The organism is Streptomyces sp. NPDC091387, assembly GCF_044756945.1.
Classification (GTDB): Bacteria; Actinomycetota; Actinomycetes; order Streptomycetales; family Streptomycetaceae; genus Streptomyces.
In genome coordinates, this window is the sequence record NZ_JBIVTZ010000003.1 from 1 (window position 1) to 115343 (window position 115343).

Genomic DNA, 115343 nt, shown 5'->3' on the forward strand with positions numbered 1-115343 from the left:
TGAGCTGTCGCCGCGTCACACCAGCGTTCTACCGCGAACCACCCCAAGCCAGCAGCGGAACACAGATATTGATCACGACCTCACACACGCCCTAGGGGCCGTCAGGCTCGGACGGACGGCCCAAGTACACCTTGTCCATGGCGAGTGGCATCAACCTCGAAGACGGCTCGGTCCGTCTGATTCCGGAAGGTGACGACAAGCTGCAGGGCTCCCGGCCGCGGGAAGTCCTGTCAAGGCTGCCCAGCTTCCTGACATCAGCGGCTGACACCAACGAGCACGAACCGCACCGGCCAACGGCGAACGACGTCGGCTCGACAGCCAGGGAACGGCGGAGGTTCGCGGATGTCGTGCGTGTCCAGCCATCGCACTGGCAAGGATGAGGCCACACGTTCAAGTCCTGCGCTCCTCGCCATCGGACCGCGCCTGAGGCGCACCGCGTCTGGTGGAGGAGGCAAGCGCCTGTAAGGATCAAGCCGTGCACGAGACTTCGATTCCCGCGAGATTGAACAGGGCCCTCGACTGGGCAGGGCTGCCCCTGTCCGCTCTCCTTCTTGCGATCGGCATCAGGGACTATCGCGATGGAGGGTCCGTGGGCTGGCCGATCGGCGGAACGGTGCTCGTCCTGGTCAGCCTCTGGGTGATCTACCGCGGGTTGCCTCGCCGGCGCTGACCGATCCCGCTTGAGCCACGGATCAGAGGTTCCCCGTGCCGCAACCGTGCCGGATCGGGCGGGGACTCACGGGGAACAGCGGTTGCTGGCGGAGGCCACGGCCAGCAGCCGCCGAAGTCGGCATCCCGCAGGTCAGCCGCTCAGCCCCCGGAGCCGCCCCGAGCGGTGGTCACCACCGCCGTCGCACGGTCGCCTTGCCGCCGGTCACCAGGCTGGCCGGCGGAACGTCGTCGGCCACGACCGAGCCGGCCGCGATGACCGCGTCGCGGCCGATGCTGACGCCCGGCAGGATCTTGGCGCCGGCGCCGATCCACACGTTCTCCGCCACGTCGATGGGCGCGCCGGTCAGCCATTCCCGTCGCTCCCCGGGATCGACCGGGTGGCCGAGGGTGAGGAACATGACGTTGGGTCCGACCATCACCCGCTCGCCGAGCCGGATGCCGGCGTAGTCCAGGAACGTGCAGTTCTGGTTGATGAACACGCGCTCCGCGAGGTCCAGTTGAAGGCCGTGGTCCGTGTAGAACGGCGGATGGATCGTCACTTTCGGCGGCAGCGGCCTGGCGAGGATCTGTTCGAACAGTTCCGCCTTTCCTGCCTCGTCCTCGAAGGGCAGGACGTTCAGGCGAGAGGTGAGCTGGGTGACCCGCAGAACCCGCTCGGACATGGCCTGGAACTCGGGGCTGTGGATGCGCATGAAACGGTCGCTGGTCACGTCACGGTCCTTCGTCTTTGTCCGGTGTGCTGGTGTGCCGGTGGCTGGGCAGAGCTTCCCGGTCCGGTCTGGCGCCCGGCCGGTTCACCTCTGTGGCGTCGTTGCCCAGGCCGGGCGCCAGACCGGCCCGGGGAGCCCCGGCAGGCTGTGGAGGTGGGTGATGATTCCGCGAAGTCCCGGATGCGGATTCGTCGCGGGGAGGATGAGCGAGAGCGGGTAGGCGAGGGCCGGATTCACCACGGGGATGCGACGCAGGTCGTGGTTTGCCGGCCAGATGTACCGGTCGCGCGCCCCCACGAAGGTGGCCACCTCCGCGGACTCCGCGAGGGTGTCCAGGAGTACTTCGTCCCCGAAGTGCGGGCCCGCCGCGTCGATGCGCAGGTCGAAGTCGGTGGCGAGCTGGTCGTAGAACTCCGACCACTCGCTCCGGGGCGCGATGCCCGGCACCCAGATCCGGTGCTCGCGCAACTGCGGTGGCGTCAGTTCGTGCGCTGAGGCGAGCGGATGTCTCGGGCCGACGAGGAGTTCCAGGGGCGAGTCGAACGCGTGGATCATCCTTACGTCGGGCGGCAGGACGGCCGGATCGGTGACGGTCCGGAACGAGGCGTCGATATCGCCCGCCTCGACGGCGGCGACCGCCACGCGCGGGTCGTTGACCCGGAGGGTCACCACGTCCAGCTCCGTTCCGGGACGCGACCGCCAGTAGTCGTGCAGCGCGACGGCCTGTGCGCTCCGCAGGCCGAGGACGTCGATCCGAAGGGCCCGGGAGCCCGGTCTGACGGCGCTGACGGCGCGCTCGACACCCGCCACGACGCTCCGTGCGTGGGGGAGGAACGCCTGACCGTCGAGCGTCAGCTCCACCCCTCTGGGGGTGCGGGTGAACAGGCGGATCTCCAGCTCGCGCTCCAGGGCGGCGATCCGCTTGGAGACCGCCTGCTGTGTCACGCCCAGCTCGTCGGCGGCGTGCTGCAGCCGTCCCAGCTCGGCGGCCCGGACGAACGTGCGCAATGCCTCGGTGTCCACCGGTTCAGTCTAGGTACGCACAACTGATCGTTGTGGCTGCCGAGGCCCGGTTGTGGGGTACCCCGCAACCGGGCCTGCGCGGGCGCTGCCCATATGATCCGGCCCATGGTGATCGCGACGGTTCGGGAGTGGCGCGACGAGGAAGGGTGGGGCGTGCTCGATTCCCCCGAGACCCCCGGCGGCTGCTTCGGCCACTACTCCGACATACAGAAGCGCGGTTTCCGCAACCTGATGCCCGGACAGCGGGTGGATCTCGTCTGGGAAGCGCCCGGCTTCAAACAGGACGGGTACGACTACCGTGCGCTGAGCATCGTGCCGCGATCCGACTGACGTCCACAGCCGTCCCGGAGCCATCGGTGACCACCTGTGGGCACGGGCAGGATCCGCAACCGCGCAACTACTGACTATTCGTCAGTTCTCTGCGATAGTGCGCGCCATGCCGGACGAATCGGGAGCAACGAAGGGCACGTCCCACGGCGCGCCGGATGTGCTGGCGCCGGCCCGGCTGGGGCCGCTGAGGCTGCGTAACCGGGTGATCAAGGCCGCGACCTTCGAGGGCGCCACCCCTGAGGCGCTGGTCACCCAGGCGCTCATCGACTACCACCTGCGCCCCGCGGCGGGCGGGGTCGCCATGACCACCGTCGCCTACTGCGCGGTGTCCCCGGAGGGCCGCACCGAGCGCCGCCAGCTGTGGATGCGACCTGAGGCGCTGCCGGGGCTGCGCGGGCTGACGGAGGCGGTGCACGGCACCGGGGCCGCGGTCTGCGCCCAGCTGGGCCACGCCGGACCGGTGGCGGACGGCCGGTCCAACGGACTGCCCGCCCTCGCCCCGATGGCCGGCTTCAACCCGCTCAGCATGCGCCGCAACAGGGCGGCCACCGCCGACGACATCGCCCGCGTCGTCGAGGCCCACGCCGAGGCGGCGTTACTGGCGGCCGAGGCCGGCTTCGACGCCGTGGAGATCCACCTCGGCCACAACTACCTGGCCAGCGCCTTCCTCAGCCCCCGACTGAACCGCCGCACCGACGCCTTCGGCGGCTCCCTGCGCGCCCGCGCCGGCGTGGCGCTGGGCATCACCCGGGCGGTACGCGACGCGCTGGGCGACCGCATCGCCATCACCGCCAAACTGAACATGAAGGACGGTGCGCCCGGCGGGCTCACCCTGGACGACAGCCTCCAGGTCGCACGCTGGCTGGAGGAGGACGGCTCGGTGGACGCCCTCGAACTGACGGCGGGCAGCTCCCTGCTGAACCCGATGTACCTCTTCCGGGGCGACGCCCCCATCACCGAGTTCGCGGCCAACTTCCCGCTCCCGCAACGCCTGGCGATCCGGGCACTCGGCCGCACCTTCTTCCGCACCTACCCGTACCAGCCGCTCTACCTGCTGGACGCCGCCCGGCAGTTCCGCGCCGCGCTGCGGCTGCCGCTGATCCTCCTGGGCGGCGTCACCGACCGCCAGGGCATGGACCGCGCCATGGCGGAGGGCTTCGACTTCGTCGCCATGGCCCGCGCCCTGCTCCGCGAACCCGACCTGCTGCACCGCATCGAGCGCGACACCGCCACCCGCTCGGAGTGCATCCACTGCAACCGCTGCATGCCCACGATCTACACGGGGACCCATTGTCCGCTGATCGGTGAACGGGGGCGCTGAGCCGGTTCGCGGGGCTGGGGCCTACGCGTGAGGGCCGACGGTCACCATGACCGCCGGCCCTTTTCCGTGTTCCCCCGCGCCCCCGCCACCAAGGATTCAGGCGAAGCTCCGCCCCATCTCGTCGAGGATCTCGTCGATCACCTCGGCCGGCTCCCGGACCAGGTCCTCCTCGATCCACATCCGCATCGCGATCCGGATCGACGAGAGGAACGCCGCCGCGAGGACCAGGGGGCGGACGGGGCACGTCGAGTGGCCCCGGCGGGCGGCCACCGCTTCGGCCAGGTCGCGTTCCAGGGCCGCGTGATTGGCGAGCTGGCGGGCGAGCAGGGAGGGGTGGCGCATGGCCAGGCGGGTGCGGACGGCCCATTCGCGTTCCGGGGGTGCCAGCCGATCGGTGAACTGGGGCACCGCCGCCCGCAGCGCGGTCCAGGGGCTCTCCTCCGCGGGACGTTCGCGTACCGCGCGGACGAGTTCTCCTATCTGCTGCTCCTCGCCGTACAGGAGGGCGTCCTCCTTGCCGGTGAAGTAGTTGGAGAACGTTCTGCGGGAGATCCCGGCCGCGTCCGCGACGGCCTCCACCGTGACCTGGTCGAAGCCGTGCTCGACGGTCAGCCGCAGTGCCGCTTCGTGCACTGCCTGCCGGGTGGCTTCCTTCTTGCGTTCCCGCAGTCCCACAGAGCGCTCCATGGGGGCCATTATCTACCCGTCGGTTATTGTTGCGCAGTGGGCAAAATTGCCCAACGGGCATGTACGGTGAGCTCCTGTCTTCTCCGTAGCCCTGTTCGCATACCTCCTGGAGGCTGAGCGTGAGCGCTCGAACGGCCGCGCCGACCGACGTCGCGCCCATGGACCACCGCCACATCCTGCGCGCGCTGAGCGGTCTGCTCATCGTGCTGTTCGTGGCGATGACCAGCAGCACGGTGGTCTCCGTCGCGCTCCCGCAGATCATCGGCTCCCTCAACGGAACGCAGTCGCAGTACACCTGGGTCGTCACCGCGATGCTGCTGGCCTCCACGGCCTCCACCCCGATCTGGGGCAAGCTCGCCGACCTCTTCAGCAAGAAGCTGCTGCTCCAGATATCCATCGGCATCTTCGTCGTCGCGTCGATCGCCTGCGGATTCGCCCAGTCCACCGAGCAGTTGATCGCCTTCCGCGCCCTCCAGGGCCTCGGCATGGGCGCGCTCCAGGTGCTCGTGCAGGTCATCATCGCGGCGATGATCAGCCCCAAGGAGCGCGGCCGCTACAACGGTTACCTCGGCGGCGTCATGGCCGTCGCCACGGTCGGCGGCCCGCTGCTGGGCGGCTTCATCACCGACACCTCGTGGCTCGGCTGGCGTTGGTGCTTCTTCATCGCCGTACCGTTCACGCTGATCGCCTTCGTGATGCTCACCCGCACCCTGCACCTCACCGAGATCCGGCGCCCCGACACCAAGGTCGACTACCTGGGCGCCTCGCTCATCGCCGTCGGCGTCAGCGTGCTGCTTCTCTGGGTCACCTTCGTCGGCAACGACTTCGACTGGCTGTCCTGGCAGACGGCCGCCATGGTCGGTGCGAGCGCGGTGATCCTCGGCGGTGCCGTGGCCGTGGAGGCGAGGGTCAAGGAGCCCGTCGTGCCGCTCCACGTCGTACGCCGCCGGGACCCCGCCCTCGCCATCGTCGCGAGCCTCGCGGTCGGTATGGCGATGTTCGGCGGGGCGGTCTTCCTCGGCCAGTACTTCCAGATCGGACGCGGCTACTCGCCGACCGAGGCCGGACTGCTCACCATTCCGCTGATGTTCGGCGTGCTGGTCTCCTCGACCGTGGCCGGCCGGATGGTGTCGAAGACCGGCAAGGTGAAGCCGTACATCATCACCGGCGTCGTCGTCCTCACCCTCGGCTTCCTCGGGCTGTCCACCATCGACCACGAGACACCGCTCGTCCTCGTCTCGATCGGCATGCTCGCGGTCGGAATCGGCGTCGGCATGTCGATGCAGAACCTCGTTCTCGTCCTCCAGAACACCGTCCCGCTCAGTGAACTCGGCGCGGCCAGCGGCGCGATCACCTTCTTCCGCTCGCTCGGCGGCACCATCGGCGTCTCGGTCCTCGGCGCCGTCCTCGCCAACCAGGTCGCCACGAAGATCGCGTCCGGCCTGACGAAGCTCGGTGTCGACCCGGCGGCCTCGTCCTCCGGCGGCTCCACGCTGAACGTGGCGGCCATGCCGCCGGAGATCCGCGAGGTCGTGCGGGCCGCGTACGGCGACGCGACGGGGCACATCTTCCTGATCTCGGCGGCCATCTCGGTCGTCGGCGTGATCGCCGCCCTGTTCCTCACCCCGACCAAGCTGCGCGACAGCGTGGACCTTTAGCCGGCGCGGACATCTGGTGCGGGCGGGGCGGGCTCCGGGAGAGGGGTCCGCCCCGGAGCCCGTGGTTCCGGTGGACTGGACCTGTCTGATCACTGACAATGGCACCAGAGGCCGCAGTGGACGGGGGAGCCATGGCTGAGATCTTCGTGTTGCTCGGCGTGCTGCTGGGCGTGGTCGTCTTCCTGATCGTGAAGCTGACGCTCAAGGAACGGCGCCGCCCGACGGACAACTTCGACGGCCAGCAGATCGAGCGGCAACACAGCGCGGAGGCGCGGCACATCAGGGCCGCCAACACCTCGATCGCCGTCCACAACCGCTTCGTCGACGGCGGCAACGACTGGCGGCCCCGGAAGCGCTGACGCCCCGAGGTCCGGAACGGTCCGGGCCCCGCTGGGGTAGGGTGACGCTTCCCCGCACGGGGACGTGACCCAAGAAGGCGTTCCCGCACGGGGACGTGACACGAGAATGTGTCCCCGTACCGGGACACAACGAGGTTTTCCCCGCACGGGGACGAACGAAGGAGGTGGGACCCATTACCGCTGTATCAGGCTGGGTGCTCACCCCTCGTCAACGCGTGGCCGACCGGACATAACCGACCGCGGAGCACCCATCGGCGTTTTCCCGAAAGGCTCCGCTTCATGCCGGTCCCGCTGTCACCGCTTGCCCTCTCCACCCTCGTCACCACACTCCGCACCGCAGGCTGCGTATTCGCCGAGGACGAGGCGGACCTGATCGCCTCCACCGCCACCGACCCCGTCGCGCTCACCGCCATGGTGGAACGCCGCGTCTCCGGTCTCCCCCTGGAACACGTCCTGGGCTGGGCCGAGTTCAGCGGACTGCGGATCGCCGTGGACCCCGGGGTCTTCGTCCCCCGCCGCCGCACCGAGTTCCTGATCCGGCAAGCCGTGGAACTGGCTCCGAGACCGGCCGTCGTGGTCGACCTCTGCTGCGGAACGGGCGCGCTCGGCGCCGCGCTCGCCGCAGCCCTGGACGGGGTCGAACTCCACGCCTCCGACGTCGAAGCCGCCGCGGTGCGCTGCGCCCGGCGCAATATCGGTGAGCTGGGCCGGGTCTACGAGGGCGACCTCTTCGCACCGCTGCCCGACTCACTGCGCGGGCGCGTGGACGTACTGCTCGCCAACGTGCCGTACGTACCGACCGGCGATGTCGCGCTGCTCCCCGCCGAGGCGCGCGTGCACGAGCCGCGGGTGGCGCTCGACGGCGGCGGCGACGGTCTCGACGTCATGCGGCGGGTGGCCGCGGAGGCGCCGCGATGGCTGGCACCGGGGGGCAGCCTGCTGGTCGAGACCAGCGAACGGCAGGCGGCCCGTGCCGAGGAGACCGTGGGCGGCAGCGGCCTGATCCCGCGGGTGGTCTCCTCCGACGAGCTGTACGCCACGGTCGTGATCGGGACCATGCCCGCCGCCCACTGAGGAGGAGGCGGGCGCGAGCCGAGCAGGGGCGGCCGGTCCGGCGGACTCTCAGGCGAAGCGCCAGCGGGTCTGGGTGAACGGGTCGCCCTTCCCGAAGCCGAAGACCGTGCGCGGGGACACGGCGAAGACCTCGGCCCGGTTGCCCTGGGCACCCACGAACACGCCGTCGGCGACGTCGAAGTGCCAGACCGCTCCGTACTTCGCCTCCCAGGCCCCGGCGAGAGCGGTCAGCAGGCCCTCGTCCGTCACCCGGTCCGCCCGGCCCTCCACCACCAGGTCGAAGCCCTCCGCCCAGGTGCTGGTGCCGGTGGTGAGGACGACTTCGGGGTTCGCCGCGAGGTTGCGGGCCTTGCGCTCCTCGGCGCCGGTGCAGAAGTGGAGCGCGCCACGCCACCAGACCCCGATCAGCGGGGTGACGTGCGGGCGGCCGTCCGGGCGCACCGTCGTCAGCCAGTACAGCTCGGCACCGGACAGCAGTTCTTGCGCGTCGGCCCAGCGGGCGGGCTCCGCGCCGGGGCTGCTGAAGCGAGGGTCCAGCTCGGTGCGGGGTTCGGCTGCGGTCATGGTCGGGCCTTCCGGTCAGGTGCTGCATCGGGCGCTGCATCGGGCGCTGCTCGGGCGCGGAAAGAGATCGCACCCGTCAAGTACAGACTGTGCGGCCGCTCCGTATTCATCGGTGCGGGACTAGGCTCGTACAGCTGGAACGTGATCGGGCGGCGAGCAGGAGAGAGCACGGAATGACGACGTTGCCGGGGCGCAGGAGCAGTACGTTCACCCGATTGCTGCGGCACGGATTCACCGACCCGTCCGCCGCCGAGCGGCTGCTCGACCTGCCGGACCTGTCCTCGGTGCGCTCCGACCCCGTCCTGCTCGAAGCGCTCGGTGCCACCGCCGACCCCGATCTGGCGCTGCGCGGCGTCGTACGGCTCGTGGAGGCGGAGGAGCCGGACGAGCGGCAGATCCTGCTGGACACGCTCGTCACCGCCAAGCCGCTGCGGGACCGGCTGCTCGGGGTGCTCGGGGCGTCAGAGGCGCTCGGCGACCACCTGGCCCGCCACCCGCGCGACTGGCAGGCACTCGTCACGTACGAGGCCACCGATCTGCACCCCGGAGTGGCCGAGTTCGAGCACGAGCTGGCCGGGGCCGTCGATCCGGACGCGCTGCGCGTCGCCTACCGCAGGTGCCTGCTGTCGATAGCGGCCCGGGACGTGTGCGGCACGACGGATGTCGCCGAGACCGCCGCCGAGCTGGCCGACCTGGCGACGGCCACCCTGCGGGCCGCGCTCGCCATCGCCGGTGCGGCGACGCCCCAGGACGCCGCGCAGTGCCGCCTCGCCGTCATCGCGATGGGCAAGTGCGGCGGCCACGAACTGAACTACGTCTCCGACGTCGACGTCATCTTCGTGGCGGAACCCGCCGACGGCGCCGAGGAGAGCGCGGCCATCCCGGCCGCCACCCGGCTGGCCGCACACCTGATGCGGATCTGCTCCGACACGACCGTCGAGGGCACCATCTGGCCCGTCGACGCCAACCTCCGCCCGGAGGGCCGCAACGGGCCCCTGGTGCGCACCCTGTCCTCGCACCTCGCCTACTACCAGCGCTGGGCCAAGACCTGGGAGTTCCAGGCGCTCCTCAAGGCCCGGCCGGTGGCCGGTGACCCCTCGCTGGGCGCCGAGTACGTCGAGGCCGTCTCGCCGCTCGTCTGGCAGGCCGCCGACCGCGAGAACTTCGTCCCCGACGTGCAGAAGATGCGCCGCCGGGTCATCGACACGATCCCCGTCGACCGGGTCGACCGCGAGATCAAGCTCGGCCCCGGCGGACTGCGGGACGTCGAGTTCGCCGTGCAGCTGCTCCAGCTGGTGCACGGCCGCAACGACACCACCCTGCGCAGCGGCTCGACCCTGGACGCCCTGGGCGCCCTCGCCAGGGGCGGCTACGTGGGACGGGTGGACGCCGCACAGCTGGACGACGCCTACCGCTTCCTGCGCGCCATGGAGCACCGCATCCAGCTCTACCGGCTCCGCCGCACCCACCTGGTCCCGGAGGACGAGCCGGATCTGCGGCGGCTCGGCCGCTCCCTCGGCCTGCGGACCGACCCCGTCGCCGAGCTCAACCAGGCCTGGAAGCGGCACGCCTCCGTGGTGCGCCGGCTGCACGAGAAGCTGTTCTACCGGCCGCTGCTCGACGCCGTCGCCCAGCTCGCCCCCGGCGAGTCCCGGCTCAGCGCGAAGGCCGCCGCGCACCGGCTCGAAGCCCTCGGCTACGAGGACCCGGCGGCGGCGCTGCGGCACCTGGAGGCCCTGTCGTCCGGCGTCTCGCGCAAGGCCGCCATCCAGCGCACACTGCTGCCCGTGCTGCTCGGCTGGTTCGCGGACTCCGCCGACCCGGACGCCGGACTGCTCGGATTCCGCAAGGTGTCCGACGCGCTCGGCAAGACCCCGTGGTACCTGCGGCTCCTGCGGGACGAGGGCGCGGCGGCGGAGAACCTCGCCCGCGTGCTCTCGGCCGGCCGGCTCGCCCCCGACCTGCTCCTGCGCGCCCCCGAGGCGGTGGCGATCCTCGGCGATCCGCAGGGGCTGAAGCCGCGCGGCCGCAACGCCCTGGAACAGGAGGTGCTGGCCGCGGTGGGGCGGGCGGAGGACGCCGAATCGGCGGTGGCCGTGGTGCGCGGGGTGCGGCGGCGCGAACTGTTCCGGACGACGTCCGCGGACATCATCGGCTCCTACGGCACGGAGGAGAGCCCCGCGGAGCCGGACCCGGGCGCGCTCGTCGACCGGGTCGGCAGCGCGGTCACCGATCTGAACGCCGTCACGATCGCCGGGGCGCTGCGGGCCGCCGTGCGCGCGGAGTGGGGCGACATCCTCCCCACCCGGTTCGCGGTGATCGGCATGGGCCGGTTCGGCGGGCACGAGCTCGGCTACGGCTCCGACGCGGACGTCCTGTTCGTCCACGCGCCGCGCGAGGGCGTCGACGAGCAGGAGGCGAGCCGGGCCGCGAACCGGGTGGTGGCCGAGATGCGCAGGCTGCTCCAGCTGCCCACCGCGGACCCGCCGCTGATCATCGACGCCGATCTGCGCCCCGAGGGCAAGAGTGGCCCGCTGGTCCGCACCCTGAAGTCGTACGAGGCGTACTACCGGCGCTGGTCGCTGGTCTGGGAGAGCCAGGCCCTGCTGCGGGCCGAGCCGATGGCGGGTGACATGGATCTGGGCCGCGACTTCATCGAGCTGATCGATCCGCTGCGCTACCCGGTGGAGGGGCTGGGGGAGGACGCGGTCCGTGAGATCCGGCGGCTGAAGGCCCGGATGGAGTCCGAGCGGCTGCCGCGCGGCGCGGACCCGACGCTCCACGCCAAGCTGGGCCGGGGCGGGCTGAGCGACGTCGAGTGGACGGTGCAGCTGATGCAGATGCAGCACGGCTGGACGGTGCCGGGGCTGCGGACCACCCGGACCCGTGAGGCGCTGGCCGCCGCCTGCGCGGCCGAGCTGATCTCCGGCGAGGACGCGCAGACGCTGGACGAGGCGTGGGTGCTGGCCACCCGGGTCCGCAACGCGGTGATGCTGGTGCGGGGGAGGCCGGGCGACACGTTTCCGTCCGGGCCGCGGGAGCTGACGGCGGTGGGGCGGTACCTGGGGTACGAGCCCGGTCACGTCGGGGACATGCTGGACGACTACCGGCGGATCACGCGGCGCGCGCGGGCGGTGGTGGACGAGCGGTTCTACGGGGCGTGAGGGCGCGACCGGCGGGGGTGGGGTCCGGGGCGGAGCCCCGAAAGCCTGGCGCGCCCACGCTGCCCCTTGCCCCGGTGCGTCAGTTCCGGCCTGCCGCCGCCTTCGCCCGGTGGGCCGAGAGCGCCGACAGACGCGGGCGGCGGGCCGTTCTCGGCGGGATCTGCCTCGGCAGGTGGTGCGGCAGCGCTCCGTACCAGGCGTACGACACCGCGTAGCCGAAGGCCAGACAGGCCATGCCGCCCACCGCGTCCAGCCAGAAGTGGTTCGCGGTCGACACGATCACGATCAGGGTGACCGCCGGGTAGAGCAGGCCCAGGATCTTCGCCCAGGGCGCGGAGGCCAGGGCGAAGACGGTCAGACCGCACCACAGCGACCAGCCGATGTGCATCGACGGCATCGCCGCGTACTGGTTCGACATGTTCTTGAAGTTGCCCGAAGCCATCGAACCCCAGGTCTGGTGGACCATGACCGTGTCGATGAACGTGCTGCCGTTCATCAGCCGGGGCGGGGCCAACGGGAACAGGTAGTAGCCGGCCAGCGCGGCCGCCGTGGTCGCGAACAGGGCCAGCCGGGCTGCCGCGTAGCGGCCGGGGTGCCGGCGGAACAGCCACACGAGCACGCTGATGGTGACGATGAAGTGCAGTGTCGCGTAGTAGTAGTTCATCGACACGATCAGCCATGTCACCGAGTTGACCGCGTGGTTGATCGACTGCTCGACGGCGATGCCCAGGAACCGCTCGACCGACCAGATCCAGTCGGCGTTGGCCAGGGCCGCCTCCTTCTGCTCGGGGACGGCGTTGCGCACCAGCGAGTACAGCCAGTAACTGACCGCGATCAGCAGGATTTCGAACCAGAGGCGTGGCCGTCTGGGGGACCGCGGTGCACGCAGTCCTGCCAGGCTGCGGTCACGCAGTCTGCGCATCCGGCTCACGTCGCCGGATTGCTTCGCGTTCGCCTCGGGAGCCGCCTCGTTCACGATGGGTGACGGGGTGGCCTCCGTGCGGCCTTCCTGTGGTTTCACGCTCAATTCACCCATAGGCACAGAGTCTGCCAGATTTGCCCCCTCCGCCTGATGATCCTCCGGCCGGGAGCGGGTTGCACGTCCTGCGGGCTGGTCGCACGTCCTGCGGACTACGGGTGCGCGTGGGATCCTTGGACGGGCGGGGCGGCCGAGGCCGCGCCGGGCCCGGGACCCGCGGCGGTGGAGCCGCGCACGACCAGCTCGGGCATGAAGACGAACTCGCTGTGCGGAGCGGGTGTGCCGCCGATCTCCTCGAGGAGCGTACGCACGGCGGCCTGGCCCATCGCCGTCACCGGCTGTCGGATCGTGGTCAGCGGCGGATCGGTGAACGCTATGAGCGGGGAGTCGTCGTAACCGACCACCGACAGATCGCGCGGCACGTCCCTGGAGAGCCTGCGGGCGGCCCGGATCGCGCCGAGCGCCATCATGTCGCTCGCGCACACCACCGCCGTACAGCCCCGTTCCATCAGCGCGGAGGCGGCCGCCTGGCCGCCCTCCAGCGTGTACAGGGAGTGCTGGATCAGCTCCTCCACCTCGTCCGGGGTGAGGTTCAACTGCTCCCGCATCGTGGCGTGGAAGCCCTCGATCTTGCGGACCACGGGGACGAACCGCTTGGGGCCGACCGCCAGCCCGATCCGGGTGTGGCCCAGCGACACCAGGTGCGTCACCGCCAGCCGCATCGCGGCCCGGTCGTCCGGTGAGATGAACGGCGCCTGCACCTTGGGCGAGAAACCGTTAACCAGTACGAAGGGGACTCCCTGGGCACGGAGTTGCTCGTAGCGCTGCATGTCGGCCGAGGTGTCGGCGTGCAGTCCGGAGACGAAGATGATGCCCGAGACGCCGCGGTCGACCAGCATTTCGGTCAGCTCGTCCTCGGTGGAGCCGCCGGGCGTCTGGGTCGCCAGCACCGGGGTGTAGCCCTGCCGGGTCAGCGCCTGCCCGATGACCTGGGCGAGCGCCGGGAAGATGGGGTTCTCCAGCTCGGGCGTGATCAGGCCGACCAGACCCGCGCTGCGCCTGCGCAACCGTACGGGCCGTTCGTAGCCCAGGACGTCGAGCGCGGCGAGGACGGATTCGCGGGTGGCAGTGGCAACACCGGGCTTGCCGTTCAGTACACGGCTGACCGTCGCTTCGCTGACCCCCGCCTGAGTTGCGATATCGGCAAGCCGTGCGGTCATGGGACTGGACTGTACCGGGAGTGGGTCGGATTGCCCACCATGCACAGGAATCGGACACGGGCGGGCGCGGGGCCGCTCACCGGCGCCGATCAGGGTTCCGTCCGCGGAGTGCCGCAGCAACATCTTGCAAGGTCTTGCGGGGCCGGTCCGCGGGCTGCGGTCAGATCGTCGCACTGCGAAATTACGGGCGGTGGCCTGCCCCTGCCAGGGTTTGGGGGTCCGCGTCAAGAGGCTTGACGGCAACCGTGAGGACACGCGAATGTAACGATCGCCGAAGCTTGCAGAAATATTCCGCAAACTCTTTCGGCCTTCTTTCATCCTTGTTACGTTCACGTCGACCCGGCGCCGCGACGGAGCGGTACGGCAGTTGAAGGAGTTCAGATGCGACGTGGCATAACGGCCACCGCCCTGGTCGCGGCCCTGGCGCTCGCGGCGACCGCCTGCGGCAGCGATGAGAGCGATTCCAACGGCACCTCCAAGAGCTCGGGCGAGCTCTCGGGCACCGTCACGTGGTGGGACACCTCCACCGCGGGCAGTGAGGACAAGGTCTTCAAGAAGATCGCCGAGGGCTTCGAGAAGGAGCACCCGAAGGTCGACGTCAAGTACGTCAACGTCCCCTTCGGTGACGCGCAGAACAAGTTCAAGAACGCCGCGCAGGCCGGCTCCGGCGCCCCCGACGTCATCCGCTCCGAGGTCGCCTGGACGCCCGAGTTCGCCGACCTCGGCTACCTCGCCCCGCTGGACGGCACCCCCGCGCTCCAGAAGGCGGACGACTTCCTCAAGCAGGCCGCCGCGTCCACCAAGTACAAGGACAAGACGTACGCGGTGCCGCAGGTCATCGACTCCATGGGCATCTTCTACAACAAGAAGATCTTCAAGGACGCCGGCGTCGAGGTCCCCACGACCGTCGCCGAGCTGAAGGCCGTCTCCAAGAAGATCAAGGCCAAGACCGGCAAGACCGGCTTCTACCTGCGCGGCGACGACGCGTACTGGTTCCTGTCCTTCCTGTACGGCGAGGGCGGCGACATGGTCGACGCCTCCGGCAAGTCCGTCACCATCGACAACCCGGCCGGCGTCAAGGCGATGAAGGTCGTCAAGGACCTGGTCGACTCCGGTGCCGCCAAGACCGACGCGACGGACGGCTGGGAGAACATGCAGTCGTCCTTCAAGGACGGCAAGGTCGCGATGATGATCAACGGCCCGTGGGCCGTCGCCGACACCTACACCGGCAAGGAGTTCAAGGACAAGGCCAACCTGGGCGTCGCCCCGGTCCCGGCCGGCTCCGCCGCACAGGGTGCCCCGCAGGGCGGTCACAACCTCGCCGTCTACGCCGGTTCCAAGAACCTCGACGCCTCGTACGCCTTCGTCGACTACATGACCTCCGTCAAGACCCAGGCGCAGGTCACGAAGGAACTCAACCTCCTGCCGACCCGCACCTCCGCCTACGCGCAGGAGAGCGTCGTCGACAACGAGATCGTCGGCTTCTTCAAGCCGGTCGTCGAGAGCGCCGTCGAGCGCCCCTGGATCCCGGAGACCGGCAGCCTCTTCGCGCCGCTCGTCACCGAGTACACCAAGGTCCTCACCGGACAGACCACGCCGGAGAAGGCCGTCAAGACGACCGGCGATTCCTACCGCAAGCTCCTCAAGGGCTGGAAGTAACCCAGGAAGGCAGGCCGGCTGATGGCTGTCCACACCAGCCAGTCGGTGGCGAAGGCCGCGGGCGACGACATCGTCGCCCGCGGCCGGAGCCGCGGTACTGGTAACCCCCCGCCCCCGAGCAGGTTCCGGCGGGCACTGTCGACGCACTGGTACGCCTGGACCATGGTCGCCCCGGTCATCGTCGTGATCGGCGTGATCATCGGGTATCCGCTGGTCCGCGGCATCTACCTGTCACTGACCGATGCCAACGAGCGCAACGTCGAACGGTCCATCGGTGTCAACCACCTGCCCGCCACGTACAAGTTCGTGGGCCTGGACAACTACGCCGACGCCCTCACCGGCGACCAGTTCCTCGGCACGCTCGGCTGGACCCTGGTGTGGACGGTCTCCTGCGTGGCCATCACCTTCAGCCTCGGCATGGCGCTCGCCAACATCCTGAACCGCCGGATCGCCGGGCGCTCCGCGTACCGCATGGCGCTCATCCTGCCCTGGGCCATCCCCGGCTTCGTCTCCGTCTTCGCCTGGCGCTTCCTCTACAACGAGGACCGCGGGCTGCTCAACAAGATCCTGTCCGGCGCCGGGATCGACGGCATACCGTGGCTGAACGACCCCACCTGGGCGAAGCTCTCGGTCATCGCCGTCAACGTCTGGCTCGGGGTGCCGTTCATGATGGTCGCCCTCCTCGGCGGCCTCCAGTCCATCCCCAGCGAGCACTACGAGGCCGCCGAGATGGACGGCGCCACCGCCTGGCAGCGCTTCCGCCACATCACGCTGCCCGGACTGCGGCCGGTCTCCACGACCGTGATCCTGCTCTCCACCATCTGGACCTTCAACATGTTCCCGGTGATCTTCCTGCTGACCCGCGGCGGACCCGGCGACGCCACCCAGATCCTGGTCACCCAGGCGTACAAGTTCTCCTTCGAGATCAGCCCGCGCGACTTCGCGCAGTCCTCCACCTGGGGCGTACTGATCCTCGTGCTCCTGCTGATCTTCGCCGCCGTGTACCGGCGAGTCCTGCGCACCCAGGGAGACGACTGGTGACCACCATCCCCACCACGCGGCGCTCCGCGCCCAAGGTCAGGACGCGCGGCGAGCGTTCACCGCTGGCCTCCACCGCACTGCACCTGACACTCGTCGTCGCGTCCGTGATCGCCGTCTTCCCCGTGCTCTGGGTGCTGCTCACCTCGCTGAAGCCCGTCGCCTACGCGACCACCACGGACTTCTTCAAGGACACGACGTTCGAGAACTACACGAACCTGATCCAGAACACGAAGTTCCTGACCTGGTTCGGCAACTCGCTGCTCGTCGCGGGGCTCACCACGCTCCTCGGCGTCATCATCTCCGCCTCCACCGGCTACGCCGTCAGCCGCTTCCGCTTCCCCGGCAAGCGCGGCCTGATGTGGACGCTGCTGATCACCCAGATGTTCCCGGTCGCCGTCCTCATCGTGCCGATCTACAACATCATGGCGGGCATGGGGCTGCTCAACAAGCCGGCCGGCCTGGTCATCACCTACCTCACCATCTCGGTGCCGTTCTGCGCCTGGATGATGAAGGGCTTCTTCGACACCATCCCGCGTGAGATCGACGAGTCGGGGCAGGTCGACGGGCTCACCCCGTTCGGCACGTTCTGGCGGCTCGTCCTGCCGCTGGCCAAGCCCGGTCTCGCCGTCACCGCGTTCTACTCCTTCATCACCGCATGGGGCGAAGTGGCGTACGCCTCCGCCTTCATGGTCGGCGAGGACAACCTCACGCTCGCGGGCGGACTCCAGCTGTTCGTCAACCAGTACGGGGCACAGTGGGGTCCGATGACCGCCGCGTCCGTGCTCATCGCGATACCCGCGGCCCTGGTCTTCCTGTTCGCGCAGAAGCACCTCGTCACCGGCATGTCCGCCGGAGCCGTCAAGGGCTGACGGCCACACGGCACGACCGTACGACCCGCACGCACCAGTCACGGTGGCGCCGGCATCCCGACCCGGTTCCGGCGCCACTCCCCACCCAGACACCCCAGGGACGACATGACCCAGCACCTCGCTGCCCCCTCCACCGGCACGTCCACCGACGCCCCGGGCCACCGCACCGGCTGGTGGCAGGACGCGGTGATCTACCAGGTCTATCCGCGCAGTTTCGCCGACGGCAACGGCGACGGCATGGGCGATCTCGCAGGCGTCACCGCCCGGCTCCCGTACCTCAAGGACCTCGGCGTCGACGCGGTGTGGCTCAGCCCCTTCTACGCGTCCCCGCAGGCCGACGCCGGCTACGACGTCGCCGACTACCGGGCCATCGACCCGATGTTCGGCACCCTGCTGGACGCCGACACCCTGATCCGCGACGCGCACGACCTGGGCCTGCGGATCATCGTCGACCTGGTGCCCAACCACTCCTCCGACCAGCACGAGTGGTTCAAGCGCGCGCTCGCCGAGGGCCCCGGCTCCGCCCTGCGCGACCGCTACCACTTCCGCCCCGGCAAGGGCACGGACGGCGAACTCCCGCCCAACGACTGGGAGTCCATCTTCGGCGGACCGGCCTGGACCCGGACCACCGACCCGGACGGCACGCCCGGCGACTGGTACCTCCACCTGTTCGCGTCCGAGCAGCCCGACTTCAACTGGGAACACCCGGCCGTCGCGGACGAGTTCCGCTCGATCCTGCGCTTCTGGCTCGACATGGGCGTCGACGGCTTCCGCGTCGACGTCGCGCACGGCCTCGTCAAGGCCGAGGGCCTGCCCGACCTGGGCACGCACGACCAGTTGAAGCTGCTGGGCAACGATGTCATGCCGTTCTTCGACCAGGACGGCGTGCACGCGATCTACCGCAGCTGGCGCACCATCCTCGACGAGTACCCGGGCGACCGCATCGCGGTGGCCGAGGCATGGACCCCGACCGTCGAGCGCACCGCCAACTACGTGCGCCCGGACGAGATGCACCAGGCGTTCAACTTCCAGTACCTGGCCACCTCCTGGGACGCGGAGGCGCTTCGTGACGTCATCGACACCTCGCTGAACGCGATGCGCCCGGTCGGCGCCCCCACCACCTGGGTGCTCTCCAACCACGACGTCACCCGGCACGCCACCCGGTTCGCCAACCCGCCCGGCCTCGGCACCCAGATCCGTACCGCGGGCGACCGTGAGCGGGGCCTGCGCCGGGCCCGTGCGGCCACGCTGCTGATGCTGGCGCTGCCCGGCTCCGCCTACGTCTACCAGGGCGAGGAGCTCGGCCTGCCCGACGTCACCGACCTGCCCGACGAGGCCCGCCAGGACCCGTCGTTCTTCCGCGCCGAGGGCCAGGACGGCTTCCGCGACGGCTGCCGGGTGCCGATCCCGTGGACCCGCGAGGGCAGCAGTTACGGCTTCGGCGAGGGCGGCAGCTGGCTGCCGCAGCCCGCGGGCTGGGGCGAGCTCAGCATCGAGGCCCAGACCGGCGTGGCCGGCTCCACCCTGGAGCTGTACCGGGCGGCGATCGCCGCCCGCCGGGCGCACCCCGGACTCGGCGCGGGCACCGCGGTGGAGTGGCTGGACGCCCCCGAGGGGCTGCTGATCCTCGCCCGCCCCGGCTTCGTCTGCACCGTCAACACGACGGGCGCCGCCGTCCGCATCCCCGTGCGCGGCACCGTCCTGCTGTCCAGCGAGCCGGTCACCACCGACGGCGCCGAGATCGAGCTGCCGGCCGACACCACGGTGTGGTGGACGGTGTGACCGTCCCTCCGCCCAGATCCGGCAGCGCGCTGAGGCTCTCCGACATCGCCGGGCAGGCCTCGGTCAGCGAGGCGACCGTCAGCCGGGTGCTCAACGGCAAGCCGGGCGTCGCGGACACCACGCGTCAGCGGGTGCTCGCGGCGCTCGACATCCTGGGCTACGAGCGCCCGGTACGGCTGCGGCAGCGCAGCGCCGGACTCATAGGACTGGTGACACCCGAACTCACCAACCCGATCTTTCCGGCGTTCGCGCAGTGCGTCGAACAGGTCCTGGCGGGTCACGGCTACACGCCGGTCCTCTGCACCCAGCTGCCCGGCGGCGCCACCGAGGACGAACTCGTCGAGCAGCTCGTCGAACGCGGCGTCGGCGGCATCGTCTTCCTCTCCGGACTGCACGCCGACACCTCGGCCGACCCGGCGCGCTATGCCGCGCTGACCGACCGGGGTGTGCCGTTCGTCCTGATCAACGGCTACAACGAACGGATCAGCGCCCCGTTCGTCTCGCCCGACGACACCGCGGCCGTGCGGATGGCGGTGGGCCATCTCGCCGAACTGGGCCACCGCCGGGTCGGCCTGGCGATCGGCCCGCAGCGCTACGTGCCGTCCCGCCGCAAACGGGACGGCTTCGTGGACGCCGCGGTGTCATTGCTCGGCCTGGACCGCGCCGAGGCCGAACTCCTGGTGTGCTCCACCCTGTTCAGCGTCGAGGGCGGCCAGGTGGCGGCGGGCGCGCTGCTCGACCGCGGGTGCACGGGGATCGTCTGCGGCAGCGACCTGATGGCGCTGGGCGCGGTGCGGGCCGCCCGGGACCGCGGCCTCGACGTGCCGCGTGACGTGTCCGTGGTCGGCTTCGACGACTCGCAGCTGATCGCGTTCACCGACCCGCCGCTGACCACGGTCCGCCAGCCCGTACAGGCGATGGCGGCAGCCGCGGTGGGCGCCCTGCTGGAGGAGATCGGGGGAAGCCCCGTACAGCGCACGGAGTACGTGTTCCAGCCGGAGCTGGTGGTGCGGGGGTCGACGGCGGCGGTGGCGTCGGCGGTGCGCGGAGCCTGAAGCCGACCCCGGGCGCCCGTCCTTGGCGGCCCGGCCGCATCGCACCGGGCCGGCAAGGACGACCTCCCGATCAACGTCCTCACCCGCTGGTGTGCTTCCCGGCCACCATCGGATTCGGCATGGGCGGCAGCCGGTCCGAGGTTCTACCTGCGGCAAAGCCGACCGGCCGGCCTCACACCGGGCCCTTTCGGCAACCCTCCGCACCGGGGATGCCCTGCGGAGCCCTGACAGGACTCCGCGGGGCCCGAGACCTACGCAGGGGCTATGTCCGCTCTGTCCACCCAGTGCCCGGGAACCGCGCACCACGCGGTCGAGCTGCCCGACTTGTTCCCGCTCACGGTGTTGCCGTAGTGCGTGTAGGGCTGCGGAGCGCCGAGGCACACGATTTTGGTCCGCCAGTTGACACCTGTCCCGCTGTTGCACTGGAAGAGCCAGCCGGCATGCCCGGCGCTGCCCGTGACGGGCTTGCCGTTACAGCTTTGGGCGCCGGCCGGGGCGGCCGACGCGGCAGGAACAGCGAGAGCGACCAGGCCGCTCGAGGCCATGGCAAGCGACACGGCAGTGGCGGCAATACGTCGATGCAGGCGCATGGGCGTTCTCCTTCGGTGAGCCGTGTTGCGGTCGCGGCGATTTTGCCACGCGCCAACTCCGATTAGCCCAACGAATCAAGTCAACTTGCTCCATGGCCCCAACTGGCCCCTGGCTCTTCCTCAGGGGATGTGGAAGGGAACGCTGGTGACGACGATCTTGGGCAGTGGGCGCAGGGCGCGGCGAAGGCGGGCGGCGTCCTTGCTGTGCAGGAGCCGGTGGCGCAGGTGCTGTGTGACGATCTCCGGGAGGATCACCGTGATGGTGAGGCCGGGGCGTTGGTGGTGAAGTGCTGGGACAGGACGGTCTCGCCGCTGCGGGGGATGACACCGCGCAGGTGCACGAGGGCGATGACGCCCGCGAACACCCCAGGTTGTCGCCGTCCACGATGTAGGAGCCGTCCCCGTGCGGGTAGGCCCGGATTGTCTGCCGGTAGGACACCCCGACCACCGGCATCAGAAAGGCGATGGTGGCCGCGATGGGCAGGGAGTACGCCAGCCCGGCAGTACCTCGGAGGGAGGAGGCACGCCGGAGTCCTGGTCGTCCTCTTCACGACCCTTGGAATGCGCCGTGTTCACATCGCTCAGTGTGGACAACAACAGGGACGAATCCGTTGAGCCTGTCTCGTGCGGGCGAGCGTGGCGTCGGCCCCGACCCGTGTGCCGCCTCCCGGGTGACGACCGCGCCAGGAGAGGAGAGGCACCCGGAGCCGGCCCTGAGCGGGCCTGCGGGGAGTGGGTGACTCCGGGTGCCTCTCTCGTCCGTGACCGGCCCGGCCGGCCGGGCGCGTGGGGCCCGGGGTAACGGGACCCCCGGCCGGCCGGACCGGAGTCGGGAGCAACGTAACAGGTCTGCAATGTCTTGCGTAAGACCTTGCAGGCGGGGAGTTGCCGTATTTCGCGGGCGTGAGCGGGATGTGAGCAGCTCGTGTCCAAAGGGTTGACCGGGGCCTGGTGGGCTCGTACGGTCTCCCCGCGGCAAGGTTTGCATTCTTGCAGCAAGAACATTCAGGGGCCTTGAGGGCAGGGCGCGTTGCCGGACGAGGCTGCACCGTTACCCGCATTTCCCCCACCGCAGGAGGAAAACATGGCCAGCAGACCCTTGTCTGCCGCGCTCGCCCTGATAGCGGGCGCCGCCGCCCTCGTGGTCCCCACCACGAGTGCCCAGGCCGCCACGCCGGGCACCAAGGATGTCACCGCGGTTCTGTTCGAGTGGAAGTTCGACTCCGTCGCCAAGGCGTGCACGGACTCCCTCGGCCCGGCCGGCTACGGCTACGTACAGGTCTCGCCGCCCCAGGAGCACATCCAGGGCGGGCAGTGGTGGACCTCGTACCAGCCGGTCAGCTACAAGATCGCCGGACGGCTCGGCGACCGGAACTCGTTCGCCAACATGGTCAGCACCTGTCACAGCGCGGGCGTGAAGGTCGTCGCCGACTCCGTCATCAACCACATGTCGGCGGGCTCGGGCACCGGCACCGGCGGTTCCTCGTACGCGAAGTACAACTACCCCGGCCTGTACTCCGCACCGGACATGGACGACTGCACCGCGCAGATCAGCAACTACCAGGACCGCTACAACGTCCAGCACTGCGAACTCGTCGGTCTGGCCGACCTGGACACCGGTGAGGACTACGTCCGCGGCAAGATCGCCGGATACCTCAACGACCTCCTCTCGCTCGGCGTCGACGGCTTCCGCATCGACGCGGCCAAGCACATCCCCGAGGGCGACCTCGCCAACATCAAGTCCCGGCTGAGCAATTCCGGCGCCTACTGGAAGCAGGAGGCGATCTACGGAGCCGGTGAGGCCGTCTCGCCCGACGAGTACGCCGGCACCGGGGACGTCCAGGAGTTCCGCTACGCCCGCAGCCTCAAGCAGGTCTTCACCAACGAGAACCTGGCGAACCTGAAGAACTTCGGTGAGGGCTGGGGCTTCATGTCCTCCTCGAAGGCCGCGGTCTTCGTCGACAACCACGACACCGAGCGCAACGGTGAGACGCTGAACTACAAGGACGGCGCCAACTACACGCTCGCCAGCGTGTTCATGCTGGCCTGGCCCTACGGTTCGCCCGACGTCCACTCCGGCTACGAGTGGTCCGACAAGGACGCCGGTCCGCCGGGCGGCGGTACGGTCAACGCCTGTTACAGCGACGGCTGGAAGTGCCAGCACGCCTGGCGCGAGATCTCCTCCATGGTCGGCTTCCGCAACACCGCACGCGGTGAGGCGGTCACCAACTGGTGGGACAACGGCGGAGACCAGATCGCCTTCGGCCGCGGCTCCAAGGCGTACGTCGCGATCAACCACGAGGGCTCCTCGCTGACCCGCGCCTTCCAGACCTCGCTGCCCGCCGGCGACTACTGCGACGTCCAGTCCGGCAAGGGCGTCACCGTCAACGGCTCCGGCCAGTTCACCGCCACGCTCGGCGCCAACACGGCCCTCGCCCTCCAGACCGGCGCCCGCACCTGCTCCGGGACCGGTCCGACGGACCCGACCGATCCCGGTACGGGCACCTCCGGCGCCTCCTTCGGTGTCAACGCCACCACCCAGCTCGGCCAGAACATCTACGTCACCGGCAACCAGTCCGCCCTCGGCAACTGGAACCCCGCCGCCGCGCTGAAGCTGGACCCGGCCACGTACCCCGTCTGGAAGCTCGAGGTGAGCCTGCCCGCCGGTACGTCGTTCGAGTACAAGTACGTCCGCAAGGACGCGAGCGGCAACGTCACCTGGGAGAGCGGTGCCAACCGCACGGCCACGGTGCCGGCCTCCGGAAAGGTCGTTCTGAACGCGGACGTCTGGCGCAGCTGAGGTCTCCCCGTGGGCCGCGCGGTCTCCGGCCGCGCGGTGTCCTCAATCGCCGGACGGGCTGAATACCGCCCGTCCGGCCCCGTATCCGTACCCGTTCGAGGAGAACCCGAGTGATACGTCCGTCCCCGCGCGTGCCCGCGCGAAGAGCGGCGCCCGCCGCCGTCGTCGCGGCCGCCCTGTGCGCGGCCCTCGTGCCCGCGCTGCCCGCCGCAGCGGCCAGGCCGCCCGCCGCGCCGTCGGACGCCGAGCTGGCCGCGCAGCCCGCCCGCCACGATCTGACCCGTGAGCAGTTCTACTTCGTGATGCCCGACCGGTTCGCCAACGGCGACACCGGCAACGACCGGGGCGGGCTGACCGGCTCCCGGCTGGAGACCGGGTACGACCCCACCGACAAGGGGTTCTACCAGGGCGGCGACCTCAAGGGGCTGACCAGCAGGCTCGACTACATCAAGGGGCTCGGCACCACCGCGATCTGGCTCGCCCCGATCTTCAGGAACCGGCCCGTGCAGGGCACCGGCAAGGACGCCTCGGCCGGCTACCACGGCTACTGGATCACCGACTTCACCCAGGTCGACCCGCACTTCGGCAGCAACGCCGACCTGACGAAGCTGATCGACAAGGCCCACGGCAAGGGCATGAAGGTCTTCTTCGACGTCATCACCAACCACACCGCCGACACCGTCGACTACGCCGAGAAGACGTACGGCTACAAGCCCAAGGGCGCCTACCCGTACCTCGACCGGAACGGCCGCCCCTTCGACGACGCCGCGGGCATGGCGAAGGTGGACGCCGACTCCTTCCCGTACAAGCCCGTCACCACCGGCGGCAAGACGCCGTCCTGGCTCAACGACCCGACGATGTACCACAACCGCGGCGACTCGACCTATGCCGGCGAGTCCACCACGTACGGCGACTTCTCCGGGCTCGACGACCTGTGGACCGAGCGGCCCGAGGTCGTCTCCGGCATGGAGAAGATCTACGAGAAGTGGGTCCGCGACTTCGACATCGACGGCTTCCGCATCGACACCGTCAAACACGTCGACCTGGACTTCTGGACCCAGTGGGCGACCGCGCTCGACACGTACGCCGCCCAGCACGGCCGCAAGGACTTCTTCATGTTCGGCGAGGTCTACTCCGCCGACGCCGCGATCACCTCGCCCTACGTCACCCGGGGCCGGCTGGACGCGACACTCGACTTCCCCTTCCAGGAAGCGGCCCGCCAGTACGCCTCGCAGGGCGCCCCGGCCTCGAAGCTCGCCGCCGTCTTCGCGGACGACTACCGGTACACCACCGACAAGGCCAACGCCTACGAGCAGGTGACCTTCCTCGGCAACCACGACATGGGCCGCATCGGCACCTTCCTCAAGCAGGACAACCCGAAGGCCGGTGACGCGGAGCTGGTGCAGCGGGCCCGACTGGCCAACGAGGTGATGTTCCTCAGCCGCGGCAACCCGGTCGTCTACTACGGCGACGAACAGGGCTTCACGGGCGCCGGCGGCGACAAGGACGCCCGCCAGACCATGTTCGCCTCGAAGACCGCCGACTACCTCGACGACGACGAGCTGGGCACCGACCGCACGCACGCCTCCGACGCGTACGACACCGAGCACCCCGTCTACCGCTCCATCGCCGCGCTCTCCGAGCTGACCCGGAAGAACCCGGCGCTGCGGGACGGCGTCCAGACCGAGCGGTACGCCGAGGGCTCCGTCTACGCCTTCTCCCGTACGGACCCGGCGCACAGCAACGAGTACGTCGTCGCCACCAACAACGGCACCGGTGCGAAGACCGTCGAGCTGCCCACCGAGTCCGCCCGGATGGACTTCCGCACCCTGTACGGCGGTTCCGGTACGGTCCGCAGCGGTGCGGACCGGAAGGTCACCGTCACCGTGCCGGCCCTGTCCGGCATCGTGCTCCGCGCCGAGAAGCCGCTCGGCGCCCCCGCCGCCAGGCCCACGATCTCCCTGAAGGCACCGGCCGCCGGAGCCACCGGCACCGTCGAGCTGACCGCCGACGTGGACGGCGGCTCCCTCGACCGGGTCGTCTTCGCCGCCCAGCAGGGCAACGGGAAGTGGACCACGCTCGGTTCCGCCGACCACGCCCCGTACCAGGTCACCCAGACCATCAGTGCCACGACCGCCGCCGGAACGCCCCTGCGCTACAAGGCCGTTGTGGTCGACCGCGCCGGGCGCACCGCGAGCGCCCTCGCCTCCTCGACCGCCGGACAGGCACCCGCACCGGCGAAGCCCGTAGCCCTCGAACGCGACTACGCCGTCATCCACTACAAGCGCGCCGACGGCGACTACGACGGCTGGCAGGCCAGGTCCGGCGACACCACCGCGGACTTCACCGGGCGGGACGCCTACGGCGCCTTCGCCTGGATCAAGGTGCCCGAAGGCGCCGACTCCGTCCCGTACACCGTCGCCAGGAGCGGCACCGCCGACGGGCCGCAGCGCTCCGTCGACCTCGCGAAGACCGGGCAGGTCTGGATCGCACAGGGGCAGGACGGCCAGTCCGCCACCGCCCCCGACGGCGCCTACCCGCCGCAGGACACCGGCAAGGCCGTCCTGCACTACTACCGGGCCGACGGCGACTACGACGGCTGGGGGCTGCACACCTGGACCGGTGCCAAGGAGCCGACCGACTGGGCCAAGCCGCTCCAGCCGAAGAAGAAGGACGCCTCCGGGCTCACGTTCGAGGTCCCGCTCACCGACGGGGCCACCTCGCTCAGCTACATCCTGCACCGGGGCGACGAGAAGGACCTGCCCAGCGACCAGTCCCTCGACATCGCGAGCAACGGCCACGAGGTGTGGATGCTCGGCGGCACGGCCGGCTATCTGCTGCCGCAGACCGGCGGCGCCCCCACCCCCGACCTCACCAGGGCCGAGGCGCAGTGGATCGACTCCGGCACCGTCGTCTGGAAGGTGAAGACCACCGACGCCACCAGCCAGCAGCTCGTCTACGCGTCGAGCGGCGGCATCTCCGTCGTCGACGGCGCACTCTCCGACGAGGGCCAGTGGCTGCGGCTCAGCCCGTCCGCGCTGACCGACGCGCAGAAGGCGAAGTACCCGCACCTCAAGGACTACCCGTCGTTCACCGTCGACGCCCGTGACCGGGACAGGGTCCGCGAGGCCCTGCGCGGCCAGCTGATCGCCACCCAGCGCGCGGCCAACGGCGCCCTGCTCGCCGCCACCGGCGTACAGAGCGCGGGGGTGCTCGACGACCTCTACGGGACGAAGGCGAGCAGCGCCTCACTCGGACCGGTCTTCCGCCACGGCACCCCGACCCTGTCCGTCTGGGCGCCCACCGCCCGCGGCGTCTCGCTCGAACTCGACGGCAAGGCCGTCCCGATGCGGCGCGACGACCGCACCGGCGTCTGGTCGGTCACCGGGAAGCGGGACTGGAACGGCAAGCCCTACCGGTACGTGGTGAACGTCTGGGCGCCCACCGTCCAGAAGGTCGTCACCAACAAGGTCACCGACCCCTACTCCACCGCGCTGACCACCGACTCCGCCCGGAGCCTCGTGGTCGACCTCGACGACCGCAAGCTCGCGCCCAAGGGCTGGGACGGGCTGCGCAAGCCCGCCGCGGTGCCGCTGCGGAACGCCCAGATCCAGGAACTCCAGATCCGCGACTTCTCGATCGCGGACCCCACGTCCAAGCACCCCGGCGAGTACCTCGCCTTCACCGACACCCGCTCCGACGGGATGAAGCACCTCAAGCAGCTCGCCGACTCCGGCACCGGATACGTCCACCTGCTGCCCGCCTTCGACATCGGCACCATCCCCGAGAAGAAGAAGGACCAGCTCAAGCCCGCCTGCGACCTCTCTGTGCACGCCCCCGACTCCCGGGAGCAGCAAGCCTGCGTGGCCAGGACCGCCGCGAAGGACGCGTTCAACTGGGGCTACGACCCGCTGCACTACACCGTCCCGGAGGGCAGTTACGCCTCCGACCCGGACGGCACCCGGCGCACGGTCGAGTTCCGGCAGATGGTGCAGGGCCTGAACGGCGCCGGTCTGCGGACCGTCATGGACGTCGTCTACAACCACACCGTCGCCTCCGGCCAGGACGACAAGTCCGTCCTCGACCGGATCGTGCCCGGCTACTACCAGCGGCTGCTGGAGGACGGCACCGTCGCCACCTCCACCTGCTGCGCCAACACCGCGCCCGAGAACACCATGATGGGCAAGCTCGTCGTCGACTCGGTCGTCACCTGGGCCAAGGAGTACAAGGTCGACGGCTTCCGCTTCGACCTGATGGGACACCATCCCAAGGCCAACATCCTGGCCGTCCGCAAGGCCCTGGACGCCCTGACCGTCGCCAAGGACGGCGTCGACGGGAAGAAGATCATCCTGTACGGGGAGGGGTGGAACTTCGGTGAGATCGCCGACGACGCCCGCTTCGTCCAGGCCACCCAGAAGAACATGGCCGGCACCGGCATCGCCACCTTCTCCGACCGGGCCCGCGACGCGGTGCGCGGCGGCAGCCCGTTCGACGAGGACCCCGGCGTGCAGGGCTTCGCCACCGGCCTCTACACCGACCCCAACACCTCCACCGGAAACGGTACGAAGGCAGAGCAGAGGGCCCGGCTGCTCCACTACCAGGACCTGATCAAGGTCGGGCTCACCGGCAGCCTCGCCGGCTACACCTTCACCGACAGCTCCGGCAGCACGGTCAAGGGCTCGGACGTCGACTACAACGGAGCCCCGGCCGGATACGCCGCGGCCCCCGGTGACGCCCTCGCCTACGCCGACGCCCACGACAACGAGACCCTGTACGACACCCTCGCCTTCAAGCTCCCGGCGGGCACCCCGGCAGCCGACCGGGCCAGAACGCAGGTCCTGGCCATGGCGACGGCCACCCTCTCGCAGGGCCCCTCGCTCTCCCAGGCCGGCACCGACCTGCTGCGCTCCAAGTCCCTGGACCGCAACTCCTTCGACAGCGGCGACTGGTTCAACGCCCTGCACTGGGACTGCCGCGACGGCAACGGCTTCGGCCGCGGCCTGCCGCCCGCCGCCGACAACGAGGACAAGTGGCCCTATGCCGAGCCGCTGTTGACCAACGCCACGATCAGCCCGGGGTGCGCACAGATCAACGGCGCCTCGGCCGCGTACCGGGACCTGCTCACCATCCGCGCCACCGAGAAGGACTTCGGCCTCTCCACCGCGGGGCAGGTGCAGTCCGCCCTCTCCTTCCCGCTCTCCGGCAAGGACGAGACCCCCGGGGTGATCACCATGCGGCTCGGGAGGCTGGTGGTCGTCCTCAACGCCGCCCCCGGCGCCACCACCCAGAAGGCCGCCGCCCTCGCGGGCAGGAACTACGCCCTGCACCCCATCCAGGCTGCGGGCGCGGATCTTACCGTCAAGAGGTCGACGTACGAGCGGAGTTCGGGAAGTTTCACCGTCCCGGGTCGCACAGTGGCGGTGTTCTCGTTGCACTGACCGCAACAGGTCTACCGTGAGGCCAGCCGCCGGGGAGAGTCGCACCACCACACTCCCGGGCGCGCCCTCCCACTCCACCCGGCCGGGTCCCGGCCCCCGCCCCGTACGCACCGGCAGCCGCACCGTCCGCCCGCCGGTGCCGTACCGGGCGCGGGGGCCGGGCCCCGGCCTCTCCACCTGTTCAGCGACGGTGACGATGGTGAGCTACATCCCCGAGGAGACCACGAGCTTCGTCGGACGGAGGACGGAGCTGGGCCGGATCGAACGCGCCCTCGCCACCCGCCGGCTGACCACGCTCACCGGCGCGGGCGGGGTCGGCAAGACCCGGCTGGCGGTCCGCGCGGCCGGCAGCGCGGAACCCGGGTACCGCGACGGCGTCTGGTGGGCCGACCTCGCCCCGCTCCACGACGACGGACTGCTCCTCGCCACCGTCTCCGACGCCGTCGGGCTCAGCGACCACACCCTGCGGATGCCCATGGACGTGCTGTGCGAGTGGCTCGCCGACAAACAGCTGCTGCTCGTCCTGGACTCCTGCGAACACCTGCGCCCCGCCTGCGCCCACCTCCTCGGCGAGATCCTCACCACCTCACCCGGACTCACGGTGCTCGCCACCAGCAGACAGCCGCTCGGCATCAAGGACGAGCAACTGGTCGAGGTGGAGCCGCTCCCCGTCGACGGCGCCTCCGACGCCCTCACCCTGTTCCGGGACCGGGCCACCGCGGCCGCCCCCGGCACCGTGTTCGACGCCTCGGGCACCGCCGCGGCGGCCGCCGAGATCTGCCGCCGGCTGGAAGGCATCCCGCTCGCCATCGAACTCGCGGCCGCGGGCACCGGGCGGCACACCGTCGAGCAGATCGCCCTGCGGATCGGCTCCCGCCTCGATCTCCTCACCGACGCGTCGATCCGGCCGCACCGCCACCGCACCCTGCGCACCACCATCGGCTGGAGCCACGAACTGTGCACCCCGCTGGAACGGCTGCTCTGGGCCCGGCTCACCGTGCTGCGCGGCGACTTCGACGAGGCCACCGCCCGCGAGGTCTGCGCCGGGGGACCGCTCACCGGGGACGGGGTCCACACGGCACTGCGCGGGCTGGTGGCCAAATCGGTCGTCGTGCGCGACGGCCCGCGCCACCGGATGCTGGACACCATCCGCGAGTACGGCCGGATGTGGCTGGCCGAACTCGGCGAGGAACGCGCCGCGGCCGACCGGCACGCCGCCTGCTTCCTGCAACTGGCCCGCAGCGCCCACGCGGGCTGGACCGGCGACGACCAGATCAGCTGGTACCACCGCATCGCCGACACACACGCCGACCTGTGCGCGGCCCTCGACCACCTGCTCGCCCACGACACCGCCGCCGCCCAGGAGATGGCCGGCCGGATCGGGTTCTTCTGGTGCTGCTGCGGACACCTGCCGCAGACCCGCGGCTACGCGCAGCGCGCCCTGGACCTCGGCCCGGCCCAGGGCCCGCACCGCACCCGCGCCCTGTGGGTGCTCGGCATCTGCGTGATGCTCCAGGGCGACTACCCGGCCGCCGAGCGGATCGGTGCCGAATGCGTACGGGCGGCGGCCGAGGACGGCTCCGACGAAGGCATCCTCGCCGCCGCCTACCTGCGCGGCCTCACCCATCTGATGGTCGGCCGGCCCGAGCTGAGCCTGCGCGAGGCGGACCGGGTGCTGCACAGCACGGAGGCGGACACCACCCCGCTCGAATCGGCCTACCGGCTGCGCTGCCACCTGATCACCGTCTTCGCCCTCACCAGCCTCGGCCGGCTGGACGAGGCCGCAGAGGCCGCGGTCGTCCTGCGCGCGGCCTGCGAGGCCATGGACGAGTGCTGGACCCGCAGCTACGTCGACTACCAACTCGCGCTGATCGCCCTGCTCCAGGGCCGCGCCGACGCGGCCGCCGCACACGCCCGGTCCATGCTCATCGGCAAGCACCGGCTCCGCGACAGCTTCGGCATCGCGCTCGGCCTCGACATCCTGGCCGCCGCGGTCGCCGCCCAGGGCGAGGGCGCCCACGCCGCCCGGGTGTACGGCACCGGACAGCTCTACTGGCGGATGGTCGGCCACCCGCAGCGCGGCACCCCGGAGCTGGGCCCGCTGCGCGAGGCCTGCGAACGCCAGGCCCGCGAGGCCGTCGGCGACGCCGCCTACCAGCGGGCCTACGAGCGGGGCCGGGCCGACAGCGCGGAAGCGGGTCTGGCCCTCGCACTCCACGGCGAACTGCTCACCTAGGGCCTTTCGTCTGGATCGTGCCGGGCACCAGCCCGATCCAGACGAAAGGCCCTGGCGGGCCCGGCTTGTACACCTGCCCCGATCGGAGGAAGAGTGGGGCGGCCACCACCCGAGCCCCGCCCAGGAGACCGCCATGCCGCAGATCACCGTCGACTACTCCGCCGAGCTCGACGAGACCTTCGACTTCCAGGGCTTCGCGGGAGCGCTGCACCCGCTGATCGCCGAGACGGTCAGTACCAAGATCGCCGCCTGCAAGACCCGCTTCCGCCAGGTCGCCGGGACGGCGGTGGCGGACGCCCCCGACGGCGAAGCGATCGCGCACATCGAGATCGCGATGCTGGCCGGCCGCACCCCGGAGCTCAAGGCGCGGCTCGCCGAATCCGTACTGGAACTGCTGGCCGGCCACATCCGGCCCACCGACGGGCTGACCCTGCACCTCTCGGCCGAGACCCGCGACCTCGACCCCTCCTACCGCAAGCGCTGAGCCGACGCCGGGCCCCGCTACGCCGGCCGCTGCGGGGGCACGGCCGGCACGGCGGGCGCCAGTGCGGAGAGCCGCACCAGCAGGTCTGCGAACGGCCCGTCCGCCGGCTCCCGCGCGAGGACCCGCAGCACGATGCCCGCCATCTCCGCGTTGTACGCGGCACTCACGGCGATCAGCGCCGCGAAGTCGTGCACGAGCTGCAACTCCAGCTCGGCGCGCGGGATGTGCCGCCCGTCCAGCCAGATCAGGGCCGTCGACTCGGCCAGCGACACCCAGGACCGTACGACCAACTCCAGCCGGGCCGGCTGCTCCTCGACCCCCAGGTGGTCCAGGATCTGCTCGCAGGCCGCCTGCCGCACCCCGTCGATCATCGCGTTCGCCGTCGACGAGCCCACGGCCGGACCGCCCCGCATCAGCGCGGCGAACCCCGGGCCGTGCTCGTCGACGAAGTCGAAGAACCGCCCCATCACCCGCAGGAGGCGTGCGCCCAGGGGACCTTCGCGCGGCTCCAGGAACCGGGTCGCCAGCTCGTCGGCCGCCCGCCGCAGCGCCGCCTCGTACAGGCTCTGCTTGCCCGGGAAGTAGTGGTAGACCAGCGGCCGCGAGATCCCGGCGGCGGCGGCGATCTCGTCGATCGACACCTCGTCGGGGGAGCGGTGACTGAACAACTCCAGCGCGACACCGATCAGCTGCTGCCTGCGCTCCTCGACGCCCATCCTGCGCCGTACCCCGGTCGTCATGGGGAACAGCGTACCGACCGGCGCGCCGAGGGGGCGGCTCGCGGGTCCTTTCCCGGCCGCCTACAGATCGAGCACCAGCCGCTCGCCCCGGCACCGCGACACGCAGATCAGCATCGAGTCCCGCCGCTCGGAGTCCGTGAGCAGATCGTCCCGGTGGTCCACCTCGCCCTCCAGGACGCGCTGTTGGCACGTACCGCAGAAGCCCTGCTCGCAGGAGTACGAGACGTGCGGCAGCTCCGCGCGCACGGCGGCCAGCGCCGACTGGCCCGCCGCCACCCGGACCGTGCGGCCCGAGCGGCGCAGCTCCACCTCGAAGGCCGCGGCGCCGGTGGCGTCCGGGGCCGTCGCGGAGAAGCGCTCCAGGTGCAGGGTGCAGCCGGGCGGGAGCGCGGCGGCGACGGCCTCCATCAGGGGCTCCGGACCGCAGCAGTGGACCGCCGTGCCCGCCGCCGCGTCCGCCAGTGCCGCGGCGATGTCCGGGTGGCCCGCCTCGTCCTGCGGCACGACGGTGACCCGGCCGCCGTCCGCGTCCAGTTCCCCGATCTCGTCCAGGAACGGCATCGTCGCCCGGCTGCGGCCCCCGTACAGCAGCCGCCAGTCCGCTCCGGAGGCGGCGAGCGCGCGGAGCATCGGCAGGATCGGCGTGATGCCGATGCCGCCCGCGACCAGGACGTACGCGGGGGCGTCCGCCAGCGGGAAGCGGTTGCGCGGGCCGCGGATCTCGACCTCCTCGCCCTCGCGGAGCCGTTCGTGCACCTCTCTGGAGCCGCCCCGGCCGTCCTCGGCGAGCCGGGTCGCGACGGTGTACGAGTGCGGGTCGGCCGGGTCGCCGCACAGCGAGTACTGGCGTATCAGCCCGGACGGCAGCACCAGGTCCAGATGGGCGCCGGGCTGCCAGCGCGGCAGGCCGGAACCCTTCAGGCGGAGCAGCACGACCCCGTCGGCGGGAGTGGACCGCTCGGTGACCAGCAGCCGCAGGCCGGTGGTGGAGCGGCGCTGCGAGTGGCCGGAGACGGGCTCCTCAAGCGCGGGCAGCGGCCACAGCGGGGACTTCTCTATGCGCCGGCGCATCGCCCGCTTGGCGAGCAGCGCGGCACCGGCCACCACGACGGCGGTCCGCAGCCGGGGGAGGGGCAGGGGCATGGTCAGCCGGCTTCCGTGGTGCGGGCCTCCGCGGCGACCGCGGCAGGCGAGTGGGCGAGGTAGTCGACGGCCTGCGCCGTACTGCCCTCCTGGGTGGGGTGGTAGCCGCGGCTCAGATAGCGCGGGATCGACCGCAGCATCGAGGGCGTGCTGGGCAGGGTGCCGTGCCTGCCGCCGCGGTAGAACTGCCGGAACGACGCCTTGCCGTCCAGCAGGCTGGGGTCGTTCTCCATGAAGAACCGGGCGCCGCGCTGCCAGAGGAAGGCCAGGGCGGAGAACGCCGTCGCCCAGGTCCGCACCCGCCGCCGGTATCCGCCGTCGACGTGCATGAACACGTCGAACGCGACTGATCGGTGCTCGACCTCCTCCGCGCCGTGCCAGCGCAGCAGATCCAGCATCGTGGGGTCGGCGCCGCGCCGGTCCAGCTCCTCTGCGTTGAGTATCCAGTCACCGAGGAACGCGGTGTAGTGCTCGATCGCCGCTATCGTCGCGACCCGCTCCATCAGCCACCACCTCCGCGCCCGCCCCGGCGGCAGGGTCCGGTCGCCGAGCAGCTTCTCGAAGAGCCAGTCGACCTGGGCCGTGTACGGCGTCGGGTCGAGGCCCAGGTCCCTCAGGTGCGGGAGTACGTCGTCGTGGGCCTGGGAGTGCATCGCCTCCTGGCCGATGAACCCGATGACGTCCTCGCGCAGTTGCTCGTCGTGTATGTACGGAAGCACCTGGCGGTAGACGTGGATGAACCAGCGTTCCCCGGCCGGGAGCAGCAGATGGAGCACGTTGATGGTGTGCGTGGTGAACGGGTCGCCCGGCACCCAGTGCAGGGGCGTCCTGTCCCAGGCGAAGGAGACCCGACGGGCCTTGAGCGCGATCCGCTCCGACGCGACCGCCGCTGGCTGCGTGTTAGACATGTTGTCAATGTACTGAGGGGTAGGCCGAGGGAACAGGGGCCTGCGGCGAATTCCTGAGCCCGTCCCCACCGGCCCGCGCTCACCGCAGCGCCCTGACCCGGCTGCCGTCCGCGAGCTCCCCGTCCAGATCCGCCCGGTCGCCCGCACCGGCGGGCACCGCGAGCAGCCGCCCCCGCGTGCTCCCCGTCACCCCGCCCGACGTGGCCAGCGAGGTGAACTGCTCGCTGCCCGCCGCGAGCACGTACCACCGGCCGCCGTGCGACTTCCACAGCACGCCCGCCAGTACCCGCGGCATACGGGGCCCGCACGCGGGGGAGTCCTCGGAGCGCGCCGCGACGGCTCCCCGCGGGCGGCTCCCCGGCGGCCGCGCGGACGGCGCCTGGAACTGGGCGAGGACCCGGCTCCCGGTGCCCCGCCAGGTCTCCGCGCGGGTGCACAGCCACTGCGCCGAGCCGCTCCCCTCGGGCAGTGGCTGCGTCGCGTACGTCCAGGAGTTGACCGACCGCACTCCGTGGGAACGCACCGCCGGCAGCAGGCAGGCGGTCCGCGCCCAGCTCCCCAAATCGGCCCGCCCCGCCACGTCGTGCGGTTCCGAGGGCGGACCCGAGGTCAGCCGGGCCGGGGCGAGCTCACCGAGATCCGTCATCAGGCGCACCGCCGTGCCGTCGGACAGTTCGACCGCGTCCCAGGACCGGCAGCCGCCGCTGGCCCGCGGACTCGTCAGCGCGTCGGTCACCCCGTCCGGGGAGCGGTGCAGCGGGCGCGGCGCCCGGTCCGGCGCGAGCAGATCCCGTACCGACACCCGCCGTACCCAGGGTGCCGTCAGATAGCGGACCCGGCCCCCCGCGCGGTCCACCACCAGGGCGCCCGACGACGTCGCGTCCGCCCCGTCGACCCGGGCGAAGTCGAGCGCCGCGCCCTCGGACGGATCGGCGTTACGGGGCTCCGCGTACCGCACGACGCGCAGCCCGTCGTAGAACAGCGCCACCGCCGACGCGCCCACCTCCCCGGCGTACAGCAGCTGCGGGGCCCCCATCGGCGGCCCCGTGGGCGTCCGCGGCGTCGCCGACGTCCGCACCCCGCTGCCCGGCCGCGCCCACACCGTCAGTGCCCGCCGCAGTAGCCGGGTGTCCTCGGTGCGGTCGCCCCGGGTGGGCCAGGCGGTGAAGTCGGTACGCGGCGACCGCCGCCAGAACGACGCCGTCACCACCCGCAACGCCCCCGGATCCAGGGCCTCCTCCGCGGCCGGATTGCGCGCGTACGGCGGCGCGGCCGGCCCCGCGCGCCCCCAGCCGCCGCCCGGCAGCCCCAGCAGCGTCCCGCACACCACGAGCGCCGCCGCGGCGGCCAGCGCGGCCCGCGCGTATCTGCGGCGGCGCGGCAGATCCGGCGGCCTGGCCTGGAGCGAGCACGGGTCGAACTCGGGCGAGGAGAGCAGCGCGTACGGCGCCGGGACCCCGTCCGCCTCCCGCAGCGCCGCGTGCGGGTCCGCCACCCCCGCGGCGGCCAGCTCCCGCCGGACCTCGCAGTCCGCGAGCGACTCCAGGCCACGCAGGACGAACGCGGCGCGCGCCGGTCCGCCGAGCGCCGACAGCCGCTCCTCCAGCGCGAGTTCGTCCGCACCGCCGGAGTGCGGGAACAGCCGCAGCCCCCAGACCAGCGGAAGGACGGGCGGCAACGGGGCGCGCCCGGTCCGCAACCGCAGCCGCAGCGGCATCCCCGCGGCCAGCGCGCCGCGCAGCACCTGCCCCCGGACGTACGCGTAACCGGGCCCGGTGGTCTCCACCCGGCCGGGGCGGCGTGGCAGCGGGATGCCCGCGCCGCAGGCCGGACCGGCCCTGCGCGCGGACTGCAGGGAGCGCTGGGCCAGGGCGTGGGCCGCGAGAACGCGCCGGGAGCGGCCCAGTGAGGGCGGCAGGACGAGATAGCCGAGCCGGACCAGTCGCGGGTAGTGCTCGACGAGCGAGGCCTCGTTCTGCTCCGCATCGACCGGGGCGGCGGCTGGCGGTACCTCTGGCAGTGGGCGCACATTCAGCTGAACGAGCGAATCGTGCGATGGTCACTCCGGGCGGACCCGTCCGGTGCCGTCGCCACGCGGGCCACGGGACCTGCTGCTGTCCGGTGCCGAGCCGAACTCCTAGGCGAACTGAACCAGTTGCGGATCAACGGGCGCCGCCGTCATCCGGTTGGCCAGGGTCGACATGGTGTAGGCGCCGATCCCCAGGACGGCCGCCGCAAACTCGTCCTGCTCTCCCCGCGCGGCATCGACGTACTGGTGCGCTCCGCCGAGGGCTTCGACCGGCTGCGCGCCGCATGGGTCCGGGCGCTCGGCGCCGAACGGGTCGCCGCCCTGGAGTCCGACCTGCGCACCATGGCTCCCGCGGACACCTTCCGGCTCGACGTGGCGAGCTGGTTCAACGGCTGACCGGATCCGGTGGGGGCTTGGACTTTGGGGGCGAGAGATAGGACGTATCTGACGGGCACCCTTCCCGTGGGCCACTCGGTGCGGCAACATGCACGCGTCGGTACCCAAGAGATCCGACCACTCGTGGTCGAGAATGGGAGGGAACCATGGCACGACGTACCCATGTCCTCAGCGCGCTCGCACTGGCGGCCGCCGCCGCGCTCATCCCCGTACAGGCCACCGCTCAGCAGACCGCACGGCCCGCGGCCCCCTGCGGCGGGCCGGTGAGACCCGCGTCGCAGATGACGGTCGAGGCGTGCGACAGCCCGGAGCGGATCATCGAGAAGGCCGCGAACATCGTCCCCACCCCGGGCCAACTGGCCTGGCAGCAGCGGGACGTCACCGCCTTCACGCACTTCGGGATGAACACCTTCACCGGCCGTGAGTGGGGCTCCGGGACGGAGGACGAGAAGCTGTTCGCGCCGAAGAGCATCGACGCCGACCAGTGGATGCGCGCCTACAAGGCCGCCGGTATCAAACAGGTCATGCTCACCGTCAAGCACCACGACGGCTTCGTCCTCTACCCCAGCCGCTACACCGACCACTCGGTCGCCCTCAGCCCCGGCAGCCCCGATGTCGTCGCCCTCTACGTGAAGGCCGCCCGCAAGGCGGGCCTCAAGGTCGGCCTCTACCTCTCGCCCTCCGACGGCGCGGAACTCCCGCACGCCTGGCACGCCGAGTGGGTCGAGGAGATCCGGGCCAAGCAGGCCGAGGGCAAGCCGCTGAGCCTGCCCGAGCGGATGGCACTGGAGGACGGCGACCGCGCCCCCGCCGGCCAGGGCCGCTTCGGCAACGGCAGCGCCGTCACCGAGCGCACCATCCCCACCCTCGTCCCCGGCGACGACCGCGCCGCCCGGGTGAGGAGCGGCAAGCTGCCCACCTTCAAGGTGAAGGCCGACGACTACGACACGTACTACCTCAACCAGCTGTACGAGATCTTCACCCAGTACGGCCCGGTCGAGGAACTCTGGCTGGACGGCGCCAACCCCTGGTCCGGCTCGGGCATCACGCAGAAGTACGACGTCAAGCAGTGGTTCGACATGGTCAAGGCGCTGTCGCCGAACACCGTCGTCTTCCAGGGCCCGCAGGGCGTCCGCTGGGTCGGCAACGAGTCCGGCGTCGCCCGCGAGACCGAGTGGAGCGTCACCCCGCACATCACCGACCCGTGGACGGGGCTCGGCAGCCTCCCCAACGACTCGACCGACCCCGACATCGGCTCCCGGTCCAAGCTCCTGGACCCGGCGATCAACTACCTCCAGTGGTACCCGGCCGAGGCCGACGTCTCCAACCGCCCCGGCTGGTTCTACCACCCCGAAGAGAAGCCCAAGACGGCAGCGCAGCTGATGGACCTGTACGAGAAGAGCGTCGGCCGCAACGCCTCGCTCCTGCTCAACGTCCCGCCCGCGCCGGACGGCCGGATCGCCGACGAGGACGTCGCGTCGCTGACCGCCTTCGGTACCGATCTGCGCAGGGTCTACGGCGCCGATGTGCGCAAGCAGGGACCGGGTCCTCACACCTTCGACCGGGTCGCCGTCCGTGAGGACATCCGGCACGGACAGCGGGTGGAGAAGTTCGCCGTGGAGGCCCGGATCGACGGGACGTGGCAGCGGATCGCCGAGGGCACCACCATCGGGCACGAGCGCATCCTGCCGCTGCCCGCGGCCGTCACCGCCTCTGACGTACGGGTCAAGGTGCTGGAGTCCAGGGCGAAGCCGTACCTGGGGGCCACGACACTGCACCTCACCACCGCGCCCGCCACCCCCTAACCGCGGTCGAGATACGCCAGTACCGCGAGAACGCGGCGGTTGTCGTCGTCGGAGGGCGGCAGGCCGAGCTTCCCGAAGATGTTCGAGGTGTGCTTGGCCACCGCCCGCTCCGTGATCACCATGTGCGAGGCGATCGCCGCGTTCGAACGGCCCTGGGCCATCTGCTCCATGACCTCCCGCTCACGCGGCGTCAGCCCGCCCATCGGCTTGTCCTGCGAGCGCCGCGACAGCAGCTGCGAGATCACCTGCGGGTCCATCGCGGTGCCGCCCGCCGCGACCCGGCGGACGGCGTCGATGAACTGCTCGGCGTCGAAGACCCGGTCCTTGAGCAGATAGCCGATGGCGCCGTTGCCGTCCGCCAGCAGCTCACGCGCGTACAACTGCTCGACGTGCTGGGAGAGCACGAGCACCGGCAGCCCCGGTCTCGCCCGCCGGGCCGTCAGCGCGCACTGCAGCCCCTCGTCCGTGTGGGACGGCGGAAGCCGGACGTCGACAACGGCGACGTCCGGCTTCAACTCGGCCAGTGCCCTGGTCAGTTCGGGTCCCGTCTCGACGGCGGCCGCGATCTCGAAGTCGTACGCCTCCAGCATGCGCACCAGGCCGTCGCGCAGCAGGAAGAGATCTTCGGCTAGGACAACTCGCAAGGGATCTCCATGGTCACCATGGTGGGACCGCCCGCGGGGCTGCTGACGGCCATGATGCCGTCGAATGTACCGAGCCGGCGTTCGACCCCGCTCAGGCCCGAGCCCGAACCGGTCGTCGCACCGCCCTTCCCGTTGTCCGTGACGGAGATCCGCAGCGTCCCCTCGGCATCGTGCAGGTCCACCCAGATCCGGTCGGCGCCCGAGTGCTTCGCGGCGTTCGTCAGGATCTCGCTGACCGCGAAGTACGCGGCCGACTCGACCGGCGCCTCGGCGCGGCCGCTCAGCTCCACGTCCACCTCGGTGCCGATCGGCATCCGCAGCGCCAGCGCCTTGACCGCGTCCCCGAGCCCGCGCTCGGCGAGGACCGGCGGATGGATGCCCCGCACCAGGTCGCGCAGTTCCGTGAGTGCCTCCGCGGACGACGCGCGGGCCGTCGCCAGGAGCTTCTTCGCCTGCGCCGGGTCCTTCTCGATCAGCGCCTCGATGGTGCCCAGGTTCATGCCCATGGCGACCAGCCGGGCCTGCGCGCCGTCGTGCAGATCGCGCTCGATGCGCCGCAGTTCGGAGGCGGCGGTGTCGACCGCCTCGTGCCGGGTCTCGGTCAGCCGGTCGATGCGCAGGGCCAGTTCCTGTTCATGGGTGGGGGCCAGCACCGAGCGCGCGATCACGAAGTGCGCGTGCAGCAGCCGCTCGCTCAGCAGCACCCCGGTCGCGAAGAGCGCCACTCCGAGCCCGGCGGCGGCCAGCGCCGTCGCCTGGCTGTCCACGGGGACGAACCCGTACCAGTACCGGTCGTCCGTGTAGACCCGCCACAGCCCCGCCGCCAGGACGAAACCCTCCACCGGGTAGATCATCAGCGCCGCCGCCAGGATCGACACCACATAGCCGGCCGTCATGTCGACCAGGAGCCACTGGATGTCCCGCCAGGTCGCGGGGTCCTTCAGCAGCAACCCGGTCCGCTCGACCTGTCCGACGAACCCGCTGCGGACATCCTCCGGGAACGGCCGGTACGGCACCGGGATGCGGACGGCCGACCAGGTGACCGCCAGCAGCCGGCGCTGATTGGCGTGCTTGCGGACCGCCGACAGCACGTACGGGGTGGTCACCAGGCCGATGCCCAGCGGGATGAGGACGATGGAGGTGACCGCCAGCACGAACAGCGTGACCGAACCCACGATCGAGGCGAACGACAGCGCCAGCCCCCGCCCGGCGGCCAGCAGGGCGCCCCTTGTCCGTCCGTGCGGCGTGTTCATATCGGTCCCTCTTCCCTCGCCGGCACTCGTGGCAGCCCCGGTCCGCACACAGTCTGTCGCCTCGGGCGGGCGGGGCGTCAGCCGTTCCGACACCCGACGGGGGTGTACCCAGCACCACCCCCGTGACCTCGCCCTACGTCACGCGGGAGTGGGTGTTCCAGCGGCTGGGGCGGCGGGCCCCGGGTTCCTAGATTCGAGGTGTCTTTTCCGACGACTGATTCCAGGGGGCGAACACGCCATGAGGCGCAATCTCGCGGCACGTATCGGTGTGTGGAGCGCACACCACCGAAAGACGGCCATTCTCGGCTGGCTGCTCTTCGTCGTGCTCGCCGCGGGCATCGGCGGTGCGTCGGGCATGGTCGAGATGACCAACGCCGAGAACGGCGCGGGCGACTCGGCACGGGCCGAGCAGATCCTCTCCGACGCCGGCCTCAGCCACCGGGCGGGCGAACTGGTCATGGTCTCGTCGGCCGAGCCGGACGGCTGGCGGACCGCGGCGCGGGAGCTGACCGCCGCCCTCGGGAAGACCGGCGAGGTCACGGGCCTCGCGGCTCCGGTCGCCTCCAGGAACGGCAAGGACGTGCTGATCACCTTCGAGATGAGGGGGGACGCCGCCACCGCGTCCGACCGGGTGCAGCCCGTCCTGGACGCCGTCGACAGCGTCCAGAAGGAACAGACCGACGTCACGGTCCAGCAGTTCGGTGACGCCAGCGCCGGCAAGTGGCTCGGCGACCTGCTCTCCGACGATTTCAGGAAGGCCGAGTTCACCGCCGTACCCCTGGCCCTGGGCATCCTGCTGGTCGCCTTCGGCGCCGTCGTCGCGGCCCTGCTGCCCGTCGGCCTCGCACTGACCGCCTGCCTGGCCGCCTTCGGTCTGCTGTCGCTCGCCAGCCACCAGCTGCACCTCTTCCAGACCACGTACTCCGTGATGTTCCTGATGGGCTTCGCCGTCGGCGTCGACTACTGCCTCTTCTACCTGCGGCGCGAGCGGGACGAGCGGGCGGCGGGCCGCGACGCCGAGACGGCGCTGCGGATCGCCGCGGCGACCAGCGGCCGGTCCGTCCTGGTCTCCGGGCTGACCGTCATGGTCGCGATGGCCGGCATGTTCCTGTCCGGACTGCTCCTCTTCAAGGGCTTCGCCATCGCCACGATCATCGTGGTCTTCATCGCCATGATGGGCTCCGTGACGGTACTGCCCGCACTGCTCTCCTGGCTGGGCGACCGGATCGACGCCGGACGCGTGCCCCTGCTCAACCGGCGGAGCAAGCGGGGTACGAAGAAGGAGAGCGGCCGGATCGCCGGAAAGCTGCTGCGGCCCGTGCTGTCCAGGCCGAAGCTCTTCGCCGCCGCCTCCGTCGTCGTCCTGCTCGTGCTCGCCGCGCCCGCCCTCGGGATGAAGACGGAGGAACTCGGCCTGGAGAAGCAGTTCGGCTCCCAGTCCGAACTGGCGCTCGCCTACCGGGACATCAGTGAGGCATTCCCCGGCGGACCCGCCCCGGCGCAGGTGGTCGTCGAGGCGGACGACATCGAGGCGCCCGGCGTACGCAAGGCACTCGACGGCTTCGACGAGGTGGCCGTCCACCGGGCGCGGAACGTCGCGGAGATCGAGATCCCGCTGCCGCACGGCGAGAGCGATCTGACCGAACTGCGCGAGAAGCGGCTGCCGGCCGCGTTCGACGGAACGGGCGCCCGCGCCTATGTGACAGGTGAGGTGGCCGGGTCCACGGACTTCAACGACCAGCTGAAGCGCGGCATCCTGCCCGTCTTCCTCTTCATCACCGCGGTGACCTTCCTGGTGATGCTGTTCTGCTTCCGCAGCTACGTCATCGCCGTGACCGCGATCCTGCTCAACCTGCTCTCGGTGGGCGCCGCGTACGGAGTGATGGTCGCCGTCTTCCAGCACGGCTGGGGCGCCTCGCTGATCGGCTCCGAGGGCGTCGGCGCGATCGAGTCCTGGATGCCGCTCTTCGTGCTGGTCGTCCTGTTCGGGCTCTCGATGGACTACCACGTCTTCGTGGTCTCCCGGATCCGCGAGGCCCGCGGCCGCGGCCTCTCCACCCCGGCCGCGATCGACGAGGGCATCCGGCGGACGGCGGGCGCGGTGACCGGCGCGGCCGTGATCATGGTGGCCGTGTTCGCGGTCTTCGGGACGCTCTCCATGCAGGACATGCAGCAGATGGGCGTCGGCCTGGCCGTCGCGGTCCTGCTGGACGCGACGATCGTACGGATGGTGCTGCTGCCCTCCGTGATGGCGCTGCTCGGCGAGCGGAACTGGCGGACCCCGCGCGGACTGTCCAGGCTGCCCGCCCTGGACCACAGCGAGCCGGAGCCGGAGCCCGGCCCCGCGGCGGACCCGGTGGGAACGGGGCTGCGCGGCTGACCCCGGACGGGCGAAGTGGGCCCCGGCCGCGGTACGTACCGCGGCCGGGGCCCACTCGTGTGCGATCAGGGCGCGTACTTGTACCCCACGCGCCGCACCGTCTGGATCGACCGGCGGTGCTCGGCGCCCAGCTTGCGGCGCAGCCGGGCGATGTGGACGTCGACGGTGCGCCCGTCGCCGACGTGCCCGTAGCCCCAGACCGTGGTCACCAGCTGGTCGCGGGTGTGGACCCGGTGCGGGTGCGCCACCAGGTGGGCGAGGAGCTCGAACTCCAGGTAGGTGAGGTCGAGCGTGTTCCCGTTCACCGCGGCGGTGCGCCGGACGGAGTCGATGTGCACCGGACCGGTCCCCGGGGCCTCCAGCAGCTCAGGCACCACGTACTGGGCGGCGCCGGCCGCCGCGGCGGTGAGCACCGGCTGCTGGTCGGCGGGGACGAGCACCAGATAGCCGACCATCGGCGGCCGGCCCGGCAGCGCCGGCAGGGTGTGCTGGGGCGCGGGCAGCCAGGTCGTGCCCGGCGCCAGGAACGCGGCCACGTCGGCCGGCTGGAAGACCTCGTCCGGTGCGACGGCCCGCAGCCGGTGCCGGTGGGGAGAGGGAGGACGGGTGGGGGTGGCCGCAGCGGTCGCCGGCTGCGCTGCGGTGGCAGCGGCTGCGGCGGAGAAGGTGCGAGTGTTCGCCATGGGGGTCAGCTCTTTCGCGCGGAGGAGTCGTCTGTGGACGGACTTGCTGCGTGCGCGCGGACCGAAGACCGGGGTGAGCGGCTTTAGAGGGCCAGCGCGTTCAACGCGCGGCAACACACCCGGTCGAAGTCGTGATGCTGACGGGAAGGCCAGAACGGCTCTAGGTCGCTGCGACCTGTCGAGGTGTGCTGGAAGCTGGCCATGCCCCCATTGAACCAGAGAAGGCGACCCCGCAGCAGGCCTCTCTCACCCGTCGATACGGACCCTTTGCGTTACCTTCCTCACCTCGGGCACGGCAAGAGGCGCCCACCGGCTGTGCGGTGGGCGCCTCTTGTCCGTACGTGCCGCGGGATCAGACCTGCCCGGCCTTCTCCAGCGCGGTGCAGCAGGTGTCGACGATCAGCCGGGTGACGACGTACGGGTCGACGTTGGCGTTCGGGCGGCGGTCCTCGATGTAGCCCTTGCGGTCCTGCTCGACCTGCCACGGGATGCGGACCGAGGCGCCGCGGTTGGAGACGCCGTAGCTGTACTCGTTCCACGGGGCGGTCTCGTGCAGACCGGTCAGCCGGTCGTCGATGCCCGCGCCGTAGTGCTTGACGTGGTCCATCGGCTTCGAGCCCTCGCCCAGCGACTCGCACGCGGTGATGATCGCGTCGTAGCCCTCGCGCATCGCCCGGGTGGAGAAGTTGGTGTGCGCGCCCGCGCCGTTCCAGTCGCCCTTGACCGGCTTCGGGTCGAGGGTCGCGGAGACGTTGAAGTCCTCGGCGGTGCGGTAGAGCAGCCAGCGGGCTATCCACAGGTGGTCGGAGACCTCCAGCGGGGAGACCGGACCGACCTGGAACTCCCACTGGCCGGGCATGACCTCGGCGTTGATGCCGGAGATGGCGAGGCCCGCCTTCAGACAGTTGTCGAGGTGCTTCTCGACGATCTCGCGGCCGAAGATCTCGTCGGCGCCGACACCGCAGTAGTAGCCGCCCTGCGCGGCCGGGAAGCCGCCCTCGGGGAAGCCGAGCGGCCGGTGGCCGTCGAAGAAGGTGTACTCCTGCTCGATGCCGAAGATCGGCTCCTGGCCCGCGAACTGCTCGGCGAACGGGCGCAGTCCGGCACGCGTGTTGGACTCGTGCGGGGTCATGTCGATGTGGAAGACCTCGCACAGCACCAGGACGTCGTCGCCCCCGCGGATCGGGTCCGGGCAGGTGAAGACCGGCTTCAGCACCCGGTCGGAGGCGTGGCCCTCGGCCTGGTTGGTGCTCGATCCGTCGAAGCCCCAGATGGGCAGCTCCGCCACGTCGGACGACGGGGCACCGGGCATGATCTTCGTCTTGGAACGGAGCTTGGCGGTCGGCTCGGTGCCGTCGATCCAGATGTACTCAGCCTTGAACGTCACGGAAGCCATCCTTTGGGGGTGCTGCGGGCCTATGCAGCGCAGCTTCGCAAGACGCGATTTCCCGTCCGTTGCTCTCGTGTGAACCCCGTGTTACCGAGGTTTCCCGGACAGGACGGGCCGGTCGCGAAGGCCCTTCGGGCGCCCTCAGCCGCGGGCCCTGAGCAGCGACTCGAAGCCGGCCGCCCGGATCCGCCGCACCAGCTCCTCCTCGGTCGCGCCCAGCGCCACCGCCGCACGCGGGAGGTGCCAGTCCGCGTCGGCGAGCCGGTGCAGCAGATGACCGCGCCGGATCTGCGCCTCGGACAGCCGGAACGTCTTCAGGTAGGCGACCCGCCCCTTGTGGTCGGTGACGGTCTCGCCGATGTGCTGCCCGCCCCGGTTCCGCAGGAACGGCGGCAGGAACCGCCACAGCGTGAACGTCCCCATCCGGTACACCCGGTCGAAGCCGTACGAGGAGTCCAGCAGCTCCCGCGCGAACAGCGTGTCGTGCGCCTCGCGCCACGCCCGCTCCTGCTCCCGCGCGGCCGCCCGCAGACCGGCGAGGGTGTTCAGCCCCGGCCCGTCCGCGATCCGCGCCCCGAAGGCGGGCACCGGTGCGCCGTACATCGCGTACTGGTGGACCAGCTCCCCGTACAGGTCCTGGACGAGCGACGCGTGCAGCAGGCGGTAGTCCTCCGGGTGCGGCACCACGAACGCGGCGGCGAGCGCGTCGGCCGCGTACACCATCACCCCGCACTGGCCGGGATGGATCTCGAACACCCGCAGCGCGTCGCCGAGCCCGCGCACCGACCACCCCAGGTACGCGTCCTCCGCTCGCGGCGAGAGGCCGTCGCGCAGCGCGTGGCGCGACCACTCCTCCCAGGCGGTCGACGGTCCGCCGAAGTGCAGCGAGAGATAGCCCTCCAGCGCGAGGTGCAGCGGCAGGAAGCGCAGCCGGTCGCCGGGCTGCCGCTTGGCCATCCGGTGGTGGCGGTGGCGCGGCAGCCGTACGGTCCTGGGCGGGGTCCGCCCCGCGTCACCGTCGGCCGCCAACTGCGTGCCGTACGCGGCGGTCCCGGCACCCTCGCCCGACCAGTCGGCGACGAAACCGTGCGGGATGTACGAGGTGTAGTGGGTCCGCGGCCCCACCTCCACGACCCCGCTCCCGCCGCCCGCGTACACCTCGCGGTGCAGCCGGAGCCCCTCGACGGGCCTCTCGCGCACCAGCGGCACCAGCCGGATGCCGCCCCAGACCTGCGAAGGCCGGGCGGTGAGCCCCGTCAGTTCGAGCTTGTTCACAGCGGGTCCCCTTCCCGGCCGGCCGTCACGAACCGGGCGACCTGCCGGTCCAGGTACGAGTGGAGTGCGGCGGGTCCGGTCCGGCCCTCGGAGAACTGAGCGATCCCCACCAGGGCCGGCAGGTCCTCCGCGTCCCGGATACCGGCCGTCGGCACCCCCGGGGAGAGCCGCCGGACGTCGAAACCGTCCGCGTCGTATACAGGGTTCACATGGACCACCGCCGTACGCCGGTCCGGATCGAGCCTGGTCCGCCACACCCGCAGCACCTCGCCCGCGAGCCCGGGAGGCGCGTTGTCCCAGCCGTCCGAGACGATGACCAGCCGGTCGGGGCCGTACTCCAGGGCGTCCAGCACCCGGCTGCCGAGCGGCGTCGGCCCCCGGGGCACGACCAGCAGCGGATCGTCGGCGCCGGTCGTCCACAGCGGGGTGTACGCGCCCGGCGCGGCCAGCGCCTCCAGCAGGAAGTGGCAGGCCAGCGCCACGGCGAGCGGCCGGCGCCGCTTCTCGCCCGAACCGGACGACGAGTAGCTGTCGTCCAGCACGGCGGCGACCCGCCCCCAGCCCCCGGCGTGCGGACCCGCCGCGCGACGGGCCGCGGTGCGCAGGGCCGAGGTCAGCTCCTCGCGGTGACGGCTGCGCGGCTCCAGGGGGAACGTCAGGACGTACAGGGCGAGCCGGGTCAGCGGCATCACGGTCAGATCGACACCCGCCGGCAGCTCCCGCGGAGCGGCCGTACCGCGCTGCCCCTGGGTGCGTAGCCGCTCCAGCCGGGTCATCCGGGGCGCCATCCGCTCCAGGAACGCCTCCCGCTTCATGCCGTGCCGGGCCGCGAAGCCCTCGGCGACGGTGAAGGGGAGTTCGTCGACGGCGCCCTGCTCGTAATGGGCGCGCCGCCAGGCGTCGAGCAGCCGGTGCCGGTAGCGGGGCAGCTTCCCGGGCCGGAAGAGGAAGTCCCCCAACTCACCGCTACCGCTGCCGTCGAGCCGGAGGTGTGCGTGGCGGGCCGTGTTCTTCAGCCCCGCGCGGTACTTCACCGCGTCGTGCGCCGGATCGGGCCGCGCGGCCAGCCAGTCGCGCATGATCGCGCGGGTGCGCCGGTTGTTGACCTTGGCCGCGCGCAGCCCCCGGAACAGCCGGTACACCCGCTGCGGCGGCAGCTTCGCCAGCCGCGCGGCGATCAGCCGGCCCTCGGTGCGCTTCTCCTGCGCGGTGGCCTCGCCGGCGTACTCCAGGAGCCCCCGCACGATGCGCACCGCGTTGTGGTCGTTGATGCCGAGGGCGAGCGAGGCGGCGTACACCCGGCGGTAGTTGACCCGGACATAGGCGTGCAGGAAGTCCAGCGAGAGCTGCTGCCGGTCCGCCCCCGAGTGGAACTCGCGCTGCCCGGTCGCGGTGATCGCGGCATTGACGAAGAGGAGCACGTCCTCGGCGGCGACAAGGTCGGCAAAGGTCTCGGTCGTCATGATGAATCCCCCGTGGTGTTCCGCGAGGCGGTACGCGCAAGCGGAAGCCGGCCGGGGAATGGGGGCGCGAGCAGCGAAATATTTGCTTTACAGGCAAGTCCCGGAAGTCGCACCGGAGTCCCGCGGCCGGCGCCGCCAACGTAACCGTCCGGCCGGGGCCCCCGCCACCGCATTCGTTCGGGACCCCGGCCGCACCGGGCACACTTGCCCCATGACGACACCCGCGACCCCCCTGCGTATCGGCCTGGCCGGTACCGGCCCCTGGGCCCGCAGAACCCAGGCCCCCGCCATCGCCGCGCACCCCGGCGCCGTGCTGAGCGGGGTGTGGGGCCGCCGGGCCGAGGCCGCGCAGGAGCTGGCCGCCGCCCATGGCACCACCGCGTACACCGGTGATGCGGGACTCGACGAGCTCTTCGCCGCGAGCGACGCCGTCGCGTTCGCCCTGCCGCCGGACGTGCAGGCCCCGCTCGCCGCCCGCGCCGCGGCGGCGGGCTGCCACCTGCTGATGGACAAGCCCGTCGCCACGAGCGTCGCGGCCGCCCGCGAGGTGGCCGAGGCCGCGGAGCGGGCCCGGGTCGCCTCCATCGTCTTCTGCACGCTGCGGTTCGCCCCGGAGACCTCCGCCTGGATCGCCGAACAGAACGCGGTGGGCGGCTGGTTCACCGCGCACGCCCACTGGATCGGCGCCCTGTGGGCCCCCGGCGTGGACAGCGAGTTCGCCGCGTCCCCGTGGCGCCACGAGAAGGGCGGCCTCTGGGACGTCGGCCCGCACGCGCTCTCCGTCCTCATCCCGGTGCTCGGCGACGTGACCCGGCTGACCGCGGCCCGCGGCCCCGCCGACACCCACCACCTCATTCTCCGCCACGCCTCCGGAGCCTCCAGCACGGTGACGCTCACGCTGGCCGCCCCGGTGGCGGCGACCGGGGTGGAGGTCGAGCTGAGGGGCGAGCACGGGACCGTGGGGCTGCCCCGGTGGGACGGCGCCGTCGGTGCCTTCCGGGCGGCGGTGGACGCGCTGATCGAGTCGGTGCGCACGGGTGAGGCGCACCCCTGCGACGTACGGTTCGGGCTCCGGCTGACGGAACTGCTCGCGGAGGCCGAGGCGCAGGCGGGGGAGTAGCGGACGGGGAGCGACAGACGGGACGCCATGAGTCGCGGCGCCCGGCCGGTCGCAGGGCCCCGGCGACCGCACCCCGGGCTCAGCGACGCATGGCGTCCCGTACCGCCTCGTCCGTGCGCGCGACCACGGCCGTGCCGTCCCCGGCCGTGATGATCGGCCGCTGGATCAGCGTCGGGTGCGCGGCGAGCGCGCTGATCCACCGCTCCCGCGCATCCGCCTCGCGCGGCCACTCCTTGAGCCCCAGCTCCTTCGCGTCCGCCTCCTGCGTCCGTGTGATGTCCCACGGCTCCAGCCCGAGCCGGTCGAGCACGGCCCGGATCTCGTCCGGTGACGGCACGTCCTCCAGGTAACGGCGGACCGTGTAGTCGGCGCCCTCCGCGTCGAGCAGCCGCACCGCGCCACGGCACTTGGAACAGGCGGGATTGATCCAGATCTCCATGGGGCCAACGGTACGGGATGGACCCGCGAAAACCCCTCTGGCCAGGGGCGATTGTCAGTGCGGGGCAGTAAAATGGGGGTAGTTCGTGAGCGTTCCACAGCGTTCCGCCACCGCGCGCCAGGAGGTTGCCCATGGCCGTTGCCGCCGTCACGACCAAGCCGCTCCACAAGCCCCTGCGGAAGAAGCCGCTCCCCGCCGGCCGCCCCCGTGAGTGGTACGTCACCCACAACCGCCGACTGAAGGCGATGCGCCTGTCGATCGCCCTGCTCGACACGGGAGTTCACCACCCGTCGAGCGCGAGCAACGCCCGGATACGTACCACCGCCGAGCTGCTCGGCATCCACCCGCCGTCCGACACCACCTGCCGTATGGTCCGCGCGCTCATCCGCTACGGCCGCTGACCGCCGGCCACCGGTCCGACGACTGCGCCCCCGGGTGATCCGGGGGCGCAGCCGCGTCTCCGTGCCCGTTCAGTACCCGTCGCAGGTGGCGGTGGCGAAGGCGCCGGAGGCCCGGTCGGTCCGCCGGGTGATGTCGTCCACCGTCACGGAGCAGGCGACGTCGCCGCCGGACCTGCCGAGGCTGACGACGAACGAGCCGCCGTTCATGAACCCCCTGGTCTCCAGCTCCCCGGCCCACGGCAGGGTCTGCAGGGTCAGCCGCCCGGTCGACAGGGCCTCGCCCTGCCAGGTGCTGTAGGTGAGGGTGACGTCCCTGGCGGTGCCGGTGACCTCGTACCTGATCCGCAGTCTCTGCGAGCTCTGCTCGGAGAGCCCGTGGGCCAGCACCGCGGAGACGGCGCCCGCGGCCAGGGCCAGGAGCACGACGGCCATCAGCAGCACCCACGGCCAGAACCGCCGCCGAGGCTGCGGCCCGGCCGGTCCGTCGTCGGTCGGCTGCTCGCTCATGCCACCACCCTCCACGCTCCGGCCCCGCCCCGCGACCCCGCCTCCTGCCTCACCCGTCCGGCCCGCACCGCATGCGCCCCCACCTGCCGCCGCCTTGACTTGGGGCGATGGACGACCGCTGGGAGGCGCGATGACCGGGCGAGGCGTACGGGGCGCGGGTGCCGTGCTGGTGGCGGTCGTCGTGGCGGCGACGGCGACGGCGTGCTCGGACGACGGGGGCAGCGCGTCCGGCACCGCGTCCAAGGCGGCCTCTGCGGCCTCCTCCCTGGCGTCCAGGGGCGCCGACGCGGTCGCCTCGGCGACGGCCGCCGCCCGGGACGAGCTGAACAGCTTCAAGGACGGCGTGAACGCGGGCGGCGACGTCAAGGCGGGCGCGGCGACCACCGACAAGGACGGCCGCGCCACCTCCAGGGTCACGGTGCACAACGGCACCGACTCGAAGCAGTCCTACGCGGTGCAGATCAACTTCCGCGATCCGAGCGGCAATCTGCTCGACACGGTCGTGGTGACGGTCGACGACGTCCCCGCCAAGGGCACCAAGGACGCCGACGCCCGCAGCAACCGCAAGCTCGACGGCGACGTCAAGGCCGAGGTGGGCAGGGCGCTGCGGCACTGACCGCGAAGGACCTCGCCGGACGCCCGGACGTCGGCGGGGCCGACGTGTTCCCCGGCTGCGGCCCCACGCGGACCGGACCGATGCAACCGGGAACGGGCGTGGCGTCGCGGCTTCCCAAGTCCCCTGTCCCGCAGGCGAATCGGAGCGGCACGCAGTCCACGGCGCAGTCGATGACGTACGAGCGCGCGCTCCCGGACGGGGGCAGGGGTGGAGCCGCCGGCAAGACGGGGCCTCTGGCATCAGTCGATACGGGTGGGGGGTATAGTCCCGACTCAAGGAAACATACCCCCCCTAGGTATCGGAGAACTTGCTGTGTCAATCCCGGACGCCCCACCCGGTCGACGCCGCTGGACGGCGCTCGTCCTCATCGCGCTGGCCCAGTTCGCAGTCATCATGGACACGTCCATCATTGGGGTGGCTCTTCCCGAGATGCAGGGTGACCTGGGCTTCTCCCAGGAGAACCTGTCCTGGGTGTTCAACGCCTACGTCATTGCCTTCGGCGGACTCCTCCTGCTCGGCGGGCGGCTGTCCGACCTGTTCGGCGCCAAGCGGATCTTCGTCGCAGGGTGGACGGTGCTGGCCGCGGGGTCCCTGGTCGCCGGCCTCGCCTCCGAGGTCTGGGTCGAGCTGACCGGCCGCGCCCTGCAGGGCGTCGGTGCCGCGCTGATCGCCCCGTCCGCCCTGACCCTGCTGATGATGCTCTTCGGCGCCCGCCCCAAGGAGCTGACCAAGGCACTGGCTCTGTACGGCGCGGCGGCTCCGGCGGGCGGCACCGCCGGTGCCTTCCTCGGCGGCGTGATCACCGAGTACGCCAGCTGGCCCTGGGTGTTCTACATCAACATCCCGATCGCCCTGGCCGTGCTGGCCGTCACCCCGGCCGTCATGCCCTCGGCCCCGGTTCGCCGCGGCTCCGTCGATCTCGCGGGAGCGGCCACCGTCACCGCGGGACTGGCCACCGCCGTCTACGCCATCGTCCGCGCCCCCGAAACCGGTTGGGGCTCAGCCAGTACCTGGCTCGTACTGCTGGCCGGCCTGGCCCTGATCGCCGCGTTCGTCGCCATCCAGTCCAAGCGCCGCGAGCCGCTGATGCGGCTGGGCATCTGGCGGGCCCGCAACCTGGCCGGGGCGAACATCGCGCAGCTGCTGATGGCCGCCGCGTGGATCCCGATGTGGTTCTTCCTCAACCTCTACCTCCAGCAGGTGCTGGGGCTGGGCGCCTTCGCCTCCGGCGCGGCCCTGCTGCCCATGACGGTCGCCACCATGATCATGATGGTCGTCCTGGCCCCCAGGCTGATCGCCCGCTTCGGGACCAAGCCCCTGATCGTCATCGGCCTGCTGTCCCTCGCGGCAGGCATGCTGTGGCTGTCCTTCGCCCGGGTGGACGGCACCTTCTGGGTCGACGTCCTGCCCGCCTCCCTGCTGGCCGCGGCCGGCATGTCGCTGGCCTTCATACCCTCCCTCGGCACCGCACTGTCCAGCGCGCGCCCCGAAGAGGGCGGCCTGGCCTCCGGCATCGTCAACACCAGCTACCAGGTCGGCTCCGCCCTCGGCCTGGCCGCGATGACGGCCGTGGCCGCGGGGTACGGCGCCAACGAACTCGGCGACCCCGACGCGCTCACCAACGGCTTCTCCGCCGCCTTCCTCGGCGCGGCGGCTCTCGCCGCCGTCGGCGGACTCGCGTCACTGCTCACCCTGCGCACCGCCCCCGCGCCGGAATCCGCTCACCGCGAGGAGCGGCCCGCGAAGGCGGACGCGGCCTGAGCCCGCCGGAACGCCAGTGAGGGCCGCTTCCCCGGTCACGGGGAGCGGCCCTCACTGGCGTTGCCGGCATTTCTGAGATCGTGTCAGCGAATCGGCCGCGTGGTGCACACCCGGTGCACCTCGGCACGGATACCGACCGGTGACAGACCCTGCTGCCTAGAGGTCGAAGTACAGCTCGAACTCGTGCGGGTGCGGGCGCAGCTGGATCGGGGCGATCTCGTTCGTGCGCTTGAAGTCGATCCACGTCTCGATCAGGTCGGGCGTGAAGACGCCGCCCGCGAGGAGGTACTCGTGGTCCGCCTCAAGGGCTTCGAGGACGGCCGGGAGGGACGTCGGGACCTGCTGGACGTTGGCGTGCTCCTCGGGAGCCAGCTCGTAGAGGTCCTTGTCGATCGGCTCCGGCGGCTCGATCTTGTTCTTCACGCCGTCCAGGCCGGCCATCAGGAGGGCCGAGAAGGCGAGGTACGGGTTGGACGACGGGTCCGGCGCGCGGAACTCGACGCGCTTGGCCTTCGGGTTGGAGCCCGTGATCGGGATGCGCATCGCGGCGGAGCGGTTGCGCTGCGAGTACACCATGTTGACCGGGGCCTCGAAGCCGGGGACCAGGCGGTGGTAGGAGTTCACCGTCGGGTTGGTGAACGCCAGCAGCGACGGGGCGTGCTTCAGGATGCCGCCGATGTAGTAGCGCGCCATGTCCGAGAGGCCCGCGTAGCCCTGCTCGTCGTAGAACAGCGGGTCGCCGCCGGCCCACAGGGACTGGTGGACGTGCATGCCCGAGCCGTTGTCGCCGAAGATCGGCTTCGGCATGAAGGTCGCGGTCTTGCCGTTGCGCCAGGCGACGTTCTTCACGATGTACTTGAAGAGCATCAGGTCGTCGGCCGCGGCGAGCAGCGTGTTGAACTTGTAGTTGATCTCGGCCTGGCCGGCGGTGCCGACCTCGTGGTGCTGGCGCTCGACCTGGAGGCCGTTCTTGTCCAGCTCCAGGGAGATCTCGGCACGCAGGTCGGCGAAGTGGTCCACCGGCGGGGTCGGGAAGTAGCCGCCCTTGTAGCGGACCTTGTAGCCGCGGTTGTTGTCCTCGGACCCGGTGTTCCAGGCGCCGGCCTCGGAGTCGATGTGGTAGAAGCTCTCGTTCGCCGACGTCTGGAAGCGGACGTTGTCGAAGACGTAGAACTCGGCCTCGGGACCGAAGTACGCGGTGTCGGCGAAGCCGGTGGAGGCCAGGTACGCCTCGGCCTTCTTGGCCACGTTCCGCGGGTCACGGCTGTACTGCTCGCCGGTGATCGGGTCGTGGATGAAGAAGTTGATGTTGACGGTCTTGTCGCGGCGGAAGGGGTCGACGCGGGCGGTCGACAGGTCCGCGCGGAGCGCCATGTCGGACTCGTGGATGGCCTGGAAGCCGCGGATCGACGAGCCGTCGAAGGCGAGCTCCTCGGTCGGGTCGAAGACCGCCGCCGGGATGGTGAAGTGCTGCATCACACCGGGCAGGTCGCAGAACCGGACGTCGATGAACTTGACGTCTTCGTCGGCGATGTACTTCTTCACGTCGTCGGCGTTCTGGAACATCCAACTCCTCCTACTCCCGGCCCGGGGCGGGACGGGGTTGCAGCTCGTTGTGCGGCCAGTGCGGTGGCACACGCTGGACCCGACCATAGGCAGACCGGATTTCTCAAGCATGACCCATTTGTTTCGCAGAAGTTAACCGGGGCGGGTGTGAGCGGCGCCTCGTAGCCCTACGGCTACCGGTTCCGGGCGGGTTCCGGGCCGGTTTCCGGGCCGTGTCCCGAGTGGTGCCGGAGCGGTCTCCAGAGGCGGCCGCCGCACCCGCCCGGCAGGGGGCCGGGGCGGGCGCAGTACCGTGGTCGGGTGGACAACAGGCAAGCAATCGGATCGTGGCTCTCCGGGCCGCGTGCGGCAGCCGAGGACATGGGCGCCGACTTCGGGTACCGGGGCAAGCGGCTCGGGCTTCCCGAGCAGGGGCCGGGGGCCGTCGCGCCGCTCGGCCGCCGCTTCGGCGCGATCTTCGTCGACTGGGCCCTGTGCATGCTGATCGCATACGGGCTGTTCGCTCGCGGTGACCAGCAGGCGGCCGGCAACTGGGCGGTGGGGATCTTCCTCGTGCTGAGCGTGCTGACCGTCGGCACCATCGGCTGCACGCCCGGCAAGCGCCTCCTGGGCATCAGGGTCGTCGCCGAGGGCGGCGGACGGCTGGGTCTCGGGAAGGTGCTGGTGCGCAGCGTGCTGCTGTGCCTGGTGATCCCGGCCCTGGTCTGGGACCGTGACGGCCGGGGCCTGCACGACCGGCTGGCCCGAGCCGTGCAGATCCGTATCTGAGCCCGGACGCGTCCGGGTGCCCGTGACGCCGCGGATTGGGGCGTCCGGCGGCTGAGACGGCATACGAAGAGGGCGGGCCGCGAACCAGGAGTTCGTGACCCGCCCTCTTCGTGTGCCGTCTCCGTGCGTCAGCGCATCTTTCCGCCGCGCGGCATCCGCATACCCTTCGGCATCGGGCCCTTCGGCAGCGGCATGTTGCTCATCAGGTCGCCCATCGCGCGCAGCCGGTCGTTCGCGGCGGTCACCTGGGGGCCGGTCAGGACGCGCGGCAGCTTCAGCATCTTGGTGCGCACCTTCTTGAGCGGCACCTGACCCTCGTCGTTGCCGACGATGATGTCGTGCACGGGTACGTCGACCACGATGCGGGCCATCTTCTTCTTCTCGGCCGCGAGCAGGGTCTTCACCCGGTTCGGGTTGCCCTCGCCCACCAGCACGATGCCCGCCTTGCCCACGGCACGGTGGACGACGTCCTGGTTGCGGTTCATCGCGACCGCGGGGGTCGTGGACCAGCCGCGGCCCACACGGTCCAGCACCGCCGCCGCAGCGCCCGGCTGGCCCTCCATCTGCCCGAAGGCGGCCCGCTCGGCACGCCGTCCGAAGACGATCACCATCGCGAGGAGGGCGAGCACGAAGCCCAGGATGCCCACGTAGATCGGGTGGTTGATCAAGAAACCGATCGCGAGGAGGACACCGAAGGTGACGATTCCCACACCCGCGACGACAAGACCGATCTTGGTGTCGGTCCGCCTGGTCATCTTGTAGGTCAGAGCGATCTGCTTGAGTCGCCCCGCGTTCTCGGCGCTGTCCGCGCCTTCAGTGGATTTTGCCTTCCTCGCCATGCAAGGAAGTTTACGTGGCCTAAGAACGGTGCTCGGCCACGGCCTCCAGTACGTACTCGGACTCGACCCGGTCCTTGGCCCGGCGGCGGTCCTCCAGGACCGCCGTCCAGGCGTTGCGGCGGGCGGTGCGCTGGCCGCTGCTCAGCAGCAGCGACTCGACGGCGCGGAGGGCGTTGGTGACGGTCGGAATGGCGGTGGCGCGTACCGGCGCGGCCTGCATCGTGGAAGTCCCCTCGGAACGGATGCGCGGACTGAGCGGCGCTCAGTGGGCGGACTGTGTTGCGCGGACTGGATACGGAAGCGGCGGGGCCAGCGGCCGGGAGGGCCACTGTGCGCTGCGTGCATCCAGGGTCATTGCTCGGTGTTACCAGCGCATGACCGGTCGGTCAAACACCAATGAAACCTTGATATGAGCTGCGCGCACGTCGGCGCGGCCCATCCGCGCCTCCGACCTGCGAGGAGTGGACGGGCCGCGCCGCATCTGCTGTTACTGCTCAGTAACTTCTTGTGCTCGGTTTCACACGGACGCCTGCTGCGCGGCCGGTGCCGCGGCGGAGGCCGCACCACGCCGCTCGACCGCCTGCTGGAAGAGCCGGCCGGCGCGGTACGAGGAACGGACCAGCGGTCCGGACATCACACCGGAGTAGCCGATCGCGTCGGCCTCGTCCTTGAGCTCGACGAACTCGTGCGGCTTCACCCAGCGCTCGACGGGGTGGTGGCGCGGCGTCGGCCGCAGGTACTGCGTGATCGTGATGAGCTCGCAACCCGCGTCGTGCAGGTCCCGGAGTGCCTGGCTGACTTCCTCGCGGGTCTCGCCCATGCCGAGGATCAGGTTGGACTTGGTCACCAGGCCGGCCTCGCGGGCCCGCGTGATGACCTCCAGGGAGCGCTCGTACCGGAAGCCGGGACGGATCCGCTTGAAGATCCGCGGCACCGTCTCCACGTTGTGCCCCAGTACCTCGGGGCGCGAGGAGAAGACCTCGGCGAGCTGCCCGGGCTCGGCGTTGAAGTCGGGGATCAGCAGCTCGACCTTGGTCTGGCCGGCCGCGCGCTCCGCCGTCTGCGCGTGGATCTGGCGCACGGTCTCCGCGTACAGCCAGGAGCCGCCGTCCTCCAGGTCGTCGCGGGCGACGCCGGTGATGGTGGCGTAGTTCAGGTCCATCGTGACGACGGACTCACCGACGCGGCGGGGCTCGTCCCGGTCCAGCGCCTGCGGCTTGCCCGTGTCGATCTGGCAGAAGTCACAGCGCCTCGTGCACTGGTCGCCGCCGATGAGGAACGTGGCCTCGCGGTCCTCCCAGCACTCGAAGATGTTGGGGCAGCCCGCCTCCTGGCACACCGTGTGCAGACCCTCGCTCTTCACGAGCTTCTGCAACTGGTTGTACTCGGGGCCCATCTTCGCCCGGGTTTTGATCCACTCGGGCTTCCGCTCGATGGGGGTCTGGCTGTTCCGGACCTCGAGGCGCAGCATCTTGCGCCCGTCGGGTGCGACAGCGGACACTCCGGCACTCCCCTTTGCTTTCACTGCATTGGATTCTTCGGCGAACACCAGGGTACGCCCGTAGTTCATACGGCTTTACGTCTGCCCAACCTGTGGCCGGCAGGGGCTATTCCCGGAGCGGTGCTCCGAGCGTCACGCCGTGGCCACGGCATCGGCCGCCCGCTCGATGGTGCGCGGGGCGAGCTCGGCGTGCTCCAGGACGTCCCTGAGGTGCTTCTCGACGACCGGGAGCACGTCCGCGATCGTGAGGTCGCGGCCCAGCTCGTACGCGAGCGAGGTGACGCCCGCGTCCCGGATCCCGCAGGGCACGATCCGGTCGAACGAGGTGTTGTCCGGGTTCACGTTGAGCGCGAAACCGTGCATCGTCACGCCCTTGGCGACCCGGATGCCGATCGCGGCCAGCTTGCGGTCCTCGCGGCGCTGGCCGGCGTTGGACGGGGCGTACTCGGGGCCGTTCAGCCGGGCGTCGAACTCCTCGTCCCGGAGCCGCGGGTCGAAGTCGAGCGAGAGGCCGCCGATCGCCGGACGCTCCTCGACCGGGTCACCGAGCACCCAGACGCCGCTGCGGCCCTCGACCCGGCTGGTCTCCACGCCGAACTCGGCCGCCGTACGGATCAGCGCCTCCTCCAGGCGGCGGACGTGCGCGACGACGTCCACCGGGCGCGGCAGCTTCTGGATCGGGTAGCCGACCAGCTGACCCGGTCCGTGCCAGGTGATCTTGCCGCCGCGGTCCACGTCGATGACCGGCGTGCCGTCCAGGGGGCGCTCGCTGTCGGCCGTGCGCCGGCCCGCCGTGTAGACGGGCGGGTGCTCCAGCAGCAGGCAGGTGTCGGGGACGGTGTCCTCGAACCGCGCCGCGTGCACCTCGCGCTGCTTCTGCCAGGCCTCCTGGTAGTCGACGGCTTCCTCGCCGAATCCCAGACGGACGAACCGAAGCTCAGTCACGGCAGCAGCCTTTCTTCTTGCGGTGCCGTGGAAGGGGGGGTGTCCCCGGCACCACGTCACCATGCACCGAATCGCGCCTTCCGCAACTGTACGACCGGCCGCGGAACACCGGCCCGGCAGGTCACTCCCGTCAGCGTCCTGGCAATCCTCACACGATCGGATGAATGTGAAGCCAAGGTGGCCGAGGTCGCCCCGGAGGCCGCTAAATTCGCGCCGTTCCCTAGAGCAGGCCCTAGGGGCTGCCCGCCCGGCCCCGAAGGCAGGAGACCGTACAGCTGATGTCGGAACGACCTCCGCAGCGCACCCCCAACCGCCGACTCGCCTCGCTCATCACCGAAGCCGGATTCTCCAACGCGGGCCTCGCCCGCCGGGTGGATCAGCTCGGCCTCGAACACGGCCTCGACCTGCGGTACGACAAGACGTCCGTGACCCGCTGGCTGCGCGGACAGCAGCCGCGGGGGACCACCCCGGCACTCATCGCGGAGGTCTTCACCCGGCGGCTCGGGCGCAGACTCTCCGCCCAGGACCTGGGCCTCGACGCCTGCGCCCCCGTCTACGCGGGCCTGGAGTTCGCCGCCACCCCGGCCGAGGCGGTCGACATCGTCAGCGGACTGTGGCGGAAGGACTCCGGCAGCCATGCGGAGCTGCGGAAGATCGCCTTCACCCCGGCGGGCCTGGTCGTCCCCAGCCGGGACTGGCTGATCGGCCGGGCGGACGAGTGGGTGGGGCGCGGCGTCGAGCCCGGAGCGGGCGCGCCCGGCGCACCGGCGCGGACCGGCGGCGCTCCGGGTGCCGGTACGGCCGGCCGGACCCACGGCGTCCAGACGGGCGGCGGGCCACGCGGTGCGTCCGGGCTGAACGGGACGTACGGCACGGGCGCGAACGGGTACGCCGGGCCCACCGCGTCCGGCGGTCTCGGCGGCGGCCTCGGAGCACTGCCCGAGCAGGGCGTGGCCACCGGGCCCGGCGGCCGGCCCGGTCTCCGGGGACCCGTGCCGTCCCGGCCCCCCGGCGGTCCCGGCCCCGCGGGCTCCCTCGTGCCGCCCGCCGTTCCCCGGCAGCGGCAGACCGACCGGGGCTCCGGCCAGCGGGTCGGCAGCGGCGACGTCGCCGCTCTCCGGTCGGTCGCCGATCTCTTCCGCACCCTCGACCACGCCTACGGCGGCGGCCACGCCCGGCAGGCCCTGGTCCGGTACCTGGAGCACGAGACGGAGCCGATGCTGCGCGGCACCTACAGCGAGGCCACCGGCCGCCGGCTGTTCGCCGCCGCGGCCGATCTGACCCGCCTCGCGGGCTGGACCTCCTACGACATCGCCGCGCACGGGCTCGCCCAGCGGTACTTCGTCCAGTCGTTACGCCTCGCCCAGGCCGCCGGGGACCGGGCCTACGGCAGTTACGTCCTGATCACCATGAGCCGGCAGGCGGTCTACCTCGGACACGGCAGGGAGGCGGTACAGCTGGCGCGGGTGGCCCAGCAGGGCATCGGCTCGGCGGCGCCGAACGCGGCCCTGGCCCTGCTGCACGCGGTCGAGGCGCGCGGTCACGGGGTGCTCGGGGAGGCCAAGGCCTGTCTGGCCTCGCTGGCGCGGGCGGAACGCGCACTGGAGATCGCCCGCAACGGGGACGACGTGCCGCACTGGGCGCGCTGCTTCGACGAGGCCCAGCTCGCCGACGAGTTCGGCCACTGCCACCGGGACCTCCAGCAGTACCGGGCCGCCGCGCAGCACGCGGAGCGCTCGCTCCAGCTGCGCGCCCCCGCGTACGCCCGCAGCCGGCTGTTCTGCCGCGTCGTGCTGGCCTCCGCGCGGCTCGGCCTCGGTGAGCTCGAACAGGCCTGCCGGCTGGGCGCGGAGGCCGCTCAGCAGGCCGCCGAGATGCGATCGGTGCGCGCCACGGAGTACGTACGGGACTTCGAGCGCCGGCTCGAACCCTTCCGGGACGCCGCCCCCGTACGCGGCTACCGCGAGCGGGTTGCTGCACTCGGGTGATACCGGCGTCCCGGCTGGACTACGCGGCCCGGGGGAGTGCGGCGGCGCTTCCGTACCCGGGCCGTACGCCCAGGTCGGTGAGGATCGCCTCGGCCGCGCGGCGGGCCGAGAACAGGGCCCCCTGGACCGTGCTCGTGTCGCGGTGGTCGCCGCACACGTACAGGCCCGCGAGCAGCCGGACCGGGCGGTGGGGGTCGTGCGGGGCCTTCATCGCGGGCACGGCCTCCGGGTCGTGGTGGACGGCCAGCAGCTCCCAGTCGTCGGTGGGGGTGCCGTACAGCGTGGCGAGACGGGCGCGGACCACGCGGTCCAGATCGGGCGGCGGGGTGCCGAGCACCGTCGAGCTGATCAGGGTCCGGCCGTGCGGGGCGCGCGCCGGGTCGACCTCGCTCATCACCGCGGTGTGCGCGACCGGGCCCGCGCGGTCGGCGTCCAGCACCAGCGACGCCCCGCTCCGCGGGGGAGCGGGTGCGGTGTGGTGAAGCACCGTCACCTGGCGGAAGGACGGCACGCGCAGACCGGGCAGCAGTTCGGCGGCGGCGCCCGCGCCGGTGGCCAGCAGCAGTGAGCGGCAGCCCAGTTCGCCGTGCTCCTCGGTGCGCACCGAGGTGATGTCGGCGGCCGTGACCTGCACGCCCGTCCGTACGGTGCCGGGCGGCAGCGACGCGGCCAGCAGTTCGGGCAGAGTCCCCGAACCTCCCGACGGTACGCAGAGCCTGCCGCTCGCATAGCTGCGCAGGGCGAGATCGGCGCACCGGCTGGACGTGGTGAGCTCGGGGTCGCTGAGCAGCGCGGTGAGCAGCGGGCGCACGAAGCCGTCGAGCGTACGGGAGGACAGGCCGCGGCCGGACAGGGCTTCGAGCGCGGTCCGCTCGGGCCGGGCCAGTACGCGGGCCCGGGGGGTGGCGGCGAGGCGGGACAGCGACGCGCCGAGCCTGGCGTGGTCGATCGCGCCGCCCATGACCCCGCTGATGGTCCCGCCCAGCGGCGCCCTGGGGGCGCCCGCGAGAGCGCGCGCCGCCTTGAGCGCACCCCGGGCGTTGCGCGCGCCCCGTGTGCCCCGGATCTCCCCGGTCCGGTAGCGGCGGCCCTCGCTGTGGACGAGCACGCCGGGGGCGAAGTTCCGCAGGACGAGTCCGTCGAGTCCGGGTCCCGCGTACAGCTCCGGGTAGGAGGTGTTGAGGAGCGGGCCGATGCGGTCGAGCCGGAACCCGTCGACCTCCTCGGTCATCATCCGGCCGCCGACCCGGGGGCCGGCCTCCAGGACGCTGACGCTCACTCCCGCACTGGTCAGTTGATGGGCCGCTGACAGGCCGGCGATCCCGGCTCCGATGATGACGACGTCCGCGTGGTGTGCCGTGCTGAGCACGTGCCCTCCCCGAGTCGGCGCAATGGGTGGGAGGCTCTTGCCCTCAACAGGCCACCGGAATGCGCGAGTTCGCCTTGAGGCTAGGAGGGCGGCCGGATATCGGCGTGGTCGCGCGCACCGGGGCACCGGGGCACGGGGTCGCACATCCGTCCGCGTTCTCCGACAGGTGGGGTTCCTGGCGTCACGAGGGGCTTCAGGGGGCTTTTGGGGGCTCCCGGGGGCCCGCGGGATTCAGGATGTGCGGTATTCCGGGGTGGTGGCGGGACGGCCCCCGTGGTTCGGAGCGGGCCGGATCAGCGCAGTGCCGCGCGGATGGCGGCGTCGATCCCGGGGAAGGCGAACGAGAACCCCGCGTCCAGCAGCCGCCCCGGCAGCACCCGTTGACTGCCCAGCACGTCTTCGGCGAAGTCGCCCAGCGCGATCCGCAGCGCCGGTGCGGGCGCGGTGAAGACGGTCGGCCGGCGCAGCACCCGGCCCATCGCCGCTGTCACCTCGCCGTTGGTGACGGGGTCGGGGCCGGTCAGGTTCACCGCCCCGGACAGCTCCGGGGTGTCGAGGATGTGCCGCAGGGCCGCGATGTGGTCGTGCAGCGCGATGAAGCTCCAGTACTGCCGCCCGTTGCCCAGCCGCCCGCCGAGACCTGCCCGGAAGAGCGGGAACAGCCGGCCCCAGGCCCCGCCCTCCCGGGCGACGACCAGCCCGGTGCGGGCGTGCACGGTCCGTACCCCGGCCTCCTCCGCGGCGGCGGTGGCCTCTTCCCACTCGACGCACACCGACGGCAGGAAGCCGTCGCCGGGCGGCGCGCTCTCGTCGACCGCCCGGTCCCCGGTGTCGCCGTAGAAGCCGATCGCGGACCCGGACAGCAGCACCTTCGGCGGGGTGTCGAGCGAGGCGACGGCCTCCGCGATCGCGGCGGTGCCCAGCACCCGGCTGTCCCGGATCTCGCGCTTGTACGCCTCGGTCCAGCGGTGGTCGCCCACCCCGGCCCCGGCGAGATGGACGACGGCGTCGCAGCCCACGAGGCCGGCCACGTCGACACGGCTCCGCTTCGGGTCCCACTCCACCTCGTCGCCCGACCGGGCCGGACGGCGGACGAGGCGGACCACCTCGTGCCCGTCGGCCCGCAGGGAGCGGACCAGGGCCGCTCCGATGAGTCCGGTCGATCCGGTGACGGCAATTCGGGAGCGCAGCATGGTGCCATCCTGCCGTACGGAGGGGGCGGAAGCGGGCGTGGCACAGTTGCGGGCATGTCCGAGCCCCATGCCCACCAGGCCCACCCCGTCCGTCCCTCGGTCCTCGCCGACGAAGCCGCTCTCGGCGCACTCGACCGCTCCACCTGGTCGACGCTGCACGCCGTGTCGCCGAGGCCGCAGCCGCCGTACGCGCCGTTCTTCGACGACAACCACCGGCCGCCGGACTTCCTGGTGGCCGAGGTGCGGGACGCGGCGGGCGAGGTGCGGCTGGCCGGGTACACCAGGCTGGTCCCGCCGACCCCGCTGGCCTGCAATACGCACGTACGCCAGATACAGGGCCTGGCCGTGGCCGACTGGGCCCGCGGCCGGGGGATCGCCAGGGCGCTGCTGCGGGCGGCGACGGCGGTGGCGCGGAGCCAGGGTGCCAACCGGATGACCCTGCGGGTCCTTGGGCACAACACGCCCGCGCGTGCGCTGTACGAGTCGGAGGGGTTCACCGTCGAGGGAGTGCTGCCCGGTGAGTTCTTCCTCGGCGGGCGCTATGTCGACGACGTACTGATGGGGCGCTCGCTGGCTCCCTGAGCGGAGGCCCTGAGCGGAGGCCTTGAGTCGAGGCCTGAGCGGAGACGCTGAGCGGTGGCTCTCCGCTCAGGCCCTGAACAGCCGCATTCCGCCCGTGAGTTCGTGCAGGCAGCGCACCGCGAGGTCGGCGGGGGAGCCGGGTCCGGCGGTCGGGGCGTCCGTCCCCGCCCAGGTCTCCAGCGCGACCCGTACCGCGTCCGTGGCGGCCGCGGCGGCGAGCCGGATCGCCAAGGGGTCCGCCCCGTCGCCCGCGAGCCGGGTCAGCACCGGCAGCGGCCGCTCCTCCGAATTCTGGTTGACCCGGTACCAGACGGCCCGCAGCGCCGGATCGTCCTGCGCCGCCCGCAGCAGCCCGCGCGTCTGGCCGAGCTGCTCCGCGTCCTCGCCGAGGGCGGCCTCGTGGTCGCCGCCGATGTCAGCGAGGCGGGTCTGCGGACCACGTACGGCACCGCGGAGGCCGACGGCACCGCCGGCCGGCTCACCACCACCGTCCTCGACATCCCGGACGAGGCCGCGGTCCGGGCCGGTGTCGCCGCCGCCGTGGCCACCCTCGGCGGGCTGGACGTGCTGGTCAACGCGGCGGGCATCCTGCGCTCCGAGCACACGCACAAGACATCGCTGGAGTTCTTCAACAAGGTCATCGCGGTCAGCCTCACCGGCACGTTCCTGATGATCCGTGAGGGCTTCGCCGGCCCGGACACCGTGGCGGGCGTCGTCGCGATGCTCGGTTCGCAGGACGGCGCGTTCATCACCGGTACGGAGATCCGCATCGACGGCGGCACCCACTACTGACGGGGACGCGGGCGGGAGCGGTACGGCTCAGACGCTGCCGAACCGCTCCTGGAGGAGCGGGAAGCGCTCCGCCAGGGCCGCGTCGTCCTCAAGGCTGAACGGGGTGCCCTCCGGGTCCGCGGGCCGGGGCGGCAGCCCGAGGTCAGGCGCGACCACGCCGGTGAGCTGCTCGTACGCCTCGTCGGCGGCGTAGCCCAGCTCTTCCGCGTCCCCGTCCAGCTCCTCGTCGAACTCGTCGAGGAGCTCGGCGAGGTTGTCCGGATCGTGCACGGCGCCCTCGAAGACCTCCCGGCCCTGGCCGATCAGCCAGCAGCGGAAGTAGTCGAAGGCGTCGTCGCTCGCCCCGCCGAGCAGGAGGGCGGCGGCGCCCCACAGGTCCCAGCGGTAGGCGCGGTTGTAGCGGGCCTCGAAGTGCCGGGCGAAGTCCAGCACGGATTCGGGATCGAGCTGCACCAGCCGTTCGACCAGCAGGTCGGCCTGGTCCTCTGGGTCGCCGTCGGCGGCCTCGCGGGTGCTGTCGATGAGCTCCCAGAATTCCGTCTCGTCCATCACGGGTCCAGCATCGGCCCTGGCGGCGGGCGACGCACGCGGAGACACCGAAATGAAGCCTTATGACCTCACCCGCGGCCGTTACCGGGTCCGCCGGTAGAGCGAGTGCAGCCGTTCGGCGGCGTCGGCGAAGCGGGTCCGCAGCGCGGCCGGTTCCAGGACCTCCAACTCCGGTCCCAGGGAGAGCAGCTGGCCGTAGGCGACGTCCAGGGACTCGACCGGCAGGGTGACCGTCACCCATCCGTCGGCCCCGGGCGGTCCTGCCACGTCCAGGGCGTCCAGGGCGGCGACGCGGTCCACGGTGTGCGGAAGCCGGGCGGCGGCGGCCTCAGAGAGGCGCAGCGTCACCTCGGTACGCAGGAGCGACCGGGCGAACCGCGCCGCGTGCTCGGCCCAGAACCCCGGCAGGTCGAAGCCCTCGTCCCGGACGAAGCGGGTGTCCGACACGGCGACGGCGGTGAACCGGTCGATCCGGTACACCCGGAAGTCGTCCGCCGAGCGGGCGCAGAGATACCAGACCCCGGCCTTGAGCACGAGTCCGTACGGCGACAGCTCCCGCTCCACCTCGGTGTCCTGACCGGCTCGCCGGTAGCGCGCCAGCACCGTCCGGTCGTCCCGGACCGCCTCGGCGACGGCGGGCAGCAGCGCGGGGGTGACCGGCTCCCGGTACCAGCCGGGCGCGTCCAGGTGGAAGCGCCTGCTGACCCCGGTGGAGGCGTCCCGCAGGGCGGGGAGGAGGGCCGCCGACACCTTCAGCCGGGCGGCGGACGCGGCGTCCTCCAGGCCCATGTCGCGCAGCGCGGAGGGCAGGCCGGAGAGGAAGAGCGCCTCGGCCTCGTCACGGGCGAGACCGGTGAGCCGGGTGCGGTACCCGCCGATGAGCCGGTACCCGCCCGCACGCCCCCGCTCCGCGTAGACCGGGACCCCGGCCTCGGAGAGCGCCTGGGCGTCCCGGGTGACGGTCCGCTCCGACACCTCCAGCTCCTGGGCGAGCTCGGCGGCGGTCATGGCCGGGCGGGACTGCAGGAGCAGCACCATTCTGATGAGCCGGGCAGCACGCATGCGGCCATTGTGGCCGCGGTACGGGGTGCGTGGTCCCCCGGCCCGGGGCGGTGGGCCCCAAACGCCGGCCGGGCTCGAGAGATGTCCTGAATCGCCGGACGGGCTCGAGGCGCGCCCGGCGCAAAAATCAGGCCCGTCCGGCGATCGAGGACAGAGCCTCCGCCGGACGGGCCTGATCTCGCTGTCAGAGCCCGTACCGCTCGCGGGCCTCCTTGACCGCCGACGCGGTCACCTCGCCGCGACGGGCGAGCTGGGCCAGCGCCGCGACGGTGACCGACTGCGCGTCGACACCGAAGTGGCGGCGGGCCGCCTCGCGGGTGTCGGAGAGGCCGAAGCCGTCCGTACCGAGCGAGGACCAGTCCTGCTCCACCCACTGGCTGATCTGGTCCGGCACCGCGCGCATCCAGTCGCTGACCGCGAGGACCGGACCCGGTGCGCCTTCCAGCGCCTGGGTCACGTACGGCACCCGATGCTCACCGCGGAGCAGCGCCTCGTCGCACTCCAGCGCCTCGCGGCGCAGCTCGCCCCACGAGGTGGCGGACCAGACATCGGCCGTGACACCCCAGTCCGCGGCCAGCAGCTCCTGGGCCTCCAGGGCCCAGTGGATCGCCGTACCGGACGCCATCAGCTGAAGGCGCGGCGCGTCCGCCTGCGCGGGCGTGCCCTCCTTGAAGCGGTAGAGGCCCTTGACGATGCCCTCCTCGACGCCTTCCGGCATCGCGGGCTGCGGCTTCGGCTCGTTGTAGACCGTCAGGTAGTAGAAGACGTTCTCCGCGTCGGGGCCGTACATCCGGCGCAGACCGTCCTGGACGATCACCGCGATCTCGTACGCGAACGCCGGGTCGTAGTTGAGCGACGCCGGGTTCGTGGACGCGATCAGGTGCGAGTGGCCGTCCGCGTGCTGGAGGCCCTCACCCGTCAGGGTCGTCCGGCCCGCCGTGGCGCCGACCACGAAGCCGCGGCCGAGCTGGTCGCCCAGCTGCCAGAACTGGTCGCCCGTACGCTGCCAGCCGAACATCGAGTAGAAGATGTAGAACGGGATCATCGGCTCGCCGTGCGTCGCGTACGACGTGGACGCGGCGATGAAGTCGGCCATCGCGCCGGCCTCGGTGATGCCCTCGTTGAGGACCTGGCCGTCCTTGGCTTCCTTGTAGTACATCAGCTGGTCGCGGTCGACCGGGTCGTACGTCTGGCCCAGCGGCGAGTAGATGCCGGCCGACGGGAACAGCGCCTCCATACCGAAGGTGCGGGCCTCGTCGGGGACGATCGGAACCCAGCGCTTGCCGGTCTCCTTGTCCCGCATCAGGTCCTTGGCCAGGCGGACGAACGCCATCGTGGTGGCCAGTTCCTGCTTGCCGGAGCCCTTCTTCAGCGCGGAGAACGCGCGCTCCTCGGGCTGCGGCAGCGCCACCGCGTGCACCCGGCGGGCCGGGGCGGGGCCGCCGAGGGCGGCACGGCGCTCCTGGAGGTAGCGGACCTCGGGGGAGTCGGCGCCCGGGTGGCCGTAGGGCACCAGGCCCTCGTCCAGCCTGGAGTCCGGGATCGGCAGCTCCAGCAGATCGCGCATGGCGCGGAACTGCTTGCCGTCGAGCTTCTTCATCTGGTGGTTGGCGTTGCGCGACTCGAAGCCGGGGCCGAGCGTGTAGCCCTTCACCGTCTGCGCGAGGATCACGGTCGGCGCACCCTTGTGCTCGACCGCGGCCTTGTACGCCGCGTACACCTTGCGGGCCTCGTGGCCGCCGCGCGAGGAGTGGAAACACTCGGCGATCTTCGCGTCGGTGAGCAGCTTCGCCAGCTCGGCGAGCGCGGGCTCGGCGCCGAAGAAGTGCTCGCGGATGTAGGCGACGTCGCGGGTGGCGTACGTCTGGAACTGCGCGTCCGGGACCTCCCGGAGCCGGCGCACCAGCGCACCCGTGGTGTCGAGCTGGAACAGCTCGTCCCAGGCGTTGCCCCAGAGCGTCTTGATGACGTTCCAGCCGGCGCCGCGGAACGCGCCCTCCAGCTCCTGGACCACCCGGAAGTTGGCGCGGACCGGGCCGTCGAGGCGCTGCAGGTTGCAGTTGATGACGAAGGTCAGGTTGTCGAGCTGCTCACGGGCCGCGAGGGCGAGGGCGGCGGTCGACTCGGGCTCGTCCATCTCGCCGTCGCCCAGGAAGGCCCAGACGTGCGAGTTCGACGTGTCCTTGATGTTGCGGTTGGTCAGGTAGCGGTTGAAGCGCGCCTGGTAGATCGCCGAGAGCGGGCCGAGGCCCATCGACACCGTGGGGAACTCCCACAGCCAGGGCAGCCGCCGCGGGTGCGGGTAGGACGGCAGACCCTCGCCGCCCGCCTCCTGGCGGAAGTTGTCGAGCTGCTGCTCGCTGAGCCGGCCGTCGAGGAAGGCGCGGGCGTATATGCCGGGGGAGGCGTGGCCCTGGATGTAGAGCTGGTCGCCGGAGCCGTCCCCCTCCTTGCCGCGGAAGAAGTGGTTGAAGCCGGTCTCGTACAGCCAGGCCGCAGAGGCGAAGGTGGCGATGTGGCCGCCGACGCCGAGCCGGGAGCCCCGGGTGACCATCGCGGCCGCGTTCCAGCGGTTCCAGGCGGTGATCCGGGACTCCATCGCCAGGTCGCCGTCGAACGCGGGCTCGGCGGCGGTCGGGATGGAGTTGACGTAATCGGTCTCCAGCAGTTTGGGCAGCGCGAGACCGGTGCCCTCGGCATGCTGGAGCGAGCGGCGCATCAGGTATGCGGCGCGGTGCGGGCCTGCGGCCTTGGTGACGGCATCCAGGGAGGCCGCCCATTCGGCGGTCTCCTCGGGGTCGCGGTCCGGGAGCTGGTCGAGCTCGCTCGGAAGCTTTCCTACGGGGTCGGTCATGTTCGCCGCCTTCCGGTGAGGAGGGGGGTGGAGAAGTCCCTGACTGGCAGGACAGGGCGATGGGGCCGGTGGGCCCGCTGGTGAACTCTAAGTCGCCGATCGATGATCGATCAAAGGATGAAAGGCAAAACTTCTCGATATGAAGAAAAGTGGCATGGGGTGCCGCAGAACGGGGCACGCAGTGACGCGATATATCGGATAAAAGGGGCGCACGTCTGCACGGTCGAGCGCGGGTGGTGGCAAGTGTGCACTCGGTCGGTACGGGACTCAGGCGCGCGGCGCGCAGCCGAGCACATGTGCCTTGACCAGCACACCGATGTCCGGGTCCTGGCGGAGGAACGCCTCGATGAGCGCCTCGTGCTCCTCGGCGTAGGACTTCTGCACCGTGCCGAGCCAGCGGATCGAGAGCGCCGTGAACACCTCGATGCCCAGCCCCTCCCAGGTGTGCAGCAGCACGGCGTTCCCGGCCGCCCGGACCAGCTCGCGGTGGAAACCGACCGTGTGGCGCACCTGGGCCTCGCCGTCGGCCCGCCGGTCCGCCTCGTACAGCGCCGTCACATGGGGCGCGAGCAGCGAGCAGTCCTCGCCGAGTCCGGGGGCCGCCAGCTCGGCGGCGATCTGCTCCAGACCGGCCCGGACCGGGTAGCTCTCCTCGAGATCGGCCGCGGTGAGATTGCGGACCCGGACGCCCTTGTTGGGCGCCGACTCGATCAGCCGGAGCGTCTCCAGCTCCCGCAGCGCCTCGCGCACGGGTGTCTGGCTGACCTCCAGCTCGGTGGCGATGCGCCGCTCCACGATCCGCTCGCCCGGCTTCCAGCGCCCGCTGACGATCCCGTCCACGATGTGCTCGCGGATCTGCTCGCGCAGCGAGTGGACGACGGGCGGGGTCATGTCGGGCTCCTTCGGGGCAAACCGGTGCTGCCTGCACCCACCCCCGCTGCCGGGGGCGACCGGTGGTGTCTAGACAATACGGCGGCGCCCCCGCCCGGGAGTGTTCCGGACGGGGGCGCCGCTGGTGAGGCTGGTTACAACCGCGGTGCTCAGAGGCCGAGCTCGACCTCGAACTCACCGGCCTCCAGGATCGCCTTGACCGTGGTCAGGTAGCGGGCGGCGTCGGCGCCGTCCACCAGACGGTGGTCGTAGGAGAGCGCGAGGTACGTCATGTCGCGGACGCCGATGACGGTGCCCTCGGCGGTCTCGATGACGGCCGGACGCTTGACGGTGGCGCCGATGCCCAGGATGGCTGCCTGGTTCGGCGGCACGATGACGGTGTCGAACAGCGCACCGCGCGAGCCGGTGTTGCTGATGGTGAAGGTGGCACCGGACATGTCGTCCGGCGTCAGGCCGCCACCGCGGGCCTTGCCGGCCAGCTCGGCGGTCTTCTTCGAGATACCGGCGATGTTGAGGTCGCCCGCGCCCTTGATGACCGGGGTCATCAGGCCCTTCTCGGCGTCCACGGCGATGCCGATGTTCTCCGAGTCGAAGTACGTGATCGTGCCTTCGTCCTCGTTGATCCGGGCGTTGACGACCGGGTGGGCCTTCAGCGCCTGGGCGGCGGCCTTGACGTAGAACGGCATCGGGGAGAGCTTGACGCCCTCACGGGCCGCGAAGGCGTCCTTCGCCTTGTTGCGCAGCTTCATCAGCTTGGTGACGTCGACCTCGACGACCGTGGTCAGCTGAGCCTGCGAGTGCAGCGCCTTCATCATGTTCTCGCCGATGACCTTGCGCATGCGGGTCATCTTGACCGTCTGACCGCGCAGCGGGGACACCTCCAGCTTCGGCGCCTTGGAGGCGGCCGGAGCTGCGGCGGCGGCGGGTGCCGGAGCGGCAGCGGCGGCCTTGGCGGCCTCCGCGGCGGCGACGACGTCCTGCTTGCGGATACGGCCACCGACGCCGGTGCCCTTGACCGCGCCCAGGTCGACGCCGTTCTCGGCGGCGAGCTTGCGGACCAGCGGCGTGACGTACGCGCCGTCGTCACCGGAGGTCGCGGCCGGAGCGGCCGGGGCCACCGGGGCGGCCGGAGCCGGAGCCGGAGCCGGAGCGGCGGCGGCGGGCGCCGGAGCGGCCGGGGCCGGAGCAGCGGCCGGTGCTGCGGGAGCGGCCGGAGCCGGAGCCGGAGCAGCCGGGGCGGCCGGAGCAGCGGGCGCCGGGGCAGCGGCTGCAGGAGCCGGAGCGGCGGCCGGAGCGGCACCGGGGGCACCGATGACGGCGAGCTTGGCGCCGACCTCGGCGGTCTCGTCCTCGGCGACGACGATCTCCAGCAGCACACCGGAGACCGGGGCCGGGATCTCGGTGTCGACCTTGTCCGTGGAGACCTCCAGGAGGGGCTCGTCCTCCGTGACCTCCTCGCCGACCTCCTTCAGCCAGCGGGTGACGGTGCCCTCGGTGACGCTCTCGCCGAGCGCCGGAAGGGTGACGTCGGTCCCGGCGGCGCCACCGGCCGGGGCGGCGGCCGGAGCCTCGGCCGCGGGGGCCGGAGCGGCGGCGGGGGCGGGTGCCTCGGCGGCAGGCGCCGGTGCCGGTGCCTCGGCCGGGGCCGGTGCGGCCTCGGGCTCGGCGGCCGGAGCCGCCGCGGCAGCCGGCGCGCCGGTGCCGTCGTCGATGACGGCCAGCTCTGCGCCGACCTCGACGGTCTCGTCCTCGGCGACCTTGATGGAGGCCAGGATGCCGGAGGCGGGGGCCGGGATCTCGGTGTCGACCTTGTCGGTCGATACCTCGAGCAGCGGCTCGTCGGCCTCGACGCGCTCGCCCTCGGCCTTCAGCCAACGGGTGACAGTGCCCTCGGTGACGCTCTCGCCGAGCGCCGGAAGGGTTACGGAAACCGACATGGTTTCAGTTGCTCCTTACGAATGTGCGGAAGTAGGTCGGTCGTCGCGCCCGGTCGACTGATCAGTCGTGGGAGTGCAGAGGCTTGCCGGCCAGGGCCAGGTGGGCTTCGCCCATCGCCTCGTTCTGCGTGGGGTGGGCGTGGATGAGCTGCGCGACCTCGGCCGGCAGCGCCTCCCAGTTGTAGATCAGCTGGGCTTCGCCGACCTGCTCGCCCATACGGTCACCGACCATGTGGACGCCGACCACGGCACCGTCCTTGACCTGGACGAGCTTGATCTCGCCCGCGGTCTTGAGGATCTTGCTCTTGCCGTTGCCCGCGAGGTTGTACTTGAGGGCGACGACCTTGTCCGCCCCGTAGAGCTCCTTGGCCTTGGCCTCGGTGATACCGACGGAGGCGACCTCGGGGTGGCAGTACGTCACCTTCGGGACACCGTCGTAGTCGATCGGAACGGTCTTCAGACCGGCCAGCCGCTCCGCCACGAGGATGCCCTCGGCGAAGCCGACGTGCGCGAGCTGGAGCGTCGGGACCAGGTCGCCCACCGCCGAGATCGTCTCCACGTTCGTCCGCATGTACTCGTCGACGAGGACGTAGCCGCGGTCCATCGCGACACCGGCCTCCTCGTAACCGAGGCCCTGCGAGACGGGGCCGCGGCCGATGGCGACGAGCAGCAGCTCGGCCTCGAAGGTCTTGCCGTCGGCGAGGGTCACCCGGACGCCGTCCTGGGTGTACTCGACACCCTGGAAGAACGTACCGAGGTTGAACTTGATGCCGCGCTTGCGGAACGCGCGCTCAAGAAGCTTCGAGCTGTTCTCGTCCTCGACCGGGACCAGGTGCTTCAGGCCCTCGACGATGGTGACGTCGGTGCCGAAGGACTTCCACGCCGAGGCGAACTCGACGCCGATGACGCCGCCGCCCAGCACGATCGCGGACTTCGGTACCCGGTCCAGCTTCAGCGCGTGGTCCGAGGAGATGACGCGGTTGCCGTCGATCTCCAGGCCCGGCAGCGACTTCGGCACGGAGCCGGTCGCCAGGAGCACGTGGCGGCCCTGGATGCGCTGGCCGTTCACGTCCACCGAGGTGGGGGAGGAGAGACGTCCCTCACCCTCGATGTAGTGCACCTTGCGGGAGGCGATGAGACCCTGCAGACCCTTGTACAGGCCCGAGATCACGTCGTCCTTGTACTTGTGGACGGCCTCCATGTCGATGCCCTCGAAGGTGGCCTTGACACCGAACTGGTCGGCCTCGCGCGCCTGGTCCGCGATCTCACCGGCGTGCAGCAGGGCCTTCGTCGGGATGCAGCCGTTGTGCAGGCAGGTGCCGCCGACCTTGCCCTTCTCGATCAGAGCGACGTCCAGGCCCAGCTGCGCTCCGCGCAGGGCCGCGGCATAACCGCCGCTACCACCGCCGAGGATCACTAGGTCGAAAACGGTGCTGGCGTCGTTCGCCACGTCACGTCCTCCATGCATGTGCGCCGTACGCCGGGCCCCGTCATCGGGGTGTGACCGGCCGGTCGGCTGGTGTGCGGCCGCTTTTGTCATTCGGCCCTGTGGTGGGGGCCCTGTCCTGCCGAGAACCCATCTTCGCACTTGTTGACGGTGGGCGGGACGCGGGGCCCGGGTCTGAGACGGATGGTCGTCCGTCCCAGCGGGTTACCGCCGCGTAGGGACGGGCTGATTTCGTCGAGAGCGAAACCCGCCCGGCCCCGGCGGCGGTGCCGTGGGTGGAACACGGACGGCCCCGGACGTATGCCCGGGGCCGTCCGTCAGCTGCGAGCTCAGCCGAGGTCTCCGGCCGCGGTGCGCTCCGCCAGCTTCACCAGCGTGCGGACCGCGGATCCGGTGCCGCCCTTCGGTGTGTAGCCGTACGGGGCGCCCTCGTGGAAGGCCGGCCCCGCGATGTCCAGGTGCGCCCAGGCGATGCCCTCGCCCACGAACTCCTTCAGGAACAGACCGGCCACCAGGCCGCCGCCCATCCGCTCGCCCATGTTGGCGATGTCGGCGGTCGGGGAGTCCATGCCCTTGCGCAGGTCGGCCGGGAGCGGCATCGGCCAGGAGGCCTCACCGACCTCCTCGGCGATCTCGTGGATCGAGGTGCGGAAGGCGTCGTCGTTCGCCATGATGCCGAAGGTGCGGTTGCCCAGGGCCAGCACCATCGCGCCGGTCAGGGTCGCCACGTCGACGATCGCGTCCGGCTTCTCCTCGGAGGCGCGGGTCAGCGCGTCGGCGAGGACGAGACGGCCCTCGGCGTCCGTGTTGAGGACCTCGACGGTCTTGCCGCTGTACATGTTCAGCACGTCACCGGGGCGGGTGGCGTTGCCCGACGGCATGTTCTCGGCGAGCGCCAGCCAGCCGGTGACGTTGACGCGCAGGCCCAGACGGGCGGCCGTGACGACGGTCGCGAACACGGCGGCGGCGCCGCTCATGTCGCACTTCATCGTCTCGTTGTGGCCGGCCGGCTTCAGCGAGATGCCGCCCGAGTCGTAGGTGATGCCCTTGCCCACAAGGGCCAGGGTCTTCTCCGCCTTGGGGTGCGTGTAGGCGAGCTTCACCAGGCGCGGGCCGTGGGTCGCGCCCTGGCCGACGCCGACCAGACCGCCGTAGCCGCCCTTGACGAGCGCCTTCTCGTCGAGCACCTGCACCTTGATGCCGTGCTCCTTGCCGGCGGCTGCGGCCACGGCGGCGAAGGACTCGGGGTACAGGTCGTTCGGCGGGGTGTTGATCAGGTCGCGGGCGCGGTTGATCTCCTCGACCATCGCGACGGCGCGCTCCGCGGCGGCCTTGAACGCCTTGTCGCGGGGCTTGGCGCCGAGCAGGGCCACCTCGGCGAGCGGCAGCTTGGCGCCGACAGCGGCCCTGGGGGCGAGCTTGTTCTCGCCGCGCTGGTAGGCGGTGAAGGCGTACGCGCCCAGGAGCGCGCCCTCGGCGATGGCCTCGGCGTCCTCGACGGAGCCGACGGGCAGCGCGAAGCCTGCCTTCTTCGAGCCGGTGAGCGAGCGGGCGGCGGAGCCCGCGGCTCGGCGCAGCGCCTCGGCGTCGTACGCGCCGTCCTTGTCCGGGACGGGGCCGAGTCCGGCCGCGATGACGACCGGGGCCTTCAGGCCGTCGGGCGCGGGGAGCTTGGTCAGTTCGCCCTCGGCACCGGAGGCGCCCAGGGTCTCCAGGATGCCGGCGAGCTTGCCGCCGAACGCCTTGTCCACGGCCTCGGCGCCCGGTGCGAGGACCAGGTTTCCGGACTTGGATCCAGTGCCCTTGGCGACGCCTACGACGAGTGCGTCGGCGCGCAGCGTCGCCGCACCGGAGGTGCTGAGAGTGAGAGCAGTCACGGTGGTGAAATCTCGCTTCCGTAGAGTTCTTTTTTCGGTCGAGGGGTGGGCCGACCGTGCCCGGCGCATCGTAGACGCCGCCGCAATGTGCCGGGAATGAGCCTACGCGCGCCCTTGCTGCCGGATCACGGCGGCGGGCCGACTGCGCACTCCGGCAGTCGTACGGTTGTCGTACCGGGATGATCTTCCCGGGGGAACGGGCCGCGACCGCAACGACGTTGGCGGTGCGCCGGTGAACAGGGAGAACGATGCGCGAGCGGATGGCCACACGTGTGACCGGGAGGCCGGCCGTGCTGCCCGTCACCGTACTGATTCTGCTGGCCGTGCTGGCGGGCTGCACCTCGGCGCCGGAATCCGACGGGGCCGCCCGGCCCGCCCGGGGGCGCTGGCAGCCCGCACCGGGCACCGACTGGCAGTGGCAGCTCTCCGGCCGGCTGGACACGGCCGTGGACGCCCCGGTGTACGACATCGACGGCTTCGACCGCGACGCGGCCCAGGTCGCGGGGCTGCACCGCAAGGGGCGCAAGGTCATCTGCTACCTCTCCACCGGTGCCTGGGAGGAGTTCCGCCCCGACGCGGACGACTTCCCCGCCGCGGTCCTCGGCAGGAGCAACGGCTGGGCGGGGGAGCGCTGGCTCGACATCCGCCGCACCGAGGTCCTGGAGCCGCTGATGGAGACCCGGATCGCGATGTGCGCGAAGAAGGGCTTCGACGCGGTGGAGCCCGACAACATGGACGGCTACCGCAACCGGACCGGCTTCCCGCTGACCGCCGCCCACCAGCTGCGCTACAACCGGCTCATCGCCCGCGTCGCCCACCGCCACGGCCTCGCCGTCGGCCTGAAGAACGACCTCCCGCAGATCCCGCAGCTGGTGGGGGACTTCGACTTCGCGGTGAACGAGCAGTGCGCCCAGTACGAGGAGTGCGAGGAGCTCACCCCGTTCGTGAAGGCGGGCAAGGCGGTCTTCCACGTGGAGTACGAGCTGCCCGTGGCGCGGTTCTGCGGGGACTCCCGGCGGCTGGGGCTCAGCTCGCTGCTCAAGAAGTACGAGCTCGGCGTCTGGCGCGAGAAGTGCCCGGCGGCGGCCGCCTGACCGGCTCCCCGGCCGCCGCTCAGCCGAGCGCCAGCCCCACCAGCGTCACGGTCGCCGCCGTCTCCGCCAGCGCCCCGAACACATCGCCGGTCACCCCGCCGAAGCGCCGCACGCAGTGCCGCAGGAGCAGCTGGGCCACCGCGAGAGCGGCCAGCGCGGCGAGGCCGTACCGCAGCGCCCCGTACCCGCCGAACAGCGCTCCCGCACCCGCGCAGGCCGCCACCGTCACGAGCGCGACGGCCACCGCGCCGCGGACCGGGACGGCGCCGGCCACCGCGGCGCCCAGCCCCTCCGGACGGGCCGCCGGGACCCCGCGGCGGGAGGCCAGGGTGAGGGCGAGCCGGGCGACGGCCCCGGCCGCGACGGCCGCCACCGCGCCCCGCGTCCAGCCCTGCGCGTACAACTGCTGAAGGACCGCCACCTGGGCCAGCAGCACGAACAGCAGGGTGATCACACCGAACGGCCCAATGTCCGACTGCTTCATGATCCGCAGCGCGTCCTCGGCCGGCTTCCCGCTGCCCAGGCCGTCGGCGGTGTCCGCGAGACCGTCGAGGTGCAGCCCCCTGGTGAGGGCCGCCGGCACCGCGGCGGAGGCGACCGCGGCGAGCAGCGGCCCCGAACCGAACAGCAGCAACAGGCTGCCGGGCACCGCCGCGAGCACCCCCACGACCAGACCGGCCAGCGGGGCGCACAGCATTCCGGCCCGCGCCGCCTCGCGGTCCCAGCGGGTGACGCGGACGGGGATCACGGTGAGGGTGCCGAAGGCGAAACGTATGCCGTGGCTGTTCAGGGAGGTCACGGCGCGCAGGGTAATCGGTGGGCGCGCCCGATAGATTGTTCAAAACGCCACGGAGTGGGGCGAAAGCGGTTTATCGGGGGTGGGTGGCGTGGGTCACTGGTTCGATCAGAACATCGTCGAGCCGGGGAAGCTGCCCCTGCTCCTGGCGCTGGCGTCCTTCGTGCTGACCTTCGCGATCACCCGGGTCATCACCCGGATGATCCGCGCCGGGAAGGGGCCGTTCCGCAACTTCACCCCCGGCGGGGTCCACGTCCACCATGTGGTGCCCGGTGTGGTGCTGAGCGTCGTCGGCGGCTTCGGCGCGGTCGCCAGCGGGCGGCACGGTGTCACGGCCGGGGTCTTCGCGGTGGTCTTCGGCATGGGCGCGGGGCTGGTGCTGGACGAATTCGCGCTGATCCTGCATCTGGACGACGTGTACTGGACCGAGCAGGGCCGGCAGAGCGTGGAGGTCGTGGTCCTCACCGCGGCCCTGGTGCTGCTCGTGCTCGGCGGCTTCTCCCCGCTCGGCGTGAACGAGCTGAGCGACGACGAGCAGCAGGGCCGGCTCGGCGTCGTCCTCTCGCTCGTCATCAACTTCTGCTTCGTGCTGATCTCCCTGTTCAAGGGCAAGGCGCGGATGGCGGTGGTCGGCACCCTGGTCCCGTTCGTCGCCCTGTTCGGAGCGGTCCGGCTGGCCCGGCCGACCTCGTGGTGGGCGAAGCGGTTCTACCGGAACCGGCACCGGGCCCGCTCCCGCGCGGTGCTGCGCGCCTACCACCACGACGTCCGCTGGGCCGGGCCGCGCCGCAGGTTTCAGGACTTGATCGGGGGCGCACCGGACCGGGTCCCGTCCCCCACGCCCAAACCCTGACGGCGGCGCAGCCTGCGCCGGTCGTGGCGGGCCGACACCGCGCACAGCAGGAGCGCCGCCGCGATGGCCGTCAGGTGCTCCTTGCCCGCCAGGTTGTCCTTGACCACCACCTCGCCCACCATCGCCGCGATCACCACCGCCCCGGTGAACCAGGCCCGGTACACGTGGCAGACGTAGACCGCCAGGGCGACCACGGCGGCCGAGGGGCCCGTGTCGACGACCAGGGAGTCGGACGCGGGCAGCCCGAGGAACCCGTCGGGGCCGATCGCGACGCCGATCCGCGCGCAGAGCGTCCCGGCCAGGGTCGCGACGTACGCGATCAGCAGCGTCCGCCACCGGCCCAGGCAGATCTCGGCGATCCCGAACACCAGCAGCAACTGCGCCAGCGCACCCCACACCGGCAGGTCCAGTGCGGGGACGAACAGCGACAGCGGGGTGCGCAGCAGGGCCACCCGGAGCGGGTCCTCGGCCCGCACCGAACCGAGCGTCTGCACCGGGCCGAAGCCCCAGGACTGGTTCTGCACCACCTGGAGCAGCGCGGTCAGGCCGACCGCGGCCAGCGTCATCGGGACGGCCCGCAGCCGGTCGGCGACGAGTGCCGTCCGTACGGTCGCCCACAGCGGACCCCACTCCCGGCGGGCCGCCCGGCGGAGGGCGCGTACCGGTCTCATCCACGCGGTCCGAGGTGCGAGCGGTGCAGCCACTTGGGCAGACCGGGCGCCTCCAGGAACCCTTCGGCGCGTCCCGCCGCGATGCCGATGCGCAGCAGGTCGGAGCTCTTCTCGAAGAGCATGAAGCGCGGTTCCCAGATCGGCCGGTACTTGGCGTTGGCGCGGTAGAGCGATTCGATCTGCCACCAGCGCGAGAAGAAGCTGAGCAGCGACCGCCACAGCCTGAGCACCGGCCCGGCGCCGAGCCGCGATCCCCGTTCGAAGACCGAGCGGAACATCGCGAAGTTCAGCGAGACCTGGGTGATGCCGATCTTCTCGGCCCGTTGCAGGAGTTCGATGACCATGAACTCCATCAGGCCGTTCTCGGCGTCCCGGTCACGGCGCATCAGGTCGAGCGAGAGCCCGTTGGGGCCCCAGGGGACGAAGCTGAGTACGGCACGCAGTTCGCCGGGGCCGCTGCCGTCGGCGGGCGGCGCGTCACGGCATTCGAGCATCACGCACTGGCCGTCGGCCGGGTCGCCGAGCCGTCCCAGCGCCATCGAGAAGCCGCGCTCGGTCGCCCCGTCGCGCCAGTCGTCGGCCCTGCGCACCAGTTCGGCCATCTCGGCCTCGGGGATCTCCTCGTGACGGCGGACCGTCACGTCGTACCCGGCCCGCCCGACCCGGTTGTACGCCTGGCGGACGGTGCGCATCGCCCGTCCCTCCAACGTGAACTCGGCGGTCTCCACGATCGCTTCGTCCCCGAGCTCCAGGGCGTCGAGTCCGTGCCGGGCGTAGACGGTGCCGCCTTCCTCGCTCACCCCCATCGCCGCCGGGGTCCAGCCGTGCTCGCGGGCCTCGGCCAGCCAGGGGCCGATCGCCCCCGGCCAGGCCTCCGGGTCGCCGATCGGATCGCCGGAGGCCAGCGAGACCCCGCCGACCACCCGGTAGGTGACGGCCGCCTTCCCGGTCGGCGACCAGATGACGCTCTTCTCACGGCGCAGCGCGAAGTACCCGAGGGAGTCCCGCTCGCCGTGCTTGTCGAGCAGGACGCGCAGCGCCTCCTCGTCCTGCGGGCTGATCGGGTCGACCGCCCGGCGGGAGCGGAAGGCCGCGTACACGACCGCGATCAGCAGCAGCGTGGACATGACGTTGATCAGGACGTTGACCCAGCCGGGCGTGGTGATGCCCGGGAACCGCGCGTCGTTGTCGGCGACGGACACCAGCCGCAGCGCGCCGTAGCGCCAGCGGTCCAGGAACGTCGAACGGGCCTCGTTGTGAGCGGTGTTGGTGGCCGTGACCAGAGCCGCGGCGATCAGCGAGGTGACCAGCAGTCCGACGACCGCCACCAGTGCGGCCAGCTTCGGGTTGGACCGGTCCCCCTTCGCGTAGAACTCGCGCCGGCCGAGGGCGAGGGCGAGGACGAAGGAGGCGGTGAGGGCCAGTGAGATCCAGTTCTGCGGGTACCGGCGGATCTCCGGGAAGCCGATCACGGCGGCGAAGAGGAGCAGTGTGAGCCCGCTCAGCACCATGTTGGCGATCCACGCGGCCCGTTTGCGCCGTCGCATGGTGACCGCGAGGAAGAGCGCCACCACCCCGGAGGAGAAGCCCGCGGTGAGCAGATAGGGCGTGAAGTAGTTCTCGGTGTTGTGGCGCCGCAGATCCTGGCCGAAGGTGACCCAGGCGGCGCTCAGGAAGTTGATGAACGACACGACGCGCAGGTACCAGATGGCGAAGGCGGCGCCGCGTTGCGACCGGGCGGTGCTCTGTGGCTGGACGGCGCCCCGCCCGGATTCCTGGCTGGTCAATCTGACCTCTCCCATGAAAAGCGATCATATGGGGCATCGCACTTCATAAGGGGTGGCTTCGCGGTCGGTGTCCGGCGACCGCGGCTCGACGGGCCGGCTGCTTGTCGTCAGTCCCCGGCCGGTTCGCTTCCGTTGACCCCTTCGCCGCCGGCCGGCTCCTCGCCGTCGTCCCCGCCTTCCGTCTCTTCCTTCTCGTCGTCCTCGTCGGCGGCCGGTGCGCGCTCGGGCAGTTCCGCCGCCAGTGCGGCCGCGGCCTGTACGAACGGAAGTGCGAGCAATGCCCCGCTTCCTTCTCCGACGATGACGCCGTGGTCGAGCAACGGGTTGAGTGCCATCCGGTCCAGCGCCTTCGCCTGCGCCGGTTCACCGCTCAGCTGACCCGCCAGCCACCAGTCCGGCGCCCGGAACGCGGCCCGCTGGCCGACCAGCGCACAGGCCGCGGAGACCACACCGTCCAGGATCACCGGGAGCCGGCGCACCGCGGACTGCAGCAGGAAGCCGGTCATCGCCGCCAGATCGGCGCCGCCCACCGTGGCCAGCAGCTCCAGCTGGTCGCCCAGGACCGGCCGGGCCCGGCGCAGCGCGTCCCGGACCGCCGCGCACTTGCGCATCCAGGCCAGGTCGTCGATGCCCGCGCCGCCGCGCCCGGTGACCACGGAGGCGTCGGTGCCGCACAGCGCCGCGATCAGGGTGGCCGCGGCCGTCGTACCGCCGACGCTCAGGTCGCCGAGCACCACCAGGTCGGTGCCCGAGTCGGCCTCCTCGTCGGCGATCGCCATGCCGAGGCGCACCGCCCGCTCGGCCTCCTCGGCCGTCAGCGCGTCCTCGATGTCGATCCGGCCGCTGCCGCGCCGCACCCGGGTCCGTACCACCTGCTCCGGCAGCAGCTCGGGGTCGCAGTCCAGGCCGGCGTCGACGATCCGTACGGGTACGGAGAACCGGCGGGCCAGCACGGCGAGCGGCGTCGCGCCCTCCAGCGTGGCCCGCACCAGCTCGTGCGCGCTGCCGGCCGGCCGCCCGGAGACATCCAGCGCGGCCACCCCGTGGTCACCGGCGAACAGCACCACGCGCGGCTGGTCGATCGGCTTGACCGGCACGGCCTGCTGGGCGGCCGAGAGCCATTCGCCCAGCTCGTCGAGACGGCCGAGGGCGCCCGGGGGCACCATGAAGCGCTCCCGGCGCTCCTCGGCGTCTCGCCGTACACCCCCGTCGGGGCGTTCGATCAGGTCGGAGAAGTCGTCCAGATTCACGGGGGTCTGCCTCGCGGGTCGATACGTCGTGTGGGCCGGGGAGCCCGGCGGCGGGCTCGGAGGTTGCCGGGTGACCTCGCAACCTCCCACTGCGGAACAGTACCCGCCGCGATTTCCGGGCCCCGCCCGGTGCGAGGCCGTCCGACGGCCCGTCAGCCGCGCAGGGGCAGCGACTGGCCGGCCACCACCAGCAGCACCTGCTCGCACTCGGCGGCCACCGAGGCGTTCAGCCGGCCCAGCTCGTCCCTGAACCGCCGCCCCGCCGCCGTCGCGGGCACCACGCCGGAGCCGGTCTCGTTGGTCACCATGACGACGGTCCGACGCGTCCCGCGGACAGCGGCCACGAGTTCCGCAGTCCGCTTCCGCAGCGCGCTCCGCCCGCCGCCCGCCCACGCCGCGTCGTCCCAGGCGTCCACCCGGTCCATCGCGTCCGTCAGCCAGAGCGACAGGCAGTCGATCAGCAGCGGGGGCCCGTCAGAGGCCAGCAGCGCCGCCACTTCGCAGGTCTCCTCGGTGCGCCAGGCCGCCGGTCTGCGCTCCCGGTGCAGCCCGACCCGGGCCGCCCACTCCGCGTCGCCGTCGCGGGCGCCGCCGGTCGCCACGTACACGACCTCCGGATACGTCTCCAGCCGCCGTTCGGCCTCGACCGACTTCCCGGACCGCGCGCCGCCGGTGATCAGCGTGCGCCGGGGCACGTCCGGCGACGCGTGGTACCCGCCGACCGTCAGTGTCGTCCCGTCCGGCACGGCCCGCGCCCCGGCCGCCGCGAGCCGGCGTCCGAGCTCGGGGCCGGGGGGCGCGTCATGGTCCAGATGGACGGCGATCACCTCGGTGGCCGGCCCGATCGCGGCGACGGCCCGCAGCCGGGCCACCGCGTCCGGCCGTCCCACGACATCGCCGACCACCATGTCGTACGGCTCCGCCATCCGGTCGGCGAGACCGGCCGGGGCTCCTCCCGGGGGCAGGTAGAGCAGCCGCTCGCCCTCCGGCGCCGTCACCTCGTACCCGGTCCCCGGCGCGTCCATCGGCACGGCCCGCACCCGGTGTCCGCTGATCAGCGTCAGCACCCGCCCGTCCGGCACCCGGCCCGCGGGCGGCAGTCCGGCGGGCAGCTCGACGGCGGGACCGTCGTGCGGATGGGTGAGCAGCACCTGGCGTACGCCGGTGAGCGAATGGCCCGCGCGGGCGGCGGCGAACACGGCCCCCGGGGTGAGATCGAGCAGCAGCGCGTCGTCGACCAGCAGAGCGGTCGCGGCCCGGCTGTGCGCCCCTCGGGCGGCGGCGCAGGCGGCGCAGGGACATTCGGGCCGCGGCAGCCCGTCGGGGGCTCCGGTGCCGAGCAGAGTCAGTTCCACGATCCGATCCTCCCGCGTACCCGCACCGGGTGCGCGACGTGGGGGGTGGGGGGCGTGCGCGGGCCCCTTCCCGTGCTGGTCCGAAGCACTAGGCTGCGGGACGGAACAAAGTGACCCAGGAGGCGGACATGGCGTGGACGTGGCGGTTCGAGAAGTCCGACGGTACGGAGACGGAGCCGGCCCTTCAGCCGGAGGAATTCACGACGCAGGGCGACGCGGAGTCCTGGATCGGTGAGTACTGGAAGGAACTCCTCGACGGCGGGGCGGCCCAGGTGACGCTCTTCGACGACGGGACGAAGATCTACGGCCCGATGAGCCTCCAGGCCGACCAGAGCTGATCCGTACGAGCGCCGGGCGGACCCGAAGGGGCCCGCCCGGCGCTCGCGTGTTGTCCGTTCCTCCGTGCCGCCTGCTCTCAGATCTCGCCCAGGGTGACCTGTGCGGTCTTCTCGGCCTCGTTGCGCAGATACGTCACGGTGACCTTCTGGCCCGGCTTGTCGGCGGCCAGCGCCTCCGACAGGGACGTGATCGTGGTGACCGGCATGTCCCCGAGCTTGGTGATGATGTCGCCGACCCGCAGACCGGCCTTCTCGGCCGCGCCGCCCTTCGACACGCTGACGAGTGCGACCCCGGCCGGCTTGTAGCTGTTGTCGACGACCGTACGGCCGGTGATGTTCAGCCCCGCCCGGCCCGAGTCGGTGACCTTGCCGTTCTTGATGATCTGGTCCGCGACCGTCTTCACCATCGAGACCGGGATCGCGAATCCGATCCCCGGCGCGGCGCTGCCGCCCATCTGCGGGTCCGTCGCCGCCAGCGTCGGGATGCCGACGACCTCGCTGTTCAGGTTCACCAGCGCGCCGCCGCTGTTGCCCGGGTTGATCGCCGCGGAGGTCTGCACCATGTTCGGGATGGTGGCCCCGGTGCCGCCGCCCGCGCTGCTCTCGCTCACGGTCCGGCCGAGCGCCGAGACGATGCCCTGGGTGACGCTGCTGGACAGCCCGAGCGGCGAACCCATCGCCAGCACGATCTGTCCCACCGCGACCTTCTCGGAGTCGCCGAACTTCGCCGCCTTCAGCCCCTTGGGCACCTTGTCGAGCTTGATGACGGCCAGGTCCTGTTCGGGATAGGCGGCGACCAGCGAGGCGCTCAGCACCTTCTCACCGGTGGCCGAGCTGACCTTGAAGGTCTTCTCCTTGCCGATGACATGGGCGTTGGTGACGATATGGCCCTTGGTGTCGTAGACGATGCCGGAGCCCAGGCTGTCCGACGCGTCGATCTGCACCACGGACGGGAGCACGTCCTCGATGACGGCCTGGTATTCGGCCTGCAGGTCGCCGGTGGCCTTGGAGGCCGAGCCCTGCTGGACCGTTCCGGACTCGGTCGCGTCCGGCCCGGAGGAGTTCGAGTTCGCGTCGGAGCAACCGCCGGCCAGCGCGATCGCACAGACACCTGCGGTCAGAGGCAGCAGCAGCCGGCGCACACGGCTGCGGGAGTGAGAGGAATCCATGTCCGGATTATTGCTTTCAACCCCCTTGGTGGCCTGTTGAGCGCACCCGCCCGAGCACGACCGGCCCCGGCCGGTGATCGAGGACGAAGCGGCCGCCGGACCCACCCCGTACTGATCAGCCCCGCACTCCGCACAGGTGCAGCAGCGCCGCCACCCCGCGGTACGGGTCCGTCCGGCCCGCCCGGTCCTCCGCCGCCAGCACCCGTTCCAGCTCCGCCGCGGCGGGCAGCTCCACGTCGTTGCTCACATTGTCCGTGAAGACGCGCACCCCGTACCAGGCGTGCAGCGGCGCCGCGATCCCGGCGAGCGTGGCGGTGAGGGCGTCGAGCCGGTCCGCGCGTACGGAGAGCCCGAGCCGGTTGGTGTACCGGTCCGTGTCGAACGCGGCCAGTGCCGCGTCCCAGTCCCCGGCGGTCCCGGCCCGCATCGCCAGCGCGTCCGCGTTCCGTACGAGGAGCGACAGCAGACCGCCCGGCGCGAGCATCCGGGCCAGCCCGGCCACCATGGCGTCGGGCGCCTGGACATACATCAGCACGCCGTGGCACAGCACCACGTCGAAGCTGCCGGGCAGGAAGTGCACCCCGGTGTCCTGGCCGTTGCCCTCGATGAGCCGGACCCGCTCACGGATTCCCGCGGGCTCGCCGACGAGCGCCTCACGGGCGGCCCGCAGCATGTCCGCGTCGGACTCCAGCCCGGTCACGGTGTGACCGGCCCGTGCCAGGCGCAGGGCCTGGGTGCCCTGGCCCGTGCCGACGTCCAGCACCCGCAGCCGCTGCCCGACCGGGAAGCGGGCCGCGATCTGCTCGTCCAGCTGCCGGGCCACGAGCTCCTGGCGGACGGTGTTGCGCAGTCCGCCGAGCCCGTCCAGCCATGCCGAGGAGGCTCCGGCGAAACCGGATCCGGCATCGCCCGGCCGACCGGCGGACGAACCGCCGGCCGAGCCGAGGAGATCCGTACTCAGGGCCGCTCTCCGCGCTTGACCTGCGGCTTGGGCAGCCGCAGCCGTCGCATCTGGAGCGTGCGCATCAGGCCGTAGGCGATCGCGCCGCGCTTGGGCTTGTCGGGGAACCGCTCGTTCAGCTGCTTGCGCAGCCGGAACGTGAGCCCGATCGAGTCGACGACGATCAGCACGATGACGCCGAGCCAGAGCAGCAGCGAGATGTTCTGGATGCCCTGCACCTGGATCACGCTGAGGATCAGGATGATCACGGCGAGCGGCAGGAAGTACTCCGCGATGCAGAAGCGCGAGTCCACGAAGTCACGGACGAAGCGCCGCACCGGGCCCTTGTCACGGGCCGGCAGATAGCGCTCGTCACCACTGGCGAGCGCCTCGCGCTGTTTGGCCATGTCCACGCGGCGCGCCTCGCGCTGGCGCTTCATGGCCTCCTTGCGGTCGGTCGGCGCTCCACTGGAGGCACGACGGCGCTGCGTTTGGGCATCGCTGCGCTTGGGGGTGGGGCGACCTTTGGGGGCCTGCGGGTCGCGGGGCGTCTTGGAGAGGTCCGCCGTCACCTTGCCGGTGGGGGCCTTCTCTTCCTTGGAGCGGCTACGGAACACAAGGCCCAAGGGTACGGGGTCGATCGCGGCGACCCCAGACCGGTCGGGAACGATCCGGCAACGGCCTGCGTCCCCAGGAGTGTGCGAGCGGGACGACACGGGCGTTGACAAGGGTTTCCCTGACCCTCGTCTACTCCCTGGGCCGGAGCGCCGAGCGGTGTCAGTCGTCCTTGGGGAGGACCACATCCTTGCTCGAACAGTGCGGTAATAGAGGCAGGGCCCGTACTGTGGGTTCTGTTGGAGTGCTGGAGCCCAGTTAAGTCAGAAGGGGGCGCGCGAAGCCCATGAGCGGTGTCATGAAGCGTATGGGGATGATCTTCCGCGCGAAGGCAAACAAGGCCCTTGACAGGGCCGAGGACCCGCGCGAGACCCTCGATTACTCGTACCAGAAGCAGCTGGAGCTGCTTCAGAAGGTGCGCCGCGGTGTCGCCGATGTGGCGACGTCGCGCAAGCGTCTGGAGCTGCAGCTGAACCAGCTGCAGGGCCAGACCTCCAAGCTGGAGGACCAGGGCCGCAAGGCACTCGCGCTCGGTCGCGAGGACCTGGCCCGCGAGGCGCTGTCGCGCCGAGCCGCCCTCCAGCAGCAGGTCACCGACCTGGAGACGCAGCACACCACGCTGCAGGGCGAGGAGGAGAAACTCACTCTGGCGGCCCAGCGGCTGCAGGCCAAGGTCGACGCCTTCCGTACCAAGAAGGAGACGATCAAGGCCACCTATACAGCGGCACAGGCGCAGACCCGGATCGGGGAGGCATTCTCGGGCATCTCCGAGGAGATGGGCGATGTCGGCCTGGCGATCCAGCGGGCCGAGGACAAGACCCAGCAGCTCCAGGCGCGCGCCGGCGCGATCGACGAGCTGCTCGCCTCCGGCGCCCTGGACGACCCGACCGGCACGGCGAAGGACGACCTCACCGCCGAGCTGGACCGGATCTCCGGTGGTACGGATGTAGAGCTGGAGCTGCAGCGCATGAAGGCCGAACTGGCCGGCGGCTCCACCTCGCAGCAGGCCATCGAGGGCGGTCCGCAGGATGCTCAGCAGCAGCAGCAGCAGCAGCAGTCCCAGTCCCCGAACAAGTTCGACAAGAATTAAGGCAGCGTCATGATCGTACGGATCATGGGGGAGGGCCAGGTAAACCTGGCCGACAGTCATCTCGCCGAGCTCGACGAGCTCGACAACGAACTGCTCGCCGAAATGGAGAGCGGCGACGGCCCCGGCTTCCGCTCGACCCTCCACGCGCTCCTCGCCAGGGTGCGCGAACTCGGCACACCATGGCCGGACGACTCCCTGGAGCCGTCCGAGCTGATCCTGCCGTCGCCCGAGGCAACCCTCGAAGAGGTGCGCGCCATGCTCAGCGACGACGGTCTGATTCCCGGCTGACAACCGGCAGCTCCAGCACCCGCACCAACGGTGCCCCGCGTCCGGTCCGTCGGACGCGGGGCACCGTTGTGCGTGCGGCGGGGCACACCGCCGAACGCTGCGGGGCCCCGCTCGCCGCCGGCCGGACCGATTTCCGCGCGACACGCCGTAACGTAGCTTGACGTGACCACCCTCGGAACCGGCGTTCTGCGCGTCCGGCACTGGCTGCGCGACCATCCGCTCGCGCTGGACGGAGCGCTCGCCCTGGGCGTGCTCGCCTCCATGATCGTCGGCTCGTTCGCCGCTCCCGGCTCGCACAGCGGGCCCACCTTCGGCACCCGCACACCGGCCGCGAGCAGCGTGCTCCTGATGGTGCTCGGCGCCCTCGCCCTGGTGTGGCGGCGCCGCCGCCCGATGTGCGTGCTCGTCGTCACCAGCGGGCTGACGGTCATCGAACTGGTGATGGTGGACCCGCCGTCCCCGGTGGTGATGAGCGTGGTCATCGCGCTGTACACCATCGCCGCCCGCACCGACCGGCCGACCACCTGGCGGGTCGGGCTGCTCACGATGGCCGCGCTCACCGCCGCCGCGATGCTCTTCGGGTCCGCGCCCTGGTACAGCCAGGAGAACTTCGGCGTCTTCGCCTGGACCGGCATGGCGGGCGCCGCGGGCGACGCGGTGCGTTCCCGGCGCGCGTTCGTCGACGCCATCCGGGAGCGCGCCGAACGGGCCGAACGGACACGTGAGGAGGAGGCCCGGCGCAGGGTGGCCGAGGAACGGCTGCGGATCGCCCGCGATCTGCACGACGTCGTCGCCCACCACATCGCCCTGGTCAACGTGCAGGCCGGGGTCGCCGCCCACGTCATGGACAAGCGCCCCGACCAGGCCAAGCAGGCGCTCGCCCACGTCCGCGAGGCGAGCCGCTCCGCGCTCAACGAACTCCGGGCCACCGTCGGGCTGCTGCGCCAGTCCGGCGACCCCGAGGCGCCGACCGAACCCGCCCCCGGCCTCGCCGTCCTGGACGAGCTCGTGAAGACCGTGCGGCGGGCCGGGCTGCCCGTCGAGGTGGCCTGCGCGCCCGGGGACGGCCCGCCGCTGACCGCCGCCGTGGACCTGGCCGCGTACCGGGTGATCCAGGAGGCGCTGACCAATGTGCGCAAGCACGCGGGCCCCGGCGCGAAGGCCGAGGTGAGTGTCGTACGGGTCGGGGCCACGGCCGAGGTCATGGTGCTCGACAACGGCCGCGGGAACCCGGGCGGTGGCGAGGACGGGGGCGGCCACGGGCTGCTCGGTATGCGGGAGCGGGTCACGGCCCTGGGCGGCACCCTCAACGCCGGACCCCGTTACGGCGGCGGTTTCCGCGTCCATGCGATCCTGCCCGTCAAGGCCCTCCCGCAGCAGTCGGAGCAACCGGACGTGGCGGGCCGGACGGGGGAGAACGCATGACACCGGCCATCAAGGTGCTGCTCGTCGACGACCAGGCGCTGCTGCGCAGCGCGTTCCGGGTGCTGGTCGACTCTGAGCCCGACATGCAGGTGGTCGGCGAGGCGGCGGACGGCGCGCAGGCGGTGGAGCTGGCCCGCTCGACGGGCGCCGACGTGGTGCTGATGGACATCAGGATGCCCGGTACGGACGGGCTCACCGCGACCCGGATGATCAGCGCCGACCCGGATCTCGCGGGCGTGCACGTGGTCATGCTCACCACCTTCGAGGTGGACGAGTACGTGGTGCAGTCGCTGCGGGCCGGCGCCTCGGGCTTCCTGGGCAAGGGCGCGGAACCGGAGGAGCTCCTCAACGCCATCCGTGTCGCCGCGGGAGGCGAGGCGCTGCTCTCCCCGGCCGCGACCAAGGGGCTGATCGCCACGTTCCTCGCGCAGGGCGGCGGTTCGGACGGCGAGGGGCCGGGCACCGCGGAGTACTCCGAGCGCCTCGCGGCCCTCACCACGCGGGAGCGCGAGGTACTGGTCCTGGTCGCGGGCGGGCTCTCCAACGACGAGATCGCCGAGCGCCTGGTGGTCAGCCCGCTCACCGTGAAGACCCATGTGAACAGGGCGATGGCGAAGCTGGGCGCCCGCGACCGGGCCCAATTGGTAGTAATAGCCTACGAATCAGGCCTTGTCCGCCCCAGGGTGGAGTGAGGGTGCAGACGCGGCGTACTCCAACTGCGGTATGCGCGGGATAAGAAAGCGACCTGGGATTGACGCTTTGGGTCCCAGGGATGAGCGATCGTATAAGTGGGCCGGGTCTGTCCCCGTGTTACCCCGCCCACCTGCCGCGTAAGCCACAGAAGAGAGACCTCACCCATGTCCTGGCTGTCCAGATTCAGCCTCGCGCAAAGGGCCCTGATCGGGCTGATCTCGATCGTCGCGCTCGTGTTCGGAGCGATTGCGATCCCGCAGCTCAAGCAGCAGCTGCTGCCCACCATCGAACTTCCGATGGTGTCGGTGCTCGCCCCCTACCAGGGAGCGTCCCCCGATGTGGTCGAGAAGCAGGTCGTCGAACCGCTCGAGAACTCGATCAAGTCCGTCGACGGCGTCACCGGAATCACCTCCACCGCCAGCGAGGGCAACGCCGTCATCATGGCGTCCTTCGACTTCGGCGACGAGGGCACCAAGCAGCTCGTCGCCGACATCCAGCAGGCGGTGAACCGCGCCCGTGTCCAGCTGCCCGACAGCGTCGACCCGCAGGTCATCGCCGGTTCGACCGACGACATCCCGACCGTCGTCCTCGCCGTCACCTCCGACAAGGACCAGCAGGCCCTGGCGGACCAGCTGGACCGCACCGTCGTCCCCGCCCTTGAGGACATCGACGGTGTCGGCCAGGTGTCCGTCGACGGTGTGCGGGACCTCCAGATCTCCGTCACCCCCGACGACAAGAAGCTCGCCGAAGCCGGTCTGAACGCGGCCTCGCTCTCCCAGGCGCTCCAGTCCGGCGGCGCGACCGTACCGGCCGGTTCCTTCTCCGAGTCGGGCAAGAGCCGCACCGTCCAGGTCGGCGGCGCCTTCACCTCGCTGAAGCAGATCGAGGACCTCCGGGTCATCGGTCAGGGCCCGACGGGCAAGCCCGGCGAGCCCGTCCGGGTCGGTGACATCGCGACGGTGAAGCAGGAGCCCGCCACCGCGGACTCCCTCACCCGCACCAACGGCAAGCCGAGCCTCGCCGTCATGGCCACGATGGACAAGGACGGCAGCGCCGTCGCCATCTCGGACGCCGTCAAGGACAAGCTCCCCGACCTCCGCAAGGACCTCGGTGCCGGTGCGGACCTGACCGTCGTGTCCGACCAGGGCCCCGCGGTCTCCAAGGCGATCTCGGGCCTGACCACGGAGGGCGCGCTCGGTCTGGTCTTCGCGATCATCGTCATCCTGATCTTCCTGGCCTCGCTCCGCTCGACCCTGGTCACCGCGGTCTCCATCCCGCTCTCCGTGGTCCTCGCGCTGATCGTGCTCTGGACCCGTGACCTCTCGCTCAACATGCTCACCCTGGGCGCGCTGACCATCGCGATCGGCCGGGTCGTCGACGACTCGATCGTCGTCCTGGAGAACATCAAGCGTCACCTCAGCTACGGGGAGGAGCGCCAGTCCGCGATCCTCGCCGCGGTGAAGGAAGTGGCCGGAGCGGTCACCGCCTCCACCCTCACCACGGTCGCCGTCTTCCTGCCGATCGGTCTGGTCGGCGGCATGGTCGGCGAGCTGTTCGGCTCGTTCTCCCTGACCATCACCGCGGCCCTGCTGGCCTCCCTGCTGGTCTCGCTGACGGTCGTCCCGGTGCTGTCGTTCTGGTTCCTGCGCGCCCCCAAGGGCAGCGCCGAGGACCCGGACAAGGCACGCCGCGAGGCCGAGGAGAAGGAAGCCCGCAGCAAGCTCCAGCGGATCTACGTCAAGGTGCTGGGCTTCGCCACCCGTCGCCGCATCGTCAGCGTGGTCATCGCCGTCGTCGTGCTGATCGGCACCTTCGGCATGGCCCCGCTGCTGAAGACCACCCTCTTCGACCAGGGCGAGCAGGAAGTCCTCTCCATCAACCAGGAGCTGGCTCCCGGCACCAGCCTGGCCGCCGCCGACGAGGCGTCCAAGAAGGTCGAGAAGCTCCTCGCCGCAGACAAGAGCGTCAAGGAGTACCAGGTCACCGTCGGCTCGTCCGGCTTCATGGCCGCCTTCGGCGGCGGCACGGGCGCCAACCAGGCCACCTACCAGGTGACGCTGAAGGACCCGGCCGAGTACGACGCCACGGAGAAGCGCCTCGACGAGGCGCTCGGCAAGCTCGACGGCATCGGTGACACGACCATCGCGGAGGCGGGCGGCTTCGGCAGCCAGGATCTGAGCGTCGTGGTCAAGGCCGCCGACGCGGACGTTCTCGCCAAGTCCTCCGAGCAGGTCCGAAAGGCGGTCTCCGGCCTCAAGGACGTCTCCGACGTCCAGAGCGACCTGTCGCAGAGCATCCCGCGCATCTCGGTCACGGCAAACCCGAAGGCCGCCGACGCCGGGTTCACCCAGGCCACCCTTGGAGCGGCCGTCGCCGGCGCGGTGAAGGGCACGCCCTCCGGCAAGGCGATCATGGACGACACCGAGCGTGACGTCCTCATCAAGTCCGCCCACCCGGCCGCCACGATGGCCGAGCTGAAGAACCTGCCGCTCGGCCCGGTCAAGCTCGGCACGATCGCGGACGTGAAGCTGGTCCCCGGACCGGTCTCCATGACCCGGATCGACGGCCAGCGCGCCGCGACAATCACCGCCAAGCCCGTCGGTGACGACACCGGCAGCGTCAGCACGGCACTCCAGAAGAAGATCGACTCCCTGAACCTCCCGGACGGCGCCACCGCCACCGTCGGCGGCGTCTCCGAGGACCAGAACGACGCCTTCGTCAAGCTGGCCCTGGCCATGCTGGCGGCCGTCGCGATCGTCTTCATGCTGCTGGTCGCCACCTTCCGGTCGCTCATCCAGCCGCTGATCCTGCTGGTCTCCATCCCGTTCGCCGCCACCGGCGCGATCGGCCTGCTCCTCATCACCGGCACCCCGATGGGCGTCGCGGCGATGATCGGCATGCTGATGCTCATCGGCATCGTGGTGACCAACGCGATCGTGCTGATCGACCTGATCAACCAGTACCGGACGCAGGGCATGGGTGTCGTCGAGGCGGTCGTCGAGGGCGGCCGCCACCGTCTGCGCCCGATCCTGATGACGGCACTGGCGACCATCTTCGCCCTCCTCCCGATGGCGCTCGGCGTCACCGGCGAGGGCGGCTTCATCTCGCAGCCGCTGGCCGTCGTGGTCATCGGCGGTCTGGTCACCTCGACGCTGCTGACGCTGCTCCTGGTGCCGACGCTGTACGCGATGGTGGAGCTCCGCAAGGAGCGTCGCGCGAAGAAGAAGGCCGACAAGCGCGCCGCGAAGGCGGGCGTCCCGGCCCAGGCCGAATCCGAAGAGGCCCGGGAGACCGAGCCCGCGCAGGCCTGACCGGACGAGAGGGCCCTGTCCCACGCACCCGCGTGGGACAGGGCCCTCTCGGCTTCTCAGACGGCGCCGCTTCCGCTGAGGGCCTGGACGATCCGGAGCCACGTCTCGCCGTACGGGTGGGCGTGGCGGACGCTGAGGGCGCAGATCTCCCTCAGCAGCCGGACCCGGATCTCCTCCCGTGCCCGGGGCAGGAGCGTGGCCAGATCCTCCGGCTCTACGCCCTCGACCGCCCCGGAGAGCACCATGCCCGCCTGGGCGTGGGTGAGGGAGGACAGCTTGTCGTCGAAGACCTGCCCCTCCACGGCCGCCGCGTGCATCAGCGCGTTGCCGTCCCCGGCCGCCAACGCGCGTTCCACGTAGGCCTGGAGGGCGTCGCGGTCCTCGACCAGGCGGTACGCGGCGTCCAGTCCTTCGGTGCGGGCGACATCGAGGACGGCGACGTGGGCGAGCGGGGTGGCCTCGGACGGCTGGGCCCGGAGGAGGCGGGGGTGGTCCTGGAGGAACGCCCGCGACTCCGCCCAGGTGGCGCAGTCCACCCACTCCGCCAGCTGCTCCGCGAGGATCAGCGGATCGTACGCGGCGGTCACGCCGTGGACGAGGACGGCCTCGCGGAGCGCGGCATGTTGCTGAGCGGTGGGGGCGTCCAGGAGCGCCAGTTCTTCGAGAGCTGTCGCTGTCTCCTCGCCGCCGAGCACTTCCGCGTTCCGGGACCAGACATCGCGTGACTCGGGCCAGGTGGCCGCGAACATCCAGGAACTGACGAGGGCCAGAGTCTCCGGCGACAGGGCGAGCCAGGCCGGTGCGGGGGTGAGGGTCACCTCTTCCCACGCCGTGCGTACGGTCTCGGCGTCGCTGAAGGCGCGAAGTGCCCGCCGGGCCCGTACGGTCACGATGTCCGCGCCGTCGTCCGGCGCGGATTCCCCGTCGAGGAGGGCCACGAGTTCGCGTACGCCGGTCGAGGCCTGGGGATCGGGGCAGTCCAGCAGGAAGATGCTCCGCTCGACACCGAGACGCCGGGCGGTCGCGGGGTGGGCGGAGGCGAACTCCGCCACGGCCTCGTCGAATTGCCGGATCGCGGACGCGCGGTCGTCGGTGCGGACGAGTGCCTGGGCCAGGTTGGCGAGAGCGGAGACCAGGTCCCTTTCGAAGGCGCCGGGGTTCTCCAGTGCCAGGGTCCGGTAGGCGGCGGCCGCCTCCTCCGCCGCGCTCACGGCTCCTTCGTCGTCCTGGTTCCGTCCCAGGTGCCGACTGTAATTTTGCAGCGCGAGCGCCAGATCAGGAAGGTGCGCGCTGCTGAATTCGTCGACGAGTCCACGCAGGAGACGGACGCCCTCCCCGGCCGGCACGAGGGCTTCCTCCGGGCTGCCGGTGTCGGCGAGGTTCTGTGCCAGATTGCCGAGTGCGCCCGCGAGGGCGTAGCGGAACGCGGGCTGACGTTCGGCGAGTTCACGGTGGAGCGCGACACCTTCCTCCGCGGCTCGCAGCCCCGCCGCCGGATCTCCGGCCCTGTTCAGGGAAGCGGCCAGGTTGGTGAGTGACGTGGCCAGGTCCTGCCGGTGGACGGCGGGCTGTTGTGCGGCGAGTACGCGGCGGATGGCGACGGCTTCCCGGCCCGATGCGAGCGCCCCGGAAACGTCGCCCAGGGTCATGCGGTGGTTGCCGAGGTTGTTGAGGGCCGTGGCGAACTCCGGGAGGAAGGCGCTCGGATCCTCGGCGGCGAGGCGCCGGTAGATGCCGGTCGCCTCCTCGGCGTGGAGCAGGGCTGTCCCGGAGTCACCTGCGGCGACCAGATGCATCGCGAGGTTGCTGAGCATCGCGGCGAGGCCCGGGAGCGACGCTGTCGGCCGGCTCTGGGCCAGTTCGCGCTGGATACGTACGGCCTCGCGCGCGAACAGCACCGCTGTCGCCCGGTCTCCCGCTGCGGCCGTCTTGTTGGCCAAGGAGGTCAGGGACTGGGCGAGCTCCGGCTGGAAGGCGTCCGGGTGCCGCGAGGCGAGCTCGGCGTACATGCGCGCGGCATCCTGCGCCGGAGTGAGTGCGCCCTTGCGGTCCCCGGTGGCGGAGATCCTGTCCGCCAGATTGTGGAGGGCGCCTGCCAGCTCCGGCTGAAAGGCGGCCGGATGACGCGCGACGAGTTCCCGGCAGATCTCCACCGCCTCCTGTGCGGGCGCGAGGCAGCCCGCGAGGTCACCGACGTCCTCGCGGTGCACGGACAGATTGGTCAGGGAGCCGGCCAGGGCGGACCGCAGGACGGTGGGGTGGCGTTCGGCCACCCTCCGGTTGGCCCGGACCGCTGCCTCCGCGTGAGGAAGAGCCTCCGTGTGGCTCTTGACGGCCTTGAGGCTGCTGGCCAGATTGGTCAGCGCGTGGGCGAGAGGGGTCAGGAACTCATCGGGGTGCGACGCGGCGAGCTCCAGGTGGATGTCCACCGACTCCTGCGCGGCCCGTACGGCGGCCCGGCGTACCCCGACGGCTGCGAGGCTCACCGCCAGGTTGTTCAGCGCGACGGCGAGGCCGGGGCGGAACGCCGTGGGAGTCCGTGCGGCGAGCTGCCGGTAGATGGCGACGGAGTCCCGCGTGAGTGCGAGTGCCCCCTCGCGGTCACCGATGTCGTGGACGCGCCGGCCGAGAGAGCCGAGGGCGAGAGCCAGGTCGGGGAGGGACGCGCTTCCTCCCGCGTCGGCGAGGTCCCGTTGGAGCTCCACCGCTTCGCGCGCCGGCGGCAGCGCCCCCTCACGGTCGCCGGTGTCGGCGTACCGGTTGGCGACGTTGACGAGCGTGCGTACCAGCGCCGTCCTGAAGGCCCCGGGCGAGGCCTGGTCCAGCTCCCTGTACAGGGTGAGCGCCTCCCGCGCCGCGCCCAGCGCACCGTCAGGGTCCCCTTCTGTCGCGAGGCGCTGGGAGAAGCCGTGCAACGCCTGGGCGAGGAACGGTGTCGCGCTCGGTCCGCCCCGCTCCACCAGCCCCCGCAGCATCCCCACCCCCGGCGCACCCGCCCGCGCCGCGTGCCGCGCCAGCGCCCGCGCCACGTACGGATCGACCGTCCCCAGGTCGCCGCCCACCGCTCGCCGCTCCACGTGCGCGATCAGCGCTGCCAGCACCACCTCTCCGGCCTCGGCGCCCCCCGGCCCCTCCCGGCCCGCGAGATGGGTCACGAACTCGCGGTGGTACAGCCGGTACACCGCCTGCCCGCCCTCCACGTCCTCGACGATGTAGCGGCCGTACGCGGACAGCAGCCAGTCCACGTCGTCCTCGTCGTAGGACACGGCACCGCCGCCCAGCGCCCCGGCGACCTCCTCCCACACGCTCCCGGCGGGCATCCCACGCCCCACTGTCCACGCCAGCGCGGTCAGCAGGTCCCGGGCGGCGGACGGCAGTTCGGTGCCGTCCGCCCGTACCCGTACCGGTCCCGCCCGCAAGTCCCCCTCGTACGCGGCCTCGATGGACCCGGGCAGACCGGACAGCCACTGGTCCTCGTCGGCACCACCGGACGCCTCCGCCAGCAGCGAGCCCGTCACCAGCCGCGCGAAGAGGAACGCACCGCCCACCTTCGTGGCGCGGGCCGCGACCGCCTCGCCCGCCTCCCGCGCCCGGCCCTCCGGGACACCGGCCGCCGCGCACCGGCGGAGCACGTACTCGGCGATGTCCTCCCGCGTGTGCGGTTCCCGCTCCAGGTCCGCGGTGGTGACCCCTGTACCGATCAGCCGGGCCAGGGCGTCCGGCAGGGTCTCGTCACCCCGCCCGTCCTCCTCGACATGGCTGCGGAACGCGCGGTCGCGGGAGCCGAGCAGGACCGGGCTCGTGCGGCTCAACGGGAAGACCAGATCCTCGATCATGGCGCGGAGGTGCTCGGCCGGTACCTCGTCCAGGCCGTCGAGCACCAGCACCGGCTGCGGGGACAACTCGCGGAGCTCGCCCCGGAAGTCGTCGGCGTTGCGGGGTTCCGGCAGTCCGAGCTGCCGGGCCAGCTCCGCGGCCGCCTGGAGCGGGCTCAGGCCCCGCAGGTGCACGGAGGCGAGGGTGCGGCCGGGGCGCAGGCCGGGGTCCGGGTCGTCCTCGCGCAGGCCCCCGTGCGCCTCGGTCTCCTCGCGCCGCACGGGATCGGTGAGCGTCGCGACCCGGCCCAGCACGGCCGACTTGCCGCAGCCCGCCGGGCCGGTCACCAGGAAGAGCCCGGCCGCGTCCGTCTCCAGCCAGGCGCCGATCCGGCCCAGCACCTCCTTGCGGCCCGTGAAGAACCAGCCCTCCTCGCGGTAGCCGACCCCGCGCGCCGCGAGCACCAGGTGCTCCACCAGCCGGGCGGGGGCCCTGGGCACATGGCGCGGGTTCGGGAAGACCGGCCGCCCGGTGCCGAGGGCGGCGGACTCCGGTGTCTGGCCCTCGCCGTGCCATCGCTCACCGAGCGCGGCCAGCAGGTCCGGGCCGCTGACCAGCTCGTTGTGGGCGCTCCACGCCGAGCGGTACTCCAGGGTGGCGGGGCCGGCCCTGAGCACCTCGGCCAACGCGGTGAGGAGCGGGCCGCTGCCGTCCGACGTCTCGTCGCGCCGGCAGGCCGCCATGATCCCGAACCACTTGGCCCGGCCGGGCGGTGCGGAGGTGGTCGCCCAGCGCCGCAGGGTCTTCTCCAGGCCCCGGCCCAACGCGTCGCCCGCGTGGCAGGTGTCGATGATCACCAGGATCTGGTCGGCGCCCGACGCCACCGCGTCGTTGACCAGCGTCTCGGCCGAGACGCCCCGCCTGAGGGCGCGTGCGTCACGCGTCACCTGCTCGACGTCGAGATCCAGGTCGCAGAGCGCGAGGCGCAGTTCGTCGTCGATCAGCACGCCGTGCCCCGACCAGACGATGATCGCGGGCTTTGCCGCCCCCGTCTCCCGCCACCCCTCGCTCCAGGCGGTGAAGGACTCGTCGAAGACCGTCCAGGACGGGTTCCCGCCGCCCACCACGTGGGCCGCGATCCCCAGCCCCTCCAGCAGTCCGGCGACCCCCTCCATCTGGGCCACCGCCCCGGTCAGCCGGGGAAAGCTCCGCCGGTCGTCGTACTCCTCGCACACCACGCACAGCGCCGTCCCCACCGGCTCGTTTCCCTCGTCGCCCGCCCCGCTCGGCTCACCCGTCATACCCGGCTCACGCACCATCGCCCGCCCCGCCCTCCACTACCAGCACCAGCGCGGTCATCACGACGTGACCCGCGTTTCCCGTACTCACCCGCACCCGGTGCGGCCCCGCCGGCAGCCCGGCCAGGCGCGCCACGTACCGGCCCCCGCCCAGGTTGGCCGACGTCCGCACCGGCCCGCCCCCGGCCGCCACGAGGACGGCCGCCCGGTCGTGGCCGGGTATGTGCGGCGGGACCGTGGCCCGCAGCTCGTACACCTCGCCGCTGGTGATCACGTCCGGGGCGTCCACCACCAGCGGGGCGTCCGGGGCCTCCGGGCCCCGGTGCACCGGGGCGTCCGGGATGAGCCAGCCGTGGAGGCCCTGGCGCAGCGCCGTGTTGTTCTGGAGCGAACCGTGCTTCTCCCAGGGCGTGTACGCGGGCCGCCCCGCCACCCCCACAGGGGCGCTGGAGAGCCGGGGGACCCGGCCGTCGCCGCCCTCGTCGGTCCCGTTGATCGTGAGCAGTCCGGTCAGCCGCTCGCCCCGGACCTCCGCGGTGGTCGGCGTTGGCTGGCGCACCCCGCTGACCGGCAGGTACTCCACCCCGTACGCCGCTCCCGCCCCGGACTCCCGCAGCGCCTCGTGGAAGCGGGCGGCGTCCTGGAGCAGTGCCGCGTCGGCCCCGGGCAGGCCGGTCACCTCGCGGGCGTACCGCAGCGGCTCACCCGGTGCGGTGATCAGCGCGGCGTAGTCGGGGACGAGCTGGTGGAGGGACGGAAGGCTCCGGGCGAACGCGGTGAGGCCGATGCCGGCCGGGCCCACCCCGTTGACCAGATACAGCAGGGCGTCCAGGGATCCCCGGTACGGCGTTCCGAGCGTGATCACGCGGCGCGTCGTCTCCGCGCCGCCGCCTCGCTCCACGTAGTGGCGGGCGACCAGTCCGCCCATCGAGTGGCAGACGAACACGACCCGGGCCCCGGCCCGCTCCGGTGCCGAGGCCCGCCAGCGGCCGAGCTCCTCCTCCACCCGCCCGGCCAGCCGGCCCGCGTTGTACCGGCAGGAGAGCCGCCAGTCGTAGGCGAAGGCGATCAGGTTGGCGGGGGCGTCGGCCTCGTCCGTCACTCTCCGGCGGCGCAGCGTGAAGTGGCGCTCCAGCCAGTCCAGGAGACTGTCGTAGCCGTCCACGAGCGTCCCGATGCCCAGCAGCCCGTGCAGGTCGCGCATCGGGCCGAGCGGGCTCACACCGTCGCCCGGGTGCTCGTCGCCGAGGTCCGGGGGGAGCGCCAGGCCCTTGACGGACCGGCCGAACGTACGGATCCCGCGGAGGAGCGCCGGGCCAGAGAGGCCCCAGACCTCGTTCCCGTCCGCGTCCGCCAGCCGGCTGCCGAGAATGCCCGGGACGACGACCACCAGGTCGTCCACCGGGCTGCGAGAAGTCATCTGCCGCCGTACCCCCGTGAAATGTGCGCTGCGGTGAGTAGCAGCGTAGTTACGGTACGGACATCCTGTGGGCCGTATGGGGGAAATCGGCCGGCCGACGCTGCCCGTGCGAAAGGTCCCGGAGAAGCGCCCGAAGGCGCCCCGGGGCCTTTCGCGGCGGGGACTGCGGCAGCTTTCGCGGCCGGGGCTACGGCAGCGCCAGCATCCGCTCCAGCGCGAGCTTGGCGTACTTCTCGGTCTCCGGGTCGACCTCGATCCGGTTCACGAGGTTGCCCTCGGCCAGCGACTCCAGCGTCCACACCAGGTGCGGCAGGTCGATCCGGTTCATCGTCGAGCAGAAGCACACCGTCTTGTCGAGGAAGACGATCTCCTTGTCCTCGGCGGCGAAACGGTTCGCCAGCCGGCGGACCAGGTTCAGTTCGGTGCCGATCGCCCACTTGGAACCGGCCGGGGCCGCCTCCAGGGCCTGGATGATGTACTCCGTCGAGCCGACGTAGTCCGCCGCCGACACGACCTCGTGCTTGCACTCCGGGTGCACCAGCACGTTGACGCCGGGTATCCGGGCGCGGACGTCGTTGACGGACTCCACCGAGAAGCGCCCGTGCACCGAGCAGTGCCCGCGCCACAGGATCATCTTCGCGTCGCGCAGCTGCTCGGCGGTCAGGCCGCCGTTCGGCTTGTGCGGGTTGTAGAGGACGCAGTCCTCCAGGGTCATCCCCATGTCGCGCACGGCGGTGTTCCGGCCCAGGTGCTGGTCCGGCAGGAAGAGGACCTTCTCGCCCTGCTCGAAGGCCCACTCCAGGGCCCGCTTCGCGTTGGACGAGGTGCAGATCGTGCCGCCGTGGCGGCCCGTGAAGGCCTTGATGTCGGCGGAGGAGTTCATGTAGGAGACGGGCACGACCTGCTCGGCCACCCCGGCATCGGTCAGCACGTCCCAGCACTCGGCGACCTGCTCCGCGGTGGCCATGTCGGCCATCGAGCAGCCCGCCGCCAGGTCCGGCAGCACGACCTTCTGGGCGTCGCCGGTCAGGATGTCCGCGGACTCGGCCATGAAGTGCACACCGCAGAAGACGATGTACTCGGCCTCCGGGCGCGCCGCGGCGTCGCGCGCCAGCTTGAACGAGTCCCCGGTGACGTCCGCGAACTGGATGACCTCGTCGCGCTGGTAGTGGTGCCCGAGGACGAAGACCTTCTCCCCGAGCTTCTCCTTGGCCGCGCGGGCGCGCTCCACCAGGTCCGGGTCGGACGGGGAGGGCAGGTCGCCGGGGCATTCGACGCCGCGCTCGCTCCCGGGGTCGGCTTCGCGGCCGAGCAGGAGCAGGGCGAGGGGCGACGGCTGGACGTCGAGTTCCTGGACGGGGTGGGCCGTGGTCACGTCACGCACCCTTTCTTCTCTGCGAGGAGCTTCTCTGCGAGAAGCCTTTTCGTCGAATTGACGTTATCTATCATAACCGCTTCGCGTCAGTTTGACGATGCCGATAACGTCAATGTGACGCACCCGCCCGAGGGGGTGGTGTGCGAGCATGAATGGAACAGGCAAGCGCGCGGCCCGGAATGAATCCGCGGTTCCGGCGGTTGCAACGTCGGCAAGCAGACTCCGAACAACCCGGGAGAGAAGCAGATGTCCGTATCGGACGAGACCACCACCGTGAGCGACGGCATCCTCCTGTCCGACGCCGCCGCAGCCAAGGTCAAGGGCCTGCTGGAGCAGGAGGGCCGTGACGACCTGGCGCTGCGCGTCGCCGTCCAGCCCGGCGGCTGCTCGGGCCTGCGCTACCAGCTCTTCTTCGACGAGCGCTCGCTCGACGGCGATGTCGTGAAGGACTTCGGCGGCGTCAAGGTCGTCACCGACCGGATGAGCGCCCCGTACCTGGGCGGCGCCTCCGTCGACTTCGTCGACACCATCGAGAAGCAGGGCTTCACGATCGACAACCCGAACGCCTCGGGTTCCTGCGCCTGCGGCGACTCCTTCAGCTAACGCGCGTACGCGACAGCGGTACGGAGGCGGCCCCCAGGATCGAATCCTGGGGGCCGCCGCCGTACCGCTGTGTGTCCCCGTGCGCGGGCGTCACGTCACTTCTGCGGCACCTCGCCGCCGGACCCCGCGTCGACCACCTTCCGGTCGCCCAGCGGCTGGTCCAGGGTGACCGTACGGGTCAGCTCCTTGGCGACCTTGACGCACATCTTCTCCGGGTCCGGCCTCGACTCCGTCACGGTCACCCGCACGGTGTCGCCGTCCTCCTTCGCGCTCGCCGAGTACTTACTGCACACGCCGCCCCAGAACGTCACCGAGAGCGTCCGCCCGTCGGCGCGGTACGACTGGACCGTGCCACCGGCCCGCGTCGTGCCGCCACCGTCCGGCGTCTTCTCCGCCGGGGCGTCCTTCGTCAGATACGCCGGGTCCACGGCGACCTGGGTGACCGTGTTGCCCGTACCGCCCGCGGCCGGCCGGACCGTGAAGATCCAGGACGGCACGAGCAGCTGCTTCCCGTCCGCGTACTGTGCCGCTAGGCCGAAGACGGCCTTGTCGACCGTCACCGTCGTCGTCGGCGGCTCCGCCCCGGTCCGTGCGCCGCAGGACTTCCCGGACGGCTTCCTGTCGCCGCTGAGCGGCGCCACGGTCGCGCATCCGCCGATGTTCGTGCGGCCGTCCGGGGGCTGCGCCGCGTTCAGCTGCTTCAGCGCGTCGTCCGCGCCGATCACCGGGTACTCGGCGCCCTTCTCCAGGCCCTTCAACTGCCCGCCGCCGCCGATCACTTCACCGTCAGCACCGACCTGGATCCCGGTGGCCCAGCCGTACGTCGGCAGTCCGTCCACCACCGGATCCGCGTTCACCACCCGCGCGGAGCCCATCAGCTGACGGGCGTCGAGTGCGGCGCCGTCCTGGCCGGCCGCCTTCAGTACGGGCGCCGCGGCGGCCTTGGCGGCCTTCTCGCTCACCGGCGATCCCGAGCCGCCGGGCGCCACGTGCTTGCCCGAACAGGTCGCCTTGTTGCCGCAGTTGTCGGTCCCTCCGGAGCCGTAACGGGCGAAGGTCCAGGTGCCGGGCGCCTGCTTGCCGACCCGCAGCACCGGGCCCGAGCCGTCTCCGTCGGAGCCCACCTTCCAGGAGGCGCCCTCGGCCTGCGGGGTGCCGTCGAGACCGAGCGCCTTCGCCAGCCGGGTCACCTCGGCGGCGGAGACGGTTCCGCTCGTGCGCCGGACCGCCGCCTTCGCCGGGCCGTCGGGCAGTGCGCCCGACGCGCGGTAGACGAGCCGTCCGCCGTGCGGGTCGGGCTCACCGGGCGCGATGCCCCTCGGTGGGGCCGATGGGGTGGGTGAGGAGGGTGTGGTGGCCGGTCCGCCCGTTCGCTCGTCCAGGGAGAGCGGCGGGGGGTTGCCGGTGCCGTTGCCCGCGCTGCCGCTGCCGCTGCTGCTGCCGCCGTCCGCCGCGGTCGCGGCCCAGTACGCGCCGCCGCCACCGGCCAGCAGTACGGCTGCCGCCACCGAGGCCACGGCGAGCGGCGAACGCCGCCGTTGGCCGGTCACATCGTTGTCGGGTCGCTCGGTGCTCACCGGATCGCTCCTTCGCCTGCATTGCCGTCATACGCCTGGCCGGCATATGGCCCGCCCCTCGGGTGCGGACACCGATGGGACGGAGCGCGGGAGCGCACGGTTCCCCCGTGGGGCGGCAGTTGCGGCGGGAGCGCGGTCCTGGAGCGGCCGGCGCGCGATCGTCAGTCGCCGTAATCCGACATCGCGTCGATCAGCCGGGCCGAGGCGGGCGGCACGGTCACCCCGTGAATCAGGGAAGCCGCCACAGGGGTGGCCGCGGTCTTCGCGGGTACCACCCAGTGCGGAGCCATCCGTGCGCAGTCTCCGCGCAGCTCGGCCAGACCGGACTCGTGCTCGAACGGGACGATGTGGTTCGACATATCCGCACCGTAGGCACCACAGAGCTCAGTAAGAAAGCCCTACTATCGGGTAGTTTTTCCCATTCGGGTCACCGGGGGAACCGGTAACGTGAGGGGGCCCCGATTTCCGGGCTCTCACCTGTCACGCCGCCCCGGGAACGCGGACACCGTTCCCCCCGACCTCCGCAGGAGCAGTCCCCCGTGCGTATCGCAGTCACCGGCTCCATCGCCACCGACCACCTCATGACCTTCCCCGGCCGATTCGCCGACCAGCTGGTCGCCGATCAGCTGCACACGGTTTCGCTCTCCTTCCTGGTCGACAACCTGGACGTGCGCCGGGGAGGTGTCGCCGCCAACATCTGCTTCGGCATGGGCCTGCTCGGCACCGCGCCGATCCTGGTCGGCGCCGCGGGCTCCGACTTCGACGAGTACCGGGCCTGGCTCGACCGCCACGGCGTCGACACCGGCTCCGTGCGGATCTCCGAGGTCCTGCACACCGCCCGCTTCGTCTGCACGACGGACGCCGACCACAACCAGATCGGCTCCTTCTACACCGGCGCCATGAGCGAGGCCCGGCTGATCGAGCTGAAGGCCGTCGCCGACCGCGTGGGCGGACTCGACCTGGTCTCCATCGGCGCCGACGACCCGGAGGGCATGCTCCGCCACACGGAGGAGTGCCGCACCCGCGGGATCCCGTTCGCCGCGGACTTCTCGCAGCAGATCGCCCGGATGGACGGCGACGAGATCCGCATCCTGCTCGACGGCGCCACGTACCTCTTCTCCAACGAGTACGAGAAGGGCCTCATCGAGTCCAAGACCGGCTGGACCGATGAGGAGATCCTCTCCAAGGTCGGCCACCGCGTCACCACCCTCGGCTCCCAGGGCGTACGGATCGAGCGCGTGGGCGAGGAGCCGATCGTGGTCGGCTGCGCCGAGGAGATGAGCAAGACCGACCCGACCGGCGTCGGCGACGCCTTCCGCGCCGGATTCCTCTCCGGTCTCGCCTGGGGCGTCGGCCTGGAGCGGGCCGCCCAGGTCGGCTGCATGCTCGCCACCCTGGTCATCGAGACGGTCGGCACCCAGGAGTACACCCTGCACCGCACCCACTTCATGGACCGCTTCACCAAGGCCTACGGCCACGAGGCCGCCGCCGAGGTCCGCACGCACCTCGTGTAGGCGGGAGCCGCACCCGGTCAGGAAAGCCGGCGGACCACATAGGCCGAGCCCCGGTCCGCCGGCTCCTCACCCACGTACTCCTGCTCGCGCATCGCGCACCACGCCGGGATGTCGAGCCGGGCCGCCTCGTCGTCGGACAGCACGGTCACCGTCCCGCCCACCGGTACCCCTCCGATCACCTTTGCGAGCTCGATCACCGGGATCGGGCAGCGCCTCCCCAGCGCGTCGACGACCAGGGAGGCCGCCGGGGCGGGGGAGGGGACGGCCGCGGCGGGCGCACCCAGCTTCTCCCGCACCCCCGCCACCACTGCGGGAAGCACATCGAGGAAGCGGTCGACGTCCTCCTCCGCGGTGCCCGCCGGCAGCGACACCCGGACGTTGCCCTCCGACAGCACCCCCATGGCCTTCAGCACATGGCTCGGGGTCAGGGTGCTGCTCGTGCAGGACGAGCCGGACGACACGGAGAAACCCGCCCGGTCCAGCTCGTGCAGCAGAGTCTCCCCGTCGACATAGAGACAGGAGAAGGTGACCAGATGCGGCAGCCGCCGCACCGGATCGCCGACGACCTCCACATCGGGCACCAGCGCCGGCACCCGGCTCCTGATCCGCTCCACCAGCGCCCGCAGCCGCACCGACTCGGCGGCCGCCTCCGCCCGCACCGCCCGCAGGGACGCCGCCGCGGCCACGATCGCCGGAATGTTCTCGAAGCCGGCGGCGCGCCCCGACTCCCGCTCGTCGGCCGGTCCCCGGACCGCGAACCTCACCCCCTTGCGCACCGCCAGCAGCCCGACCCCGGCCGGACCGCCCCACTTGTGGGCACTCGCCGCCAGCAGCGACCAGCCACCCGGCACCGGCCCCTGGCCCAGCGACTGCGCGGCGTCCACCAGCAGCGGCACCCCCGCCTCCCGGCAGAGCCCGGCGACCTCGGCCACCGGCTGCTCCGTGCCGACCTCGTGGTTGGCGGACTGGAGACAGGCCAGCGCGGTGTCCTCGCGCAGCGCCGCCCCGTACGCCGCCGGACCCACCGCCCCCGAGCGGTCCACCGGCACCTCGGTGACCGATCCGCCCCGGCTCTCGTGGTCGGCGGCCGAATGGAGGACGGAAGAGTGTTCGACCGCGGAGACCACCAGATGGCGGCCGACACGCCGACGCCCGGCGAGAGCCCCGGAAATTCCGGAGTGCACCGCGCGGGTGCCCGACGAGGTGAAGGAGAGCTCGTCGGGACGGCAGCCGACGGCCTCCGCAGCCGCCTCCCTGGCCGCGTCCAGCAGCAGCCGGGCGCGCCGCCCCTCGCGGTAGAGCCTGGCCGGATCGGCCCAGCCCTCGTCCAGTGCGGCAAGCAGCGCCTGGCGGGCGACGGGGTGGAGGGGGGCGGCGGACGCGGCGTCGAAGTAGGGCACCCGGCCACGCTAGCCCGGTCCGGACCCCGGCTCGGGACCGGCCGCCGGCCCGGTCAGGAGAGGGGGCGTCAGATGGCGGCCGGAGGCGTGGATTCCACCCCTTCGGGGAGTCGGGCGGCGCGTTGGGCACCCTCCCCGCGCGACCCCAAATAGCGTCCAGTAGGGTTTGGTCCGCATAAACATCCAAACCCCTGCCCGCGTCAGGGGCGGCGACCGACAAACGAGACGGGCGCGCCGACCGTGCGGGCGAGACTCTCGGGAAGGCGCTACGTGAGTCCCAACGGCTCCGACCGCTCGTCGCGGCGCCCGATGCGGCGGAAGCTGCCGCAGGTGCTGACTGCGGGCCTGATCCTGGCGACCGCAACCGGTTGCACATACAAGGATTTCCCCCGCCTCGGTATGCCTACGCCGGTAACGGAAGAGGCCCCACGGATCCTTTCCCTCTGGCAGGGCTCGTGGGCGGCAGCGCTCGCCACGGGTGTGCTGGTCTGGGGCCTGATCCTGTGGAGCGTCATCTTCCACCGGCGCAGCCGCACCAAGGTGGAGGTTCCTCCGCAGACCCGGTACAACATGCCGATCGAGGCGTTGTACACCGTGGTCCCTCTGATCATCGTCTCGGTGTTGTTCTACTTCACCGCGCGCGACGAATCGAAGCTTCTAGAGCTCTCCCCGAAGCCTGCCCACACGGTCAACGTGGTCGGCTACCAGTGGAGCTGGGGCTTCAACTACATCGAGAACGTGGACGGCTCGACCGCCACGGGCAACGAGATCCCCAAGGAACTCGACGCCATCCCGGACCGGTTCCGCAAGGACTTCCCCAAGGATGCCGGTGGCGTCTACGACGTCGGCGTCCCGGGAACCCGGAACCCGCAGACCGGCAACCCGGGTCCGACCCTGTGGCTGCCCAAGGGTGAGAAGGTCCGCTTCATCCTGACTTCGCGTGACGTCATCCACTCCTTCTGGGTGGTGCCGTTCCTCATGAAGCAGGACGTCATTCCGGGCCACACCAACTCCTTCGAGGTGACTCCCAACCAGGAGGGCACCTTCATGGGCAAGTGCGCCGAGCTCTGTGGCGTCGACCACTCCCGGATGCTCTTCAACGTCAAGGTCGTCTCCCCGGAGCGCTATCAGGCGCACCTCAAGGAGCTGGCGAAGAAGGGCAACACGGGCTACGTGCCGGCCGGCATCGAGCAGACTGACCCGGCCAGGAATGCGGAGACGAACAAACTGTGAGCATCCTCAATGAACCTCAGGGTGCCGCGGCAGCAGACGACTCGTACGAGGACGAGCTGCCGGTCCGGCCCAAGCAGCCGGGAAACGTCGTCATCAAGTGGTTGACCACCACTGACCACAAGACGATCGGCACGATGTACCTGGTCACATCGTTCGCCTTCTTCTGCATCGGCGGTCTGCTCGCGCTCTTCATGCGCGCCGAGCTGGCCCGTCCGGGCACGCAGATCATGTCGAACGAGCAGTTCAACCAGGCGTTCACGATGCACGGCACGATCATGCTGCTGATGTTCGCGACGCCGCTGTTCGCCGGGTTCGCGAACTGGATCATGCCGCTGCAGATCGGCGCGCCCGACGTGGCGTTCCCGCGACTGAACATGTTCGCGTACTGGCTGTACCTCTTCGGTTCGCTCATCGCGGTGGCCGGCTTCCTCACCCCGCAGGGTGCGGCGGACTTCGGCTGGTTCGCCTACTCCCCGCTCTCGGACGCGGTCCGCTCGCCGGGCGTCGGCGCCGATATGTGGATCATGGGTCTGGCCTTCTCCGGATTCGGCACGATCCTCGGTTCGGTCAACTTCATCACCACGATCATCTGCATGCGCGCACCCGGCATGACGATGTTCCGCATGCCGATCTTCGTCTGGAACGTCCTGCTGACCGGTGTTCTGGTCCTGCTGGCCTTCCCGGTCCTCGCCGCGGCGCTCTTCGCGCTGGAGGCGGACCGAAAATTCGGGGCGCATGTATTCGACGCGGCCAACGGCGGCGCATTGCTCTGGCAACACCTCTTCTGGTTCTTCGGCCATCCAGAGGTGTACATCATCGCTTTGCCCTTCTTCGGGATCGTCTCCGAAGTGATCCCGGTGTTCAGCAGAAAGCCGATGTTCGGATACATCGGCCTGATCGGCGCGACGATCGCCATCGCGGGTCTGTCCGTGACCGTGTGGGCGCACCACATGTACGTCACCGGCGGCGTGCTGCTGCCGTTCTTCTCCTTCATGACGTTCCTCATCGCCGTACCCACGGGGGTGAAGTTCTTCAACTGGATCGGCACGATGTGGAAGGGCTCGCTGTCCTTCGAGACACCGATGCTCTGGGCCGTCGGCTTCCTGATCACCTTCGCCTTCGGTGGTCTGACCGGCGTCATCCTCGCGTCGCCGCCGATGGACTTCCACGTCTCGGACTCGTACTTCGTGGTGGCGCACTTCCACTACGTGGTCTTCGGCACCGTGGTCTTCGCGATGTTCTCCGGTTTCCACTTCTGGTGGCCGAAGTTCACCGGCAAGATGCTGGACGAGCGGCTCGGCAAGATCACCTTCTGGACGCTGTTCGTGGGCTTCCACGGCACGTTCCTGGTGCAGCACTGGCTGGGCGCGGAGGGTATGCCGCGTCGTTACGCGGACTACCTCGCGGCGGACGGCTTCACCGCGCTGAACACGGTCTCGACGATCTCCTCGTTCCTGCTCGGCCTGTCGATCCTGCCGTTCTTCTACAACGTCTGGAAGACGGCCAAGTACGGCAAGAAGATCGAGGTCGACGACCCGTGGGGTTACGGCCGTTCGCTGGAGTGGGCGACGTCCTGCCCGCCGCCGCGGCACAACTTCATCACGCTGCCGCGCATCCGTTCCGAATCCCCGGCGTTCGACCTGCACCACCCGGAGATCACGGCGCTCGAACAGCTGGAGCACCACTCCGAGGGTGACAAGGCCCTCGCCGGCGGCAAGGAGGCGGGCAAGTGAAGATTCAGGGCAAGCTGTTCCTCTGGCTTTCGGTCTTCATCCTCGCCATGGCCGTCACGTACGGCGTGTGGTCCAAGGAGCCGGCCGGTACCACCGCGCTCGTCCTGGCCTTCGGCCTGAGCGTCATGATCGGCTTCTACCTGGCCTTCACGGCCCGGCGGATCGACGCTCTGGCGCAGGACAACAAGGAAGCCGACGTGGCGGACGAGGCCGGCGACGTGGGGTTCTTCTCCCCGCACAGCTGGCAGCCGCTCTCGCTGGCGCTCGGCGGCGCACTCGCCTTCATGGGAGTCGTCTTCGGCTGGTGGCTGCTCTACTTCTCGCTCCCGGTCATCCTGATCGGTCTGTTCGGCTGGGTCTTCGAGTACTACCGCGGTGAGAACCGCACCCAGTGACACCGCTCCACCCGTGACACCGCTCCACCTGACGGGGGGCTCGCACTTCCACGAGAAGTGCGAGCCCCCCGTTTGCAGTCACCCCGCGCGCTGAAACGAATGAATCTTCTTAGCGTGGGTTCATGAACCACACGCCGCGCATCCGTCCCGTAGTGAGCTGCACTCTGCTGGTCGTGACCCTGCTCGCAGGGATGACCGCCTGTGGGGAGTCCGACAGCCATCCGCTCTCGGCGAAGCCGTACGACGCCGTGGACGAGATCTCCTCCAACGCGCCCGACGGCGGAGAGAAGGTCGACCCGGACAAGCCCCTCGAAGTCGGCGTCGACGGCGACGACGGCCGGATCACCGATGTGACGGCCGTGGACACCGCGGGACGCCATCTGGCGGGCGAGCTCGACGCCGACGGAAAGCGCTGGCACTCCACCGCCCCGCTCGCCGCAGGCACCCGGTACACCGTCAAGGTCAGCATGGAGGGCCACGACGGCGCCCCAGGGGGCCGCACGCTCTCCTTCGAGACCGCCTCCGCCAAGAAGTTCCTGAAGGTCACCTTCGGCCCTCAGGCGGGCACCTACGGCGTCGGACAGCCCGTTACGGCGGAACTCAGCGCCCCGGTCGCCGACAAGGCGGCCCGCGCCACCGTCGAGCGTGCGCTGAAGGTGCGCTCCACGCCCTCCGTGACCGGCTCCTGGTACTGGGTCGACGACAAGACGCTGCACTACCGGCCGCGGGAGTACTGGCCGGCGAAGGCCACCATCGAGGTCAGCAGCAATCTGGCCGGCATCAAGGTGACCAGCGCGCTGTACGGGGCCCCCGCGAAAGCGTTGAAGATCACTACCGGCGACCGGATCGAGGCCGTCACCGACGCCTCCGAGCACTCCATGACGGTCAAGCGCAACGGAGAAGTGATCAACACCATTCCGGTGACCACGGGCAAGCCCGGCTTCTCCACCCGCAACGGCGTCAAGGTCGTGCTGGGCAAGGAGTACTACGTACGTATGCGCGGGGAGACCATCGGCATCTCCGAGGGCTCGTCCGACTCGTACGACCTGCCGGTCTACTACGCGACCCGGGTCACCTGGAGCGGCGAGTACGTCCACGCGGCCCCCTGGTCCACCGGGTCGCAGGGCATCGCGAACGTCAGCCACGGCTGCACCGGCATGAGCACCAGCGAGGCGGAGTGGTTCTACGACACCGTGCGCGAGGGCGACATCGTCAGCGTCGTCGGCAGCGAGGGCGAGACCATGACGCCGTTCGACAACGGCTACGGCGACTGGAACCTGTCCTGGGCCAAGTGGTTGAAGGGCAGCGCGCTCAAGAACGACACGCCCGACCGGGTGGACACGGTTCAGACGGCCCGACTGCGCCCCGAGGTCTGACCGGGGAGTGCGCCGCTCCTCGGAGGGAGCGGCGCCAGGAGGAGGCTCCGGCGGCCCCTCAGGCCCCCACGGAGAGCCTGGTGCGCAGCAGGGCGGCCAAGGCGTCCGCGAACCCGACCGGCTCGACCGGAAGGGTCACCGCGGCGTCCGCGCGGCTCCAGGTGGCAAGCCAGGCGTCCTGCGGGCGCCCGATCAGCAGCAGCACGGGTGGGCAGCGGAAGATCTCATCCTTGATCTGGCGGCAGACGCCCATGCCGCCGGCGGGGGCGGTCTCACCGTCCAACACGCAGACGTCCACGCCTCCGTGGTCGAGTGCGTCCAGGACGGCGGGCAGGGTGGCGCACTCCAGGAACTCCACCGGCGGCACGTCCGCCGCGGGCCTGCGCCCTGCTGCCAGCCTCACCTGCTCACGGGTGTGTGCGTTGTCGCTGTAGACCAGGACCGTGGCGGTCGGCTGCATTGTTCCTCCGTGACATCTGTGTCTTCGGGGCATGGGGGACCGATGCGCGGATCGTACTCCGCCCGACAGCCTGTCAGCACCGCTCGGGACAGCGGATTCATGGGCCGTTCGGGGAGGACACACGCCTCTGACACACCGAACGGCACCCCCCGGAGTGAGGGCGGGATAAGCGACCGACATAATGTCGGTCGTGGCGACAGCAACGACAGTAGAAACCGGGCACGCGCACCCGTCGGTCAATCGGCCGAACCTCACCAGCGTCGGAACCATCATCTGGTTGAGTTCCGAGCTGATGTTCTTCGCGGCCCTCTTCGCGATGTACTTCACCCTGCGATCGGTGACCGGACCAGATCACTGGAAGGAAATGGCGTCGTCCCTGAACGTTCCGTTCTCGGCGACGAACACGACCATCCTGGTGCTCTCCTCACTCACTTGCCAGCTCGGCGTCTTCGCCGCCGAGCGGGGCGATGTGAAGAAGCTCCGCGCCTGGTTCGTGATCACTTTCGTGATGGGTGCGATCTTCATCGGAGGCCAGATCTTCGAGTACACCGAGCTGGTGAAGGAGGACGGCCTCTCGCTCTCCTCCGATCCGTACGGCTCGGTGTTCTACCTGACCACTGGCTTCCACGGTCTGCATGTGACAGGCGGTCTCATCGCCTTCCTGTTCGTTCTGGGCAGGACGTACGCGGCCAAGAGGTTCACCCATGAACAGGCGACCGCTGCCATCGTCGTGTCCTATTACTGGCACTTCGTCGATGTTGTGTGGATCGGCCTTTTTGCCACGATCTACTTGATCAAGTAACCGGGCCCGAGCCCGAACCACATCCAGCATCGACCATCGACGCAGAAGATCCTGACACCGGGGTAATCCGTGAAAAAGCTCTCCGCACGACGACGCCATCCGTTGGCGGCGGTCGTCGTACTACTCCTCGCGCTGGCGGCTACTGGGGGGCTGTACGCCGCGTTTGCGCCCGTGAGTAAGGCGCAGGCCGACGACACCGCCCAGTCCCTCGCCATCGACGAGGGCAAGAAGCTGTACTCCGTCGGTTGCGCCAGCTGCCACGGAACCGGCGGTGAGGGAACCACCGACGGGCCCCAGCTTGTCGGCGTGGGTTCCGCCGCCGTGGACTTCCAGGTCGGTACGGGCCGCATGCCGGCGCAGCAGCCGGGTGCCCAGGTACCGAAGAAGAAGGTCATCTACAACCAGGCCGAGATCGACCAGCTCGCGGCGTACGTCGCGTCGCTCGGCGCCGGCCCGATCGTCCCCACCAAGAGCCAGGTCAGCCCTGAGGGCGCGGACGTGGCCAAGGGCGGCGACCTGTTCCGTACCAACTGCGCCCAGTGCCACAACTTCACGGGTCAGGGCGGTGCCCTGACCAAGGGCAAGTACGCTCCCAGCCTTGAGGGCGTGGACCCGAAGCACATGTACGAGGCCATGCAGACCGGTCCTCAGAGCATGCCGTCCTTCCCCGACACGACGATGCCCAATCAGCAGAAGAAGGACATCATCGCGTACATCCAGACCGTGAACAGCGCTGAGTCCGAGAGCCCCGGTGGCCTCAAGCTCGGCGGTCTCGGTCCGGTCAGCGAGGGTCTGTTCGGCTGGATCTTCGGGCTCGGCGCACTGATCGCAGTTGCCGTCTGGGTCGCGGCCCACACCGCTAAGGCCAAGAAGTCATGAGTAGCCAAGAGATTCCAGAAGAGAACCTGCCCGCAGAGCAGGCCCCCGCGCACGGCGCGGTAGAGGGCGCGGACGATCCGTTCGCCGACCCGGGACTCCCGGCTCACCAGCCGCGCGTCCAGGACATCGACGAACGGGCCGCGGACCGGTCCGAGCGCGCGGTCGCGTTCATGTTCACGCTGTCCATGCTGGCGACGGTCGGCTTCATCGCCTCCTACGTCATCTTCCCGGTCGACAAGATCGTCTACATCTTCCCGTTCGGTCATGTGAGCGCGCTCAACTTCTCCCTGGGGCTGACCCTGGGCGTGGCGCTCTTCGCGATCGGCGCGGGAGCCGTCCACTGGGCGCGCACCCTGATGTCCGACGTGGAGGTCGCCGACGAGCGGCACGCGATCTCGGCCGAGCCCGAGGTCAAGGCGAAGGTTCTCGCCGACTTCGCGGCCGGTGCCGAGGAGTCCGCGTTCGGCCGGCGCAAGCTGATCCGCAACACCATGTTCGGCGCGCTGGCCCTGGTGCCGCTCGCCGGTGTGGTGCTGCTGCGCGACCTCGGTCCGCTGCCGGAGAAGAAGCTCCGCTCCACCCTGTGGGCCAAGGGCAAGCAGCTCGTCAACATGAACACCATGCAGCCCCTCCGTCCCGAGGACGTGGCCGTCGGTTCGCTGACCTTCGCCATGCCCGAGGGCCTGGAGGAGCACGCGGAGGACTTCCAGAAGCAGATCGCCAAGGCCGCGCTGATGATCATCCGCATCGAGCCGTCCAACATCAAGGACAAGCGCGAGCGGGAGTGGGCCCACGAGGGCATCGTGGCCTTCTCGAAGATCTGCACCCACGTCGGCTGCCCGATCAGCCTGTACGAGCAGCAGACGCACCACGTGCTCTGCCCGTGCCACCAGTCAACCTTCGACCTCTCCGACGGCGCCCGCGTCATCTTCGGTCCGGCCGGTCACGCCCTTCCGCAGCTGCGGATCGGCGTGAACAGCGAGGGCAACCTCGAGGCGCTCGGTGACTTCGAAGAGCCCGTCGGTCCTGCATTCTGGGAGCGCGGATGAGTACTGCGACCGATACGAAGCGCAAGGCGCCCGCCGGTGAGAAGATGGCCGACTGGGCGGACGGCCGGCTGGGGATCTACTCCCTGGCCAAGGCCAACATGCGCAAGATCTTCCCGGACCACTGGTCCTTCATGCTCGGTGAGATCTGCCTCTACAGCTTCATCATCATCATCCTCACGGGTGTGTACCTGACGCTGTTCTTCCACCCGAGCATGAACGAGGTCGTGTACCACGGCCCGTACGAGCCCATGCAGGGCATCCGGATGTCCGAGGCCTACGCCTCGACGCTGAACATCAGCTTCGACGTCCGCGGTGGTCTGCTGGTCCGGCAGATCCACCACTGGGCCGCGCTGATCTTCCTGGCCGGCATGTTCGTGCACATGATGCGTGTCTTCTTCACGGGCGCGTTCCGCAAGCCGCGTGAGATCAACTGGCTGTTCGGCTTCCTGCTGTTCGTGCTCGGTATGTTCACCGGCTTCACCGGCTACTCGCTCCCTGACGACCTGCTCTCGGGTACGGGTGTCCGGTTCATGCAGGGCGCGATCCTGTCCATGCCGATCGTCGGCACGTACCTGTCGATGTTCCTGTTCGGCGGGGAGTTCCCGGGCGGCGATGTCATCGCCCGGTTCTACTCGGTCCACATCCTGCTGCTGCCCGGCATCATGATGGGGCTGCTGGTGGCGCACCTCATCCTGGTCTTCTACCACAAGCACACGCAGTTCGCGGGTCCCGGCCGGACCAACAAGAACGTGGTCGGCATGCCGCTGCTGCCGGTGTACATGGCGAAGGCCGGAGGGTTCTTCTTCCTGGTCTTCGGCGTCATCGCCGCCATCTCGGGCATCGCCTCGATCAACCCGATCTGGGCCATCGGGCCCTACCGCCCGGACCAGGTGTCCACCGGCGCGCAGCCCGACTGGTACATGGGGTTCTCCGAGGGCCTGATCCGTGTGATGCCAGGCTGGGAGATCAACCTCTGGGGCCACACGCTGGTCCTGGGTGTGCTCGTGCCGCTCATGGTCTTCCCGCTCGTGCTGGTCGCGATCGCCGTGTACCCGTTCGTCGAGTCCTGGGTCACCGGGGACAAGCGCGAGCACCACATCCTGGACCGCCCGCGCAACGCGCCGACGCGCACCGCCTTCGGCGTCGCGTGGATCACGTGGTACTTCGTACTGCTGGTCGGTGGTGGCAACGACCTCTGGGCCACGCACTTCCATCTGTCGATCAACTCGATCACCTGGTTCGTGCGGATCGCCTTCTTCGTCGCTCCCGTCCTCGCGTTCATCGCCACCAAGCGGATCTGCCTCGGCCTTCAGCGCCGGGACAAGGAGAAGGTGCTGCACGGGCGCGAGTCCGGGCTCATCAAGCGCCTGCCGCACGGTGAGTTCGTCGAGGTCCACGAGCCGCTGTCGCAGGGTCAGCTGCACACCCTCACCGCGCACGAGCAGTACGCGCCGGTCGAAATCGGCCCGCTGGTCGACGAGAACGGCGTCAAGCGCAAGGTGTCGCCGGTGGAGAAGCTGCGGGCCAAGCTCAGCAAGGGCTACTACGGCGAGAACAACCAGATCGTCAAGCCTTCCGCCGAGGAGTACAAGGAGATCACCGACGGCCACGGCCACCACTGATCACCTGAACTGATCGCCACAGCAGGAGCCCCGCCCATCCATACGATGGACGGGGCTCTTCGCTGTCCCCGGCGCTCGATAGGGTGGTCACATCCCCTTATCGGCTGTGGACCCCAGGAGCGGACCATGAACGTTGTGACCCCGGTCGGCGGCGACAGCGTGGCGGCTCGTTCCTGGCCCGGCGTGCTGACCCCGCTGCTGCGCGGCGAGGACCTGAGCGCCGACGACACCGCGTGGGCGATGGACCGCATCATGAGCGGTGAGGCGACCGACGTGCAGATCGCCGGC

At 71.1% G+C, this 115343-nt stretch carries 95 protein-coding genes and 1 pseudogene (1 of these 96 running past the window's edge); 46 read left to right on the forward strand and 50 right to left on the reverse strand.

Going from position 1 to position 115343, the window contains the following annotated elements; genetic code table 11:
• Window positions 1-137 precede the first annotated feature (137 nt).
• Window positions 138-380 carry a hypothetical protein gene (locus ACIQM0_RS06900; protein WP_401284188.1) on the forward strand — a complete coding sequence of 81 codons (243 nt, stop codon included), beginning with the start codon at window positions 138-140 and terminating at the stop codon, window positions 378-380.
• A gap of 459 nt (window positions 381-839) precedes the next feature.
• On the opposite strand, the gene ACIQM0_RS06905 is transcribed toward ACIQM0_RS06900, so the two are convergent.
• Together ACIQM0_RS06905 and ACIQM0_RS06910 are read right to left on the reverse strand one after the other, a co-directional pair.
• On the reverse strand, window positions 840-1382 hold the full coding sequence (locus ACIQM0_RS06905; protein WP_401284190.1) for a sugar O-acetyltransferase: 543 nt from the start codon (window positions 1380-1382) through the stop codon (window positions 840-842).
• A gap of 84 nt (window positions 1383-1466) precedes the next feature.
• The gene (locus ACIQM0_RS06910; RefSeq protein WP_401284191.1) at window positions 1467-2405 is read right to left on the reverse strand and encodes a LysR family transcriptional regulator; all 939 of its coding nucleotides are present in this window, start codon (window positions 2403-2405) and stop codon (window positions 1467-1469) included.
• Between the two features lie 105 nt (window positions 2406-2510).
• On the opposite strand from ACIQM0_RS06910, the gene ACIQM0_RS06915 reads away from it, so the two are divergent.
• The gene (locus ACIQM0_RS06915; protein ID WP_401284193.1) at window positions 2511-2735 is read left to right on the forward strand and encodes a cold-shock protein; all 225 of its coding nucleotides are present in this window, start codon (window positions 2511-2513) and stop codon (window positions 2733-2735) included.
• 106 nt (window positions 2736-2841) lie between these two features.
• Entirely contained in the window at window positions 2842-4056 is a 1215-nt protein-coding gene (locus ACIQM0_RS06920) for an NADH:flavin oxidoreductase (protein ID WP_401284194.1), read from the forward strand.
• 96 nt (window positions 4057-4152) lie between these two features.
• Here ACIQM0_RS06920 and ACIQM0_RS06925 read toward each other — a convergent pair whose 3' ends face one another.
• Complete coding sequence (locus ACIQM0_RS06925) at window positions 4153-4743, reverse strand: TetR family transcriptional regulator (RefSeq protein ID WP_401284196.1); 591 nt, start codon at window positions 4741-4743, stop codon at window positions 4153-4155.
• 158 nt (window positions 4744-4901) lie between these two features.
• Between ACIQM0_RS06925 and ACIQM0_RS06930 the strand changes: the two genes are divergently transcribed.
• From ACIQM0_RS06930 to ACIQM0_RS06940, 3 genes are all read left to right on the forward strand, one after another.
• Complete coding sequence (locus ACIQM0_RS06930; RefSeq protein ID WP_363029216.1) at window positions 4902-6401, forward strand: MDR family MFS transporter; 1500 nt, start codon at window positions 4902-4904, stop codon at window positions 6399-6401.
• Between the two features lie 131 nt (window positions 6402-6532).
• Window positions 6533-6760, forward strand: a complete 228-nt coding sequence (locus ACIQM0_RS06935) for a hypothetical protein (RefSeq protein WP_401284198.1) — start codon at window positions 6533-6535, stop codon at window positions 6758-6760.
• Window positions 6761-7039: 279 nt separating this feature from the next.
• A complete protein-coding gene (locus ACIQM0_RS06940; protein ID WP_401284200.1) occupies window positions 7040-7834 on the forward strand; it encodes a putative protein N(5)-glutamine methyltransferase in 795 nt (264 codons plus the stop codon).
• Window positions 7835-7882: 48 nt separating this feature from the next.
• On the opposite strand, the gene ACIQM0_RS06945 is transcribed toward ACIQM0_RS06940, so the two are convergent.
• Window positions 7883-8398, reverse strand: a complete 516-nt coding sequence (locus ACIQM0_RS06945; protein WP_401284202.1) for a pyridoxamine 5'-phosphate oxidase family protein — start codon at window positions 8396-8398, stop codon at window positions 7883-7885.
• Window positions 8399-8571: 173 nt separating this feature from the next.
• Between ACIQM0_RS06945 and ACIQM0_RS06950 the strand changes: the two genes are divergently transcribed.
• On the forward strand, window positions 8572-11562 hold the full coding sequence (locus tag ACIQM0_RS06950) for a bifunctional [glutamine synthetase] adenylyltransferase/[glutamine synthetase]-adenylyl-L-tyrosine phosphorylase (RefSeq protein ID WP_401284204.1): 2991 nt from the start codon (window positions 8572-8574) through the stop codon (window positions 11560-11562).
• A 79-nt stretch (window positions 11563-11641) separates the two neighbouring features.
• On the opposite strand, the gene ACIQM0_RS06955 is transcribed toward ACIQM0_RS06950, so the two are convergent.
• Together ACIQM0_RS06955 and ACIQM0_RS06960 are read right to left on the reverse strand one after the other, a co-directional pair.
• Window positions 11642-12538 carry a phosphatase PAP2 family protein gene (locus tag ACIQM0_RS06955; protein WP_401285059.1) on the reverse strand — a complete coding sequence of 299 codons (897 nt, stop codon included), beginning with the start codon at window positions 12536-12538 and terminating at the stop codon, window positions 11642-11644.
• Window positions 12539-12693: 155 nt separating this feature from the next.
• Window positions 12694-13761, reverse strand: coding sequence for a LacI family DNA-binding transcriptional regulator (locus tag ACIQM0_RS06960; protein WP_401284206.1), 1068 nt, complete (start codon window positions 13759-13761; stop codon window positions 12694-12696).
• Window positions 13762-14142: 381 nt separating this feature from the next.
• On the opposite strand from ACIQM0_RS06960, the gene ACIQM0_RS06965 reads away from it, so the two are divergent.
• The 5 genes from ACIQM0_RS06965 to ACIQM0_RS06985 all read left to right on the forward strand — a co-directional run bounded on the left by ACIQM0_RS06965 (window position 14143) and on the right by ACIQM0_RS06985 (window position 20167).
• Window positions 14143-15420, forward strand: coding sequence for an extracellular solute-binding protein (locus tag ACIQM0_RS06965; RefSeq protein WP_401284208.1), 1278 nt, complete (start codon window positions 14143-14145; stop codon window positions 15418-15420).
• 21 nt (window positions 15421-15441) lie between these two features.
• A complete protein-coding gene (locus ACIQM0_RS06970) occupies window positions 15442-16461 on the forward strand; it encodes a carbohydrate ABC transporter permease (protein ID WP_401284210.1) in 1020 nt (339 codons plus the stop codon).
• Window positions 16455-17330: a carbohydrate ABC transporter permease gene (locus ACIQM0_RS06975; protein ID WP_363029484.1), complete on the forward strand. Its 876-nt coding sequence runs from the start codon at window positions 16455-16457 to the stop codon at window positions 17328-17330. The genes ACIQM0_RS06970 and ACIQM0_RS06975 overlap by 7 nt, the downstream gene beginning before the upstream one ends.
• Before the next feature lie 105 nt (window positions 17331-17435).
• Complete coding sequence (locus ACIQM0_RS06980) at window positions 17436-19112, forward strand: glycoside hydrolase family 13 protein (RefSeq protein WP_401284213.1); 1677 nt, start codon at window positions 17436-17438, stop codon at window positions 19110-19112.
• Window positions 19097-20167, forward strand: a complete 1071-nt coding sequence (locus ACIQM0_RS06985) for a LacI family DNA-binding transcriptional regulator (RefSeq protein ID WP_401284215.1) — start codon at window positions 19097-19099, stop codon at window positions 20165-20167. Before ACIQM0_RS06980 ends, ACIQM0_RS06985 begins: the two co-directional genes overlap by 16 nt.
• A gap of 251 nt (window positions 20168-20418) precedes the next feature.
• On the opposite strand, the gene ACIQM0_RS06990 is transcribed toward ACIQM0_RS06985, so the two are convergent.
• Entirely contained in the window at window positions 20419-20757 is a 339-nt protein-coding gene (locus ACIQM0_RS06990) for a hypothetical protein (protein WP_363029359.1), read from the reverse strand.
• A 120-nt stretch (window positions 20758-20877) separates the two neighbouring features.
• The gene (locus ACIQM0_RS06995; protein WP_401284216.1) at window positions 20878-21012 is read right to left on the reverse strand and encodes a hypothetical protein; all 135 of its coding nucleotides are present in this window, start codon (window positions 21010-21012) and stop codon (window positions 20878-20880) included.
• Between the two features lie 829 nt (window positions 21013-21841).
• Here ACIQM0_RS06995 and ACIQM0_RS07000 point away from each other — a divergent pair.
• The 4 genes from ACIQM0_RS07000 to ACIQM0_RS07015 all read left to right on the forward strand — a co-directional run bounded on the left by ACIQM0_RS07000 (window position 21842) and on the right by ACIQM0_RS07015 (window position 31715).
• A complete protein-coding gene (locus ACIQM0_RS07000; RefSeq protein WP_401284217.1) occupies window positions 21842-23557 on the forward strand; it encodes a carbohydrate-binding module family 20 domain-containing protein in 1716 nt (571 codons plus the stop codon).
• Between the two features lie 110 nt (window positions 23558-23667).
• Window positions 23668-28995 (forward strand): pullulanase-type alpha-1,6-glucosidase, encoded by a 5328-nt coding sequence (gene pulA, locus ACIQM0_RS07005; protein ID WP_401284219.1) that lies wholly within the window; start codon window positions 23668-23670, stop codon window positions 28993-28995.
• Between the two features lie 196 nt (window positions 28996-29191).
• Window positions 29192-31231 (forward strand): ATP-binding protein, encoded by a 2040-nt coding sequence (locus tag ACIQM0_RS07010; protein ID WP_401284220.1) that lies wholly within the window; start codon window positions 29192-29194, stop codon window positions 31229-31231.
• Between the two features lie 133 nt (window positions 31232-31364).
• A complete protein-coding gene (locus tag ACIQM0_RS07015; protein WP_401284222.1) occupies window positions 31365-31715 on the forward strand; it encodes a 5-carboxymethyl-2-hydroxymuconate Delta-isomerase in 351 nt (116 codons plus the stop codon).
• 17 nt (window positions 31716-31732) lie between these two features.
• Here ACIQM0_RS07015 and ACIQM0_RS07020 read toward each other — a convergent pair whose 3' ends face one another.
• From ACIQM0_RS07020 to ACIQM0_RS07035, 4 genes are all read right to left on the reverse strand, one after another.
• Window positions 31733-32455, reverse strand: coding sequence for a TetR/AcrR family transcriptional regulator (locus ACIQM0_RS07020; RefSeq protein ID WP_401284223.1), 723 nt, complete (start codon window positions 32453-32455; stop codon window positions 31733-31735).
• Window positions 32456-32515: 60 nt separating this feature from the next.
• Window positions 32516-33592 (reverse strand): PDR/VanB family oxidoreductase, encoded by a 1077-nt coding sequence (locus ACIQM0_RS07025; protein ID WP_401285062.1) that lies wholly within the window; start codon window positions 33590-33592, stop codon window positions 32516-32518.
• Between the two features lie 8 nt (window positions 33593-33600).
• The gene (locus ACIQM0_RS07030; RefSeq protein ID WP_401284225.1) at window positions 33601-34506 is read right to left on the reverse strand and encodes a metal-dependent hydrolase; all 906 of its coding nucleotides are present in this window, start codon (window positions 34504-34506) and stop codon (window positions 33601-33603) included.
• Window positions 34507-34585: 79 nt separating this feature from the next.
• Window positions 34586-36535, reverse strand: coding sequence for a hypothetical protein (locus ACIQM0_RS07035; protein ID WP_401284227.1), 1950 nt, complete (start codon window positions 36533-36535; stop codon window positions 34586-34588).
• Window positions 36536-36556: 21 nt separating this feature from the next.
• On the opposite strand from ACIQM0_RS07035, the gene ACIQM0_RS07040 reads away from it, so the two are divergent.
• A complete protein-coding gene (locus ACIQM0_RS07040) occupies window positions 36557-36931 on the forward strand; it encodes a hypothetical protein (RefSeq protein WP_401284229.1) in 375 nt (124 codons plus the stop codon).
• Window positions 36932-37077: 146 nt separating this feature from the next.
• Window positions 37078-38736, forward strand: coding sequence for an alpha-L-fucosidase (locus ACIQM0_RS07045; RefSeq protein ID WP_401284231.1), 1659 nt, complete (start codon window positions 37078-37080; stop codon window positions 38734-38736).
• Here ACIQM0_RS07045 and ACIQM0_RS07050 read toward each other — a convergent pair.
• Window positions 38733-39380 (reverse strand): LuxR C-terminal-related transcriptional regulator, encoded by a 648-nt coding sequence (locus ACIQM0_RS07050; RefSeq protein WP_401284233.1) that lies wholly within the window; start codon window positions 39378-39380, stop codon window positions 38733-38735. The genes ACIQM0_RS07045 and ACIQM0_RS07050 overlap by 4 nt on opposite strands.
• Window positions 39365-40633 (reverse strand): sensor histidine kinase, encoded by a 1269-nt coding sequence (locus tag ACIQM0_RS07055; RefSeq protein ID WP_401284234.1) that lies wholly within the window; start codon window positions 40631-40633, stop codon window positions 39365-39367. Before ACIQM0_RS07055 ends, ACIQM0_RS07050 begins: the two co-directional genes overlap by 16 nt.
• Before the next feature lie 238 nt (window positions 40634-40871).
• Here ACIQM0_RS07055 and ACIQM0_RS07060 point away from each other — a divergent pair, with 238 nt between their 5' ends.
• A complete protein-coding gene (locus ACIQM0_RS07060) occupies window positions 40872-43013 on the forward strand; it encodes an MMPL family transporter (RefSeq protein WP_401284236.1) in 2142 nt (713 codons plus the stop codon).
• A gap of 65 nt (window positions 43014-43078) precedes the next feature.
• On the opposite strand, the gene ACIQM0_RS07065 is transcribed toward ACIQM0_RS07060, so the two are convergent.
• The 4 genes from ACIQM0_RS07065 to ACIQM0_RS07080 all read right to left on the reverse strand — a co-directional run bounded on the left by ACIQM0_RS07065 (window position 43079) and on the right by ACIQM0_RS07080 (window position 47824).
• The gene (locus ACIQM0_RS07065) at window positions 43079-43696 is read right to left on the reverse strand and encodes a winged helix-turn-helix domain-containing protein (RefSeq protein ID WP_401284237.1); all 618 of its coding nucleotides are present in this window, start codon (window positions 43694-43696) and stop codon (window positions 43079-43081) included.
• A gap of 352 nt (window positions 43697-44048) precedes the next feature.
• The gene (glnII, locus tag ACIQM0_RS07070) at window positions 44049-45083 is read right to left on the reverse strand and encodes a glutamine synthetase (RefSeq protein ID WP_401284239.1); all 1035 of its coding nucleotides are present in this window, start codon (window positions 45081-45083) and stop codon (window positions 44049-44051) included.
• 144 nt (window positions 45084-45227) lie between these two features.
• Window positions 45228-46361: an ARPP-2 domain-containing protein gene (locus ACIQM0_RS07075; RefSeq protein ID WP_401284241.1), complete on the reverse strand. Its 1134-nt coding sequence runs from the start codon at window positions 46359-46361 to the stop codon at window positions 45228-45230.
• The gene (locus ACIQM0_RS07080; protein WP_401284243.1) at window positions 46358-47824 is read right to left on the reverse strand and encodes a hypothetical protein; all 1467 of its coding nucleotides are present in this window, start codon (window positions 47822-47824) and stop codon (window positions 46358-46360) included. Before ACIQM0_RS07080 ends, ACIQM0_RS07075 begins: the two co-directional genes overlap by 4 nt.
• A gap of 211 nt (window positions 47825-48035) precedes the next feature.
• Between ACIQM0_RS07080 and ACIQM0_RS07085 the strand changes: the two genes are divergently transcribed.
• Window positions 48036-48944 (forward strand): Gfo/Idh/MocA family oxidoreductase, encoded by a 909-nt coding sequence (locus tag ACIQM0_RS07085; protein ID WP_363029393.1) that lies wholly within the window; start codon window positions 48036-48038, stop codon window positions 48942-48944.
• 79 nt (window positions 48945-49023) lie between these two features.
• Here the strand turns inward: ACIQM0_RS07085 and ACIQM0_RS07090 are convergent, their stop codons facing one another.
• Window positions 49024-49383, reverse strand: a complete 360-nt coding sequence (locus ACIQM0_RS07090; RefSeq protein WP_401284245.1) for an arsenate reductase family protein — start codon at window positions 49381-49383, stop codon at window positions 49024-49026.
• A 131-nt stretch (window positions 49384-49514) separates the two neighbouring features.
• On the opposite strand from ACIQM0_RS07090, the gene ACIQM0_RS07095 reads away from it, so the two are divergent.
• A complete protein-coding gene (locus ACIQM0_RS07095; RefSeq protein ID WP_401284247.1) occupies window positions 49515-49784 on the forward strand; it encodes a hypothetical protein in 270 nt (89 codons plus the stop codon).
• A 69-nt stretch (window positions 49785-49853) separates the two neighbouring features.
• On the opposite strand, the gene ACIQM0_RS07100 is transcribed toward ACIQM0_RS07095, so the two are convergent.
• The gene (locus ACIQM0_RS07100; protein WP_401284248.1) at window positions 49854-50291 is read right to left on the reverse strand and encodes a hypothetical protein; all 438 of its coding nucleotides are present in this window, start codon (window positions 50289-50291) and stop codon (window positions 49854-49856) included.
• A gap of 130 nt (window positions 50292-50421) precedes the next feature.
• Here ACIQM0_RS07100 and ACIQM0_RS07105 point away from each other — a divergent pair, with 130 nt between their 5' ends.
• On the forward strand, window positions 50422-50907 hold the full coding sequence (locus tag ACIQM0_RS07105; protein ID WP_401284250.1) for a hypothetical protein: 486 nt from the start codon (window positions 50422-50424) through the stop codon (window positions 50905-50907).
• A 312-nt stretch (window positions 50908-51219) separates the two neighbouring features.
• On the forward strand, window positions 51220-52668 hold the full coding sequence (locus ACIQM0_RS07110) for an MFS transporter (protein ID WP_401284252.1): 1449 nt from the start codon (window positions 51220-51222) through the stop codon (window positions 52666-52668).
• Window positions 52669-52824: 156 nt separating this feature from the next.
• On the opposite strand, the gene glnA is transcribed toward ACIQM0_RS07110, so the two are convergent.
• A complete protein-coding gene (gene glnA / locus ACIQM0_RS07115) occupies window positions 52825-54234 on the reverse strand; it encodes a type I glutamate--ammonia ligase (protein ID WP_363029404.1) in 1410 nt (469 codons plus the stop codon).
• Between the two features lie 300 nt (window positions 54235-54534).
• Here glnA and ACIQM0_RS07120 point away from each other — a divergent pair, with 300 nt between their 5' ends.
• Window positions 54535-55002 carry an RDD family protein gene (locus tag ACIQM0_RS07120; RefSeq protein WP_401284254.1) on the forward strand — a complete coding sequence of 156 codons (468 nt, stop codon included), beginning with the start codon at window positions 54535-54537 and terminating at the stop codon, window positions 55000-55002.
• 128 nt (window positions 55003-55130) lie between these two features.
• Here ACIQM0_RS07120 and ACIQM0_RS07125 read toward each other — a convergent pair whose 3' ends face one another.
• The 4 genes from ACIQM0_RS07125 to lipB all read right to left on the reverse strand — a co-directional run bounded on the left by ACIQM0_RS07125 (window position 55131) and on the right by lipB (window position 58287).
• Window positions 55131-55841, reverse strand: a complete 711-nt coding sequence (locus tag ACIQM0_RS07125) for a DUF4191 domain-containing protein (protein ID WP_401284256.1) — start codon at window positions 55839-55841, stop codon at window positions 55131-55133.
• Between the two features lie 19 nt (window positions 55842-55860).
• Window positions 55861-56061 (reverse strand): hypothetical protein, encoded by a 201-nt coding sequence (locus ACIQM0_RS07130; protein ID WP_123470220.1) that lies wholly within the window; start codon window positions 56059-56061, stop codon window positions 55861-55863.
• A gap of 297 nt (window positions 56062-56358) precedes the next feature.
• Complete coding sequence (gene lipA / locus ACIQM0_RS07135) at window positions 56359-57342, reverse strand: lipoyl synthase (RefSeq protein ID WP_401284258.1); 984 nt, start codon at window positions 57340-57342, stop codon at window positions 56359-56361.
• Window positions 57343-57474: 132 nt separating this feature from the next.
• Window positions 57475-58287 (reverse strand): lipoyl(octanoyl) transferase LipB, encoded by an 813-nt coding sequence (lipB, locus tag ACIQM0_RS07140; RefSeq protein ID WP_363029413.1) that lies wholly within the window; start codon window positions 58285-58287, stop codon window positions 57475-57477.
• Window positions 58288-58565: 278 nt separating this feature from the next.
• Here lipB and ACIQM0_RS07145 point away from each other — a divergent pair, with 278 nt between their 5' ends.
• Window positions 58566-60275, forward strand: coding sequence for a regulator (locus ACIQM0_RS07145; protein ID WP_401284261.1), 1710 nt, complete (start codon window positions 58566-58568; stop codon window positions 60273-60275).
• A 19-nt stretch (window positions 60276-60294) separates the two neighbouring features.
• Here the strand turns inward: ACIQM0_RS07145 and ACIQM0_RS07150 are convergent, their stop codons facing one another.
• The gene (locus tag ACIQM0_RS07150; RefSeq protein WP_401284262.1) at window positions 60295-61644 is read right to left on the reverse strand and encodes an NAD(P)/FAD-dependent oxidoreductase; all 1350 of its coding nucleotides are present in this window, start codon (window positions 61642-61644) and stop codon (window positions 60295-60297) included.
• A gap of 293 nt (window positions 61645-61937) precedes the next feature.
• A complete protein-coding gene (locus tag ACIQM0_RS07155; protein WP_401284264.1) occupies window positions 61938-62837 on the reverse strand; it encodes a TIGR01777 family oxidoreductase in 900 nt (299 codons plus the stop codon).
• 54 nt (window positions 62838-62891) lie between these two features.
• Here ACIQM0_RS07155 and ACIQM0_RS07160 point away from each other — a divergent pair, with 54 nt between their 5' ends.
• Entirely contained in the window at window positions 62892-63419 is a 528-nt protein-coding gene (locus ACIQM0_RS07160) for a GNAT family N-acetyltransferase (protein ID WP_401284266.1), read from the forward strand.
• A gap of 66 nt (window positions 63420-63485) precedes the next feature.
• Here the strand turns inward: ACIQM0_RS07160 and ACIQM0_RS07165 are convergent.
• Window positions 63486-63794, reverse strand: a pseudogene (locus tag ACIQM0_RS07165) (TetR family transcriptional regulator); the annotation flags it as partial.
• Between ACIQM0_RS07165 and ACIQM0_RS07170 the strand changes: the two are divergent.
• Window positions 63747-64211 (forward strand): SDR family oxidoreductase, encoded by a 465-nt coding sequence (locus tag ACIQM0_RS07170; RefSeq protein WP_401285065.1) that lies wholly within the window; start codon window positions 63747-63749, stop codon window positions 64209-64211. The pseudogene ACIQM0_RS07165 and the gene ACIQM0_RS07170 sit on opposite strands and share 48 nt — an antisense overlap.
• Window positions 64212-64238: 27 nt before the next feature.
• Here the strand turns inward: ACIQM0_RS07170 and ACIQM0_RS07175 are convergent, their stop codons facing one another.
• From ACIQM0_RS07175 to ACIQM0_RS07205, 7 genes are all read right to left on the reverse strand, one after another.
• Window positions 64239-64760: a DUF4240 domain-containing protein gene (locus tag ACIQM0_RS07175; RefSeq protein ID WP_401284268.1), complete on the reverse strand. Its 522-nt coding sequence runs from the start codon at window positions 64758-64760 to the stop codon at window positions 64239-64241.
• An 81-nt stretch (window positions 64761-64841) separates the two neighbouring features.
• A complete protein-coding gene (locus tag ACIQM0_RS07180; RefSeq protein ID WP_401284270.1) occupies window positions 64842-65822 on the reverse strand; it encodes a helix-turn-helix transcriptional regulator in 981 nt (326 codons plus the stop codon).
• 184 nt (window positions 65823-66006) lie between these two features.
• Entirely contained in the window at window positions 66007-68676 is a 2670-nt protein-coding gene (gene aceE, locus ACIQM0_RS07185) for a pyruvate dehydrogenase (acetyl-transferring), homodimeric type (RefSeq protein WP_401284272.1), read from the reverse strand.
• Window positions 68677-68943: 267 nt separating this feature from the next.
• Window positions 68944-69567 (reverse strand): GntR family transcriptional regulator, encoded by a 624-nt coding sequence (locus tag ACIQM0_RS07190; protein WP_362953436.1) that lies wholly within the window; start codon window positions 69565-69567, stop codon window positions 68944-68946.
• Window positions 69568-69716: 149 nt separating this feature from the next.
• Window positions 69717-71504: a 2-oxoglutarate dehydrogenase, E2 component, dihydrolipoamide succinyltransferase gene (gene sucB, locus ACIQM0_RS07195; protein ID WP_401284274.1), complete on the reverse strand. Its 1788-nt coding sequence runs from the start codon at window positions 71502-71504 to the stop codon at window positions 69717-69719.
• 61 nt (window positions 71505-71565) lie between these two features.
• A complete protein-coding gene (gene lpdA / locus ACIQM0_RS07200; RefSeq protein WP_363029434.1) occupies window positions 71566-72954 on the reverse strand; it encodes a dihydrolipoyl dehydrogenase in 1389 nt (462 codons plus the stop codon).
• A 326-nt stretch (window positions 72955-73280) separates the two neighbouring features.
• Entirely contained in the window at window positions 73281-74828 is a 1548-nt protein-coding gene (locus ACIQM0_RS07205; protein WP_401284276.1) for a leucyl aminopeptidase, read from the reverse strand.
• 248 nt (window positions 74829-75076) lie between these two features.
• Between ACIQM0_RS07205 and ACIQM0_RS07210 the strand changes: the two genes are divergently transcribed.
• Window positions 75077-75922, forward strand: coding sequence for an endo alpha-1,4 polygalactosaminidase (locus ACIQM0_RS07210; protein WP_401284277.1), 846 nt, complete (start codon window positions 75077-75079; stop codon window positions 75920-75922).
• 19 nt (window positions 75923-75941) lie between these two features.
• On the opposite strand, the gene ACIQM0_RS07215 is transcribed toward ACIQM0_RS07210, so the two are convergent.
• Window positions 75942-76721, reverse strand: coding sequence for an adenosylcobinamide-GDP ribazoletransferase (locus ACIQM0_RS07215; RefSeq protein ID WP_401284279.1), 780 nt, complete (start codon window positions 76719-76721; stop codon window positions 75942-75944).
• Between the two features lie 88 nt (window positions 76722-76809).
• Between ACIQM0_RS07215 and ACIQM0_RS07220 the strand changes: the two genes are divergently transcribed.
• On the forward strand, window positions 76810-77571 hold the full coding sequence (locus tag ACIQM0_RS07220) for a hypothetical protein (RefSeq protein WP_401284281.1): 762 nt from the start codon (window positions 76810-76812) through the stop codon (window positions 77569-77571).
• Here the strand turns inward: ACIQM0_RS07220 and ACIQM0_RS07225 are convergent.
• The 4 genes from ACIQM0_RS07225 to ACIQM0_RS07240 form a co-directional block, all read right to left on the reverse strand.
• Window positions 77514-78242 carry a hypothetical protein gene (locus ACIQM0_RS07225; RefSeq protein ID WP_401284283.1) on the reverse strand — a complete coding sequence of 243 codons (729 nt, stop codon included), beginning with the start codon at window positions 78240-78242 and terminating at the stop codon, window positions 77514-77516. The genes ACIQM0_RS07220 and ACIQM0_RS07225 overlap by 58 nt on opposite strands.
• A complete protein-coding gene (locus ACIQM0_RS07230) occupies window positions 78239-80044 on the reverse strand; it encodes a phosphatidylglycerol lysyltransferase domain-containing protein (protein WP_401284285.1) in 1806 nt (601 codons plus the stop codon). Before ACIQM0_RS07230 ends, ACIQM0_RS07225 begins: the two co-directional genes overlap by 4 nt.
• A 92-nt stretch (window positions 80045-80136) precedes the next feature.
• On the reverse strand, window positions 80137-81279 hold the full coding sequence (gene cobT / locus ACIQM0_RS07235) for a nicotinate-nucleotide--dimethylbenzimidazole phosphoribosyltransferase (RefSeq protein ID WP_401284286.1): 1143 nt from the start codon (window positions 81277-81279) through the stop codon (window positions 80137-80139).
• 152 nt (window positions 81280-81431) lie between these two features.
• Window positions 81432-82634 (reverse strand): bifunctional adenosylcobinamide kinase/adenosylcobinamide-phosphate guanylyltransferase, encoded by a 1203-nt coding sequence (locus ACIQM0_RS07240; RefSeq protein WP_401284288.1) that lies wholly within the window; start codon window positions 82632-82634, stop codon window positions 81432-81434.
• Window positions 82635-82762: 128 nt separating this feature from the next.
• Between ACIQM0_RS07240 and ACIQM0_RS07245 the strand changes: the two genes are divergently transcribed.
• Entirely contained in the window at window positions 82763-82972 is a 210-nt protein-coding gene (locus tag ACIQM0_RS07245) for a hypothetical protein (RefSeq protein ID WP_401284290.1), read from the forward strand.
• 77 nt (window positions 82973-83049) lie between these two features.
• Here ACIQM0_RS07245 and ACIQM0_RS07250 read toward each other — a convergent pair whose 3' ends face one another.
• From ACIQM0_RS07250 to ACIQM0_RS07260, 3 genes are all read right to left on the reverse strand, one after another.
• A complete protein-coding gene (locus ACIQM0_RS07250; protein ID WP_401284292.1) occupies window positions 83050-84141 on the reverse strand; it encodes a S1C family serine protease in 1092 nt (363 codons plus the stop codon).
• 115 nt (window positions 84142-84256) lie between these two features.
• Window positions 84257-84964 (reverse strand): class I SAM-dependent methyltransferase, encoded by a 708-nt coding sequence (locus ACIQM0_RS07255; RefSeq protein ID WP_401284293.1) that lies wholly within the window; start codon window positions 84962-84964, stop codon window positions 84257-84259.
• Window positions 84965-85098: 134 nt separating this feature from the next.
• A complete protein-coding gene (locus ACIQM0_RS07260) occupies window positions 85099-85698 on the reverse strand; it encodes a DUF3043 domain-containing protein (RefSeq protein WP_401284295.1) in 600 nt (199 codons plus the stop codon).
• 296 nt (window positions 85699-85994) lie between these two features.
• On the opposite strand from ACIQM0_RS07260, the gene ACIQM0_RS07265 reads away from it, so the two are divergent.
• The 5 genes from ACIQM0_RS07265 to ACIQM0_RS07285 all read left to right on the forward strand — a co-directional run bounded on the left by ACIQM0_RS07265 (window position 85995) and on the right by ACIQM0_RS07285 (window position 92503).
• Window positions 85995-86786, forward strand: coding sequence for a PspA/IM30 family protein (locus ACIQM0_RS07265; RefSeq protein ID WP_401284297.1), 792 nt, complete (start codon window positions 85995-85997; stop codon window positions 86784-86786).
• A 9-nt stretch (window positions 86787-86795) separates the two neighbouring features.
• Window positions 86796-87074 carry a hypothetical protein gene (locus ACIQM0_RS07270; RefSeq protein WP_363029461.1) on the forward strand — a complete coding sequence of 93 codons (279 nt, stop codon included), beginning with the start codon at window positions 86796-86798 and terminating at the stop codon, window positions 87072-87074.
• A 162-nt stretch (window positions 87075-87236) separates the two neighbouring features.
• Entirely contained in the window at window positions 87237-88499 is a 1263-nt protein-coding gene (locus ACIQM0_RS07275) for a sensor histidine kinase (RefSeq protein WP_401284299.1), read from the forward strand.
• The gene (locus ACIQM0_RS07280; protein WP_401284301.1) at window positions 88496-89191 is read left to right on the forward strand and encodes a response regulator; all 696 of its coding nucleotides are present in this window, start codon (window positions 88496-88498) and stop codon (window positions 89189-89191) included. Before ACIQM0_RS07275 ends, ACIQM0_RS07280 begins: the two co-directional genes overlap by 4 nt.
• 165 nt (window positions 89192-89356) lie before the next feature.
• Entirely contained in the window at window positions 89357-92503 is a 3147-nt protein-coding gene (locus ACIQM0_RS07285; protein WP_401284303.1) for an efflux RND transporter permease subunit, read from the forward strand.
• Between the two features lie 56 nt (window positions 92504-92559).
• Here the strand turns inward: ACIQM0_RS07285 and ACIQM0_RS07290 are convergent, their stop codons facing one another.
• The 3 genes from ACIQM0_RS07290 to nadA all read right to left on the reverse strand — a co-directional run bounded on the left by ACIQM0_RS07290 (window position 92560) and on the right by nadA (window position 100421).
• Window positions 92560-97620: a tetratricopeptide repeat protein gene (locus ACIQM0_RS07290; protein ID WP_401284305.1), complete on the reverse strand. Its 5061-nt coding sequence runs from the start codon at window positions 97618-97620 to the stop codon at window positions 92560-92562.
• 7 nt (window positions 97621-97627) lie between these two features.
• Window positions 97628-99037 (reverse strand): esterase/lipase family protein, encoded by a 1410-nt coding sequence (locus tag ACIQM0_RS07295; RefSeq protein ID WP_401284307.1) that lies wholly within the window; start codon window positions 99035-99037, stop codon window positions 97628-97630.
• A gap of 187 nt (window positions 99038-99224) precedes the next feature.
• Window positions 99225-100421, reverse strand: a complete 1197-nt coding sequence (gene nadA / locus ACIQM0_RS07300; protein ID WP_401284309.1) for a quinolinate synthase NadA — start codon at window positions 100419-100421, stop codon at window positions 99225-99227.
• A gap of 237 nt (window positions 100422-100658) precedes the next feature.
• On the opposite strand from nadA, the gene ACIQM0_RS07305 reads away from it, so the two are divergent.
• Window positions 100659-101015 (forward strand): iron-sulfur cluster assembly accessory protein, encoded by a 357-nt coding sequence (locus ACIQM0_RS07305; RefSeq protein WP_362953476.1) that lies wholly within the window; start codon window positions 100659-100661, stop codon window positions 101013-101015.
• Between the two features lie 95 nt (window positions 101016-101110).
• On the opposite strand, the gene ACIQM0_RS07310 is transcribed toward ACIQM0_RS07305, so the two are convergent.
• Both ACIQM0_RS07310 and ACIQM0_RS07315 read right to left on the reverse strand, forming a co-directional pair.
• Window positions 101111-102592: a hypothetical protein gene (locus ACIQM0_RS07310; RefSeq protein WP_401284311.1), complete on the reverse strand. Its 1482-nt coding sequence runs from the start codon at window positions 102590-102592 to the stop codon at window positions 101111-101113.
• Window positions 102593-102753: 161 nt separating this feature from the next.
• Window positions 102754-102951, reverse strand: a complete 198-nt coding sequence (locus ACIQM0_RS07315) for a hypothetical protein (protein ID WP_401284313.1) — start codon at window positions 102949-102951, stop codon at window positions 102754-102756.
• 180 nt (window positions 102952-103131) lie between these two features.
• Between ACIQM0_RS07315 and ACIQM0_RS07320 the strand changes: the two genes are divergently transcribed.
• Complete coding sequence (locus ACIQM0_RS07320; RefSeq protein WP_401284315.1) at window positions 103132-104106, forward strand: carbohydrate kinase family protein; 975 nt, start codon at window positions 103132-103134, stop codon at window positions 104104-104106.
• 17 nt (window positions 104107-104123) lie between these two features.
• Here ACIQM0_RS07320 and ACIQM0_RS07325 read toward each other — a convergent pair whose 3' ends face one another.
• Window positions 104124-105506 (reverse strand): cysteine desulfurase/sulfurtransferase TusA family protein, encoded by a 1383-nt coding sequence (locus tag ACIQM0_RS07325; RefSeq protein ID WP_401284316.1) that lies wholly within the window; start codon window positions 105504-105506, stop codon window positions 104124-104126.
• A gap of 270 nt (window positions 105507-105776) precedes the next feature.
• Between ACIQM0_RS07325 and coxB the strand changes: the two genes are divergently transcribed.
• The 4 genes from coxB (at window position 105777) to ACIQM0_RS07345 (ending at window position 110243) form a co-directional block, all read left to right on the forward strand.
• On the forward strand, window positions 105777-106739 hold the full coding sequence (coxB, locus tag ACIQM0_RS07330) for a cytochrome c oxidase subunit II (RefSeq protein WP_401284317.1): 963 nt from the start codon (window positions 105777-105779) through the stop codon (window positions 106737-106739).
• Window positions 106736-108472, forward strand: a complete 1737-nt coding sequence (ctaD, locus tag ACIQM0_RS07335) for a cytochrome c oxidase subunit I (protein WP_385027879.1) — start codon at window positions 106736-106738, stop codon at window positions 108470-108472. The genes coxB and ctaD overlap by 4 nt, the downstream gene beginning before the upstream one ends.
• The gene (locus tag ACIQM0_RS07340; protein ID WP_363021320.1) at window positions 108469-108867 is read left to right on the forward strand and encodes a cytochrome c oxidase subunit 4; all 399 of its coding nucleotides are present in this window, start codon (window positions 108469-108471) and stop codon (window positions 108865-108867) included. Before ctaD ends, ACIQM0_RS07340 begins: the two co-directional genes overlap by 4 nt.
• Before the next feature lie 122 nt (window positions 108868-108989).
• On the forward strand, window positions 108990-110243 hold the full coding sequence (locus tag ACIQM0_RS07345) for an Ig-like domain-containing protein (protein ID WP_401284320.1): 1254 nt from the start codon (window positions 108990-108992) through the stop codon (window positions 110241-110243).
• 58 nt (window positions 110244-110301) lie between these two features.
• On the opposite strand, the gene ACIQM0_RS07350 is transcribed toward ACIQM0_RS07345, so the two are convergent.
• Window positions 110302-110703 carry a hypothetical protein gene (locus ACIQM0_RS07350; RefSeq protein WP_363021322.1) on the reverse strand — a complete coding sequence of 134 codons (402 nt, stop codon included), beginning with the start codon at window positions 110701-110703 and terminating at the stop codon, window positions 110302-110304.
• A gap of 181 nt (window positions 110704-110884) precedes the next feature.
• On the opposite strand from ACIQM0_RS07350, the gene ACIQM0_RS07355 reads away from it, so the two are divergent.
• From ACIQM0_RS07355 to trpD, 5 genes are all read left to right on the forward strand, one after another.
• The gene (locus tag ACIQM0_RS07355) at window positions 110885-111505 is read left to right on the forward strand and encodes a heme-copper oxidase subunit III (RefSeq protein WP_363021323.1); all 621 of its coding nucleotides are present in this window, start codon (window positions 110885-110887) and stop codon (window positions 111503-111505) included.
• Between the two features lie 69 nt (window positions 111506-111574).
• Window positions 111575-112384, forward strand: coding sequence for a c-type cytochrome (locus tag ACIQM0_RS07360; protein ID WP_401284323.1), 810 nt, complete (start codon window positions 111575-111577; stop codon window positions 112382-112384).
• The gene (locus ACIQM0_RS07365) at window positions 112381-113433 is read left to right on the forward strand and encodes a Rieske 2Fe-2S domain-containing protein (RefSeq protein ID WP_363021325.1); all 1053 of its coding nucleotides are present in this window, start codon (window positions 112381-112383) and stop codon (window positions 113431-113433) included. Before ACIQM0_RS07360 ends, ACIQM0_RS07365 begins: the two co-directional genes overlap by 4 nt.
• Window positions 113430-115055: a ubiquinol-cytochrome c reductase cytochrome b subunit gene (locus tag ACIQM0_RS07370; protein ID WP_363021326.1), complete on the forward strand. Its 1626-nt coding sequence runs from the start codon at window positions 113430-113432 to the stop codon at window positions 115053-115055. The genes ACIQM0_RS07365 and ACIQM0_RS07370 overlap by 4 nt, the downstream gene beginning before the upstream one ends.
• Before the next feature lie 126 nt (window positions 115056-115181).
• Window positions 115182-115343, forward strand: the beginning of a protein-coding gene (trpD, locus tag ACIQM0_RS07375) for an anthranilate phosphoribosyltransferase (RefSeq protein WP_401284325.1). The gene runs 903 nt beyond the window's last position; 162 of the gene's 1065 nt are visible here — the first part of the coding sequence; it begins with the start codon at window positions 115182-115184; the stop codon falls past the right edge of the window.

What these genes read in the sequence shown, in the direction of transcription:
- ACIQM0_RS07315 (WP_401284313.1), bottom strand. Translation starts at nt 102,951, where the DNA reads ATGTCGAACCACATCGTCCCGTTCGAGCACGAGTCCGGTCTGGCCGAG.
- ACIQM0_RS07230 (WP_401284285.1), bottom strand. Translation starts at nt 80,044, where the DNA reads ATGGGAGAGGTCAGATTGACCAGCCAGGAATCCGGGCGGGGCGCCGTC.
- ACIQM0_RS07160 (WP_401284266.1), top strand. Translation starts at nt 62,892, where the DNA reads ATGTCCGAGCCCCATGCCCACCAGGCCCACCCCGTCCGTCCCTCGGTC.
- ACIQM0_RS07145 (WP_401284261.1), top strand. Translation starts at nt 58,566, where the DNA reads ATGTCGGAACGACCTCCGCAGCGCACCCCCAACCGCCGACTCGCCTCG.
- ACIQM0_RS07305 (WP_362953476.1), top strand. Translation starts at nt 100,659, where the DNA reads ATGTCCGTATCGGACGAGACCACCACCGTGAGCGACGGCATCCTCCTG.
- ACIQM0_RS07175 (WP_401284268.1), bottom strand. Translation starts at nt 64,760, where the DNA reads ATGGACGAGACGGAATTCTGGGAGCTCATCGACAGCACCCGCGAGGCC.
- ACIQM0_RS06900 (WP_401284188.1), top strand. Translation starts at nt 138, where the DNA reads ATGGCGAGTGGCATCAACCTCGAAGACGGCTCGGTCCGTCTGATTCCG.
- ACIQM0_RS07190 (WP_362953436.1), bottom strand. Translation starts at nt 69,567, where the DNA reads ATGACCCCGCCCGTCGTCCACTCGCTGCGCGAGCAGATCCGCGAGCAC.
- sucB (WP_401284274.1), bottom strand. Translation starts at nt 71,504, where the DNA reads ATGTCGGTTTCCGTAACCCTTCCGGCGCTCGGCGAGAGCGTCACCGAG.
- ACIQM0_RS07180 (WP_401284270.1), bottom strand. Translation starts at nt 65,822, where the DNA reads ATGCGTGCTGCCCGGCTCATCAGAATGGTGCTGCTCCTGCAGTCCCGC.
- ACIQM0_RS07095 (WP_401284247.1), top strand. Translation starts at nt 49,515, where the DNA reads ATGGCCGTTGCCGCCGTCACGACCAAGCCGCTCCACAAGCCCCTGCGG.
- ACIQM0_RS07350 (WP_363021322.1), bottom strand. Translation starts at nt 110,703, where the DNA reads ATGCAGCCGACCGCCACGGTCCTGGTCTACAGCGACAACGCACACACC.
- ACIQM0_RS06960 (WP_401284206.1), bottom strand. Translation starts at nt 13,761, where the DNA reads ATGACCGCACGGCTTGCCGATATCGCAACTCAGGCGGGGGTCAGCGAA.
- ACIQM0_RS06930 (WP_363029216.1), top strand. Translation starts at nt 4,902, where the DNA reads ATGGACCACCGCCACATCCTGCGCGCGCTGAGCGGTCTGCTCATCGTG.
- ACIQM0_RS07020 (WP_401284223.1), bottom strand. Translation starts at nt 32,455, where the DNA reads ATGACGACCGGGGTACGGCGCAGGATGGGCGTCGAGGAGCGCAGGCAG.
- ACIQM0_RS07345 (WP_401284320.1), top strand. Translation starts at nt 108,990, where the DNA reads ATGAACCACACGCCGCGCATCCGTCCCGTAGTGAGCTGCACTCTGCTG.
- ACIQM0_RS06990 (WP_363029359.1), bottom strand. Translation starts at nt 20,757, where the DNA reads ATGCGCCTGCATCGACGTATTGCCGCCACTGCCGTGTCGCTTGCCATG.
- ACIQM0_RS07290 (WP_401284305.1), bottom strand. Translation starts at nt 97,620, where the DNA reads ATGACGGGTGAGCCGAGCGGGGCGGGCGACGAGGGAAACGAGCCGGTG.
- ACIQM0_RS07065 (WP_401284237.1), bottom strand. Translation starts at nt 43,696, where the DNA reads ATGGCGAACACTCGCACCTTCTCCGCCGCAGCCGCTGCCACCGCAGCG.
- ACIQM0_RS07295 (WP_401284307.1), bottom strand. Translation starts at nt 99,037, where the DNA reads ATGACTTCTCGCAGCCCGGTGGACGACCTGGTGGTCGTCGTCCCGGGC.
- ACIQM0_RS07085 (WP_363029393.1), top strand. Translation starts at nt 48,036, where the DNA reads ATGACGACACCCGCGACCCCCCTGCGTATCGGCCTGGCCGGTACCGGC.
- ACIQM0_RS07125 (WP_401284256.1), bottom strand. Translation starts at nt 55,841, where the DNA reads ATGGCGAGGAAGGCAAAATCCACTGAAGGCGCGGACAGCGCCGAGAAC.
- ACIQM0_RS06950 (WP_401284204.1), top strand. Translation starts at nt 8,572, where the DNA reads ATGACGACGTTGCCGGGGCGCAGGAGCAGTACGTTCACCCGATTGCTG.
- ACIQM0_RS06915 (WP_401284193.1), top strand. Translation starts at nt 2,511, where the DNA reads ATGGTGATCGCGACGGTTCGGGAGTGGCGCGACGAGGAAGGGTGGGGC.
- ACIQM0_RS06945 (WP_401284202.1), bottom strand. Translation starts at nt 8,398, where the DNA reads ATGACCGCAGCCGAACCCCGCACCGAGCTGGACCCTCGCTTCAGCAGC.
- ACIQM0_RS07285 (WP_401284303.1), top strand. Translation starts at nt 89,357, where the DNA reads ATGTCCTGGCTGTCCAGATTCAGCCTCGCGCAAAGGGCCCTGATCGGG.
- ACIQM0_RS07270 (WP_363029461.1), top strand. Translation starts at nt 86,796, where the DNA reads ATGATCGTACGGATCATGGGGGAGGGCCAGGTAAACCTGGCCGACAGT.
- ACIQM0_RS07365 (WP_363021325.1), top strand. Translation starts at nt 112,381, where the DNA reads ATGAGTAGCCAAGAGATTCCAGAAGAGAACCTGCCCGCAGAGCAGGCC.
- aceE (WP_401284272.1), bottom strand. Translation starts at nt 68,676, where the DNA reads ATGACCGACCCCGTAGGAAAGCTTCCGAGCGAGCTCGACCAGCTCCCG.
- ACIQM0_RS07250 (WP_401284292.1), bottom strand. Translation starts at nt 84,141, where the DNA reads ATGGATTCCTCTCACTCCCGCAGCCGTGTGCGCCGGCTGCTGCTGCCT.
- ACIQM0_RS07265 (WP_401284297.1), top strand. Translation starts at nt 85,995, where the DNA reads ATGAAGCGTATGGGGATGATCTTCCGCGCGAAGGCAAACAAGGCCCTT.
- ACIQM0_RS06940 (WP_401284200.1), top strand. Translation starts at nt 7,040, where the DNA reads ATGCCGGTCCCGCTGTCACCGCTTGCCCTCTCCACCCTCGTCACCACA.
- ACIQM0_RS07000 (WP_401284217.1), top strand. Translation starts at nt 21,842, where the DNA reads ATGGCCAGCAGACCCTTGTCTGCCGCGCTCGCCCTGATAGCGGGCGCC.
- ACIQM0_RS06970 (WP_401284210.1), top strand. Translation starts at nt 15,442, where the DNA reads ATGGCTGTCCACACCAGCCAGTCGGTGGCGAAGGCCGCGGGCGACGAC.
- ACIQM0_RS07105 (WP_401284250.1), top strand. Translation starts at nt 50,422, where the DNA reads ATGACCGGGCGAGGCGTACGGGGCGCGGGTGCCGTGCTGGTGGCGGTC.
- ACIQM0_RS07155 (WP_401284264.1), bottom strand. Translation starts at nt 62,837, where the DNA reads ATGCTGCGCTCCCGAATTGCCGTCACCGGATCGACCGGACTCATCGGA.
- ACIQM0_RS07045 (WP_401284231.1), top strand. Translation starts at nt 37,078, where the DNA reads ATGGCACGACGTACCCATGTCCTCAGCGCGCTCGCACTGGCGGCCGCC.
- ACIQM0_RS07060 (WP_401284236.1), top strand. Translation starts at nt 40,872, where the DNA reads ATGAGGCGCAATCTCGCGGCACGTATCGGTGTGTGGAGCGCACACCAC.
- ACIQM0_RS06925 (WP_401284196.1), bottom strand. Translation starts at nt 4,743, where the DNA reads ATGGAGCGCTCTGTGGGACTGCGGGAACGCAAGAAGGAAGCCACCCGG.
- ACIQM0_RS07355 (WP_363021323.1), top strand. Translation starts at nt 110,885, where the DNA reads ATGTCGGTCGTGGCGACAGCAACGACAGTAGAAACCGGGCACGCGCAC.
- ACIQM0_RS07370 (WP_363021326.1), top strand. Translation starts at nt 113,430, where the DNA reads ATGAGTACTGCGACCGATACGAAGCGCAAGGCGCCCGCCGGTGAGAAG.
- glnA (WP_363029404.1), bottom strand. Translation starts at nt 54,234, where the DNA reads ATGTTCCAGAACGCCGACGACGTGAAGAAGTACATCGCCGACGAAGAC.
- ACIQM0_RS07100 (WP_401284248.1), bottom strand. Translation starts at nt 50,291, where the DNA reads ATGAGCGAGCAGCCGACCGACGACGGACCGGCCGGGCCGCAGCCTCGG.
- ACIQM0_RS07245 (WP_401284290.1), top strand. Translation starts at nt 82,763, where the DNA reads ATGGCGTGGACGTGGCGGTTCGAGAAGTCCGACGGTACGGAGACGGAG.
- ACIQM0_RS06935 (WP_401284198.1), top strand. Translation starts at nt 6,533, where the DNA reads ATGGCTGAGATCTTCGTGTTGCTCGGCGTGCTGCTGGGCGTGGTCGTC.
- ACIQM0_RS07210 (WP_401284277.1), top strand. Translation starts at nt 75,077, where the DNA reads ATGCGCGAGCGGATGGCCACACGTGTGACCGGGAGGCCGGCCGTGCTG.
- ACIQM0_RS07010 (WP_401284220.1), top strand. Translation starts at nt 29,192, where the DNA reads ATGGTGAGCTACATCCCCGAGGAGACCACGAGCTTCGTCGGACGGAGG.
- ACIQM0_RS06920 (WP_401284194.1), top strand. Translation starts at nt 2,842, where the DNA reads ATGCCGGACGAATCGGGAGCAACGAAGGGCACGTCCCACGGCGCGCCG.
- ACIQM0_RS07030 (WP_401284225.1), bottom strand. Translation starts at nt 34,506, where the DNA reads ATGTCTAACACGCAGCCAGCGGCGGTCGCGTCGGAGCGGATCGCGCTC.
- ACIQM0_RS07015 (WP_401284222.1), top strand. Translation starts at nt 31,365, where the DNA reads ATGCCGCAGATCACCGTCGACTACTCCGCCGAGCTCGACGAGACCTTC.
- ACIQM0_RS07090 (WP_401284245.1), bottom strand. Translation starts at nt 49,383, where the DNA reads ATGGAGATCTGGATCAATCCCGCCTGTTCCAAGTGCCGTGGCGCGGTG.
- ACIQM0_RS06965 (WP_401284208.1), top strand. Translation starts at nt 14,143, where the DNA reads ATGCGACGTGGCATAACGGCCACCGCCCTGGTCGCGGCCCTGGCGCTC.
- ACIQM0_RS07225 (WP_401284283.1), bottom strand. Translation starts at nt 78,242, where the DNA reads ATGAGACCGGTACGCGCCCTCCGCCGGGCGGCCCGCCGGGAGTGGGGT.
- ACIQM0_RS07280 (WP_401284301.1), top strand. Translation starts at nt 88,496, where the DNA reads ATGACACCGGCCATCAAGGTGCTGCTCGTCGACGACCAGGCGCTGCTG.
- ACIQM0_RS07130 (WP_123470220.1), bottom strand. Translation starts at nt 56,061, where the DNA reads ATGCAGGCCGCGCCGGTACGCGCCACCGCCATTCCGACCGTCACCAAC.
- ACIQM0_RS07080 (WP_401284243.1), bottom strand. Translation starts at nt 47,824, where the DNA reads ATGACGACCGAGACCTTTGCCGACCTTGTCGCCGCCGAGGACGTGCTC.
- ACIQM0_RS07055 (WP_401284234.1), bottom strand. Translation starts at nt 40,633, where the DNA reads ATGAACACGCCGCACGGACGGACAAGGGGCGCCCTGCTGGCCGCCGGG.
- ACIQM0_RS06980 (WP_401284213.1), top strand. Translation starts at nt 17,436, where the DNA reads ATGACCCAGCACCTCGCTGCCCCCTCCACCGGCACGTCCACCGACGCC.